This window comes from Thermotomaculum hydrothermale (assembly GCF_016592575.1).
GTDB lineage: Bacteria > Acidobacteriota > Holophagae > Thermotomaculales > Thermotomaculaceae > Thermotomaculum > Thermotomaculum hydrothermale.
Genome location: NZ_AP017470.1, coordinates 403,700 through 519,042, shown reverse-complemented (window position 1 = coordinate 519,042; position 115,343 = coordinate 403,700). Strand labels below are relative to the sequence as shown.

At 34.1% G+C, this 115,343-nt stretch carries 101 protein-coding genes and 5 tRNA genes (2 of these 106 running past the window's edge); 29 read left to right on the top strand and 77 right to left on the bottom strand.

The annotated features are described in order from the left end of the window. From TTHT_RS02355 to TTHT_RS02290, 14 genes are all read right to left on the bottom strand, one after another. Window positions 1-625, bottom strand: partial view of a TonB family protein gene (locus TTHT_RS02355; RefSeq protein ID WP_201328438.1) — the 5' portion only. It extends 1,517 nt beyond the left edge of the window; the window shows 625 of its 2,142 coding nt (coding positions 1-625); it begins with the start codon at window positions 623-625; the stop codon falls past the left edge of the window. A 146-nt stretch (window positions 626-771) separates the two neighbouring features. Continuing rightward, window positions 772-1,560 (bottom strand): response regulator, encoded by a 789-nt coding sequence (locus tag TTHT_RS02350; protein ID WP_201328437.1) that lies wholly within the window; start codon window positions 1,558-1,560, stop codon window positions 772-774. A gap of 75 nt (window positions 1,561-1,635) precedes the next feature. After that, window positions 1,636-2,157: a LeuD/DmdB family oxidoreductase small subunit gene (locus tag TTHT_RS02345; protein WP_201328436.1), complete on the bottom strand. Its 522-nt coding sequence runs from the start codon at window positions 2,155-2,157 to the stop codon at window positions 1,636-1,638. Further along, window positions 2,154-3,431: a 3-isopropylmalate dehydratase large subunit gene (locus TTHT_RS02340; RefSeq protein WP_201328435.1), complete on the bottom strand. Its 1,278-nt coding sequence runs from the start codon at window positions 3,429-3,431 to the stop codon at window positions 2,154-2,156. The genes TTHT_RS02345 and TTHT_RS02340 overlap by 4 nt, the downstream gene beginning before the upstream one ends. Window positions 3,432-3,520: 89 nt before the next feature. Beyond that, complete coding sequence (locus TTHT_RS02335) at window positions 3,521-4,447, bottom strand: GGDEF domain-containing protein (RefSeq protein WP_201328434.1); 927 nt, start codon at window positions 4,445-4,447, stop codon at window positions 3,521-3,523. Window positions 4,448-4,545: 98 nt separating this feature from the next. Further along, the gene (locus tag TTHT_RS02330; RefSeq protein ID WP_201328433.1) at window positions 4,546-5,331 is read right to left on the bottom strand and encodes an ATP-binding cassette domain-containing protein; all 786 of its coding nucleotides are present in this window, start codon (window positions 5,329-5,331) and stop codon (window positions 4,546-4,548) included. Then, entirely contained in the window at window positions 5,316-6,260 is a 945-nt protein-coding gene (locus tag TTHT_RS02325; protein ID WP_201328432.1) for an ABC transporter ATP-binding protein, read from the bottom strand. Before TTHT_RS02325 ends, TTHT_RS02330 begins: the two co-directional genes overlap by 16 nt. Further along, window positions 6,260-7,267 (bottom strand): Holliday junction branch migration DNA helicase RuvB, encoded by a 1,008-nt coding sequence (gene ruvB / locus TTHT_RS02320; RefSeq protein WP_201328431.1) that lies wholly within the window; start codon window positions 7,265-7,267, stop codon window positions 6,260-6,262. The genes TTHT_RS02325 and ruvB overlap by 1 nt, the downstream gene beginning before the upstream one ends. A 36-nt stretch (window positions 7,268-7,303) precedes the next feature. Then, window positions 7,304-8,557, bottom strand: coding sequence for a hypothetical protein (locus TTHT_RS02315; protein WP_201328430.1), 1,254 nt, complete (start codon window positions 8,555-8,557; stop codon window positions 7,304-7,306). Between the two features lie 105 nt (window positions 8,558-8,662). Next, complete coding sequence (locus tag TTHT_RS02310; RefSeq protein WP_201328429.1) at window positions 8,663-9,118, bottom strand: tRNA (cytidine(34)-2'-O)-methyltransferase; 456 nt, start codon at window positions 9,116-9,118, stop codon at window positions 8,663-8,665. A gap of 2 nt (window positions 9,119-9,120) precedes the next feature. Then, window positions 9,121-10,383 (bottom strand): tetratricopeptide repeat protein, encoded by a 1,263-nt coding sequence (locus tag TTHT_RS02305; protein ID WP_201328428.1) that lies wholly within the window; start codon window positions 10,381-10,383, stop codon window positions 9,121-9,123. After that, window positions 10,380-11,312: a PIN/TRAM domain-containing protein gene (locus TTHT_RS02300; RefSeq protein WP_201328427.1), complete on the bottom strand. Its 933-nt coding sequence runs from the start codon at window positions 11,310-11,312 to the stop codon at window positions 10,380-10,382. Before TTHT_RS02300 ends, TTHT_RS02305 begins: the two co-directional genes overlap by 4 nt. Before the next feature lie 108 nt (window positions 11,313-11,420). Continuing rightward, window positions 11,421-12,578, bottom strand: coding sequence for a GGDEF domain-containing protein (locus TTHT_RS02295; protein WP_201328426.1), 1,158 nt, complete (start codon window positions 12,576-12,578; stop codon window positions 11,421-11,423). 270 nt (window positions 12,579-12,848) lie between these two features. After that, complete coding sequence (locus TTHT_RS02290; protein WP_201328425.1) at window positions 12,849-14,495, bottom strand: right-handed parallel beta-helix repeat-containing protein; 1,647 nt, start codon at window positions 14,493-14,495, stop codon at window positions 12,849-12,851. 514 nt (window positions 14,496-15,009) lie between these two features. Here TTHT_RS02290 and TTHT_RS02285 point away from each other — a divergent pair. Both TTHT_RS02285 and TTHT_RS02280 read left to right on the top strand, forming a co-directional pair. Continuing rightward, the gene (locus tag TTHT_RS02285) at window positions 15,010-15,885 is read left to right on the top strand and encodes a nuclear transport factor 2 family protein (protein ID WP_201328424.1); all 876 of its coding nucleotides are present in this window, start codon (window positions 15,010-15,012) and stop codon (window positions 15,883-15,885) included. A gap of 44 nt (window positions 15,886-15,929) precedes the next feature. After that, on the top strand, window positions 15,930-19,733 hold the full coding sequence (locus tag TTHT_RS02280) for a hypothetical protein (RefSeq protein WP_201328423.1): 3,804 nt from the start codon (window positions 15,930-15,932) through the stop codon (window positions 19,731-19,733). Window positions 19,734-19,914: 181 nt separating this feature from the next. Here the strand turns inward: TTHT_RS02280 and TTHT_RS02275 are convergent, their stop codons facing one another. From TTHT_RS02275 to TTHT_RS02225, 11 genes are all read right to left on the bottom strand, one after another. Next, on the bottom strand, window positions 19,915-20,979 hold the full coding sequence (locus TTHT_RS02275) for a ribonuclease H-like domain-containing protein (protein WP_201328422.1): 1,065 nt from the start codon (window positions 20,977-20,979) through the stop codon (window positions 19,915-19,917). After that, window positions 20,970-21,809, bottom strand: coding sequence for an archaetidylserine decarboxylase (asd, locus tag TTHT_RS02270; protein WP_201328421.1), 840 nt, complete (start codon window positions 21,807-21,809; stop codon window positions 20,970-20,972). Before asd ends, TTHT_RS02275 begins: the two co-directional genes overlap by 10 nt. Continuing rightward, entirely contained in the window at window positions 21,806-22,657 is an 852-nt protein-coding gene (gene lipA, locus TTHT_RS02265) for a lipoyl synthase (RefSeq protein ID WP_408033907.1), read from the bottom strand. The genes asd and lipA overlap by 4 nt, the downstream gene beginning before the upstream one ends. Beyond that, window positions 22,654-23,307 (bottom strand): SPOR domain-containing protein, encoded by a 654-nt coding sequence (locus TTHT_RS02260; protein WP_201328419.1) that lies wholly within the window; start codon window positions 23,305-23,307, stop codon window positions 22,654-22,656. Before TTHT_RS02260 ends, lipA begins: the two co-directional genes overlap by 4 nt. Further along, window positions 23,291-24,382, bottom strand: coding sequence for a DUF4388 domain-containing protein (locus tag TTHT_RS02255; RefSeq protein WP_201328418.1), 1,092 nt, complete (start codon window positions 24,380-24,382; stop codon window positions 23,291-23,293). Before TTHT_RS02255 ends, TTHT_RS02260 begins: the two co-directional genes overlap by 17 nt. Continuing rightward, window positions 24,372-25,697 carry a GGDEF domain-containing protein gene (locus TTHT_RS02250; RefSeq protein ID WP_201328417.1) on the bottom strand — a complete coding sequence of 442 codons (1,326 nt, stop codon included), beginning with the start codon at window positions 25,695-25,697 and terminating at the stop codon, window positions 24,372-24,374. Before TTHT_RS02250 ends, TTHT_RS02255 begins: the two co-directional genes overlap by 11 nt. Before the next feature lie 6 nt (window positions 25,698-25,703). Then, window positions 25,704-26,462 carry a slipin family protein gene (locus TTHT_RS02245; protein ID WP_201328416.1) on the bottom strand — a complete coding sequence of 253 codons (759 nt, stop codon included), beginning with the start codon at window positions 26,460-26,462 and terminating at the stop codon, window positions 25,704-25,706. A gap of 1 nt (window position 26,463) precedes the next feature. Then, complete coding sequence (locus TTHT_RS02240; protein ID WP_201328415.1) at window positions 26,464-27,762, bottom strand: NfeD family protein; 1,299 nt, start codon at window positions 27,760-27,762, stop codon at window positions 26,464-26,466. Between the two features lie 75 nt (window positions 27,763-27,837). Continuing rightward, window positions 27,838-28,569 (bottom strand): RsmE family RNA methyltransferase, encoded by a 732-nt coding sequence (locus TTHT_RS02235; RefSeq protein ID WP_201328414.1) that lies wholly within the window; start codon window positions 28,567-28,569, stop codon window positions 27,838-27,840. Window positions 28,570-28,571: 2 nt separating this feature from the next. Next, window positions 28,572-29,432, bottom strand: a complete 861-nt coding sequence (locus TTHT_RS02230; protein ID WP_201328413.1) for a 50S ribosomal protein L11 methyltransferase — start codon at window positions 29,430-29,432, stop codon at window positions 28,572-28,574. After that, window positions 29,417-31,024, bottom strand: coding sequence for a M14 family zinc carboxypeptidase (locus TTHT_RS02225; RefSeq protein WP_201328412.1), 1,608 nt, complete (start codon window positions 31,022-31,024; stop codon window positions 29,417-29,419). Before TTHT_RS02225 ends, TTHT_RS02230 begins: the two co-directional genes overlap by 16 nt. A gap of 308 nt (window positions 31,025-31,332) precedes the next feature. Here TTHT_RS02225 and TTHT_RS02220 point away from each other — a divergent pair, with 308 nt between their 5' ends. After that, window positions 31,333-31,638, top strand: a complete 306-nt coding sequence (locus tag TTHT_RS02220; RefSeq protein WP_201328411.1) for a ComEA family DNA-binding protein — start codon at window positions 31,333-31,335, stop codon at window positions 31,636-31,638. A gap of 233 nt (window positions 31,639-31,871) precedes the next feature. Beyond that, window positions 31,872-32,156: a hypothetical protein gene (locus tag TTHT_RS02215; RefSeq protein ID WP_201328410.1), complete on the top strand. Its 285-nt coding sequence runs from the start codon at window positions 31,872-31,874 to the stop codon at window positions 32,154-32,156. Window positions 32,157-32,203: 47 nt separating this feature from the next. Here the strand turns inward: TTHT_RS02215 and TTHT_RS02210 are convergent, their stop codons facing one another. From TTHT_RS02210 to TTHT_RS02195, 4 genes are all read right to left on the bottom strand, one after another. After that, complete coding sequence (locus tag TTHT_RS02210) at window positions 32,204-34,201, bottom strand: (Fe-S)-binding protein (protein WP_201328409.1); 1,998 nt, start codon at window positions 34,199-34,201, stop codon at window positions 32,204-32,206. A 196-nt stretch (window positions 34,202-34,397) separates the two neighbouring features. Continuing rightward, a tRNA-Ser gene (locus TTHT_RS02205) sits at window positions 34,398-34,487 on the bottom strand. Between the two features lie 20 nt (window positions 34,488-34,507). Then, window positions 34,508-34,987: a tRNA adenosine(34) deaminase TadA gene (gene tadA / locus TTHT_RS02200; protein ID WP_201328408.1), complete on the bottom strand. Its 480-nt coding sequence runs from the start codon at window positions 34,985-34,987 to the stop codon at window positions 34,508-34,510. Window position 34,988: 1 nt separating this feature from the next. Further along, window positions 34,989-35,801 (bottom strand): hypothetical protein, encoded by an 813-nt coding sequence (locus TTHT_RS02195; RefSeq protein ID WP_201328407.1) that lies wholly within the window; start codon window positions 35,799-35,801, stop codon window positions 34,989-34,991. 74 nt (window positions 35,802-35,875) lie between these two features. Between TTHT_RS02195 and folK the strand changes: the two genes are divergently transcribed. The 7 genes from folK (at window position 35,876) to TTHT_RS02160 (ending at window position 44,551) form a co-directional block, all read left to right on the top strand. Continuing rightward, window positions 35,876-36,376, top strand: coding sequence for a 2-amino-4-hydroxy-6-hydroxymethyldihydropteridine diphosphokinase (folK, locus tag TTHT_RS02190; RefSeq protein WP_201328406.1), 501 nt, complete (start codon window positions 35,876-35,878; stop codon window positions 36,374-36,376). 57 nt (window positions 36,377-36,433) lie between these two features. After that, entirely contained in the window at window positions 36,434-36,784 is a 351-nt protein-coding gene (locus TTHT_RS02185) for an STAS domain-containing protein (RefSeq protein WP_201328405.1), read from the top strand. Next, window positions 36,777-37,199, top strand: coding sequence for an ATP-binding protein (locus TTHT_RS02180; protein WP_201328404.1), 423 nt, complete (start codon window positions 36,777-36,779; stop codon window positions 37,197-37,199). The genes TTHT_RS02185 and TTHT_RS02180 overlap by 8 nt, the downstream gene beginning before the upstream one ends. Then, window positions 37,159-37,797, top strand: coding sequence for a hypothetical protein (locus tag TTHT_RS02175; RefSeq protein ID WP_201328403.1), 639 nt, complete (start codon window positions 37,159-37,161; stop codon window positions 37,795-37,797). Before TTHT_RS02180 ends, TTHT_RS02175 begins: the two co-directional genes overlap by 41 nt. A gap of 128 nt (window positions 37,798-37,925) precedes the next feature. Continuing rightward, the gene (locus TTHT_RS02170) at window positions 37,926-38,657 is read left to right on the top strand and encodes a PP2C family protein-serine/threonine phosphatase (protein WP_201328402.1); all 732 of its coding nucleotides are present in this window, start codon (window positions 37,926-37,928) and stop codon (window positions 38,655-38,657) included. Between the two features lie 39 nt (window positions 38,658-38,696). Then, complete coding sequence (locus TTHT_RS02165; RefSeq protein WP_201328401.1) at window positions 38,697-41,585, top strand: ligand-binding sensor domain-containing diguanylate cyclase; 2,889 nt, start codon at window positions 38,697-38,699, stop codon at window positions 41,583-41,585. A 56-nt stretch (window positions 41,586-41,641) separates the two neighbouring features. Continuing rightward, the gene (locus TTHT_RS02160; RefSeq protein ID WP_201328400.1) at window positions 41,642-44,551 is read left to right on the top strand and encodes a ligand-binding sensor domain-containing diguanylate cyclase; all 2,910 of its coding nucleotides are present in this window, start codon (window positions 41,642-41,644) and stop codon (window positions 44,549-44,551) included. Window positions 44,552-44,557: 6 nt separating this feature from the next. Here the strand turns inward: TTHT_RS02160 and TTHT_RS02155 are convergent. The 12 genes from TTHT_RS02155 to nuoE all read right to left on the bottom strand — a co-directional run bounded on the left by TTHT_RS02155 (window position 44,558) and on the right by nuoE (window position 55,082). Continuing rightward, window positions 44,558-44,634 (bottom strand) — tRNA-His (locus TTHT_RS02155). 13 nt (window positions 44,635-44,647) lie between these two features. Beyond that, window positions 44,648-44,724, bottom strand: a tRNA-Arg gene (locus TTHT_RS02150). A 27-nt stretch (window positions 44,725-44,751) separates the two neighbouring features. Next, a tRNA-Pro gene (locus TTHT_RS02145) sits at window positions 44,752-44,828 on the bottom strand. Window positions 44,829-44,915: 87 nt separating this feature from the next. Next, on the bottom strand, window positions 44,916-45,656 hold the full coding sequence (locus TTHT_RS02140; protein ID WP_201328399.1) for a hypothetical protein: 741 nt from the start codon (window positions 45,654-45,656) through the stop codon (window positions 44,916-44,918). A 38-nt stretch (window positions 45,657-45,694) separates the two neighbouring features. After that, entirely contained in the window at window positions 45,695-46,621 is a 927-nt protein-coding gene (locus tag TTHT_RS02135) for a serine/threonine-protein kinase (protein ID WP_201328398.1), read from the bottom strand. Window positions 46,622-46,642: 21 nt separating this feature from the next. Next, entirely contained in the window at window positions 46,643-47,605 is a 963-nt protein-coding gene (locus TTHT_RS02130; RefSeq protein WP_201328397.1) for an FHA domain-containing protein, read from the bottom strand. Between the two features lie 66 nt (window positions 47,606-47,671). Beyond that, entirely contained in the window at window positions 47,672-48,856 is a 1,185-nt protein-coding gene (hydF, locus tag TTHT_RS02125; protein ID WP_201328396.1) for a [FeFe] hydrogenase H-cluster maturation GTPase HydF, read from the bottom strand. Then, window positions 48,857-50,164 (bottom strand): lyase family protein, encoded by a 1,308-nt coding sequence (locus TTHT_RS02120; RefSeq protein WP_201328395.1) that lies wholly within the window; start codon window positions 50,162-50,164, stop codon window positions 48,857-48,859. Further along, window positions 50,164-51,558, bottom strand: coding sequence for a [FeFe] hydrogenase H-cluster radical SAM maturase HydG (hydG, locus tag TTHT_RS02115; RefSeq protein ID WP_201328394.1), 1,395 nt, complete (start codon window positions 51,556-51,558; stop codon window positions 50,164-50,166). Before hydG ends, TTHT_RS02120 begins: the two co-directional genes overlap by 1 nt. Window positions 51,559-51,619: 61 nt before the next feature. Beyond that, window positions 51,620-53,422 (bottom strand): NADH-dependent [FeFe] hydrogenase, group A6, encoded by a 1,803-nt coding sequence (locus TTHT_RS02110; RefSeq protein ID WP_201328393.1) that lies wholly within the window; start codon window positions 53,420-53,422, stop codon window positions 51,620-51,622. An 8-nt stretch (window positions 53,423-53,430) separates the two neighbouring features. Continuing rightward, entirely contained in the window at window positions 53,431-54,600 is a 1,170-nt protein-coding gene (locus TTHT_RS02105) for a complex I 51 kDa subunit family protein (RefSeq protein ID WP_201328392.1), read from the bottom strand. Continuing rightward, on the bottom strand, window positions 54,597-55,082 hold the full coding sequence (gene nuoE, locus TTHT_RS02100) for an NADH-quinone oxidoreductase subunit NuoE (RefSeq protein WP_201328391.1): 486 nt from the start codon (window positions 55,080-55,082) through the stop codon (window positions 54,597-54,599). Before nuoE ends, TTHT_RS02105 begins: the two co-directional genes overlap by 4 nt. 273 nt (window positions 55,083-55,355) lie before the next feature. On the opposite strand from nuoE, the gene TTHT_RS02095 reads away from it, so the two are divergent. Both TTHT_RS02095 and TTHT_RS02090 read left to right on the top strand, forming a co-directional pair. Beyond that, window positions 55,356-59,543: a glycoside hydrolase family protein gene (locus TTHT_RS02095; RefSeq protein WP_201328390.1), complete on the top strand. Its 4,188-nt coding sequence runs from the start codon at window positions 55,356-55,358 to the stop codon at window positions 59,541-59,543. A 123-nt stretch (window positions 59,544-59,666) separates the two neighbouring features. Then, entirely contained in the window at window positions 59,667-61,013 is a 1,347-nt protein-coding gene (locus TTHT_RS02090; protein ID WP_201328389.1) for an NAD(P)/FAD-dependent oxidoreductase, read from the top strand. Between the two features lie 51 nt (window positions 61,014-61,064). On the opposite strand, the gene TTHT_RS02085 is transcribed toward TTHT_RS02090, so the two are convergent. The 4 genes from TTHT_RS02085 to TTHT_RS02070 form a co-directional block, all read right to left on the bottom strand. Next, window positions 61,065-62,747, bottom strand: a complete 1,683-nt coding sequence (locus TTHT_RS02085) for a M23 family metallopeptidase (RefSeq protein WP_201328388.1) — start codon at window positions 62,745-62,747, stop codon at window positions 61,065-61,067. Next, the gene (locus TTHT_RS02080) at window positions 62,744-64,042 is read right to left on the bottom strand and encodes a sigma-54-dependent transcriptional regulator (RefSeq protein ID WP_201328387.1); all 1,299 of its coding nucleotides are present in this window, start codon (window positions 64,040-64,042) and stop codon (window positions 62,744-62,746) included. The genes TTHT_RS02085 and TTHT_RS02080 overlap by 4 nt, the downstream gene beginning before the upstream one ends. Then, on the bottom strand, window positions 64,039-65,235 hold the full coding sequence (locus TTHT_RS02075) for a sensor histidine kinase (RefSeq protein WP_201328386.1): 1,197 nt from the start codon (window positions 65,233-65,235) through the stop codon (window positions 64,039-64,041). Before TTHT_RS02075 ends, TTHT_RS02080 begins: the two co-directional genes overlap by 4 nt. A gap of 73 nt (window positions 65,236-65,308) precedes the next feature. Next, on the bottom strand, window positions 65,309-65,872 hold the full coding sequence (locus TTHT_RS02070; protein ID WP_201328385.1) for a chalcone isomerase family protein: 564 nt from the start codon (window positions 65,870-65,872) through the stop codon (window positions 65,309-65,311). Between the two features lie 159 nt (window positions 65,873-66,031). Between TTHT_RS02070 and TTHT_RS02065 the strand changes: the two genes are divergently transcribed. Genes TTHT_RS02065 through TTHT_RS02050 form a run of 4 tightly spaced genes read left to right on the top strand, consistent with a single transcriptional unit; the run spans window position 66,032 to window position 69,981 of the window. Then, entirely contained in the window at window positions 66,032-66,457 is a 426-nt protein-coding gene (locus TTHT_RS02065) for a hypothetical protein (RefSeq protein ID WP_201328384.1), read from the top strand. Window positions 66,458-66,466: 9 nt separating this feature from the next. Next, a complete protein-coding gene (locus TTHT_RS02060) occupies window positions 66,467-66,859 on the top strand; it encodes a hypothetical protein (RefSeq protein WP_201328383.1) in 393 nt (130 codons plus the stop codon). Beyond that, window positions 66,856-69,417, top strand: a complete 2,562-nt coding sequence (locus TTHT_RS02055) for a hypothetical protein (protein ID WP_201328382.1) — start codon at window positions 66,856-66,858, stop codon at window positions 69,415-69,417. Before TTHT_RS02060 ends, TTHT_RS02055 begins: the two co-directional genes overlap by 4 nt. Before the next feature lie 45 nt (window positions 69,418-69,462). After that, a complete protein-coding gene (locus TTHT_RS02050) occupies window positions 69,463-69,981 on the top strand; it encodes a YbhB/YbcL family Raf kinase inhibitor-like protein (RefSeq protein ID WP_201328381.1) in 519 nt (172 codons plus the stop codon). A 43-nt stretch (window positions 69,982-70,024) separates the two neighbouring features. Here the strand turns inward: TTHT_RS02050 and TTHT_RS02045 are convergent, their stop codons facing one another. Next, window positions 70,025-74,116 (bottom strand): C25 family cysteine peptidase, encoded by a 4,092-nt coding sequence (locus TTHT_RS02045; RefSeq protein ID WP_201328380.1) that lies wholly within the window; start codon window positions 74,114-74,116, stop codon window positions 70,025-70,027. Window positions 74,117-74,278: 162 nt separating this feature from the next. On the opposite strand from TTHT_RS02045, the gene TTHT_RS02040 reads away from it, so the two are divergent. The 4 genes from TTHT_RS02040 to TTHT_RS02025 all read left to right on the top strand — a co-directional run bounded on the left by TTHT_RS02040 (window position 74,279) and on the right by TTHT_RS02025 (window position 80,092). Beyond that, window positions 74,279-75,136 (top strand): 3-hydroxybutyryl-CoA dehydrogenase, encoded by an 858-nt coding sequence (locus TTHT_RS02040; RefSeq protein ID WP_201328379.1) that lies wholly within the window; start codon window positions 74,279-74,281, stop codon window positions 75,134-75,136. Between the two features lie 82 nt (window positions 75,137-75,218). Further along, on the top strand, window positions 75,219-76,982 hold the full coding sequence (locus tag TTHT_RS02035; protein ID WP_201328378.1) for a tetratricopeptide repeat protein: 1,764 nt from the start codon (window positions 75,219-75,221) through the stop codon (window positions 76,980-76,982). Beyond that, a complete protein-coding gene (gene uvrC / locus TTHT_RS02030) occupies window positions 76,975-78,744 on the top strand; it encodes an excinuclease ABC subunit UvrC (protein WP_201328377.1) in 1,770 nt (589 codons plus the stop codon). The genes TTHT_RS02035 and uvrC overlap by 8 nt, the downstream gene beginning before the upstream one ends. Window positions 78,745-78,973: 229 nt before the next feature. Next, a complete protein-coding gene (locus tag TTHT_RS02025) occupies window positions 78,974-80,092 on the top strand; it encodes an IS110 family RNA-guided transposase (RefSeq protein ID WP_201328376.1) in 1,119 nt (372 codons plus the stop codon). 445 nt (window positions 80,093-80,537) lie between these two features. On the opposite strand, the gene ruvC is transcribed toward TTHT_RS02025, so the two are convergent. The 23 genes from ruvC to tatA form a co-directional block, all read right to left on the bottom strand. Continuing rightward, window positions 80,538-81,011: a crossover junction endodeoxyribonuclease RuvC gene (gene ruvC, locus TTHT_RS02020; protein WP_201328375.1), complete on the bottom strand. Its 474-nt coding sequence runs from the start codon at window positions 81,009-81,011 to the stop codon at window positions 80,538-80,540. Further along, entirely contained in the window at window positions 81,008-81,745 is a 738-nt protein-coding gene (locus TTHT_RS02015) for a YebC/PmpR family DNA-binding transcriptional regulator (protein WP_201328374.1), read from the bottom strand. The genes ruvC and TTHT_RS02015 overlap by 4 nt, the downstream gene beginning before the upstream one ends. A gap of 40 nt (window positions 81,746-81,785) precedes the next feature. Next, window positions 81,786-83,060 carry a tetratricopeptide repeat protein gene (locus TTHT_RS02010; RefSeq protein WP_201328373.1) on the bottom strand — a complete coding sequence of 425 codons (1,275 nt, stop codon included), beginning with the start codon at window positions 83,058-83,060 and terminating at the stop codon, window positions 81,786-81,788. 2 nt (window positions 83,061-83,062) lie between these two features. Continuing rightward, window positions 83,063-83,524: a 23S rRNA (pseudouridine(1915)-N(3))-methyltransferase RlmH gene (locus tag TTHT_RS02005; RefSeq protein WP_201328372.1), complete on the bottom strand. Its 462-nt coding sequence runs from the start codon at window positions 83,522-83,524 to the stop codon at window positions 83,063-83,065. Then, window positions 83,514-83,861 carry a ribosome silencing factor gene (rsfS, locus tag TTHT_RS02000; protein WP_201328371.1) on the bottom strand — a complete coding sequence of 116 codons (348 nt, stop codon included), beginning with the start codon at window positions 83,859-83,861 and terminating at the stop codon, window positions 83,514-83,516. The genes TTHT_RS02005 and rsfS overlap by 11 nt, the downstream gene beginning before the upstream one ends. 5 nt (window positions 83,862-83,866) lie before the next feature. Further along, window positions 83,867-84,493, bottom strand: a complete 627-nt coding sequence (nadD, locus tag TTHT_RS01995) for a nicotinate (nicotinamide) nucleotide adenylyltransferase (protein ID WP_201328370.1) — start codon at window positions 84,491-84,493, stop codon at window positions 83,867-83,869. Further along, window positions 84,494-85,558 (bottom strand): GTPase ObgE, encoded by a 1,065-nt coding sequence (obgE, locus tag TTHT_RS01990; RefSeq protein WP_201328369.1) that lies wholly within the window; start codon window positions 85,556-85,558, stop codon window positions 84,494-84,496. Between the two features lie 79 nt (window positions 85,559-85,637). Continuing rightward, window positions 85,638-85,913 (bottom strand): 50S ribosomal protein L27, encoded by a 276-nt coding sequence (gene rpmA, locus TTHT_RS01985; RefSeq protein WP_201328368.1) that lies wholly within the window; start codon window positions 85,911-85,913, stop codon window positions 85,638-85,640. 18 nt (window positions 85,914-85,931) lie between these two features. After that, window positions 85,932-86,240, bottom strand: coding sequence for a 50S ribosomal protein L21 (gene rplU, locus TTHT_RS01980; RefSeq protein WP_201328367.1), 309 nt, complete (start codon window positions 86,238-86,240; stop codon window positions 85,932-85,934). A gap of 96 nt (window positions 86,241-86,336) precedes the next feature. Beyond that, window positions 86,337-87,203 carry an Hsp33 family molecular chaperone HslO gene (locus TTHT_RS01975; RefSeq protein ID WP_201328366.1) on the bottom strand — a complete coding sequence of 289 codons (867 nt, stop codon included), beginning with the start codon at window positions 87,201-87,203 and terminating at the stop codon, window positions 86,337-86,339. A gap of 11 nt (window positions 87,204-87,214) precedes the next feature. Beyond that, a complete protein-coding gene (locus TTHT_RS01970; protein ID WP_201328365.1) occupies window positions 87,215-87,718 on the bottom strand; it encodes a nitroreductase family protein in 504 nt (167 codons plus the stop codon). 376 nt (window positions 87,719-88,094) lie between these two features. Continuing rightward, on the bottom strand, window positions 88,095-88,643 hold the full coding sequence (locus TTHT_RS01965) for an archaemetzincin family Zn-dependent metalloprotease (protein WP_201328364.1): 549 nt from the start codon (window positions 88,641-88,643) through the stop codon (window positions 88,095-88,097). After that, complete coding sequence (locus TTHT_RS01960) at window positions 88,624-89,976, bottom strand: sigma-54-dependent transcriptional regulator (protein ID WP_201328363.1); 1,353 nt, start codon at window positions 89,974-89,976, stop codon at window positions 88,624-88,626. Before TTHT_RS01960 ends, TTHT_RS01965 begins: the two co-directional genes overlap by 20 nt. Window positions 89,977-89,986: 10 nt before the next feature. Beyond that, the gene (locus TTHT_RS01955; protein WP_201328362.1) at window positions 89,987-91,576 is read right to left on the bottom strand and encodes a sensor histidine kinase; all 1,590 of its coding nucleotides are present in this window, start codon (window positions 91,574-91,576) and stop codon (window positions 89,987-89,989) included. A 39-nt stretch (window positions 91,577-91,615) separates the two neighbouring features. Beyond that, window positions 91,616-92,761, bottom strand: a complete 1,146-nt coding sequence (gene nrfD, locus TTHT_RS01950) for an NrfD/PsrC family molybdoenzyme membrane anchor subunit (protein ID WP_201328361.1) — start codon at window positions 92,759-92,761, stop codon at window positions 91,616-91,618. A gap of 2 nt (window positions 92,762-92,763) precedes the next feature. Further along, on the bottom strand, window positions 92,764-93,555 hold the full coding sequence (locus TTHT_RS01945) for a 4Fe-4S dicluster domain-containing protein (protein WP_201328360.1): 792 nt from the start codon (window positions 93,553-93,555) through the stop codon (window positions 92,764-92,766). A 330-nt stretch (window positions 93,556-93,885) separates the two neighbouring features. After that, a complete protein-coding gene (locus TTHT_RS01940) occupies window positions 93,886-94,695 on the bottom strand; it encodes a glycine cleavage system protein H (protein WP_201328359.1) in 810 nt (269 codons plus the stop codon). A gap of 39 nt (window positions 94,696-94,734) precedes the next feature. Then, complete coding sequence (locus tag TTHT_RS01935; protein ID WP_201328358.1) at window positions 94,735-94,929, bottom strand: hypothetical protein; 195 nt, start codon at window positions 94,927-94,929, stop codon at window positions 94,735-94,737. A gap of 11 nt (window positions 94,930-94,940) precedes the next feature. Beyond that, a complete protein-coding gene (locus tag TTHT_RS01930) occupies window positions 94,941-95,120 on the bottom strand; it encodes a hypothetical protein (RefSeq protein WP_201328357.1) in 180 nt (59 codons plus the stop codon). An 11-nt stretch (window positions 95,121-95,131) separates the two neighbouring features. Continuing rightward, entirely contained in the window at window positions 95,132-95,311 is a 180-nt protein-coding gene (locus tag TTHT_RS01925; protein ID WP_201328356.1) for a hypothetical protein, read from the bottom strand. Window positions 95,312-95,610: 299 nt separating this feature from the next. Beyond that, window positions 95,611-96,372, bottom strand: coding sequence for a twin-arginine translocase subunit TatC (gene tatC / locus TTHT_RS01920; RefSeq protein WP_201328355.1), 762 nt, complete (start codon window positions 96,370-96,372; stop codon window positions 95,611-95,613). Beyond that, entirely contained in the window at window positions 96,344-96,730 is a 387-nt protein-coding gene (gene tatB / locus TTHT_RS01915) for a Sec-independent protein translocase protein TatB (RefSeq protein WP_201328354.1), read from the bottom strand. Before tatB ends, tatC begins: the two co-directional genes overlap by 29 nt. Before the next feature lie 3 nt (window positions 96,731-96,733). Next, on the bottom strand, window positions 96,734-96,934 hold the full coding sequence (gene tatA / locus TTHT_RS01910; protein WP_201328353.1) for a twin-arginine translocase TatA/TatE family subunit: 201 nt from the start codon (window positions 96,932-96,934) through the stop codon (window positions 96,734-96,736). A 128-nt stretch (window positions 96,935-97,062) separates the two neighbouring features. Here tatA and rsgA point away from each other — a divergent pair, with 128 nt between their 5' ends. The 4 genes from rsgA to speE all read left to right on the top strand — a co-directional run bounded on the left by rsgA (window position 97,063) and on the right by speE (window position 100,782). Beyond that, on the top strand, window positions 97,063-97,965 hold the full coding sequence (rsgA, locus tag TTHT_RS01905; protein WP_201328352.1) for a ribosome small subunit-dependent GTPase A: 903 nt from the start codon (window positions 97,063-97,065) through the stop codon (window positions 97,963-97,965). A 1-nt stretch (window position 97,966) separates the two neighbouring features. After that, window positions 97,967-99,280: a B12-binding domain-containing radical SAM protein gene (locus TTHT_RS01900; RefSeq protein ID WP_201328351.1), complete on the top strand. Its 1,314-nt coding sequence runs from the start codon at window positions 97,967-97,969 to the stop codon at window positions 99,278-99,280. 241 nt (window positions 99,281-99,521) lie between these two features. Then, on the top strand, window positions 99,522-99,920 hold the full coding sequence (speD, locus tag TTHT_RS01895; protein WP_201328350.1) for an adenosylmethionine decarboxylase: 399 nt from the start codon (window positions 99,522-99,524) through the stop codon (window positions 99,918-99,920). A gap of 25 nt (window positions 99,921-99,945) precedes the next feature. After that, window positions 99,946-100,782, top strand: a complete 837-nt coding sequence (speE, locus tag TTHT_RS01890; RefSeq protein WP_201328349.1) for a polyamine aminopropyltransferase — start codon at window positions 99,946-99,948, stop codon at window positions 100,780-100,782. A gap of 54 nt (window positions 100,783-100,836) precedes the next feature. Here the strand turns inward: speE and TTHT_RS01885 are convergent, their stop codons facing one another. Both TTHT_RS01885 and TTHT_RS01880 read right to left on the bottom strand, forming a co-directional pair. Beyond that, window positions 100,837-103,836: a PD-(D/E)XK nuclease family protein gene (locus TTHT_RS01885; protein ID WP_201328348.1), complete on the bottom strand. Its 3,000-nt coding sequence runs from the start codon at window positions 103,834-103,836 to the stop codon at window positions 100,837-100,839. Further along, window positions 103,829-107,230 carry a UvrD-helicase domain-containing protein gene (locus tag TTHT_RS01880; RefSeq protein ID WP_201328347.1) on the bottom strand — a complete coding sequence of 1,134 codons (3,402 nt, stop codon included), beginning with the start codon at window positions 107,228-107,230 and terminating at the stop codon, window positions 103,829-103,831. Before TTHT_RS01880 ends, TTHT_RS01885 begins: the two co-directional genes overlap by 8 nt. A 211-nt stretch (window positions 107,231-107,441) precedes the next feature. Between TTHT_RS01880 and TTHT_RS01875 the strand changes: the two genes are divergently transcribed. Continuing rightward, entirely contained in the window at window positions 107,442-107,864 is a 423-nt protein-coding gene (locus TTHT_RS01875) for an HD domain-containing protein (protein ID WP_201328346.1), read from the top strand. A gap of 189 nt (window positions 107,865-108,053) precedes the next feature. Here TTHT_RS01875 and TTHT_RS01870 read toward each other — a convergent pair whose 3' ends face one another. The 6 genes from TTHT_RS01870 to lexA all read right to left on the bottom strand — a co-directional run bounded on the left by TTHT_RS01870 (window position 108,054) and on the right by lexA (window position 113,638). Further along, window positions 108,054-108,848 carry a hypothetical protein gene (locus tag TTHT_RS01870; protein WP_201328345.1) on the bottom strand — a complete coding sequence of 265 codons (795 nt, stop codon included), beginning with the start codon at window positions 108,846-108,848 and terminating at the stop codon, window positions 108,054-108,056. Between the two features lie 248 nt (window positions 108,849-109,096). Continuing rightward, the gene (locus TTHT_RS01865; RefSeq protein WP_201328344.1) at window positions 109,097-109,603 is read right to left on the bottom strand and encodes a hypothetical protein; all 507 of its coding nucleotides are present in this window, start codon (window positions 109,601-109,603) and stop codon (window positions 109,097-109,099) included. Between the two features lie 453 nt (window positions 109,604-110,056). Then, window positions 110,057-110,806, bottom strand: a complete 750-nt coding sequence (locus TTHT_RS01860) for a hypothetical protein (RefSeq protein ID WP_201328343.1) — start codon at window positions 110,804-110,806, stop codon at window positions 110,057-110,059. 576 nt (window positions 110,807-111,382) lie between these two features. Then, the gene (locus tag TTHT_RS01855) at window positions 111,383-111,667 is read right to left on the bottom strand and encodes a hypothetical protein (protein WP_201328342.1); all 285 of its coding nucleotides are present in this window, start codon (window positions 111,665-111,667) and stop codon (window positions 111,383-111,385) included. A gap of 220 nt (window positions 111,668-111,887) precedes the next feature. Then, window positions 111,888-113,000 (bottom strand): DNA polymerase Y family protein, encoded by a 1,113-nt coding sequence (locus TTHT_RS01850; protein WP_201328341.1) that lies wholly within the window; start codon window positions 112,998-113,000, stop codon window positions 111,888-111,890. Between the two features lie 53 nt (window positions 113,001-113,053). Further along, window positions 113,054-113,638, bottom strand: a complete 585-nt coding sequence (gene lexA, locus TTHT_RS01845) for a transcriptional repressor LexA (protein WP_201328340.1) — start codon at window positions 113,636-113,638, stop codon at window positions 113,054-113,056. Between the two features lie 225 nt (window positions 113,639-113,863). Here lexA and TTHT_RS01840 point away from each other — a divergent pair. The 3 genes from TTHT_RS01840 to purD form a co-directional block, all read left to right on the top strand. Further along, window positions 113,864-113,939 (top strand) — tRNA-Asn (locus TTHT_RS01840). Between the two features lie 356 nt (window positions 113,940-114,295). After that, window positions 114,296-114,583 (top strand): hypothetical protein, encoded by a 288-nt coding sequence (locus TTHT_RS01835; protein ID WP_201328339.1) that lies wholly within the window; start codon window positions 114,296-114,298, stop codon window positions 114,581-114,583. Window positions 114,584-114,851: 268 nt separating this feature from the next. Continuing rightward, window positions 114,852-115,343, top strand: partial view of a phosphoribosylamine--glycine ligase gene (gene purD / locus TTHT_RS10805; protein ID WP_236578196.1) — the 5' portion only. It continues 252 nt past the right edge of the window; the window shows 492 of its 744 coding nt (coding positions 1-492); it begins with the start codon at window positions 114,852-114,854; its stop codon lies off the right edge, out of view.

Below are 115,343 nucleotides of genomic sequence, written 5' to 3'. Positions count from 1 at the left end.
CACTATCAGCGAGAAAACATTTCTTACCTGTTAAAGCCTCGTACATTACAGAACCTAAGGAAAATAAATCAGACCTTTTATCAACTTTCTCTCCCCAGGCCTGTTCTGGGCTCATATAGAGCAGTTTGCCCTTTAAAGCTCCTGCCTGAGTTTGGCTCGCCTTTGTTGCTGCTTTAGCAATTCCAAAGTCAACAAGTTTAACATCTCCCTCAAGGGATAGAATTATATTCTGAGGGCTTATATCTCTGTGAACAATATGAAGGTCTTTATTATCAAGGCCTTTTTTCCTGTGAGCATAATCAAGAGCACTTAGAATCTTTGATGCCACAAATAGGACTATTGGCTCCGGTATCTGGCATCCTTTCTCCTTACATTTTTTAAGAATTTTTCTTAAATCATGCCCTTCAACATACTCCATTGCTATGTAAAAGGTGTCTTCAATTTTTCCTAAATCATAAATCTGAGCAATGTTCGGATGGTTTAATTGAGCGGCAAGCTTTGCCTCATCAATAAACATTGTCACAAAATCTTCATTTTCAACAAGATGAGGAAGAATTCTCTTAATTGCAACTATTTTTTGAAATCCCTGAACTCCCCTTCTTTTTGCCTTGAACAGTTCAGCCATACCACCAGTTGCAACCTTCTCAAGAAGCAGGTAATTTCCATATTCAATACCTTTTTCTTTCTTTTTATCCTCTTTTTCAATTTGCTCAGCTTTTTCCTCTTCTACTTTTTCTTCCTTCTTTTCTTCTTTTTTAACAGATTTTGACTCTATAACTGCTTTTTTGGTTTTTTCTTTTTATCTACTTTAAGACCTGAAAGGGTTTTTTCAAGTTTCTCCTCAATTTCTTCTTCCACACTGTCAATATCCTTTTTCGGCTTTGCTTCTTTTTTATCGTCAACAAGACTATCCAGAGTTTGATCAATAAAAGATTCTTCTACTTCGCTTATAACATCACTGAATAATTCTTCTGAGGTAAATACTTTTTCTTCTTCTCCACCTTTAGGCTTCTTTACTTTTTTCTTCGGTAAATCTTCGATTACTTTGCCAGAAAGAGTTTCTTCAATTATTTCTTCAAATCTTCTCTTTGTTGAAGCCTTTTTCTTTTTAGACTTAACCGTTTCTTTTAAATTTAACCTCTCATGTTCTTTGCTGGAATCGATCAACTCTTCAAGGATCTTAGAATCCACAGAGAATCCCACAATTTTAGTAACTTTTTCTTTTAAAGTTTCGTCATCAATAGGTTCTTCCAGAAATTCATCTACATGATAGGTGTTTTTGGCAAGGGTTTGATACTTTACACCCTTATGCACCGAAGCAACAACAACGATCTTTGTATCAGGTTTTTTATCCTTAATCTCTTTAATAACATCAAAACCTGATTTTTTAGGAAGCATAGGATCTATGACAATGATATCAGGCTGGTTTTCTTGAAAAATCTTCAAGGCATCTTCACCATTTGCAGCAGCAAAAACCTTGCCTTCAATATCTTTTAAAAGGGACTGCCATTTCTCCAATTTACGAGGCTGATAGTTGACAATCAAAATCTTCTTTTCCATACAGTTACCTCTAACTATTTTTTTTATACTATAGCATAATTTTGGCACAAACTAAAAGAATTTTTACAATAAAATTCAAACTTCCAATTTTTTTGCAAATTCAAAAAGCCCTCCCGCTTCAAGAATATCTCTTTGGACACTGGAAAAAGGCTTTGCATAAGTTTTTTTCCCGTTTTTTAAGTTTGTAATTAAGCCTGTTTCAGTATCAACCTCAATTTCGTCACCATCAACTACATCTATCTCTTCAATGTTTTTCGCCTCAATTATAGGTAACGCAGAGTTTATTGCATTTCTTTTATAAATAGCCCCAAATGACTTAGCAACTATTAAAGCAATGCCTAAAGCCTTAAAACAATCAACAGCTTGCTGCCTGGAAGACCCTGAACCAAAATTTTCTCCTGCTATAATAATGTCTCCCTTTTTTGCCTTTCTAGAGAAATCCTCCCAGCCTTCAAGGTTATCAAGGGCATACTGCCCCATTTCATTTATATCTGTAATTGCAAGGTACCTATTATGAAAAATCATGTCGGTATCTATATCGCTTATTAGTTTTCCATCCTTATCCTTTAAAACCCAAACCCTTCCTCTTATCTTCATATTACCCCCTTCTCTTTAAGAAACTTAACAGGATCTGTTATCTTTCCGGTAACGGCTGAGACCGCCGCCACAACAGGGCTTGCAAGATAAGTATCACCGTCTCCCTGCTTTCCTCTAAAATTTCTATTAGAGGTGGATATTTGAACCTCTCCTTTGCCTGTCATTCCTATTTGCCCTGAAGCACAACCTCCACATCCAGGATTTGAAACAATTACCCCCGCATCATACAGAATATCTAAAATACCGTCCCTCAACAATTTTCCAAAAACTTCCCTTGTTGAAGGAACCACCTTAACCATAACTCCTTCTTTTACTTTAAAGTTTTTAAAGATTCTTGCAGCAAGCTCTATATCCTCATACCTTCCATTTGTACATGAACCTATAAAAACAGAATCAACCGGTATCCCTTCCACCTCTTCCACATCTTTAACATTGTCAGGTTTTGGAGGACATGCAATTTGCGGTTTTAGGTTTGAGATGTCAATCTCAATTACTTTTTCATATTCAGCATCGTCATCTGCAATTACAGGTTGAATATCGGGGTTGTTTTTAACCTTTCTAAAATGCTCAAGTATCTCTTCATTGGGGGTTATAAAACCAATTATACCTCCCATTTCAGTAACCATTGATGATAGGGTAATTCTTTCGTAAAGATTCATATTATCAATAACCTCTCCATAAAATTCAATAGCCCTTCCCAAAGCGCCTTTAGAGCCTAAATGCCTTAATGTAAATAAGGTTAAATCCTTCGCAGTTACAGGGAAATTATATGGCTTGCCTTTAAATACAATTTTTATTGTTGGCGGTACTTCAAACCATGTTTTCCCTGTTTTAAAGGCAAAGGCAATATCCGCATCCCCCATTCCCTGGCCAAAAGCACCAACACAGCCCAGTATGTTTAAATGGGAATCTGTTCCCACAAATGTTGAACCTGGCCAGCATAAACCTTTCTCTATTGCAATATGAGAACCAATACCAGAATCAACATCAAAAACTTTTATCCCCCTTTTTCTGGCAAACTGCCTGCAAAAATGTTGATTGTTTGCATAGGGAATTGTTTTTGCAGGAGCAACTGTGTCAAAGGTGAAAAATGTTTTTTTGGGGTCATCCACCTGAACATCTTCTCCATAGTTTTCATACAACCTTTTTACAACATTTGGGCCACCAAAATCCCTTGCAGTTCTTGTATCAATTTCAAGCCAGATAATGTTACCTACCTTGACATCGTCTTTTGTGTGTTTTTCAAAAATCTTCTCAATAACAGTTTTGCCCATAATTTCCCCTTCAAAAAAGTTTTTCAAAGAGATTTTAACTGTTTTTTATTAAAAAATCTATTTTTTAGATAAATTAAAATTGAGAAATTTTATATTTCAGAAGGTTTTTGACCTATTACCATATTTTTACCAAGCTCTTTGGCCTTGTACATTGCTGAATCAGCCTCAGCAAGAAGTCTTTTTTCTGATTTAAAATTGTTGTCTTCTAAAGTTGAAACCCCAAAACTTGCAGTTACTCCAACACTGTTTGAATTACACAATAATTCAAGCGATTCAATTCTTTTTCTTAAAGTTTCTGCTTTTTTCATAGCCTTTTCAAAGGATGTGTTTTTAAGAATTATCACAAACTCTTCTCCCCCATATCTGCATACATAATCTGATTCCCTCACATTTGATTTTAAACTCATTGCAACCTTTTTTAAAATCTCATCTCCACACATATGCCCGAATGTATCGTTTATCTTTTTAAAATCATCAAGGTCAACAAAAACCAAAGAAAGAGGTAAATTCGCCCTTTTATGAAACACAAACTCTTTCCTCAACAACTCATCAAAATAGGTTCTATTATAAACATTGGTTAATCTATCCTTTATTGCCTTTTCAAGTATAAGCCTGTTTAAATCAAGGTCAATATCGTCCTGATAGGCAAATTTAAAAGCGCATATATCACCTAAAAAAACCCTCTCTCCACTTTCAAGTTCCTGTTTTTTTATCCTGTTACCATTTATAAAAGTTCCGTTTGTGCTTCCTAAATCTTCAATAATTATCTTTCCATTTTCATTTTTCACAACACAATGCTTTCTTGAAAGAGATGGATTGTTTATTACAATATCGCATTCACTACCCCTACCTACAAACACCTTCTTTCTCTCTTCAAGATTTATCATTTGCCCGAACAAATCCCCTGCAATCACCACTAAGGTGGGAATAAGGGTAATATTCTCCTGAGTTTTTTTCTTTAAATCACCAGGCTTAATTATTTGTGTTTTCCATTCCTTATGTTCTTTTTCGCTCATAACTTCCTTAAAAAAACTAATATCTACCTTAATTTAACAAAAAATTCCTCTTTATTGCAAGAATTTTCAATATTTTTCATTTTTTTAACCTTTTTTTATTAAAATTCAATAGGTGGGATAGAATTTATCAACTCCTTTGTAAACTTGCTTTTGGGGTTGGTAAAAATCTCTTCTGTTTTCCCGTAATCAACAACCTCACCTTTGTAAAGTACTGCAATTCTATCACTTAAATGCCTTACAAGGTTAAGGTCGTGTGCTATAAAGAGGAAAGTAATCCCCAATTCTTTATGGAGTTTTAAAAAAAGGTTTATTATTTGCGCCTGAATTGATACATCAAGGGAAGAGACCGGCTCGTCAGCGATAATTATTTCAGGGTTTACAGCAAGTGCCCTTGCTATACCTATTCTCTGCCTCTGGCCTCCTGAAAGCTGGTCTGGGTATCTCTCCATAAACTCAACAGGTATATTAACCAGGGATAAAACTTCTTCTACCCTCTCAAGTCTCTCTTTTTTTGAACCTATTTTATGAATATCAAGGGGTTCTTTTACTATGTCTTTTACCTTCATTAAAGGGTTAAAAGATGTGTAAGGGTTTTGAAAAACAACCTGTATCTTTTTTCTGTAGTCCTTTAATTCTTCACCCTTCATTTTAAAAATATTCTTCCCCAAAAAGAGAATTTCCCCTTCATCAGGTTTTAAAAGCCTCAGTATAAGTTTGCTTATTGTTGTCTTACCTGAGCCTGATTCCCCAACCAGTGAAAAAAACTCCCCTTTTTGAATCTCAAAAGAGACATTATTCACCGCATATAATTTTTTCTTAGTAAACAATCCCTTTTTTAATTGAAAAATTTTTGTAACATTTTTCAACTCTAATACAGGTGGCATCTTACCTTCCTGCCTTCAATTTCTTTCAACTCAGGGTATCTTTTTGTGCATATACCCACTTTTTTCAAGCATCTGTCTGCAAAGGGACATTTGTCTTCTTCCACTACCCTGTGAGGGACATTGCCCGGGATTGTGTCAAGGTACTGTTTTTTTCCTTTATTAATTGTTATACTTTTCAACAAGCCTTCTGTGTATGGGTGCAGGGGATTGTTAAACACACTGTTAAAATCACCATCTTCCATTATTGTTCCAGCATACATTACAATAATCCTGTCAACTAAATTTTTTAAAAGTAAAAGGTTGTGGGTAATAAAAATAAGAGATAAATTATTTTCTTCCACTATATTTTTTATCAATTTTAGAATCTCTTTTTGAGTTATAACATCCAGTGCTGTTGTTGGCTCATCAGCAATAACTATCTCTGGGTTCAACATCAAAATCAAAGCAATATAAATTCTCTGAGCCATCCCTCCGCTTAATTGAAAGGGATAAGAATTGTAAACAAATTCAGGGTTTTCTATTTTCACTAAATCAAAGTATTTTACTGCAAGCTGCTTTGCCTCTTTTTTAGATTTAACTATTCCGTGTGAGATAAGGGTTTCTGCAACCTGATTTCCAACCGTAAAAACAGGGTCAAATGCGCTTTGAGGCTCCTGAAAAACATAACCTAATCCCCTCCCCCGTAATTGCCTCAACCTTTCTTTTGAGAGATGAAAGATATTATTCCCTTTAAACTCTATTTTTCCATTAACAACTTTCCCATTCCCTAAAATTATGTTGAGCAGAGAAAGGGATAAAACCGATTTCCCGCAACCGGACTCCCCCACCAGGCCTAACTTTTCCCCTTTTTTCAATGAGAATGAGACATCTCTTACAGCAATGGTTTGAGGATAAACAACCTTTAAATTGGATACTTTTAACAGACACATTAAAATAAAAACTCCCTATTGTACTCAAGCCCGAAGTAATTATAGGCAAGCTCTGTTGCAACCCTTCCTCTTGCTGTTCTTTCAATAAAACCAATTTGAAGGAGATAAGGTTCATACAACTCTTCAATTGTTACCTTGTCTTCAGATATTGATGCAGAGAGTGTGTTTAAACCAACAGGCCCGCCGCCGTAATTTTCAATAATTGTTTTTAAGATTTTCCTGTCAATTTCATCAAGCCCTTTTTTGTCAATTTCAAGCTGGTCTAACGCGTACTCAGCAATCTTAAAATCAACAATTCCTTCTCCCTTAACCTCAGCAAAGTCTCTTACTCTTCTCAATAACCTGTTGGCAATCCTTGGTGTCCCCCTTGACCTTTTTGCTATCTCTAAAGCCCCACCGTCTTCTATTTTAACTCCAAGGATACGGGCAGTTCTTTTAACAATCTTTACAAGCTCTTCCACTGTGTAATAGTTTAATCTATGAATAATACCAAACCTGTCCCTTAAAGGGGCTGTCAAAAGCCCTGCCCTGGTTGTTGCTCCTATTAAAGTAAAAGGATTTAGTTTAAACCTGTAACTTCTTGCACCTGGCCCGCTTCCGGTCACAAGGTCTAACTGAAAATCTTCCATTGCAGGGTATAAAATCTCCTCAATATTTGAAGAAAGCCTGTGAATTTCATCTATAAATAAAACATCTTTCGGCTGAAGCTTGGTTAAAATAGCTGCTAAATCCCCCGCCTTCTCAATTACAGGGCCAGAAGTAACCTTAATGTTTACTCCCAATTCGTTTGCAATAATTGATGCAAGAGTGGTTTTACCTATTCCAGGTGGGCCATAAAAAAGACAGTGGTCTAAAGCCTCATCTCTGTTTTTTGCCGCCTCAATAAATATTTTTAAATTTTCTTTTATCTTTTCCTGTCCAATATATTCATCAAGGGTTTTTGGTCTAACACTTTTTTCAAAGCCGTTTTCATCTTTTGTTTTTGCAAGGTTTCTTATTATATCCATACTCTATAGTTTATTATAAACGGTATAAATTAACAATTAATTGTAACCTAAAAGTTTTTTAGCTATAATTTTCCCCTCTTCAACACCAGGCTGGTCAAATGGATTTATATTATAGAAATAACCACAAACTGCAGTTTGCAATTCAAAAAGATAAATCAACTTCCCCATTGCCTCTAAATCAATTTCTTCAATTTCGTAAAGAATAAGTGGTTTTTCTTCATTTTCTAAAGCCTGCATAGTCCCTTCACATTCTGCATCCATCAATTGAGAAAAAGTTTTTCCGTTTAAATAAGAAAACCCTTCAAATTCACCAAAGGATTCAGGGATGAGAACATCCACTTTTTTGTTAACTTTGAAAAAAGCAAAAAACTTGTCGTCTGGTCCCTCTTTGTATAGTTGAACCTGAGAATGCTGGTCTGTGACCCCCTTTGCAAGCACCCCTGTTGCGCCTATCTTTACCTTGTTTCCATCTCTATCAACCCTCTTTCCCAATGATTCTGCAAATAATTGAAGATACCATTCACCAAATCTATAAAGTCTATCTGAGTATATAAATAAAACTTTAATATTTTTCCCTTTGTTGTAAAAAAGGTAATCCAGTACTGCACCTGTTACAGCAATCTCTTTACCGTTTTTCTTTAAATTTTGCGCCCCTTTTAACAGCAATTTTGTGTCTATCCCACAGAATTCAAGGGGAAAAATTCCCACAGGAGTTAAAACGGAAAATCGGCCACCTACATTTTCAGGTACTTCAAGAGATAATAAATTAAGCTCGTCTGCCAATTTTCTTAAATTACCCTTTACCAGATCTGTTGTAATAACAATCCTTTTCAAAGTCTCTTCTTTGCCCAATTCAACCTCAAAAAGGTTATAGAAAAATTTAAATTGTGAAATTGGTTCAACAGTTGAACCTGATTTTGAAATTACATTTATAACTGTTTTTTCTGGATTAATCTTTTTAGCAATCTCATGAATTGTAAATGGGTCAACATTGTCAAGGATTATCAATTCTTTATTCAGAAATTCTTTGAAGCAATCCCTCACCATTTTAGCCCCTAAAGCAGAGCCACCAATTCCTAAAACAAGTAATGTATCTATTCCTTCAGGTAATTTTTCTGCAACTGCTTTAGCCTTTTCAACATAGATGTCTGTGTCAGGTAGTTCGGTAAAACCTATAGAACTGTCCTTTTCTATTTCCTCAGCAAAATCTATCCCTTTGTTAAACAATTCAATAAAATTTTTATCATTTTTAAAATGTTCAAGTTTTCTTAAATTTAATTTTATCTTCATAATAACCCCCTGATAAATAAAAAAATGAATTAGAATATTTATACCTTTTTGTTAATCAATTTTACCATACAAATTATTCACTTAATTACAATGTTTAATTTTTTATTATCCCCTTAAACTAACCTGCCTGAAAGCTTCATAAGCAACAATAGCAACCGAATTTGAAAGGTTTAAACTCCTTGTTTTGCCAACCATCGGGATTTTATAAACCTTATTCTCAGGGTTGAACACAATTTTTTCAGGCAACCCCATTGTCTCTTTTCCAAAAACTAAAAAATCTCCCTTTTCAAACCTTCCTTCCCAGTAAGGCTTTTCAACCTTTTTTGAAAAATAAAAAATCCTTTCAGGGTTATTTTTTTTAAGAAATTCATCAAAGTTCTTATATATCTTTAAATCAAGATACTTCCAGTAATCAAGCCCTGCCCTTTTCATATACTTGTCTTCAAGGGAAAAACCAAGAGGCTCTATTAAGTGCAAAACAGCATTTAAACCGACACAAAGCCTTCCTATATTTCCTGTATTCTGTGGGATTTCAGGCTCATACAAAACTATATTAAACATTTTTAATTTTCCTCCGAAAAATTAAGAAGTTTACACGCATCTATATCATTATAATCATTGCAAAGAATAGTTAGAACATCTTTTTCAAATGGATTTAAAAGTATCACTTTTTTAAAAAACTCCTCTGCCCTTTTTTTATTACCAGAATTTAAAAACTCTTTTGCTTTTAACTTATAATCCTCGATTACCCCTCTAATATCCTTAAAATCACAGTTATCTTTATCAAGAAACTCAAAGGAAGATGCAATATCACCTTCTTCATTAGACATTTTGAAGATAGAAACCTCTACCTTGGCCTTTTTTAACAACACAGACAAAATATCCATACTTCTTTCTGTAAGGCCATATTTAAAGCAAAAATCTTTCAACAGATGTTTTGCGGTTAAATAATCTTTATTTTCTATGAAGATAATAGCCCTGTTTAGCAAATAATTACAGGATTTATTGGCTTCAGGGAATACTTTTTCAGCAACCGAATATTCCCCTTTTAATAGATAACACCCTGCAATATTGTTTAGAAAAATATCATCAGGCTTTAGCCTGTTTCCCTTTTTAAAAAGTTCAATTGCAAGATTATAATTATCCAAATTAACTGCAACCAGACCGCCGTATAGGTAATCTGTCGGAGTTTTATTTTCTATCTTTTCAAAGTACTTTTTAGCAATATCAAATTCCCCAAGATTATAAAGCTTATAAAACAAAGTTCTCAAATAGAATTCATCTTGCACCAAATAGTTAAGATAACTTTCTGCCAGATAGGAATTTTTGTCAATACAAAGTAAAGAGACAGCCTTAACATACTTCTCAAAAATGGTGACATCAATTCTATCCCTGTAAGGCCACCTGGCACCCTCAAACTTCATCAAAAAAGTTTTTAGACTATTGTTAAATATTTCATCAAGGCTTCCCTTAAAAACATATTCGCTTTTTGCTCCGTCTAATTTAAAAATTTTAAGGGTTAAATTTACAGTATTTTCATCATTTTGAAAAAAACCTGTTATTAGAAAATCTGCAGACATCTTCTCAGCAACTTTAATCTTTGTTGCAAGGGTTAAATTCTGGGTTAGAGGAATATCCATCTCTTCCACAGCAGATATTCTCTTGCAAATATCACTATTTAGTAATGACTCAATATAAATTTCAAAACCGTACTTCAGATAGTTTAAACCTGCATCTCCTCTATTTTCAAAAGGAAAAACGCAATATCCCTCTGCTAAAAGATTCAGAGAAAATAAAAGAAAAACAATTATTGTTATTTTCTTCATTGCAATGTTTTTTTGTTTCCGAAAATTATCTTTCCTGCTGAGCTTTGCAAAACATTTGTTATAAAAACATCAACCTCGTGTCCGATACTGTCTTCACCATCATTGACAACAACCATTGTTCCATCAACAAGATAACCAACAGCCTGCCCCTCTTCCTTACCCTTTTTTATTGGCGTGATTCTAATTATTTCACCTGGCAAAGCCATTGGTTTCAATGCGTTTGCCAGATCATTTATATTTAAAACAGAAATATCATTAATACTGGCAATCCTATTCAAACTGTAGTCATTTGTAACAACCTTTGCTTTAAATTTCTTCGCAAGGGCAATTAATTTGTGGTCAATGTCTCTTTCCTTTGCAAGGTCTAATTCACACAGCACAAATTTAATGTTTTTAAAATTTTTTAATCTATCTACAAGCTCTAAAGCCATTTTTGCCCTCTGTTTTTTTAAATCTGAACCTGTTTTATAAATCTTCTCTATCTGATGAATAACAAACCTCGGCACCATTACAGTCCCATCAAGAAAACCTGTTTCAATTACCTGATAAATCCTTCCATCCATTAAAGCAGAAGCATCCAATATCCTTACACAACCTCTGTATTCAGGTAAATCCGCATCAAAAAACAGAAACCTCTCAGAATTCCCAAGCCTGAATCCTGTAATAAAGGATAGAAAAACAACAGCTGTTAAAACAAAAGGGATAAAATCCTGGGGAATTAAACCAAATGATTTTAACACCAGTAAAATAATTGAAAACACAAGAAAAGATAGAATTGTAAAAAACACCGCACCTGCTTTGAGATTTGAAACAATAAAATCAAACAAAGCAATTAAAACTACAATTGTTAATAACAATACCCAATCCTGCCTGAAAAAATAGAGAAAACTTAAAAGAATAAGATAACCAAAAATCCTGAAGTACATCATAATAACCTCTCTCTTATAATAATCAAAAAACCTTAAGTAATTTAATTATACATAAAATTTTCAATTATTGTTTAAATTTTGCCGGGTATTAAAATAGATAAATAACCCTCAAACTGATTTCTTGTTTTTGTACATTTCTTTATCTGCTCTCTTTAACACTTGATCTAAATGAGAGTCTTTTTCAAATGTATCTACTCCAACAGCGACAGTTAAGCTCACACCTTTGACAAAATGCTTTATCTCTTTTTTAAATTTATCTAATCTATTAATCATTTCCATTTTTGAAATTTCAGGACAGACAATAAGAAATTCATCTCCCCCAAGCCTGAATAATCCATCTTCAAATCTAAAAACTTCTTTCATTTTTATAGCAATTGCAGTAAGGCACTTATCTCCCACCGTATGTCCCCAATTATCGTTTATCTGTTTAAATTTGTTGACATCAATAAAAGCAATACAACCACTTTGCCCCTTAATTGAGTTAAAAAAACTCCTCAAAACCCTTCGGTTTTTTAATCCAGTTAAAGGATCAATGTCTACAAGAGTTCTCAAATTTTCCTGGTTTTGCTCAAGCTTAATATTCATTTCTCTATACTCATTAATTACCCGTATAATAACCCCTAAAAAAAAGGTCAATGCAAGAACAAATTCACTAATTGTGTCAAAAAATGAAATTCTGCTCATATAGACAGGAACTCTTTCTTTAGTAAACCATAAAGTTAAAATAATAAAATGATGCAAAAACATTGTCCCCTGGACAAAAAACCCAAATGCAACAACTTTACACTCAATTAAACTTGTTTTAACACAAACATATACACTTGAATAAAATAACAGGCAAACTAATCCATACACTATAAATTGAATTATAACCGGGTGGAAATCAATCGCTAAAAAAAACATAAAGAACAGGAGTGCCAATGAAAAAAGAAAAATGATAGGAATATTTATTGCTTCATTCCTTCTTGAAAACTGTATAGCAGACAAATACAAAAGTACAGCAAATATTATCTTTGCTGATGCATACATTGAATAGAAAAAAACTCTTGTTTCGTAGTAAGAAGACATCTCCCAATTAGCAGCTAATAAAACCATAACCAAAGCAATTAAATTTATTGCCCATGCAATTGACCATGTAACAAAAACCTTTCTCTTTGCAGTAAACCAGGAAATTAAAAACATTAAAAACAGAGGAATATTTATCATTAATTGAATAAATATAGACCAGGCAGATAACGCACTATCAACTGTAGCAAAGTTATTCATGTATTCTCCCACTATACTTTCTATCAATTTAATTAATTTTTTATAAAATATCAAACTTTTAAGTGTGAAATAGCACACATAAGGTTAGATTTCTATATCAAATTCTATTTTTGAAGGAATAAAAATTTGCAAAGTTTATTTTCTGTTTTAGTTAAAATTTTTAAAGCTTTACTGTTGATCTTTGAAAACAATTTAATTTTTATCACAAAAGATAAGTAAAGATATGGGGAAAAAACGAAGGAAAGGGGGATTAAATCCCCCTCTAAATAATTAATGCCTGTTTAAGTCGTAAATTATTATACCAACCGGATAGAGGTAAGACGGCTTGCCGATATAATATGCCTTCCCTTTAACCTTTATTCCACCAGCTTTATTGTATCTATCTTTTCTCTTTGAATACTTTAAAAATTTCTTATAAGCCTTTGACCCTTTCAGGATATACCCAAAAACATACTTTCTTGTAAAAGAGGATTCTCCAGGTTTAATAAATTTTACACAAACATAATCTGACCTTGAAGCATCCTTTAAAAAGTAATCATAGCCATTGCTTCCAATACCGGCAAAAAACTCAACCGCTTCTCCGTTAAATGTTTTACCCCTCTTCGAAATACTGAAATCTTCGAAATCCACCTTTGTATACTTTAGATTTTCACCACCAGTTGATTTTGAGGAATACTCTTCAAACTTTTTATTTACGACAACACCTGCTCCCTTATTTGAAACAAGGTTGGGAATTACCTTACTCAGTGGATAAGGCATACCCCAATTTTTCCTTGCACTGCCTTTTGATGCCTCAAGTGGAAGACCAAGAATACTTCTTATTTGATTCATCTCATCCATATTTAATTTACCGGGCTTTGATGCAACAAAATTTGAGAATTTTTCAAAATACCACTTATCAGGCTTAAAGCCAGGGTTAAGGATTTTATTACCGCCTGCCTCTTCAAGCATATAACTTTCAGGATCACTGTTTAAATCATCAAAGTCTTCTTTCTTCCATACCACTAAATTCTTTCCATCCTCATCAAGATAGGTATAAAAACCTCCCTGACACTGATAAAAAATATTGTTTTTTAATTCAGTAAAGTCATTTCCAAAATTGTTGCTTACAGCATAGCCTGCCTCTCCGCCCTCTGTCTGAAAAAAGGCAAAGATATTGCTATTCACAACAACCTTTCCATTTTTACCAATAAAAAGACCGTAAGAACCGCCTTTTCCAGGCTGAAACCAGCCAAAAACAATATTGTTGTTTTTAATCAAAATTTTAGAGTTTGGCTGGGCACTTCTTGTACTTATGGCCGCATAAAAGGTGTTGATTATAAAGTTGTTTGATACCTCATTTTTATCACCCTGCCACTTTACATATATTCCATTTCCATAAGGATTTAATAAGATACAATTCTTAATGGTAATGTTTCTGCTGTACGCTTTAAACAATGCACCTTTCCATGATTTTTTAGGAATAATTTTACTTTTATCCGGGGCATAAGCGTTTCTGGTTTCACTATTCAACACAAAACCGTCAACTATAAGACCACTGTGGTCTTTCTTCTCACTTCCTTCAATAATTCCCTCACCAAGGCCGACAAAACCACCTCTATAATCCTTTGCCCTTTCTAAAATAGTGAAGTATTTGAAGGGATTTCTCTCAGTAAAGTTTACATTATACCCACCAACCAGGGTTAAATTTGGCACACCAATTGTAAAGTTTCCTGAACCACCTTTTCCATAATAAGTTCCTGCCGCAACATGGATTACATCTCCTCTCACTGCCTTTGAAATAGCCTTCCAGAGTTTTCCATACGGTGCGTCTTTTGTTCCGTTTCCAGAAGAGCCTACCCTAACATATATATCTTTTGGAAAGGCAAACATTACAAAAAAGAAAAGAAAGGCAAATACAAAGAAGTATTTTTTCATAAAAAGCCTCCAATAATGTAAATTTCATTGTGCAACTATTTGAAACAAAAAATTACCGTTAATCTCTTAACAAACAAAATTAAATTTCAAATAAATTGCACTATTGTTAGAAACATTATTAAACATTTAAATAAAAATTTCAAAAAAACATTTAAAAAGATAATAAGTAAAGAGAAATCAATTAATTAACAAACAGTGAAAAAGGATAAATATAAATTAACTTAATATAGTTTCACCTGAAATTTTTTTTAACAACAAGTTGGTGACAGATAAAAAACCATAAAAAATATCTTTTTTTATAAAAAAACATAATTTTTTAGGTCAACAAGTTAAAATGGTATTCATAATTAATTTTGTAAATACCATTTTTTTGAGTTAGAATAAAAAAACAAGCACATTAGAGTGTGAAAGTTATGGGAAATTATACCAGATTTTTAAACAATTCATTGATTTCAAACTATTGTATTCTCAAATTAAAAATATTTAAAAAACTATAGAAAATCAGGGGGTAAAAATGAAAACCTTTTTTGCAATTATAGGAGCATTGTTTGTATTCTTTGTGGTATTTGTTGTTGGAATTTTTGTGGCAGTATCTTATTTTAGTTCTCCTTTAACAAGCACTGCAGACAATTTTTTCACCTCAATAAAAAACAACAATTATCAGGAAGCGGAAAAGTATTTATCTGAAAATTTTAAAAGAATAACAACCATTGATGAGGTAAAAAAAGCCTTTCCTTACGACAGATTTAAATACTATACAGATTGCACCTTTTATACCAAAGAGGCAAATGCAGACGGCACAGGAAAATTGGAGGGAAAGGTAAATTTTTACGATGGTTCTTTTTTGAAGATAAAAGTTGACCTGATTAAAGAAAATGGTGACTGGAAAATAGACCACATTCACTTACCTCAAACTGGATTAAGTGAAACTCAGGAAAGCAATCCAATTAATACCACCAACCCAAATAATTCTAACCAGAACAATACCAATCAAAATAATTTTTCTAATACTGAAATAAACACAACACAGGTAAATAATTCATCTTTAAATGAAGAGTATCTGGTTCATACCAATATGGTAAAGTTGGTAAAGGCTATTTTAAGTGATGATTACACAGATTTTTATAATTCAACCTCTCCACAGTTCAAACAAACCGTTTCCATTGTTAGAATGCAGGAGGCTTTCAAGGTTTTTAAACAGGCTAAAATTAACTGGCAGGATATTAAGAATATGAAACCTGTTATAACAAGCAAAGAAAAGGAAGAGCATGGAATTATAAGTTTTAAAGGATACTATCCAACCACCCCAGTGCACCTTGGATTTAATTTTGAGTTTATTAACAATAATGGGGAATATCAGGTTTTTGGAGTATTTCTAAAATTTGAGTAAAAAATATTTTAAGAATAAAAAAAATAATCAAAAGGTGGCTGATTATGAAAAGGATTGTTTTAATACTCCTTTTGTTAATTTTTCAATTTAATTCCTTCTCTTACGACAGTAAACTGGTAAACAAAATTGCCGAAGATGAAGTAAAAAATCAACTTCACTCTGAATTAGAAAAGAAATTAGGCAAAGATGTACCAGTTGAAAGTGTGTTTCAGGTTTTAGACCACATTGCCAATGGGGAATTTAAACAGGCAAAAATGGTTGCATCTGAAGAACTTGCACAGCAGTTTGTAAACATTCTTGTTGGCTCTGAAGCAGGTGGTCTGATTGGAGTGGCATGGAATTTTGCTAAATTTTCATTTACCTCTGTTCAACAGTGGAGTGACAGATTCAATATGCAAAAATTTACCAATGAATTTTTAAAACCACAGGTTGAAATGTGGGAAAAATCCGGCAAGGTTCCCCCCTGGAATGAGGTAAAAAATCAGATGTTAGACTGGATTAATTTTCATGAAAATACTATATTAGCAATAAAACTTCCAACTGAAAGAAAAAGTGCATTAGACGCATTTACAAAGGAAGCATGGAATAAAACATTTGAAATTCACACAAAATTCAAAAAGTATTATTTTCTAAAAAAACAGGCAGAAATGGCTGCAAAAATGGCTTTAAATGAATATCAAAGGCATTTAACAAATCTAAAAATCCATTACAAAAGAGTTGCAAGGTTTCTTGAACTTGCAGGCCTTCCCATTAATGCTGAAAATTTAAAGAGATTTGATAATGACCAAACATTCAGAATTCTTGTTGGAAGAGTGGCTGACATAAACCTTTCTCTGAAAAAGGATGACAGGATTTCACTTAAACAGTATGTTTCAATTGTAAACTTTCTTGGAAATCTCAAAAGTGGGGATATAAAGGATGCTTGCATTAAATTAAAGAAAGCAAACTTTGAAGTAAATCCACAAAATGTTAGACTCTTCATTTTAAACGAAGGATTTAAAAAAAAGGTTCTGGAAAAATTAAAGGAGAGTGGGAATAATCAAAATAACAATACTAATGAAAATATAACAAATGAAGATGTTAAACAAATAAAAGAAAATATTTATAACTTTGATAAAACAGAGTTTACCGAAATAGTTTCAGATACCCCTATTTCACTTGAAGATAGACTGACAGAGATTTCTAAACAACTCTATAACACCTTTCATAAAGACATTAACAATTTTGATTTTTCTCCACTGTTAAACTATTATTCAAATTTAATTGACAGTTTCACATCAGGGGAAATTACCTTTGAGAGATTCCTTAATTTAAGGGAAAAAGTATATAATGAGGCCTCAAAATATACCCTTTCAGAATCAGAAGACAAAAATCAGTGGAAAAAATGGCAAGAGTTCAATAAAACCTTTAAACAGTATGACTCAAGGTTTATCTCTAAGAGAAAAGAGGCTTTAAAAACAATAGACAACATAAAAAGAGAAATATGTATAAATGATGACCTTATTCAGAAAATATACCAGGCCAAAATCAAACTAAACAAATTAAACGGGAATAAAATAAATAAAATTTACGAAGAAGAAAAGACTCAATTTTTTAATAATTTAAATGTTACAGGTTACAGGTTTAGCCTTCCAACCTATTTAACACTTAACACATTAAATGAAAAGATAAAAACTTCCACAAGCGAATTAAAATGTATTGAAGACAAGATTAAACTTTTAGAAAGAGAAGTAAATATTTTGAATGATTATGCCGGTGAATACTATATAAAAATGCACAAGTTAACTAAAAAACTTGAGGATAAATACTCTGAAATTGGCTATCTCCTTGAGGGATACCCTGCAAAATGGAAGGTTTTCCCTCCAGATTTTTTTAAACCATACTATACAGAACTAGAGTATAAAGACCCCTGCGACCTCAATGTTGAAGAACACTATTTAAAGGGAATGGATGAGATTTCAGAAATGGAATCAGAACTCTTTTTATTAAGTAATATTTACCAGCAACTTCAGGATTATAAACTGTATTTAGAAAATCAAAAACTGTTGAACAAGGAAATCTCTGGTTTGCTTGCTGTTGATTTAAATTCCCTAATTCAAAAGATAAGCAAGGAAAAGGGAGATAAACTCTTCAACCTTGAGAACAAAGCAGGGGAATTAGAGGGAATTTTAACTAATTTAGTTATCTCTTACAATGAAAACATAAAATCCCTGAATAGTAATTTTCACACCCCTGAAGAAGTAATATCGGAAGTTAAGAAAAAGAGAAATACAAACACTTACTTACCCCTTTCTGTTTACAGACAACAATTGGATAGATTAAAGAGTGAAGCCTCAAATTGCCATTCTTATGTAAAGGCTTTAGAAGACGATTACCATTCATTAAAAAGATACATTTCACTTGTTAGAGGAATTGCCAGTAAAATTGAAGCCTGGGATGAAGATATTTTGAAGAGGTATGAAAAGTTTGACAGCGGCGCAAGAGAAATTATTGAAATTAATGTAAGTGACAAGAAGTGCAACTATTTAAATGAAATTATAAACAATTGTGAAACCCAGTTTAAAAAACTATCTAAAATTGAAAATAGAATAATCAATGTATTAAATATGGGAATAAACCAGGATAATCTAAAAATGTATTCAGATGCTTTGAACGAGGCTGAAATTTTACCATTTAAACCATCTTTTGATATTGAAACATACAGGAGTAAACTCAACGATTATTTAAATGCAAATTACAGTGTTTATTGTAAATTCCCAGAGATTGAAGAGGTTTTTGTTAATGGCAAAAAAGTCTCTAAGTACATTTACCTTATCCCCTCAGACTTGAAGGGAAATAGAATTGAGGTAAGAGGGAAGTACAAGGTTTTTGGCAAAAACAAAAGTTGTTATCCCAAAGAGATAACCTTAAGATATCCAAAGGGAATTGCAAAGTGCAAACTATTACCAGACAATGAATTTGTCTGTTACTTAGAAAAACCTTCAATAGAAAATTCATATACTGTAATCTTTCACATTGAAAGCAACAGAAAAGAAGTGGAAGAGCCTTTGTTTGTGACAATAAACTTTGTAAATTCCAACTCAAACGAAATTGATAAATACCTGAATACCTTTTTGGACTATTACAATAACAATAAGGATATAAATAAATTTTTCTCAGGTTTTACATATAGAAATGAATTAATCAAAAATGCAAACGAAAATAGGAAAAAATTTAAGCACAACCTGATATTTGAACAAACAACCCTTGAAAATATGAAAACCTATGAAAAAGACCCAGATTTTCGTATGTGGACAGCAAAGGTAAAAGTAAAATGGAGAACTAATGGAGACATCAACAAAAGCGGCACTGCTTATGTTTATATTACAAAACACCTCACAGTTACTCAAACATCAACTTACACTTTAATTGACAAAATTGAGGGAGACTCATTCTTAAATTCTTTTGCAAAAAAACAAATAAAAGACACAGGTTACAAAATTGCTTTAATTAGCCACGGGCAGATTAAAGGAGGGGGATACTCCCTTGACTTTGAAACAAACACCTATTCAAACAGGGAAAAGGATATTGCGGCAGGCTATGTAAACCCAAACGCAAAAGAAGAAGGCTATGACAAACCATACTTTAATGTTGGATTCATTATTGATATGGGAAGAGTTCCCATTGAAAGTGTAAAACAATGCCCGAAAACTGGTTACAGTGATTACTATGAAAATACCCCTGCAATTAAAGGGCACACATACTGCGTTAGAACACTTGAGGGAAACTATGTAAAACTCTATGTTCTTGAAACAGGGGGAACAGGCTTTAAAGCATACATAAAATTCAAATGGAAATTTTGTAAATAACAATAAACTCGTAAACCTGCAATTTTTCTTAAAAAATCTTAGTTTGTGTTGCGTAGATGTAACAATTATATTTTGATTTAATAATTGCAACAGCAAATTCTGAAAGTTTATGCGGGCTTAATATTTCAGGGGAGAATCAGGAAAAACTTGTTTTTACCCCGGCAACACCTGTTGAGTAAAATCATAAATCAAAATAGCCTGATTTTGAAATAAGCCTTTTCTTTCTGATTAAAAGTTCTTTAAAAAGGGGGGTTTTTTCTTTAGTTTTGCTTAACGCCATTTCTGTGTGTTTTAATGCCTTATTATAGTCTCTCTGCTTGTGTTCGTAAAACTTTGCCAACTCAATGTGAGACTCAACATCCCTGATTTTTAGCCACAGTTTTTTAGCCTTTTCAAACTCACCCTTCTTCTTTAAACACTTTGCGGCAAGCGAGTAAACCTTCTTTTTGTTTATGTCATCAATTTCAAGAGAGAGAATATGCCTCAATATATCTAAACTCTCATCAAATTCCTTTAAAGCAAAAAACTTCCTTGCCTTTGCAAACAGCACATCTATATTGTTTTTATTGCAAATTATTTTAAAAATCTCAAATAAAGAATATACATCTCTTAAATTGTGCTTAAAAACCCTTTCAAGGAGTTCTGTTTTACCCCTCAACAAAAACTCTCTGTAAGCAAAGGGAGCCATTGAGCCTGGTAAATCATCTTTCCTTTCAAATTTTAAAATTTCTCTTTCAATGTCAACAAGCCTGAAGCTTCTTAGTTTATCTTTCCATACAAACCTTGAAATGTGGTACAAATCAATCTGTTCAACATCAGGCTCGTTTATTCCATTCATCACACACCTTGTTTTTATTACAGGTATGTCAAAGCACTTGCCGTTGTAGGAAATAACAATGTTTCTATTGGCAAAAAGTTCAAGCAAGGTTTCTATTAACTTAAACTCTATGGAAGGATTTGACACAAAAAACTGCTTGATTACAAGTTTTCCCCTGTCAACATACCCTATCCCTGCAAGAAAAACCATATTGCCTGCACCGTGGGAAAGGCCTGTTGTTTCTGTATCAAAAAACATGGCATCTTGAAGAGCAAAATCCTCTCTAAAAAATGGATAGATTGAAGTTTCTGAAGGCAAATCAATATCAAACACATTTTCCCTTTCAAAGGGGAAATCCCTGCTTTCTTTTTTCTCATTATTTTTTTTAAATTGGTTTAAACTGTGGATGTTTGAAAAATCTAAAGCCATTTTGCTATTGGCATACCCACTTTTACATAATCACCGCTTTTTTTAAGGGGATAAACCGTTTTTTCAGGGAAAAACAAAAGCACTGTTGAGCCCATCATAAACATTCCCAACTCTTCCCCTTTTTTTGCAGTTAAACCTTCAATGTTAATTGGGGCAGGCTTTCTGGGAAATCTATCATTTGTAATAAAATCGGTAAAACTTAAAACAATTCTTCCAACATTGTATGCGCCAACCAGAACGCACAAAACCTCAACTCCCTCTTTTTCAAGGATTAGTAAAACCCTTTCATTTTGGTTGAACACCTCTTTAAAATTCTCAAGGGAAAAGAGGTTTACAGGCAAAAGTTTTCCCGGAATATAGAAAACCTTTTTAACCTTGCAATCAAACGGGAAGTGTATTCGGTGGTAATCCCTTGGTGAAAGGTAAAGCTGGAAGTAATCCCCGTTTTTATACTTTTCAATATCAACAAAACCCTTTACAAGGCTTTCCATTGAGTATTCGCTTCCCTTTATTTGAAAAACCTTTCCATTTTCAGAAATCTTTGAAACCTCAAGGAGAAGGCTGTCTGTTGGGGATACAATAATATCAGGATTAAAATCAATCTCCCTTGTTCCCTCTTTCAACTCCCTTATGAAAAAATCGGAAAGGCATTCAAATTCATTTAGAGGCTTTTTCACATCCTGCAAATCAATGTCAAAGATAGAAATATAGTATTTAATTACCCTTTTTGCAAAAAATTTCGGTTTTTTTACCCTTGTAAATCTGCCGAAAAGCCTTGAGTAAAAGGGATGGGACAAAGCCTTTAAAAAGACTTTTTTTACAATTTTCATTTTTTCAATCCCTCAAACACCTTTTCTGCCATATAGGAACTTCTCACAAACGGGGAAGAGAAGACAAAGTCAAAACCTAAATTTAAACCAATTTCTTCAAACTCTTTAAACTCCTCAGGGGTATAGTATTTTTTTACCTCAGCATTTTTCATTGAAGGCCTTAAATACTGGCCTATCGTTAAAATAGAAACCCCGTTTGCTTTTAAATCTTTCATCAAATCAATAATCTCTTCTTTGCTTTCCCCCAATCCAACCATAAAGCCGGACTTTACTGGAATTGAGTAATTTTTAAAAACATAGTTTAATATTTTCAGGGAAGTTTTGTAATCTGCCTTAGGCCTGATTTTCGGGAAAAGCCTTTTAACCATTTCAATATTGTGGTTAAAAACATCAATATTAGCCTCTAAAACAGTGTCAATATCCCTTAAATTTCCCTTGAAATCTCCAACAAGAACCTCAACTTTAACAGAAGGATTTAGTTTTTTAATCTCTTCCACTGTTTTTTTTATGTGATATGCCCCCCCGTCAGGCAAATCATCTCTATTAACCATTGTTAATACAGCGTATTTAATTTTGTTTTCAAAAACAAATTTTGCTATATTTTCAGGCTCTTTTTCGTCAACAGGTAAAGGTTTGCCTTTGGGAACAGAACAAAACCTGCAGTTTCTTGTGCAAATATTTCCCAGCAGTAAAAAGGTTGCCGTACCCTTTTTAAAGCACTCTCCCCTGTTTGGACACATTGCTTCTTCACAAACAGTGTGAAGAGACTTCTCCCTCAACGCTGATTTAATCTTATGCAAATCCCTTAAGACAACTTTTTCCTTTGATATCCATGAGGGAAGCTTCATTTTATCGGAACGACCCATGCCTTTATTCTATCCTCTCTTTCAATCTTTTTTTTAACCTTGTATGCAATTTTTTTAGAGTAAAATGTACCAATTCTCACCTTGTAAAAAACGCTTTTTCTCCCTCTTTCTTTAACTATAAAAACAGAGTAGCCTTTTTTTTCAAACCTTTGCTTCAATCTGTTAGCATCCTTCAACTTTTTATAAGCACCTATTTGAAGCATATACCTCTGTTCTACCCCGCTTTTTATGGTTGGCTTTTTGTTTTTCTGAGTTGATTTTTTAGCTACTGTTTTTTTCTTTGCACTTTTTGAGGTAGAAGAAGTTTTTGCAGTTTTTCTTGGCTGCTTTAGCCCGGTGTTTTCCCGAACTCCATTTTTCTTTTTTTTATTTTCTGTTGAAGACTCTTTTTTTACTATTTTTGTTTCCTGGTTAAAACTCTTTGTTTTAGGTTTTACAACAGGTTTTTCGCCAAATTCTTCATACTGAGGGTTAAAGTCATCATTGTAATTTACCCTTTCAACAGGTTTTCTATCTGGCTTTAAAGTGGCTTTGCTTCCCACCCACATTCCTAAAAAAAAGGCGACAAGAAAGCAAATAATCGACCACGCAAAAATTGTCAGGTAAGTTGTTGAATCAAGCTTTTCTTTCATAAATTACCTTTTTCAGAGATTGGTAAAAATCCTTTTCTCCGTTTTCTTCAATAAAAAACATAGTTTCCTTCAAAACATCTTCAAGAAATTTCTCCGCAATTTCCAGCCTCTCAGACTCATTCAAATTATACAGGTTTCTATAAAATGCATCAAAGTCTATATATCCATACGAAGAAAAATCAATATCCCTTACTAATTCTCCATATCTGTCTTCAAGCATTTCAAAAACTTCTGTATTAAGCCTTTCAAACAATTCAGGGTTCAATGAGTTTAAAATTGTATAGATTTTCTCAAATTTTGAATTGTAATTGTTTAATAATTTCTCCAGTTCTTCCTCAAAGTTTATTGAAAAACTCTCCTCATCCTTTAACCTCTCAAATTTTATAAAATTTGAAAATTTCAAAATCAGCAATAGTTTTAGTGTTTCAAACTGGCTTAAATTACTGTAATTGCATATTGAAGATATTGAATTCTGCCCATCAATCCATTCCAGAACTTCCTGCTCTTCAACACTTAAAGGTAATACCTTGAAAACATCCTCAACAGAAACTATAAATTTTGGTATAACCTTCAAATCTGGAAGATAATTATCTATAAGGGAAAAATAAGAATTCTTCTTAATTCCGTGATAAATTGCTTTTCTAAAATCGATTGTTAAATTCATAGGGAGTTCTGTGTGTGTTTCAAACTCAAGTTTTGCAAAGACCCCCTCTTTTAATGAAAAAACCTGTGAGATAAGGAAAAGCATATACTCATTGAGGGAATTATACAATTCCTCAACAGTCATAAACCCTTCTTCAATTAAAGCATACCCAAACTTCTTCCCTTCCTGCAAAATTTTCTCACTTGTAATTCTGTACTGTTCAATGGTTATTTTATTGGTTACAACAAGGAATTCACCAAATCTTTCATCTTTATCACCAGACAGAATAAACGAAATTTTCCCATTTTTGAAAAACACTCTGTATTCCCTGAACCCTTCTGAAAAATACAAAATAGTGTTTAAACGGTTTTCTCCAGCATAAACAAAAAATTTATAAATATCTAAATGGCTAAAACTTCCTTTATCCTCCATTATCAATCTCCGGAACATAAATTGCGTTTTTGGTTGTCATTTTGACCATATACATTGCATTATCAGCAACTCTTATAAGAGATTCAACATCATCCCCATGGTCGGGATAAGTTGCTATCCCAAAGCTTGCCGTTACCTTGATATCTGGATAATCTTTTAAAAAGTATTCATTTTTAACAATATTTTCCTTAATTCTTTCAGCAACCCTTTTAGCCCCCCTTGAATCTGTATCGGGAAGAATGATGCAAAACTCGTCCCCCCCAAATCTGCAAACCTTGTCAATCCCTCTCACAGCATCAATAGTTTTCTCTGCAACAGACTTTAAAATCTGGCTTCCGACAAGGTGTCCATACTTTGTATTCACATCTTTTAAATTGTCTAAATCCATAAAAATAAGGGAAAATTTTTTGCCATTCTCTTTCGATTTTTTAAAAACAATTTCAATATATTCATCAAAAAACCTTCTATTAAAACATGTTGTTAAATCATCTATTGTGGTTAATTTCTTTGTTTGCTCAACAGACAGGGAGTTCACAAGAGCAGGCTCAATCTCTTTTAAAAAATTCTCACAGGTAAAAATCATATCGCTTTTAAACTTTTCACTCTCAATTTCAAGCAAAATAATTCCCTGTACCACCCCTTCCCATATCAATGGAAATATAAGATAAATTAAACCATCATTTTCTATTTTTCTGTTTTTTTCAAAGCTATTTATATCTGCATTAACCTCTTTTAAAATACTTTCCACAAAACCTGCATTTTTGAATTTTCCCCTTTTAATCTCTTTAATCCCTATTTCAGGATTTTTTACAAAAACAAGCGCATTTTCACTGTGGATAAAATCCAGAAAAGTATCAATCAACAAGTTCAACAATTGAGAAAATTCAAGTGTTAAACATACATCTTTTACCAATTTTAAAAGAGACTTCTCCCTTTCAAGAAGCTTGTTTTTGTAAAAGGGGTTTTCTTCCCTGAAGGCATTAAAAATTGTCTCTCCAATCTCTTCCATACCATCCCTGAATTTCAAAAAATCAAAAACACCTTTTTTGTGAAAAATCCTGTACCACCCATGAGTATAATTATCCTTCAAAAGGACAACATTTTTTGCAAAGGAAAGGGATGTGTCAAAACACTTTAAAGCGTTTTCAATATTGTCTGAGCACACAACTACAACACTACCGTTTTTAATATTCTCGCTGTTAATCCCGAGCAATTCATCAAAAGTTAAAAATACAACTGAATAACCAGAACGCTCGAAAAATGTTTTAAACTCTTTTTCCTTTTTTTTATCAAGGTCAACAAAGATAATATTCATTTAAAACTATTTTTTACTCTCCTTTCCCTTTTCTAAAAAATAGCTAATAAAGTCAATAGGAAGTGGAAAAATAATGGTTGAATTCTTCTCTGCTGAAATCTCCATCAAAGTTTGCAAATACCTTAACTGCAAAGCAACTGGAGATGAAGAGATAATCTCAGAGGCTTCTGCAAGCTTTTTAGATGCCTGAAATTCACCGTCTGCATGAATAATCTTTGCCCTCTTTTCCCTTTCAGCCTCAGCCTGCCTTGCCATAGCCCTCTGCATTGTGTCCGGTAAATCAACATGCTTAACCTCAACAGCAGAAACCTTAACTCCCCATGGGTCAGTGTGTTTATCAAGGATTGACTGTAAACTCATATTCAACTTTTCCCTATCAGACAACAATTCATCCAATTCAACCTGTCCCAATACACTTCTTAAAGTAGTCTGTGCTAATTGTGATGTTGCAAATAGGAAATTTTCAACTTCAATAACTGCCTTAATCGGGTCAAATACCCTGAAATAGACAACAGCATTAACCTTAACAGATACATTGTCTTTTGTAATTATATCCTGAGGGGGAACATCTAAAACAACTGTTCTTGTTGAAACTCTTACCATTTTATCAAACGGTTTAAATACAAAAATCAACCCAGGTCCCTTTGGATCTCCTAAAACCCTTCCCAATCTAAAAATTACCCCTCTTTCATACTCATTCAAAATCTTTAAACAGCTAAAAAGGTAAAAAATAATCAGTAAAATCACCACAAAAACAGGATTCATACTATACCCCCTTTACTTTTAAAATCATATCTTCTATATCTGTTATTAAAACTCTATCCCCCTTCTTTATCTCACAGGGGTCAACACACTCTGCATCCCAGTACTCTCCATTGAAGAATACTTTTCCCTTTCCATTTTCAAAATCAGCAACCACCTCTGCCTTTTTCCCAATAAAACTTTCTTTACCGGTATGAATTTGCTCTTTTTGAGACTGAACAATAAAGTAAACAACAATCGCAAAGAGAATACCAAACAAAAGCGCCGCAAAAATAATTGAAAAAGGAGACAAAGTCATTCCTGGCAAATCAGACTTAAATAGCATCAAAGAGCCTACAACCATAGAAAACAAACCTCCAAGTGTTAAAAAGCCATAACTTACAACTTTAAACTCCATTATAATCAATAAAACACCTAAAACAATGAAAAGCATACCGGCTATGCTGACAGGCAAAATCTTTGTTGAAAAGAAGAAAAGGATAAGGCATATTGCCCCGAAAAGCCCTGGGAAAATAGCCCCTGGTGATTTAATTTCAATAAAAATACCAATAACCCCGGCCAAGAACAATAAATACGCTATTTCAGGGGAGGCTAAAATGCTTAAAATCTTTTCCCTTAAAGAGTAATCTCTTGTAATAAAAGTAACGCCTTCTACATCAATTCCAAGCTTCTCTTTTGCTATTTTCTTAACGAGTGCTTCAGGATTGGATTCAAGATAATCAATCAAACCAAACTTTAAACACTCTTTAGCAGTGTATGATTTGCTCTCCCTTACAGCTTTTTCGCAATACTCTATATTTCTGCCCCTCTTCTCAGCAATTGAGCGTATAAAAGCGGCTGTATCCTCAACAATCTTTTCAGCCATAACATTCTCATTCTTTTTATCTTTCTCTTTTTTATCATTTAAAGAAAATCCCGGCATTAAAGATACAGGATGGGCAGCCCCGGCATTTGTTCCCTCAGCCATTGCAGCAAAATTCCCTGACATCAAAATAAAAAATCCTGCGCTTGCAGCCTGAGAGCCAGATGGATATACATAAACGCAAACAGGGATTTTTGACTCTAAAATTGTTGAAACAATCTCCCTTGTGGATTTTAGCAATCCCCCCGGGGTGTTAATCTTAATAAGGATTAAATCAAAGTCTTTTGCCTCATTAAATTCCTTAATTGAAGAGATGACAAATTCAGCTGAAACAGGCTGCACAGTATCGTTAAATCTAATGACACCGCATTTTATCTCTTTTGAGTAAGCGGTGAAAAAACCAAAAATTATTAAAATCCCAAATAAAAATACCTTTTTCATCTTGTAAATATTATAAAGCCTTAAATAAAAAAAGCCAATAAGAAAGGCTTAATGTGTAAAAATTTTCAAAACCTGCTAAATAAATTTTGAATAATCACCAAACAGGGTTTGAATTATTACAAGGCCTGTTATGGCAGCGGTCTCTGTTCTCAAAATTCTTCCGCTTAAATTTATAAAGTAAAAGCCTTCTTGAATAAACAAATCAAACTCTTCTTCTGAAAATCCTCCTTCAGCACCAATAAAAAATGCAAAACTGCCATTTTTGACATCCTTTTTTACAGTACCCCCCTTTTCCCCAAAGATAAATCTGTTGTCAAAAGACTTTGCTTTTTCAATTGCTTGCGGCAATTTTACCGGTTTAAAAATTTCAGGTGGAAAGGTTCTTTTACACTGCCTGACAGCCTCTCTTGCTATTTTTTCAAGCCTTTCAAATTTTTTATCAAGATTCATTTTTCTGTATTTTGGATTGGTATATCTGGAATGAAAGGTATAGATTTCAGACACTCCCAACTCGGTTGCTTTTTGAACAATCAATTCAAGCTTTTCAAGCTTCTCCGGCATTGCCTGAAAGAGAGCAATCTTTGTTTCTGGTTCATTCTTTATTTCAGGCTTTCCTTCAACCTCAACAAATACAATCCCTTTATCAATTTTAACAATCTCACCATTAACAACACCTTGAGGGAGAATTACCTCTAATTTTGCACACTCTTTTAGCCTTAAAACCTTTGTTACATAGTGGCTTTCGTCTCTGTTAAGTTTTACAATATTTCCCTCAATTTTATCTGCAAACACCCTTCTTAATTGCATCTTTACCTCTCAATTAAATACCCAATCCATTCCCCATTTACTCTTCTATCAAGGATTTTTAAATTAAATTTTTTTAAAAATTTTTCAAATCCATCAGAATCCTTTTCTAAAATACCGCTTATAACAAGTTTATCTCCCACAAAAGGAATTACATCTTTTAAAATATCCCTCACAATGCTCTCAATTATGTTGACAATTACAATATCATAGCACTTTACCCTTAAATCTCTTATCTCACCTATAAAAAAATTGATATTATCAAGGTTAATATCGTTTATTTCAAAGTTTTTCACAAAAACCTCAGAGCAATGAGGGTCTATGTCAAAGGCTGTTATCTCTTTTGCACCTAACTTTTTGCCAATAACAGACAAAATTCCTGAACCTGTTCCAACATCAAGCATTGTAAACCCATTTTTATTTTCAGCATACTCTTTCAAAAACTCTGCACATAGTGATGTTGTGCCGTGTAAGCCTGTGCCAAATGCCTGCCCCGGCTCAATAATCAGGTTTATTTTACCCTCTGAATAAACAGACTTATTCCCCTTTTCCCACAAGGGAATTACCCTGAAATATTTGTTCATATCAAATGGCTTGAAAAATTTTTTAAACTCCTCAACCCAATCTTTCTCCTCAAAGTCTTCAATAATCACATCAAAATCAGACACATTCAGAAAAGAGAGGAATTCTTTAGCCTTTCCAACAATTGCTAAATAATCCTGCTCTTCAGAAGCAAGGAAAACAACATCGTTAAAATCCTCATAAGTTTCAACACTTATTACATCAAAACCAAGAAGAAAATCTGATAGAGATGAGATTACAAAATCATCTCTTGTTTCAAACCTGAAAATTACTTTTTTAAGCATTTTTCAACCAACCTCAACTTTATTCCCTTCACACTATCAATAAGATACACTGGATAGTATCCAGGCTTTTTACTCCACTGATTTGGGAAAATCAATAGATTAAAAAAACCTTCTTTTAAAAGCGAATCTTCACTTTCAGGATAGAGAAGTGCAGCGGCAACCTGCCTGAAAATCTGGTTTTTACCGAGAGGCACAATGTAATAACCCTTCTCTATCTTTTCCTTTGAAGTCTCAAAATGCCCCTTCATCTCTTTTACAAATTGCCTTCCCTGAAACGGGAAATCTGAAAAACTTATTTCATCTATCTTGTATTTTCTAACATTAACCTCTGTATCCTCTGCAATTTTGAAAACCTTTATTCCATGCTCCATTAATTTTTTAGCAATGGGAGATAAACCTGCTGGGAAAACAAAAGCACCTTTTAAATCAACTCTCTCACCATTAAAACACCCCACAAAATCAACATTGTAATCTATTCTCTTTGTTTTATCAGGCTTAAACCTTTTTGTTTTCTCATCTCTTTTAACCCTGTAACCCTTTATTTTTACCTTATCTCCACAAGGTTCAGGCTTTACATTTTTGTAAATATAGGCAAAATCCCTTTTGTAATACTCTTCCTGAAGTTTTCTCATCTCTTTTAAATTTTCTTCATCTGCCATAAAGGTGAATATACCGTCTAAAAATGCATAGGCAGCCTTAACCCTTGTTTTGTAATCTGCATAGGCATAGTTTTCATCTAAAAATGAAAAAGCACCTTTTACCCCAAAATAACCTGTGGCAAACACCATTCCGCCAAAAAAACCATTCCACTTTGTTGGGTTTTCCTGATTGTCAAAATGCCCGTAAGGGATGCAGTCAAAGTTATAGTTTTTCCTTGTAAACCTTCTCATAAAGGGATATATTTCATTTTTCATAAAATCAATCATACTGTGGCTTGAGTGGGGAGACATACACCATGTAAATGTTAAAGGCTCTTCGTGGAATGAACCGTTTGTTGTGTGCATATCAACAAAGACAAGGGGATGCCATCTGTTAAACAACCTTACCAAAGCCCTTGCCTCTCTGCTTTCTAATTTTACAAAATCCCTGTTTAAATCCATGTTCATACCGTTGTATCTAATCCCAACTCCATTTTTTACCTTTTGATAAGGCCTGTGGGAAGGGGAAATCTTTTCATTTCCATCAACATTAAATACCGGAACAATCAGAAAAACAAACTTATCAAGGTAAGGGGATTTTTTCAAAAACATATCCCTGACATACATCTGAACAGCCTCTTTCCCCTCAATCTCTCCAGCGTGAATATTTGCGTTAATTAAAATAACAGGCTTTTTTGTCTCACACGGTGAAAGGGGGGCAGGATTTCCAACTATTACAAGGGGAATTTCTCTCCCCTCAAATGTTTTGCCAATACTGCTTACCACTATATTTTCAGGATACTCTTTTTCAAGTTCAAGAAAAAAGTTAACAACATCCTTAACCCTTGAAGTTGATGTAAAATTTGATTTTTCGGCAATAGTTAAAGGTTCTTGAGCAAAGCAAAAAAAAGAAAAAAACAAAATTAAAGAAAAAACAATCCTTTTTATATTCATTATCCCCTCCCTTTCTCTTTCTCATTCAATTTTAAACAAGAAATTCTTTTTAAAAAAGAAATAATCAAAGTTTGGTTAGTCAATTTTTTTCTTTAAACAAAAAACATTACACTGATTGTTAAAAAATGGCTTTATTTAAATGTGTTTTCTTTTCTTCCGTAAAAAATATTTTGCAGTGTAAAGATAATTTTACCCTTAAAAATACCTTATAGTTTTTTTATTCCATAATTTTCAACAAAATACAAAATTAAAAATCTGGCATTTTAACTGCTTTATTAATAAGCGAATACTTTTTCAAGGAGGTCAAAATGAAATACCTATCAATCTTAATCCTGATAATCACATTGGGGTTTGGGTTCAATATGCCTGCTATGGCAAACTCAGGAAAGGCAACAAACAAAGCAAAAACCGTAAACAAGGTTGAAAAGATTAACATCAACACTGCCTCTGTTGACCAGTTGGTAAAACTTAAAGGCATTGGACCTAAAAAGGCAAAGGCAATTGTTGAGTTTAGGAAGAAAAATGGAAAATTCAAGAAACTTGAAGACTTAATGCTTGTAAAGGGAATTGGTAAAAAAACATTTAAAAAGATAAAACCATTCTTAACTCTTTAATAACTAAAAACAAAAGGATTTCGCCAACTTTCCCCTGTCCCCTTTTTCCCTTCCCCTTTCCCTTTCCCTGAAAAAGGGGACAAGAATAAAAGCCCCGAATTTTCGGGGCTTAATTTTTTTTCATTCCTTTCAATTACATTAAACTTAATTTTCATAAATTTTGGAATATTAAAAATACTAATACAATTGTGTTAAAATACTTCTGAAAAAAGAATTGCACAGGGGAGGCTTTTATGAAAAAGGTAATAGGAGCAATACTCGTATTAATGTTTTTAACAGGAAATTTTAACCCTGCTTTTGCTGACAAAAAGCCAGAGAAAAAAACAGAACAAAAGGTTGAAAAAAAGAAAGACAGAGATATTTTCAAAGAAGAAAAAGAAGAAAAAGAGGATAAGAAAAAAAGTAAAAAACAAAAGGTTAAAGTAAAAAAAGTAAAAGTTTCTTTAAAAAGAAAAAAAGATTCAAAAAAGAAGGAAAAAGACAAAGAAGAAATTCCAGATGAAAAAGAGGAAGAATAAAAAAAGCCCCGAAAATTCGGGGCTTTTTTTATTACATAAGAGTTTTATTATTCTATTGATTCAAGTACAATTTCCGCAATATCCTTTGTCTCAACTCCTTCAATCTCTTTTTCGTTAACTGCATCTCTTAACATTGTCATACAGAAAGGACATGCTGTACAAACAGTATCAGGGTTAGCATGCTCCATAATGTCTTCAATTCTCTTATGGTTAATCCTTGAACCCCTTGTTTCTTCCATAAACATTCTTCCACCACCAGCACCGCAGCATAAGCCTTTTTCTCTGCTCAATCCAGGTTCAGCAATTTTTACACCGTTTATAGATTTAAGAATATCCCTCGGTTCATCGTAAATACCATTGTGCCTGCCAAGATAGCAGGAATCATGATAGGTAACCTTTGCTGAAATTTCTTTAGAAGGTTTAATTTTCCCTTCTTTAATCAGTTTAGCAATAAATTCTGTATGGTGATATACATTATACTCACCGCCAAAATCTCTGTATTCATGCTTCAAAGTATTGTAACCGTGAGGACAGATTGTAACAATATTTTGAACTTTGTATTCATTTAAGGTTTCCACATTCTGCTGGGCAAGTGTCTGATAGAGGAACTCCTCACCGCTTCTCCTTGCAAAATCACCGCAGCACATCTCTTCCTCACCAAGGCAAGCAAACTTAACACCTGCTTTTTGAAGAAGTTGAGCAAAAGCCCTTGAAATCTTCTTTGCCCTATCATCAAATGAACCTGCGCAACCTACCCAGAAAAGGACTTCAATTTCTTCTGGGTTTTCAACTTCAGCCATTGTTGGAATGTCAAGGCCTTCAGCCCATTCAAACCTCTTGCTCATACCAATATTCCAAGGGTTACCGTTTCTTTCCATGCCCTGAAAAGCAGTCTGTAATTCAGAAGGAAAGTCACCTTCAACCATAACAAGCTTTCTTCTCATATCAACAATTCTCGGTATATTTTCAATAAATACCGGGCATGCCTCTTCACATCTTCCGCATGTTGTACAATCCCAGATTTCATCAATTGAGACAACCTCTCCTACTACCGGCTCTAATTCATCTCCCTTTCCAGCAATTAATTCTTTTTGATGATCATAGAGAAAGTGTTTTAATTTATCGTTAAGCCTTTTTGGAGACAATGGTTTATCAGTTAAAAAGGTGGGACAGAATTCGTGGCACCTTCCACACTCTGTACATGTGTATAAGTCAAGATACTGCTTCCAGGTAAAATCAGTAATCTTTGAAATTCCAACAGGGATATCTTCGTCTTCAGTATCAAAAAGCTCTTCAAGGTTTTCAACTGTTTTAATTTTCCCTTTAGGTTCAAGCTTCTGAAAGTAAACATTTGGAATAGCCGTAATAACGTGGAAGTGTTTGCCCCTTGGTAATTCATTCAAGAAGACAAGCAGGGTAATAACATGAATCCACCATGATGTGTTGTAGAGGGTTGCTAAAGAAGACTCACTCATACCCTTAAAAAACTTTGATGATATAGGTCCTAAAAAAGCTACCGCGGCAGGATTATGGTAAAACTCAGCACCATCCATTAAAATATCTGTAACCATTAATACAAAGATAAAAAAGAGAATCAAATAGCCTTCCCACGATGGGTCAAGCCTTTTAGGTTTAATAATTGCCCTTCTGATTGTTGCGTATATAATCATTATCAACACAAGAATGACAAATATATCTTTCATATAGAGGTATGCATGCCCTACAGGAGAAAAGATAAAAGAATCAAGAAACTTATTGTAAAAACCTTTTCCAAAAACAGTAATTGTTCTTAAAGCTAACACACAGAAACCCCAGAAAATAAAAGCGTGCATCAAACCAGTCTGGGGATCCTTTAAAATTCTCTTTTGTCCAAAAGCAAAAAGCAAAACTCTTTTAATTCTTTCTCCTACATTATCAAACCTGTTTTCAGGTTTAGCAACTTTAAGGAGCAGATACTTTTGCCAAATTTCATAAAAGAAAAACAGCAATCCGCCAAAAAAAACAATCAGGTAAACCCAGTATCCAATACCGGCAGTAGGATTCATAAGCCCTCCTAAAAATTATTACTGAATGACTATTCATTCATTATTCTAATTTATCGCAAAGCAAATATCAACTTTAATTTTATAAAAAAAATAAAAATTAGTATAGGATTTTGAAAAATACACTTTTTAACAAATTAAAAGAAAAATGGAATTAAATTATTTTTTTAGTCTATTCTTTTCAAATTATTATTTGATATGGCGGAGGGACTGGGATTCGAACCCAGGGTACCAGCAGGGGTACACCGCATTTCGAGTGCGGCCCGTTCAACCACTCCGGCATCCCTCCACTTAATTATTGATTTTACATTATTTTGACTGCTTTTTCATTTGCCTTTTTAATTCAAAAAACCTTGAAAGCAATTCTCCGCATTCATTTTCTAATAAACCGCCTTCAATTTTAATTGAATGATTTAAATTCAACCTTTCTATCAATTCAAGGTGCGAGGTTAAACCGCTTCTTTTATCGTATGCGCCAAAAACCAACCTCTCTATTCTCGCATGCACCATTGCACCATAGCACATTAAACACGGCTCTAATGTTACATACATTGTGGCACCTGTTAGCCTATAATTCTTTTCAAATTTTGCAGCATCTCTAATAGCGTTTACCTCAGCATGGGCTGTAGGGTCATTGGAAGAGATTGGAGAGTTAAACCCCTTTCCGAGAATAACTCCATCTTTTGACACAACTAAAGCCCCAATAGGCACTTCATCTCTATCAAAGCCTTCCATTGCCTGCTCAAGGGCAATTCTCATAAAGTAAAAATCCTGCTCTGAAAAACCCATTTTAATGCTCAATCTCTATATTTTGCTCAAATTCTTTAATCAGAAAATTTCTATTTTCTAAAATATTTTTAAAAAGGTTGTAATACATGTAAGATTGCAACATATCCCAACCTAAATTTCCATCATTATCTATTGCAAAGGGCATTTTAGGAAAATTAATAGATATTAATACTTTTTCCTCTTTGGAGGCAGTTATTTTTAAATCAAATGTCTCTTCTTTGTTTCTTATAAGGGAGAACAATGCTTCACTTAAAAAATAAAACGCCCTCATAAAATCTTTACCATTTACTTTCATATTTATAAACTCATCAATATCAATATCAAAAACAACCTTATGCTTAATCTCTCTATCTGTTATAACTGCCTGATGAAATCCATCAAAAAATCTTTTCAAATTTAAACTAACCTCTTCGTCCATTCCATAATACATCAAGAAATCACCTATAGAATCATACATTCCCATCAAATCTTTAACAGACTTTACAATTTTTTGGAATACCCTATCAACACCTCTATATTCTGGATTATCCTTTAAGGATTCAATTTTAGGTTCAAGCAGTCCTAACCGTGACACAACAGGAGAAATTTTCCCATTTGAGTTATGAATAAGACCTTCAAGAGTTTTGAGAAATAACCTCAGTTTTTCTTCTGCAAAAATATTAAAAAATGACTTAAACTCTTCAAAATCAAATTTTTTATAGGAATAATCCCCATTGTCCATGGAAAAAGAATAAAAATCACCCTCAAACTTGACATATCCGAAAGCAAAATTACTTGAAGAATTTAATAAAAAATCCTTTAACCTGTCATCCATATTAAACTCTCCCTTCCTATTCATCAATTAGTGCTATAATAACCTTTGGTTATATTTTATAGTAAGAGGTTAATATGAACAATGAAAAAGTGGTTTTAGCATTTGGAAGCAATATTGGAGATAGAGAAAAAAACATAAAAACTGCACTTAATTTTCTTGGAGCAAATAAGGTTAAACTTGAAAAACTCTCTTCTTTTTATAAAACAAATCCTGTAGATTATACAAATCAGCCAGAATTTATAAACTGTGTGGGAATATTTACAACAACATTGAACCCTTTTAAACTCCTTCGCCTGATAAAACAGATAGAAAAAAGAATGGGCAGAGAAACAAATATTGACAAAGGGCCAAGAAATATAGATATTGATATAATTTTTTATTCAAGGATTTGTACATACACTCACAATCTACAAATACCTCATCCCTCATATATGGACAGGCTATTTGTATTACAGCCATTAGAAGAAATTATGCCTGACTATATCCCGGTAAATACAAACCTTTCTATTAAAGAACTGGTTAAACAGTCTAAAGACAGGCAAAGCAATCCCAAAAAGATTAAAATTCACTCATAAAAAAATGATAGAATAAACAAAATTAAAAAAAACTCGTAAATTACTGAGAGGTGAGATATGGAACTGGAGATTAAAAAAGAAAGAATAGAAAAGGTAACAGTTTTAAAAATCAAAGGGGCAATTAACGCACACACAGTTAATGAGTTTGAAAAAACGCTTGAACAATGTGTAGAAAACAGAGAGTACTATCTTTTAATTGATTGCAAAGAACTTGACTATATTTCTTCAGCAGGCTTAGGTGCTCTTATGGGTGTCATTGAAAAAATAAAATCAAATAATGGTGATATTAAACTATGCAATACATCCAACAGTGTTTACAGGGTTTTTGATATATTAGGCTTTACTGAACTTTTTGAAATATTTAATTCATTAGAGGAGGGCTTAAAAGCTTTTAAAAAAAATGGATAGGAACCTTTACCTTAAAACCACAATAAAAGCAGACACTGAATACCTTACTTTAATAAACAAGTTAACTGTAGATATCTGTTCTCTTTTGGGCTTTGATAAAGAAAGTAGCAACAACATCTCTCTTTCTGTTGATGAAGCGGTAACAAATACCATAAAGCATGCCTATAAAATGGATAAAACAAAAAACATTGAAATTGAGTACTTCACCAAGAACAAAGAGCTTGTCATAAAAATCTCACATACAGGCATACCTTTTACACCTGACAAACTTATCCTACCTGATATGGAAGAGTATCTAAAAAAATACAAAAAAGGCGGATTAGGCATTATGCTTATGGTTAAATTTATGGATTCAGTAGAATACGGTAGTGAAAATGACAGACACTTCTGCAAACTTACCAAAAAAATCAAATAAAACCTCACCTTCAGAACTTGACCTTTTAACCTTCTATGATTTTATATCTAACGCAAAAGAAAATGCGTCAGCAAAGAACATTGCAAACCTCACAATTTTAACCTTAATGGGAAGATTAAAGGTAAAAAATGGAGTTATCAAAACTGGGGATATCGAGATAATTAAAGGAAAGGCACAAAAAAAATACTCAATTAACCGGCAGTTAATATATGGAAGAAAAAAAATAGGGGAAGTAAAATTAGGCGGGAAAAATGAACAAATTACCCTTACAAGAAAAGAAACAATGTTTATTGATACAATATGCCACCTATCCACAATTTTGCTAAAAAATATAGATAATATTGATAGTTTAAAAAATGCAAACAAAAAACTCAGCAAAAAGATACTGCAATTTGAGTCAATTTTTGAAGCAAGCAAAGAAATGCTTTTTACAAGAGATATAGAAAAAACAATTTCAATTTGTTTAAACATTATTTCCGGAAGTTTAGGTATAAAAGAAATTGCACTTAAAATAAAAGAAAATGACAGAGAAAAAATTTTTACCAGAAACTTAACCTCAAAAGATTTAAAAGAGAAAAAACTAAAAAAATTAAAATAGACTATTTAACAGGATATTTAGGAGAAAAAATCAACGGGAAAAAACCTGAACAATCTGAAATACATTTTGCTCAAATCGTCTTAAACCTGCTTTATACAAACATAGAAAATTTAAAAATGATTAACCAAATGCTTGAAAAAGAGAAACTTGAAAAAGAGATAATGATTGCAAAAGAAATTCAACAAAAACTTTTACCGATAAACATACCTGACATAAAAGGATTGGAAATTCAAACAGGAATGATAACCTATCACCAGGTAGGTGGTGACTACTACGATATACTGCCTATAAACAAAAATAAAACTCTAATTATAATTGCTGATGTATCTGGAAAAGGTATCCCCGCATCCTTAATAATGTCTGCTGTGCAATCATCGGTAAAAACTTTGATTTTAAAAGGCGTATATGATCTTGAAAAAATAGCATATACCTTGAACAAATTGTTAATTACAATTACAGAAAGTAATAAGTTTGTAGCTCTAAGCCTTATACTGATAGATAAAAATTCAAACAAAATTGAGTATTTAAATGCAGGTCATACAGCTCCTTTGCTATTCTCGGGAGGAAAAATCAAAAAGCTCAAAGAAGGTGGACCAGTAATTGGCCTACTTGATTTTGCTTCCTACAAAAAGCACAAAACAGAGTTTAGAAAGGGAGATTTCATTTTCATGTACACAGATGGAATTTCTGAAGCAAAAAACCTTAATGGGGAAGAAATAGGAGAGGAAGGGATTATAAAATTAATACATGAAGGAAAAAATCAACAAGATCTTAGCACTTATTTTAAAAAGAAATTATTTGAAATCACAAATCAAGTTTTTGAAGATGACATTACCTACATCTATGTTAAAAAAGTCTAATGTGTTGCATTACAGCAAAAAAACATATATAATTTTTTTATGAAAAAGAAATTAAAATTATTAATTATTATAATTATTTTATTTTCTATTTTCCCTATAAAAGCACAATATCTACCATTAAGGGTTTATACATCAGCCGACGGGCTTGCATCGAACCAGGTTAGAGATATTAAGAACGATTCTAATGGAGCATTATGGATAGGTTGTGGTTCAGGGCTATCCTACTTTACCGGGTTTAAATTCATAAACTATGGACTAAAAGAAGGGTTACCAGGTATTTCAATTCTAAAAATTCAAATAATACATTGTGGACATATTTTTATATTAACTTACAATGGATTAGCATATAAAAAAACAGATGAAGACTACTTTAAAAAAATACCAATTGACGGGGAAATTGTTGATTTCTTTGTTAGAGAAAAACATAAAAAGTCTTTTACAATAATTGTTTGTATTAAAAATCAGGGAATATATTGCTATTTACCAGAAAAGGGACAAATAGAAAATTTCTGGAACGTAAAAAATCCTTATTCTATAGTGTTAATAAAAGAAAAGGCCATAGTTTCGTTAGAAAATGGAGGAATTTATTCAATAGATTTAAAAACCAAAAAACACTCCATTATTACCAGATTAAATACAGCAGCGAAACTGAAAAAAATTAATGAAAAATCACTATTTGCAATAAGCGAAAACAAGGTTATTAAAATAACAGATAAAGGAAAAAAGTTTGAGACTGAGAAATTATATTCTTCAAAAGACAAAACTCTTGTTATATTTGACGCTACAATTAGCAAAAACAATGAACTCTGGATAGGGACAAATAAATATTTGATAAAAAAATCAAAGAAAAAAATTAAATACTACACAACAGAAAATGGGCTCCCCGAGCTTCCTATTTTTTCAATATTTGAAAATAATGATGGAATACTCTGGTTTGGAACAAATTCAGGATTGGCAAAATTGGTTAATAACGACATTACAATCTTTAAAAAAATTCAAGGAAAAGATATTAAAAGTTGTATTTCACTATTCTGGGATAAGACAAAAAAAGAAATGTGGGCTGGAATAAATAGAGGAGTGGCAACAATAAAAAACCAGAAAGTTAGAAAATTTGAGAATAATTATCTCAATCAATACATAATATGGGCAATTGAAAAGGATAATAAAGGCAACTACTATTTTGCCACTGAAGGAGGAGGGGTGGTAAAACTAACTCCGCAAGGAAAAACAATAATTTTCAAAAAAGAAAACCACTGTTTACCTGACAATCGTATTACCGATTTGCTTTACCTGAAAAACACCCTGTATGTTTCTACAAAAAATGGATTCGCTGTTTTAAAAAACAACAAATGGAAAATTTTTACCACCGCAAACGGCTTACCTGCATCTTATATTAGATGTATAGAAAAGGATGAAAAAGGGAATATATATTTAAGCACTTACGGTGCAGGAATTATTAAATTTAAAAATGGAGAATTTTCAGGGGTAATAAAAAACCTGAAAAATGAATTCAACACAATATACGCACTTTCATATAAAAATGGCACATTCTGGGCAGCCTGCAACTATGGACTGGTAAAAATTAAAGATGGAATAGCAAAGCTATACAATTCAAAATATGGATTCCCTAACTACAGTGGAGTTTCAGTTCTGGCACTTGATAACTATGTCTGGATGGGGACTGATGGGGGAGCATGCCTGTTTGATATAAATGCAGAAAAAGTTGTTGAAATTTTAACAAAAGATGAAGGCTTGCCAGGAAATGAGTTTACAACTCATAATGCAATTTGCAAGGACAGCGAAAACAATGTTTGGATAGGTGTTTTTGGAGGCATTGCCAAAATAAGTAAAAAAATAATCGCAATCAAAAACAAACAATTTAATCCCAAAGTATATCTAACAAATATAACCTATAGATATCACAAACAGACACATAAATTAATTCCTCTAACAAATTTACTTGAAATTCCATATGGAGCTAAAGATATCACATTTAACCTTGACGTAATCTGGTTTAGAAATGATTATAGCATGGCAATCTATTACAAACTTGATGGAGAAAATGAGACCTGGCAGAAATTAGAAAACATGAAAAATACAAAAGTAATGTTTAATTTTCTAACTTATGGAGAATACACACTTAAATTAAAGATAGTCAATTTAGCAGGGAATAATCAATCAATAGAAAAAAAGATTGTTTCTTTTAAGGTATTAAAACCCTGGTGGGCAAAAGAATGGGTAATTCTTACAATAATTTTATTGTTGTTAGTTTTGGGAGCTTTTTTTACACTTTATTTTACCGATTTAAGGACAAAACATTTAAAGGAAGAAAAACAAAGACTTGATAAATTAGTTGCAGAAAAAACAAGACAATTGCAAAAGGTCAATGAAGAGTTAATAGAAAAAAATAAAATGTTATTGGAATTGGCGGAAAAAGATTTCTTAACCGGCCTTTACAATAGAAGACATGCAATTAAAGTTTTAAAAATTTATCAGAAATTAGCAGAAAGGGAAAATGATTTTAAAATTTCTTTTATCCTTATAGATATCGATTTTTTTAAAATTATAAATGATACATATGGCCACGATGCAGGTGATTTTGTCCTAAAACAACTTGCAAGATTAATGAAAGAAAACACAAGAAAATCTGACATTGTAGCGAGATGGGGAGGAGAGGAATTCTTAATTATTCTCCCAAAAACAAATTTAGAACAGGCTAAAATTGTTGCGGAAAAATTAAGAAAAATTGTAGAAGAGACAGAGTTTCAATATAAATCTAACAAAATAAAATTTACTATCAGTGCAGGTTTAACCTCTGTTGATTTAACCACCCTAACATCAGATAAAGAAATTGAAAAAATTTTATTAGAGGTTGATAAAAAACTATATCAGGCAAAAGAAAGAGGAAGAAACCTTATAATTTATTAGAATTGATATCCAAAAAAAAATTTGTCTTTTAATCTAATAGAGCTTAAAATCTTATTATGAAAATAGATAAAAAATTTTTAATTATTTTTGTCTTTATATTATTTAGTTTATACTCAAAATCACAATTACTTCCACTCAAGAAATATTTCACAGAAAACGGCCTTGTATCGTCACAGGTGTGGAGTATTATTGAAGATAAACACGGTTATATCTGGTTTGGATGCAGTTCAGGGATTTCAAAATTTAATGGTTTTAAATTCACTAATTTTAGATTACAGGAAGGACTGCCCAGTGAGTCTATCAATAAATTAGAGGCCTCAAAATCAGGAATTATCGTTGCGTCTACAGTTAAAGGATTGGCATATATTACAGATTGGGGAAAAGAATTTAAAGAAATTCCAAATATAGGAGAGTGTTCTGATATAGTAATTTTTGACTCTATTAAAGAAAAAAATAAGTTTCTTAAATTTAAACCCTTTTTATTTGCATGTGTAAAAAACAAAGGGATATACCGTTTTGATTTTGAAAAAAAAACATGGTCATACTTTGGTTTTAAAAAATATAACCCTACAGCTATTCAATTTTTAGGAACAAAAATTGTATTTGCTTCCCAGAAAGGATATATCTTTCAATCTGAAATTAATGGGACAAACATAAAATTAATTGGGCACACAAAAACAATAACAAAAATAAAAAGAATAAAAAAAGATAAGGCACTGCTTATTTCAGAAAAAGCCATTTACCTATTATCTAACAATAAAATCAACACACTTGCAAAAGCAGAAAGCAATGAAGAGATATTTTTTGATGCATTAATAGATTTCAAAAATAATCTCTGGATTGCAAGCAACTTTGGATTAAGAAAAACTAAAGAAGAAAAAAACATTTTATACACCAGTAAAAACGGAATCCCCGGAATAAGGGTTTTAAGTGCTTTTGAGAGTAAAGAAGGAATTTTATGGTTTGGAACAAACCATGGGGTTTGCAAATTAATATCCGAAGATATTCTTGTTTTCAGAAATCCTGAAAAGAGAAGTTCTTCAAGTTATATCTCCTTTTATTATGATAGTGATAAAAAAACAATGATGATAGGCAATACAAGTGGAGTTGTCCTTGTAAAGAACAATAAAACAAAAATTTTGAAATCAAAATACCTTTTAAAATTTCCTGTCTGGGCAATAAATAAAGATAAAAAGAACAATTATTACTTCGCTACTGAAGGAGGAGGCATAGTTAAAAGAAGCCTTTCAGGAAAAGAATGGTATTTTAAAGCTGAAAAAAAATACCTTCCAGGAAACAATGTAACCGATATTTTAATTAAAGGGGAAACAATTTATGCATCCTGCAAAGAAGGGTTTGCCGTCTTCAAAAATAACAAATGGAAAGTCTACAATATAACAAATGGGTTACCTGTTTCATATGTTAGATGCCTGGAAAATTATAGTAAAGGACGAATACTGTTAGGAACTTTAGGCAATGGTATTTTAATCTATGAAAAAGAGCAATTTTTCCCTCTTTTAAAAGAAACCCCTAAAGAAATAAAATCTGTTTACGCAATTTACTATGATAGTAAGAAAGATATTGTCTGGGCTGCAACTAATTATGGGTTGGCAAAAGTCAAAAACGGGAAATACACTTTATACAACACAAAAAACGGCTTTTTACCCTTTGGTCTGTCTGCAGTCTATCCTGTAAAAGAATACCTCTGGATAGGAAGTGACGGCGGGGCATTGTTGTTTGACCCCAAGAAAGAAAAAGTAATTAAAATTCTAACAAAGGACGATGGATTACCTGGGAATGAATTTACCACTCATAATGCAATTGCCAAAGATGATAAAAATCATATATGGTTTGGCTTTTTCGGTGGTGCTGCAAGGCTTGATAATTTAGGCCTCAATGAACAAAAAGTAAAAGAATTTAATCCTAAAATACTTTTAACATCAATAAAATACTATTACAAAGACAAAATTTTTACAAAAACAGCTTTACATGACGCAAAAATAATTATTCCTTATGGAGCAAAAGAAATTTTCATCACCTTTGACATTATATGGTTTAGAAATGAATATAGCCTCAGCATGGATTACAAACTAAAAGGAATAAACACAAACTGGAACAAAATAAAAGATTATAAAGATTTAAAAATTTACTTTACTTCCATAAGTCCTGGTAAACACCCACTTTTTATTCGAATTTCATCTATACTCAGCAGTAAACAATTTATTAAGAAAATACTTGAGATTGACACTCCAATACCATGGTGGCAAAAACCTTTTTATCAGGCTTTAATAAGTATTTTCTCAGTTTTTTTTATCATAACACTTGTGCAAATTTTTTCTTATTACAAAACAAAAAAACTTGAAGAAGAAAAGAGAATTTTAAATAAACTTGTTGAAAAAAGAACTGCTGAACTTGCAAGCTTAAACAAAGAACTTGAAGAAAAAAACAATATACTGAAAGAGCTTGCAAACCACGACTATCTGACAGGGCTATACAACAGAAGGTTTTTTATGAGTGAACTAAATGTACTAAAAAACATTGCTTCGAGGGAGAAAAATTTCATTACCTGTTTTTTAATTTTTGACATAGACAACTTTAAAAAAATAAACGACACCTACGGGCATATTGTTGGAGATGAAGTATTGAGAGCAATTGCAACAATAATACAGAAAAATTTAAGAAGGAAAAGTGATATTGCTGCAAGGTATGGAGGAGAGGAATTTATAGTAGCTTTACTTAAAAGCAATAAAAAGTCAGCAATGGAAATAGCCGAAAATATAAGACAAGAGGTTGAAACAACAAAAATTCAAATAGACGAATTAACCCTTTCTCTAACAATAAGTGGAGGAGTACATTGTATAGATCTGTCTAAAGCAACAAACAAAGAGTTAAACCAGGCTATTGAAGAAGCAGACAAAAAACTTTATTTAGCTAAAAACAGAGGGAAAAACAGAATTGAGGGATAAAAAAAATGGGGTGAGCGAGGGGAATTGAACCCCCAACCCCCAGAGCCACAGTCTGGTGCTCTATCCGATTGAGCTACGCTCACCATAAAAAATAAATGGCGCACCAGGGAGGATTCGAACCCCCGACCAACGGCTTAGAAGGCCGCTGCTCTATCCTGCTGAGCTACTGGTGCGTGTATTCAAAACTTTCATACAAATCATGGTCGGGGAGACAGGATTCGAACCTGCGACCCCTTGTTCCCAAGACAAGTGCGCTACCAGGCTGCGCCACTCCCCGACGCGAAGCATATAATAACAAAGAGACTAAAAAATGTCAACATTTTATTGCTGTTTTAACCATTTGAAAGTTAGGTAAAATCTAAAATTATTTTAATAAACCCTTCTGCTCTAATTTAGTGTACATCCTATCAAACAACCTGTTCTGCCTTAAATCATACAGACTAATTCCATTCTCTTCCGCCTTTTTAATAACCTTTTTTACATCGTCATATGCTTTCATTCTGGCAAGAGCAACACATAAAAAAGCATAAGATTCTTTTCTTTTAGGGTTTAAAATAATTGATTTAAAAAAGCTTGTGGCAGCAAACCTGTTAGCCCCATCTCCCAATGCCCTCATACCTATATTAAATAGCCTATTAGACATTGAGATTTTTTCAGGATAAGGCATATTCTCAACATCCTTTACAAACTGCTTTAAAGCCTCTTTTTGAGCTTTAGTAAAGTTCAAATGCTTTTCTTTCTTTTTAACACTGTTAGAGTACGAGAATACCTCTTTTTCTTCAGGCTTTTTCGGTAATAATCTTCTGTTTTTTTTAGGTGGTCTTCTCTTAGGAATAGGTTTAGGAGCTAACTCTCTTTGCCCAGTTAGGCTTTTTTCTGGTTGTTTAACAGGAGTCTCTTCTGTAGTTTCAGATTTTAAAACTTCCTGTCCCTGTTTTTGCTGAACTAAATTTTTATCTATACTATTAGAAGGAATTGTCTCTTCTATTGATTTTGACTCTATTTCTTTTTTCTCATTAGAAACAACAGGATTATTTGACTCCCTTACCTTCTTTTTTAACATTGCAATTTTTCTCTGCTGCCTTTTATGAACTGTAAAAACCACCCCCACTAAAACCAATAAAATCAATACAAAAAACAATACTATTCCAACATAACTTTTTTTCTTTTTTGTTCAGGAACCTTTTTTACCCGTGTTGGTTCCGTTTCTTCAATTGTTTGAGGAATTGGAGGGGGAAGGACTGTGGTTTTCGTCCCTTCTCCAACCTTTACAGTGGGTTCAATTAAAATTTCTTTTAATAATTCACTGATTTCAGCACAGGATTTAAACCTGTTTTCTGGCATGTGAGCAACCATTCTTTTCAGAATATTTTCTATATTTTCTGGTACTGATTCTAACTTTATGTGATGCTCATTAAAAGAAACTATTTTATACATTACAGAGGTAATAGTGTCTCCCTGAAAACATTTGTCGCCTGAAAGCATTTCATAGAAAACAATACCTGCTGAAAACATATCACTTTGAGGGGAAACTTTACCCTCCTTCAACTGTTCTGGAGCCATATAGGAGACAGTTCCTAATAAAACCCCTGTTTGAGTTAAATCTGAACCACTTTTTTTTGCAATTCCAAAATCCATTATCTTTACTGTTTTATCAGGTAAAACCCTTATATTTGAAGGCTTAATATCCCTGTGAATAATCCCTTTTGAATGGGCATATGATAGAGCATCGCAAAGTTGAATCATTATCTTCAACGCCGTTTCAAGGTCAATCTTCTTAGCCTTTATTAAAGAATCAAGGTCTTCCCCTTCAACATACTCCATGACAATATAAGGGGTCTCCCCCTCCATTCCCATATCGTAAATTGTCACAATATTAGGATGCTGAAGAATACCTGCAGACTTTGCTTCCCTGAAAAACCTTTCCCTTTGCTCTAAATCCTGAAACAACTGGGGATTCATTGTTTTTATGGCTACCTGTCTTTCAATAATAGGGTCAAAAGCAAGGTAAACTACCCCCATTGCACCCTTGCCTATTTCTTTAATTATTTCGTATTTGCCAAATTTCATTTATGTTTCAAACCTCTGTTTTTACTCTTTAAATTTTAACTGAACATTCCCAAGGCTAATTATATCACCTACTTTAAGGACACATTCATTAACTTTTACACCGTTTACAAATATACCCTTTTCACTGTTGAAATCATAAATCTTAAACCCCTCAGGCTCAAAAACAATTTGCGCATGTTTAAATTCAACAGTCGGGTTATCTATAACTATATCGTTTGATTCGTCATTACCTATATTTGTTGTCCCCAATTTTAACCTGAACTCAGTTCCTTCATTCCCTCCGGCAATAATTTCAAGCTTCGGCTGTCTTATAAGCATTGTTTTCCCTTCATTACTTCCAACAGCCTCAGAAGGTTCAAAAACTGTTCCATCTTCTTCCATTTCAACTGGCACAGAAATACCTGTTTGTATTCCTGTCTTTGTTTCAAAGGCGCCTTCAATATCACCCGGGGAAATATCAGCAATATTTTCATCAGCAGTTTTTTCCTGAAAATCTTCAGCTATAACCTCAGGCTCTTCTAAATCTGGGGTATTGTTTTCCTGCATTAAAATGTTTGATTGCAATACCTCATCCATTTTCTCACTGTATTTTTTAAGTTTTTCGTACAATTCAAACCTTTCCTTGTTTTCATCTTCCAGGGCTTTAATCATCTCATCAGCCTTTTCCTGAGAAAATTCACCTAAATCACACCTTACCTGAATCTCCTCTTTCTTTATGTTTACCTCTGAAATTTCCCCTTCAATCTCTTTAAGCATGCTGTCAATCTCTGATTTTAAAACAGCAAGCTGCTCAATAAGTGGATAAATTTCAGCATTCAAGGTTTCTATCTTTTTCTCGTAATCCCCCCTTATTTTCTCATACACAATTTCGCTTATGCTTGTTTTTTTCTCCTCAAGTTTCTCAACTCTTTCAAGGTAAAGTTGTTTTTCATCATCAAGTTTTTTTATACTTTTGATAATTTTATCAATCTCTTTAAAATCCATAAATACCCCCTGTTATGTGATTGTTAATAATATTTTAACTTAATTTAAGAAAAATCAAACCAAAAGTTAATACTTAAAGTCAATATCAAAGGGTTTTAAGGCTCGTGGAAGAATTCCCAGGGTGTAGGCTATTGTAATTCCGTAATTTGTTATTTTTATATTATTTTTGTTAAAAATATCCATCCTTGAAATCATTGACTTTCTGTTTAACATACAACCACCACAGTGGATAACAAGCTTTATATCTTTTCTTGCAAAATCAAAGCCCTTGCCTTTGTAAAACTCAAAATTTAGTTTCTTCCCAGTGTACTGTCTCAACAATCTGGGAATTTTAACAGTACCTATGTCATCTCCAACCTGATGATGGGAGCAGGCTTCCATAATTAAAACAGTGTCCCCATTTTCAAGGTTTTCAATCTCCTTTGCACCCTCAATAAATAGGTTTAAATCTCCCTTATACCTTGCAAAGAGAATAGAAAAACTTGTCATCGGAATATGGTCAGGCACATCCGCTGCAACCTTTAAAAAGGCTTGTGAATCGGTAATCACAATGTCAGGATCTTTGTTTAAAAGGTTTAAAGCATTATACAATTCCCTCTCTTTAACCACAAGGCAGAAGGCATCATTATCAAGTATATCCCTAATTGTCTGCACCTGAGGAAGAATAAGCCTCCCCTTGGGGGCTTCCTCGTCAATGGGAACAACCAAAACCGCGAATCCCCCCTCGTTAACAAGGTCTGAAACCAACCCCTCAGATTGAAGTGCTTTATGCTTTTCAAGTATCTCAATTATTCTTTTTTTTAATATATCTATCCCTTCTTTTGTTTTTGTGTTTACTGGAATTCCGTTTTTTATATTTTTATAATTGTAAATATCGCTTTTATTGTACACAACAAGGTAATCTGTCCCTGTTTGTTCAATTTCTTTTATAAGATTTGTTTCAAATTCACTTAATTCTTTTTCAACAACAATAAGGGCTAAATCTGTCTTATTTAAAATCTCATAAGATTTCTTTACCCTTAACTTTCCTAAATCTCCAGTATCGTCAAGCCCTGCTGTATCTATAAAAACAACAGCACCAAAGGGTAATAACTCAAATGACTTATAAACAGGGTCAGTTGTTGTTCCTGCCACATCGGAAACTATTGCAAGGTTTTGCCCTGTTAAAGCGTTTATTAAAGAGGACTTCCCTGCATTCCTTTTTCCAAAAACCGCTATGTGAGGTTTAATTGAGGAAGGTGTGCCAAACATTTAAAACCCTAACTTTAAAAGATTTTCAGGGGTTAACGCCTCATCAAGCTCTTTTTTACTTACAATACCATTCTCTATTGCAAATTTGTACACACTAATTTCTTTCTCTTTTGCATTTTCAAAAACATTCTTTGCCTTTTCATAGCCTATAATTGTTGATAAAGCATAAAGAACTACAAAGTCATTGTATTTTATCTTTTCAAACTCTTCTATGTTTGGTTGCAATGTATCAATACAATACTTTAATTTTTCACAGGAAACAGTTAAAAGCTTGAAGCTTTCAAAAAGAGAATGTGCAATTAAGGGTAAAAATGGATTTAATTCAAGGTTTCCGTTTGAGCATGCTGTCTGGATTGCCACATGATTTGATTGCACTTTAATTGCGCAAGATTGAACAAACTCAGGTAAAACAGGGTTTACCTTTCCCGGCATAATGCTTGAGCCTGCCTGAACCTCTTTTAAAATTATCTGATTTATGTGAGAACAGGATAAAAATCTTAAATCTCCGGCAATTTTAAAGAGATTCACTGAAAGTGCTGTTAAAATCCCTGAAACTTCAACATATACATCTAAATTCTGAGTTGCATCAATCAAGTTTTCTGCCCTTGCAACTGGAAGGCCTGTAATCTTCCTTAACTCGTTAATAACAGAAAAAATATACTTTTTTGGTGCTTTAAAGCCTGTTCCTATTGCCGTCCCCCCAATGTTTAACTCTTTCAACCTTTCAATTATTTTAGAAACTCTCCACCTGTCTCTGCTTATTGCTGAAGAATAGGCAGAAAATTCTCTTCCAAGTGTTATTGGCACTGCAAATTGCATCTGTGTTAAACCTGGTTTAACAAGACCATCAAAATCTCTTTCCCTCTTTTCTAAAGAATTAAGAAGCATTAAAACAGAGTTTTCAAGTTTTCTTGATAATTTCATACAGGTTATTTTAACTGCAGAAGGAATCACATCGTTTGTTGACTGGTGGAGGTTAACCTTATCGTAAAGGGAAACAACTTTTCCATACTTTTCCTTTACATAAAAGGCAATAGCCTCATTAGCCGCCATATTTAAAGAGGTGCCTGCGCCACCCTGAATTAGTGAAGGGAAAAACCTGTTAAACTCCCCCTCTATCCCCTTAAAACAGGCCTCTTCCATAGGTTCAAAAATTTCTCTTTCAATAAAATTTAAAGAATAGTTTACCCTTAAAGCCGCTAACTTTACCTCAAAAATGGATTGAATAAATTCCCCTGGCGGAAAGGCAAAATAAACAGGAAAATTCTCTTTTGCTTTTTTTGTCTCTTTATAAAAATCTCTTTCCATCAAAAGTAAAGGTCTCTTTCTCCCTTTTCAATTCTCTGTAAATATTTTACAGTTTTTTCCCTTATTTTTTCATGGGGGATTTCGTTAATCATGTTTGCAATAAGCTTATTCCCTATTTCTCTTGTCTCAGCGGAAGCGTAATCAACAAGGTACTCTTTAAATGTTGTAATTGCATTTGGCAGGCAGTACAGCTTTATCAAACCTGGCTTTGCTAAATCCATAAAATCAAGCCCTGTTCTCCCTAACCTGTAACAGCCTGTGCAAAAAGAAGGAATATAACCTAATTTGCACACATCGTAAATAACCTCATCAATTGTTCTATGGTCTCCCAATGAAAATTGCTCTCCAGCATCCTTTGAAGAATAACCGCCAGGGTTTGTTCTTGAGCCTGCACTAATTTGAGATACACCTAAGGAAAATGCCTCTCTTCTCATTTCAGGGGTCTCCCTCGTGCTCAATATAATCCCAGTATAAGGCACTGTTATCCTTAAAAGAGCAATAATCTTTTTGAATTCTTTATCTGAAACCGGATAGGGTGGTTCATAAGACAATGGCGCACCATCAGCAGGCTCAATCCTTGGGACAGATATTGTATGAGGCCCCAGTCCAAATTCTTTTTCAAGGTGTCTTATATGTTGAAGTAAAGCAAGTATTTCAAACTTGTAATCGTATAAACCAAAGAGTATGCCCACTCCCACATCGTCAATTCCTGCTTTAAAAGCCCTGTCCATAGCAGTTAAGTGATAAAGGTAATCTGACTTTGGGCCTCTTGGGTGCACCTTTTTGTATGTGGGGTAATGATAGGTTTCCTGAAACAATTGATAGGTGCCTATCTTTGCCTCTTTAAGCCTTTTAAATCCCTCAACTGATAGAGGGGCAATGTTTACATTTATCCTTCTAATCTCACCATTTCCAACCTTTGTTGAATAAATAGCCTCAATGCACTTTATTGTATAATCAAGGGCACTTTCTCCCAACCCCTCTCCAGACACAAGTAAAACCCTTTTATGCCCCTGAGAGACGAGGGATTTTATCTCCTCTTTCACCTGTTCAATTGTTAAAGTTGCCCTCTTTAATTTTCTATTGCTTACTCTGAATCCGCAGTAAACACAATCATTGTTACACAGATTGGATACATATAATGGCGCAAACAGAACAAGCCTTTTGCCGTATATCTCATTCTTTATATAATTTGCCGTCTTAAATATCTCCTCAAGCAACTCATCATCTTCAACAAGGAGAAGTTTCTCCGTCTCCTCAAATGAAATTCCCTTTAACTCTCTTGCATGGGATAAGATTTCTTCAACCTCACTTCTCTCAGGAGGTTTTGTATTTGCAAGATACTCATAAATTTTTTCATGGTCTATAAAGCCAGTTTCTTTTGTTAAAACCATTTTAAACCTCCGTTAAATTAAACAAAAGGGCGACAGTTTACCATCGCCCCATTTCCTCCTCTTACCCTACAAAAAAGTATTTGCCCCTTGGGGTATAGTGAGTGTGTAAAAGTTTATGTGATACATCGCTTAAAGGGTGCTTCAAAAATTCCCTGTAAAGCTGCTGTATTTCCGGGTTTTCGTGGGATTTTCTAACAGGCAAATTCTTCTCCTCTTCGTAAATTGCCCTTGCCCTTGCCATTCTTATCTCAGGTGTTGTTGGAATTGGCTGGCCTCCTCCTCCAAGGCAACCGCCAGGACAAGCCATTATCTCAATAAAATGGTAATCTGCTTCCCCTTTTACTATTTTATCCATTATCTTTTTAGCATTCGCAGTACCGTGAGCCACTGCAACATTTAAGGTAACACCTTCAAGCCATTTGTATTCAGGAAGGGTATTTTCAATTTTTAGAGATGCTTCCCTGACCCCTTCCATTCCCCTTATTGGGGTAACATCAAGGTTTTTAAAGGGCACAGGCTTCCCTGTCACAATCTCATAAACTGTCCTTATTGCCGCTTCCATAACACCGCCTGTTGCGCCAAAAATAAGGCCTGCACCAGAGCCTAAACCTAAAGGATGGTCGAAGTCTTCTTCCGGCATATCCTTTAAATCAATGCCCGCCTCTTTAATCATTGTTGCCATTTCCCTTGTTGTAAGCCCATAGTCAACATCTTTAAACCCGCTGTCATTCATTTCAGGTCTGTTGCACTCAAACTTTTTTGCTGCACACGGCATTAAAGCAACAGTAACAATCTTTGACGGGTCTATACCTGCCTTTTGAGCATAGTATGTTTTTATAATTGCACCAAACATCTGCTGGGGAGATTTGCAAGTTGAAAGATGGTCTAAATAGTCAGGATAGTAATGCTCTGCAAATTTAACCCAGCCGGGAGAACATGAGGTAATCATAGGAATTTTAACCCCTCTGTCCCCTTCAACAATCTTTCTTCTCAACCTTTCAATTAACTCGCTTCCCTCCTCCATAATTGTTAAATCTGCTGCAAAGTTTGTATCAAACACCCTGTCAAAACCTATCCTTCTTAAAGCAGCATTTAATTTTTTTGTAACAGAAGTGCCTGGAGGATATCCAAACTCTTCCCCAATTGCCGCCCTCGGTGAAGGTGCGGTCTGGATTATTACAAATTTGTCAGGGTCATCAATAGCTTCCCAGATGTAATCAGCAGGGTCATTTGCCCTTAAAGCACCTGTTGGACACCTGTTTATACATTGGCCGCAATTTATACAGATTACATCTGCAATTGGTTTATTTAATGCAGTGGAAATTTTTACACCATGCCCCCTGCCAAATGTTTCAAGGGCTCCAACCTGCTGCAAATCAATACAGGTTCTAATACACCTTTTACATGAAATGCACTTATTCTGGTCTCTAACAATTGCATAGGAAGAATTGTCAATTTCGTACTTAGGCTCTGTTACGCTTGGAAATCTGTAATTATCAACACCATAATCTTTAGCAAGTTTTTGTAATTCACACTTACCGTTTCTGACACAGGTGTAACAATCCCCGTAATGCTCAGCCAGAAGCAAATCAAGGTTAATTCTTCTTGCCTTCCTTATTTTAGGTGAATTTGTCTTTATTGAAACATTTCTCTCAATATGAAATGCACAGGCAGGTGTTAAAGTGTTCATTCCCTCTATTTCAACAACACAAATCCTGCAAATCCCTGCTACTGTTAAATCAGGATGATAACAAAGGGTGGGAATTTTTATCCCTGCCATTTTACAGGCTTCTAAAATTGTTGTACCCTTTTCAACCTGAAATTCTTTTCCTTCTATTTTAATATTTATCATTTCACTGCTCATAAGTTACCTCATCTGTATATAATTTCGTCTTTAAAGTTTTCTAAAATTGAAAGAAAGCAATTTGGAGATGTCTGCCCAAGCCCGCACTTTGAAGATGTTTTCATTACATCGCATAAGGTTAACAATTCCCTGACATACCTTACCGAGCATTCACCTTTTTCAAGCATTTCAACACCTTCAAGAAGCCTGTAATTTCCCTCTCTGCACGGAGTACACTGGCCGCACGACTCCTCAACAAAAAACTCAAGGAAATTTTTAAGAACCTTCAACATATCTCTGTTTTCTCCAAAAACAATTATTGAACCACCGGGAGGTAAGCCCTGAAATGAGATAGGTTTATCAAAATCCTTTTTTGCCACACAAATCCCTGATGCACCTCCAACCTGAACTGCTTTTGGATTTCTTGCCCCAACAAGCTCTAATACTTCATTTAAAGTTACCCCCAACTCAAGCTCGTAAACCCCTGGATGCTCAATATCACCTGAAATTGAAAAAAGCTTTGTACCTGTTGAGCCTTCTGTTCCGAAAGACTTAAACCATTCAGCACCCTTAGAAAGTATGTATGGGATGAAACACAGTGTTTCCACATTGTTAACAACTGTTGGCTTGTCTCTAAATCCCTTTTGAGTAGGGAAAGGAGGCTTATTTCTCGGCTCTCCCCTGTATCCGTTCATTGATTCAATAAGAGCAAATTCTTCTCCACAAACATAGGCACCAGCCCCTAACCTTATCTCTATGTCAAAATCAAAACCTGAATCAAGAATATTTTTCCCTAACAAATTTTCCTTTTTCAATTGTTCAATTGTTTTTTCAAGGGTCGGCAAGATGTAAATATACTCTCCCCTCAAATAGATATAGCCCTGTTTTGCCCCTATTGCATAGCCGGCAATTGTTAAGCCTTCAATCACTTTTTCAGGCTGTTCCATCAGCAGTTTTCTATCTTTAAAAGTTCCAGGCTCTCCCTCGTCTGCATTGCAAATAACATACTTTTCATCTCCCTTTTCTTTTAAGGCAAACTCCCATTTTAAACCAGTTGGGAATCCTGCTCCCCCTCTTCCCCTCAAACCTGATTTTTTAACCTCTTCCACTACCTCATCAGGCTTTTTAGAGAGTGCTTTTTTTAACCCCACACCGCTAACATATTCTCCAAAAAGAATTTTTTTCTTTATCTGTTTCATAGCTGTCCTCTTTTCTTCAATTCGTCAACAATTTCAATAACCTTTTCAGGGGTTAGCTTAGCGTAAACCTTTTCATTAACAAGCATGGCAGGACCATGGTCGCACATTCCTATGCAATTAGTGTATTCAAGGGAAAACATACCGTCAGAGGTTGTTTCTCCAAATTTAATCCCCAACTCCTTCTCAAGCATTCTCGCAATTTTCTCTTTTCCAGCCATCTCACAGGAAATTGTCTTGCAAAGGCGAATAATATACTTCCCCTTTTTCTCAGTGCTTAAAAAGTGATAAAAGGATATTACTCCGTGAATTTCCGCAACAGGGATATCAAGGTACTCGGCTATCTCCATCATTGCAACCGGGCTAATGTAACCAAACTTTTTATTAATTTCATTTAAAATAGGCAACAAATTATCCCTCTGCGGTTTAAAACGCTCTAAAATGGTAGTCAACTCCTGTTTACTACAAATATCAATACTTGCCATAAAACCACCCTCTAATAATTTTTTCACTTATTTAAAAGAATTAAAGGCCAACCGCTCTTATGAAACCCTACCCACTCATAATGTAAATTAGAATTTCCTAATAGTCAAGTGATATTTTTCACTTTATTTTAAAGACAATTAAAAAAGATTGCTCAAGCACAATACTAAACATATTGTTGCTTTTTGTTACAAAATGAAACAAAGTTTTGATTGAATTTAATAAGTTTCAGGCTTACCTTATAATTAACAAATCTTTTACAATCGGAGGAAAAAATGAAAAAGTTATTATTTATTTTTATTTTTTTTGCACCTCTGTTGATATTCTCTCAAACTCTGCAATTTTCACCTCTGCCTGCCTGCTGGCAAAAGTCAGAAAATGGAAAATCGGCAAAGATTAACCTTAATCACAAGGTGGTTTTATTCAATAAATCTGAAACCACAGAAGATTACATTTTGAGGATTTTTAACAGTGAAGGAGTAAAAATAGGCTATAAAACAGGCACATTAAATCCCTTCCAAAAGGAAGAGGTTGAGATTAATTCCCTTGTTGAAGAAGGAAAAACACCTGCTTCGGTTAAAGTTATTGGAAATAACATTGTTTTTATAATTGTTTCAAACGATAACAATGGAGAAAGGCTAACCGCATTCTGGCTTCCTGATGTGGGGGCAAGACAGACTATGTGGATAAATCACCTTGCACCTGAAAGGGAACAGTTTTTTACATCACTTTCTGTTTCAGCCTTTACAGACTGTAATCTAACATGGAATGATGCAAACACTGTTGAGGATTTAGGTTTATTAAATGAAGAAAAAACAATGACCTTTGAGTTGGCATCAATCTATCCTTCAAACATACCTCAAGAAGTATCAATGGCAAATATTGAAACAGGGGAGAACCAGAATGCAATAGGGATTGAATGCTTTGGAAACTGGGACGATAAAATTACATTTGCAACCCTGCCAGCAACATGGTTTTCAAATACAAGGCTAATATTCCCTCACATTGCATACAGCAAAACACTATACTGGACAGGGCTTATAATAGGAAATCCAAACAATGAAGAGGCAAATATTAAGATTAGGTTTATGGGAGAGGACGGAAGTGTAATCCAGACTCAACACACAAAAATCCCCTCACTAAACAGAATTGTCATGCTTTTTGCACATCAAAATACATCAAACCCACCCCTTCCTGAGGATATTCCAGAGGGCACAGCATGGCTTGATGTATATTCTGATAAACCTCTAACAGGCTTTGAGCTTTTCGGGGGCAACGATACAACAAAGGCTGATTATATGGAGGGGATAAGGGCAACTTGCGAACCCTTTGAAAAGGGAGTGGCACCTTACATAATTGATTCCTCAAATAGATGGACAGGAATTGCAATTGTAAATTCCCTGTCAATACCTGTATCGGCAAACCTGAAACTCCTCTCGCCATCAGGAGAGGTTGTTGAAACAAAGACATTAGACTTTAACCCATTTGAGAAAAAGGTTGATTTGCTTAGAAATATATTTGATAGAAGCAATGTTGCACTGGAAGGAAGCCTGATTATTGAACCAAGCGTAAAGGGAGCGTTAACCGGTATTATTGTTTTTGGAGACGATAATGTTACGCCGAGAAAAATTTTAGGCGGCTATGAAATTATCCCCTTAAACGAAAATAGAATGTACGGGCCTTACAGGGGAGAAATTAGTTTGCCAAGATTCGGGATAAATTCACCTAAATTCCCCGGCGGTGCTGACCAGCATGTAACAACACCATCTCAGGAAGATGTTGAAAATGAAATAGCGTGGGTATCATCAGGCCAGCCCTATAGATTTGCATTAAGACACCTTCAAAGCAGAGATGTTTTTTATTCAGAGTGGATAGATGAAAATAATACAGAAAACAGAGAAGAATTTTTAAGAAACTCTCAAGGCTTTTCTGTTATGCCAACAATTGTTGGATTTAAGCCTTACTGGACAGGGATTGATGATGATGAAAGCATCCCAATTGATATGAATAGTCCTGATGATGTGCAAAAACTGAAAGACTATGTTACAGATGTCGTTACTACATTCCCGGAGTTAAAATACTATGAGATTTTAAATGAGACATTTGGAGAGGAAACATACGGTGAGGAGAACTTTGCAAAGATAATTGACACCACTGTTGACACAGCTAAATCAATTGACCCTGATATAAAGTTTAGTTTCCCTCACCTTTTAGGTACCCTTGATTCAATATTGGTAAATCAGTTGAACAAACTGGTTGCATTTGCACACAATTACCCTGAAACAATGGCAAAAATTGATGTGTATGGGATACACTATTACGGCCCATGGCAAAACTATGCAGATATTGTCAGGGATTATCTGCTTTCACCTATGGATGAAGGCATGCTTCCTGAAAAACCGTGGGTTATATCTGAAACAGGAATCAGCACAAAAACAGACATTCATACTGTAACAAATGAAAACGGGATAGAACCGGGATTAAAGAACCAAGCCTCGTATATGGTTAAAATGTTCACTATAAGTTTCGCCCTCGGTGCTGAAACATGCCTTGTACACAGTTTTCAAAGCGGCTCAACTGGCGGGGGCTGGGCAGGTTACGGAATAATTGACGACGACACAAAGAGAAAACCCTCAATCTGTGCTTTAAGAATGTTTGCTGACTCTGTAAGGGATTTTACATTTGTTGACACATTAAAAGAGGGCGAAGATGGTATCTGGCTTTACAGGTTTAACAATGCACAAAGGTTAAAGGGAGATGCATACATTGCATGGAAGGACGACGGAGTTTCAGCATCAGATTCAACAATCACATTGCCAAGCCTTGCCGGAGAATATGTTGAAATAGTTGAGCTTGTCCCTGAAGACTGCCCCGGCTATGCAGGGGATATGGCTCAATTTAACCCCGATGATATTTTCAACATTGAAACAGGCTTTGTGGACGACAACGGGAATATAACAGTCAACTTCGGGGAATACCCTGTTTTAATCAGGGCAAGCGAGAAAAGGGATACAACTAAAATTTACATTAATTCATCAAATTCCTTCGGCACAATACAGAATCTATTAGGAGTAATTGCAGGGCCTTACACCCCTCCTCAAACACCTTTTTACGATTTAACTGAAAAATTGCAGGATATTGGAGTAACCACAATTAGAAACAACGGCTATTACGATGACAGCCTTGATATTGAAGGAATATTTCAATGCCCTGATGACTCTGTTTATCCCTCGTGGGATTGCGATGCAAATAATGACAGTTATTACCATTGGGATGCAAGCGACAGAACTTATTCATCAATTGTTGACGGAGGCTTTGAGCCTTTTTTAAGAGTGGGGGGAGAAACCCAATCCTATTACAAACACCATGACTTTGCAGGGCCAAGGGAAGACCAGGAAGACAACTGGATTATTGCCGCCAAAAAGATGGTTGACAGGTATAAAAACTGGAATTCACACCCAAACGCATTCCCTTACCTTGATATATGGACAGAGTGGCCTAACTCAAACTTTTTTGACAGAACAGATTCAGAATTCCTTACCTTCTGGGTAAAGGTGTTTAAAGAGTTAAAGTCAGATTACCCTGAATTAAAAGTTGGAGGGCCAGGAATTTTAAAACCAACCATTGATGTAATAAACGGAGTTACCGAAAATAATAAAGCAATAATGTTTTTACTAAAACTTTACAATGAGAATGTAAAACCTGATTGGATTGGATTTCACATGTGGAAAAGCGACCCCTGTCTATACTATAAGGCTGTTAAGCAGTACAGAGACTTACTTGACGGGAAAGGTGATTTTTCAAGTGTGCCGTGGGCTGGAACAGGATTCTTTGACGGAGTTGAAATAATTTGCGATGCTTATGGCTATGGTAAAGATTATGACGCAGAGGACGGCTCAGGGCCTATACCCTATTCAAACGAATACCTTTTTAATGTTATGAATGGAAAACAGGGCGCTGCTATGCTATGTGCAGATTTTATAGCACTGCAACAGGGGGGCGTCGTTAGGGCTTACTATTACAGAAGCAGCGATGAAAGATCAACCTCTCCAGATGCAGGGCCAAACGATGAAAACAGGGGGTGGACCGGGCTTTTTTACGGTGATGAGAATGCAACTCCAAAACCCTCCTCCAATGCATTTAGATTATATTCAATGCTGTACAGAAATTACCCTAAAGTTTTAACAGACAGATTCTTTACTGTTGGAGAGAGGGGAAGGAAACTTTACTATATTGCATCAAAGGGAGAAAGTGGAATTGCAATCCTTATTTCAAATGTTGAGGACATACCTATTGACACCGACATATACCTTGATGGCAAAAGATTAACAGAAAATAGCGAAGGCAAAATAAAGATTTACAGGGTTAACAATACAAACAACGGAGGCTCTCCATTTGAATGGCAGGGTCACACATTTAGAATACCGCCTGAATGCACCGAGGTTATTGTAATAGACAATTAAATTCCTTTAAAATTGCCCCTGTTATAGATTTCCTTTGTAAGATTTTTATTGACAGGGGCTTTCTTTTTTGTAACCTTTTTTAGAACAATAGTTCATATTTATTGAATAGAGAAAGGAGGTTTTATGGAGAAGTTTGATTACATAATAGTTGGGGGCGGGCCGGCATCAAGGATTTTAAATAAGTATATCCATTTTTTTCATAAAGATGCAAAAACTGCTGTTTTCAGGGAAGAAGAGAGGATTGTTAACCATTGCGGCACTCCGTATATCGTTGAAGGGGAAATACCCTGGGAAAAGGGATTGATAAAAGAGGAGATTGTTACAAGGTGGGGGACTCCAATTATAGTTGAAAAGGTTGTTGACGGGAATCCGGAAGAAAAGTATGTGTTAACAGAGAAGGGAAACAAATACTACTACGATAAATTGATTTTTGCAACAGGTACAGACCAGATTATCCCCGATATTCCAGGTAAAGACTTAAAGAATATCTTAAAGGTTAGAAAAACTGTTGATTTAAAAGAAACAATGAAGATTTTAGAGGGGATAAACAATGTTGTTGTTTTAGGCGCAGGTTACATCGGGCTTGAATTTGCCGTTTCACTTAAAAACATGGGAAAAAATGTTACAGTAATTGAATTGATGCCCCATGTTTTAGGGGGAAGATTGGACGATAAATACATCTCAATGATAGAAGAACACCTTGAAGAAAAAGGAATTAAGCTTCTAACAGGCAAAAAAGCTGTGAAATTTATCGGTAAGGAAAAGGTTGAGGCTGTTGAACTTGAAGATGGGACAAAAATTGAAACAGATGCGGTTTTGTCTGCTGTTGGAGTCAGGCCTTTAACTGATTATGCTGAAAAATTTGGCCTTAAAACATCAAAGAATGGAATTGTTGTAAACGAATACTTTGAAACAGGGGTTAAAGACATATACGCAATAGGGGATTGCATTGAAACAAAGCACTTTGTTACAGGAAAACCATTTCCCGGCAAATTAGGTTCAAACGCCGGGCAGATGGCAAGGATTTTAGGGTTAAATTTTGGCGGTATAAAGAGGCCTTATGAAGGTGTTATAAATGCAACAGTAACAAAGGTTGGGGATATTGCAATAGCAAATGCAGGGTTAACCGAAAAGGATGCAATAGATAACGGCTTTGAGGTAATCACAGGCTATGGTGAATCAACCTGTATGTATGTAAATATGCCAAATCACAAAAAGGTTTATGTTAAGGTGATATACAATAAGGAAAATTTACAGTTTATAGGGGCAGAGTTAATTGGAAAATTCAATCCAGCAGGGTTTATTGAAACCGCAACTCAATTGATTTTAATGAAGGCAAATTTATACGATGTTATAGGTTATCACTATTCATCACACCCTGAATTAACTCCAAAAACATCTCACCCATACTTTGCATTTGCATCAGAAGAGGTTTTGAAAAAATTGATTAAAGATAAGAGAATACCTTAATTTACCGCAACAAGGTTTTCTATACAGGCAGGTCTAAATGGCCTGCCTTTTTTATTTCACAAGAATTGTCTTTGTAATTTTGTTGCCCGCATAATCTAACAACTCAAGTGTGTATTTCCCCTTTAATACCTTCCCCTCGTAAAAAAGCCACCTTCTATCTCTATCGTATTCAAGTTTGTACTCATTTTTGTCGCTTTTAAAAACAATTGAGTCTTCGTCAATTCCCTTACCAATATCTATTGCTTTAATAACAAACTTTCCATCAAAGTAATAAGGTTTGCCTTTAATTTCAGGGGGAACATTGTCAATAAAAACACCAATTTCACCAACCCTGTAATAATCTGCTGATATAGAATCTTTTTCTGTTTTATCACCAATAAAAATCCACCTTTTTCTTAATCTATTAAAAAAGTAAATTCCGTATTTTTTATCAATGTTTTTAAGAAAAAATGTATATTTAACACTTTTTACAAACTCATTTTCTCTTTCAATCTTGAAAAAAGAATCTTTAACAGGTATTAGAAAGCCCTTAAAATCTTTAATCTTTTTTATTTTTAAAAGCCTCTTTTCTTTATTTATTCCCACTAAAGATATCTTAAAATTTTTATAAACAAATTCCCTTTTTTCATAATTATAAGGAAATACTGCATAAGCCTTAAAATCAATCAAATTCTCAATTTCTTTTGCAAAAATTACCCTGTCATTTACCACAACAGAAAGCGGTGAAAAAAAAGCCGGCTTACCCTTAAATTTAGTGTAATTAAAGGTTGCCGTTAAAACAGATTTGTTATTGTGAAAGTCTGAAACAACAATCTTTAAAGCATTTTCACCCTTTTTAAAAGGGTATTGAGTTAGCATTTGAGAAACACTTAAAGTGCAGCCTTTGATTTTGAAAAGATTATAAAAATACTTTGTTGGGAAAAGGGAAGTGTCTTCAAAATCGTAAACACAGCAGGATTGCTTGAAATTATCAAAGGAAAATCTTTCAGGATTAAAAACATAAACAGGCTTGCCATTCAGGTAAAAATTTATACTCTTTACCCCCACCTTCCCCCTTCCAGCAGTATCATAGGCGCTTAAAGCAAAAAGGATATTGCCTGAAATGTTGAATTTTCTTAATTCAAATTTGTTTTTCCTCTTCCTGTATGCCTTTAAATACCCCTCTTTAGTTTTTCCGTTAAAAGAGGAAAAAGAATCCTGAGGTATTATCTTTAAGCCAGAAATTACAGGATAGGTTGTGTCAAACCTTGTATCAAAACCGTATTTAGATGCGTCAACAGGGTTGTTGTTGTAATCCCTTAATTCAAAGTGAAGGTGTGGCAATCCTTCTCCAGATTCTCCGCTCAACCCAACTATTGCACCTTTTTTTATTTTTATCTTTTTATCCCCAAGCACAATTAAACCGGGATACTTTGTTTTTCTTATCTTTTTGTAATTATCTGCAATTTTTTGAATAGCCTTGTTAAAACATTTAAGATGACCGTAAACTGAAATCAATTTTCTCTTTGGGTGCTTTATGTAAACAACATTTCCATATCCCCTTTTCTTAACCTTTATCATATAAACATAGCCATCGTCAAAACACCTGACAGGATAGCCTGTTTTCCCGTTTGTGGATAAATCAAATCCTGCGTGAATGTGGTTAAACCTGTACTCGGAAAATGTGCCTGTAATCCCATTGTTTTTTAAAAGAGGCCAGTAAGCAAGCAGGGCTATTAAAATTAGATTTTTCATAATCCGTACTTTGCAAGTTTAGAAAGAAGGGTTTTATAATTCATATCAAGCTCCTTTGCCATTGCCAACTTATTCCCTTTATGCTTTTTAAGGTAAAATTCAAGAATTTTTTTTTCAAAATCTTCCTGGTACTTTCTAAAGGTTTTATCAGGGTCTAAATTTATTCTGATATTATCATCTATCTCTGAAATCCCTCTATCAAAAAAAACTTCTCCAAAGATAACCCACTTTTCAACAAGGTTTTTCAACTCTCTTACATTCCCTCTCCACTCCATCTTTTTCAGAGTTTCAAGAGTTTTTTTGTCAATTTTTAGACTCTTCCCCTTTTGACTCTTTTCTAAAAAATAGTTTAATAAAAGAGGTATATCCTCAGGCCTTTCCCTTAAAGGGGGCACTTTTACTGTAAATGCAGATATTCTATGATACAAATCCTCTCTAAAAGTACCATTATTTACCATTTCTTTTATATCTTTATTTGTTGCAAAGAGAAATCTAACATTGGCCTTTAAAAATCTTTCTCCCCCAACCCTTTGATACTCACCGCTTTCAATAAGCCTCAATATTTTTGCCTGAAGGTTAAGAGGCAAGTCCCCAATTTCATCAAAAAAAACAGTACCCCCCTCAGCAACCTCAATTAAACCCTTTTTTGAGTTAATTGCCCCTGTAAAAGCACCCTTTGAATAACCGAAAATCTCTGACTCAAAGAGGCTTGCAGGTATTGCAGAAGAGTTTATGGGGACAAACATTCTGTCTTTTCTCTTTGAATTCAAATGGATATATCTTGCTATTATCTCTTTTCCACTGCCGCTTTCTCCTAAAATAAGCACCGGTATATCCTCATCTGCATACCTTTTAGCAATTGAAAGGGTATTTTTAAAAATAGGGCTTTCCCCTATTACCTCAAACTTTTTTTCTCCATTATCTATTTTTCTTTTTAAAGCTATTGTTTTTTCTGCTTTTTCTATTAAAACTGCAAGAAGATTTAAATCAAGAGGCTTTGGGATAAAATCAAAAGCACCTTTTCTCATCGCTTCAACAGCGGTGGGAATATCACCAAAGGCAGTCATAATTATTATTTCGCTTTCAGGACATCTTTCTTTCACAATATCTATAAACTCAATCCCGCTAATCCCCGGCAATTTTAAATCGCAGAGAATTATATCAGGGTAGTGGAGAAGGTGTTTCTCTGCCTCTTCCGCTGATTCAGCATCAAAAACATAGTATCTTTCACTTAAAAAATCCCTCAACATCTCCCTTAAACTTTCTCTGTCTTCTACAATTAAAACCCTTGTCATAGCCTTACTATTACCTCTGTCCCTATCCCTTGTTCAGATTTTATCTCTATGCTCCCATTGTGTTTTGCAATTATCTTTTCACATATTGCAAGCCCAAGCCCTGTGCCTTCACTTTTTGTGGTAAAAAAGGGAACAAAAACCTTTGTAATTTCATCTTCTGGAATTCCCTTTCCATTATCAACAACCCTGAAAATAACCTCACCATTTTCACTTTTCTTAAGAAAAACCTTAACTGATGGATTGTCATTTCCCCTTACACTTTCAATTGAGTTTAAAATCAAATTTTCAAAACACTGACGCAATAAAACTCTGTCTCCCTTAAAAACAAAGTTTTCTGACTCAAATAGAAAATCCACATACTCTTTATCTTCAAATTTAGATTCAATTTTATTTAAAAATTCCTTTGCATCAATATTCTCAAGCGAGATATTAAGAGGCTTTGCATAAAGAAGGAATCTATTTACAACCTCGTTTATATTTTCACTTTCTTTTAATATTTTCTCTGCATACTTTAATGATTTATCATCATTTTCCCCCGTTAATATCATTTGAGCATAGCCTTTAACAGTGGAAATTGCATTCTTAAACTCGTGGGCCATATTTGCCGACATTTCACCTATATACTCAAGCCTGTTTCTTAATTCAAGCTTCTTCTTTGCATTTTCAAGCTCTGTAATATCATGGATTAAAAGAAGTATCCCCTCAGCATCTGTCATAAATTGTATTTTAGATACCCTTATCAACAACACCTTTTCTTTTAAATTTAACTGTTTCTCAAAGGGTTGAAAAAGCATTGAAAAATTTATTGATTTAACAAACTCAACAAAACCTTCAGGAAAGCCTAACTCAACAATTGTTTTTCCATTTGAATTTTCATCTATACTAAAGAGTTTTCTAAAAAAACTATTTGAATCTCTAAGTTTTTTATACCTATCGAAGACTGCAACTCCCACAGAAATGTTGTCAAGTACTGTTTTCTGAAATCTCTCTTTTCTCTTAACCTCTTCAGTTAAGGCATGTTGTTTTTCAAGTGCTGTTTTTAAGTTTTGATAGAACACATCGTCAGGCTCAACAACTTTTGAACTCTCAAACTCTCTTTTAAGTTTCCTTACAATTAAAATAAAAGCAACAAAAAGAAAACCAACAAAAACTAAACTGCCAATAATTAGAGTTTTCAGCCTTTCGTAATCCATAGTTAAATATTACTACATAAAAACAAAAAAAGGCAGGTTACCCTGCCCTTTCAAACTGATTTTTTCTAAAAATTTAATCTAATCCTAACATTGCCTCCCTGACATCAGGTATCTCTGTCTTTTCAGAAAGGTAAATTGAGAAAAGCGCTTTTTTGAAATCCAATCCGGGAACAACACCCTTCTCTTTACCATTTAAGAGTACCTTTGTACCAACACCTGGAATATAAACCAAATCCCATATATCATCTTCGTGGGTTTCTACATCAAAGAATGATTCAAAAAGTTTTATCTTGTTTTTAAGTTTCATTAATTCATTGTCGCTTAAAACTTCCTCAAAACTGTCTTCCCATGCCCCTCTCATCTTTTTAGAAGAAACACCGTCGTAAATAAAATGCAATCTTACTGCCATAGGTTCATCAGCATTTATAATCGCTTTTGCGTTATGGGATTTTTTTGTAAGATATAATCCACCGGCATAAACCTTTACCCAGAATTTCTTTCTTATACCTGCACCATTCAAAACAAGGGTAGCATCACCAAATTTTAAAGTGTCAGGAAGATTTTTGCCCGCTATTTTCATAGAATAAGACGGAATAGCAAGTAAAATACCTAAAACCAAAACAATAAACTTTTTCATATTTACCTCCCACAAATTTAAAGAGAAATTTCAATAAAACTATACCACATTTTCATCCGTCTAAGAATAAGAATTTTGTGAGTTAAAACACTTGAAAGTTAAAAACAATTGTCTTTAATTACAATCTAATGGATAATATATTAGTGAAAGGGAGTGAATATGGCAAAAAAAATTCTATTGCTGTTTTTTGTTATTTCTACTGTAAGTTGCTTAAAGTTAGGAAATAGTATCCCGCTTGAAACAAAGGTTGAGCTTTTCTGGAAAGCAAGAATGACTGGAAAATATACCTTTAACTACAACGGGAAAACAATGAGGCTTTACGATGATTTCCTCCCGCAATCGCTAAAAAAAGAGATTAATGAAAAGAAATTCTACTCACTTTTAAATTACAGGGTATTAAAGTATGAAATTGAAAATATTAAATACAACAAAAATAAAACAGAGGCAGAAGTTAAAGTCTCAATTACCATTGATTTTCAGGGCTATAAATTAGAAAATGTTATTGTAAAAAACAAATGGATAAAAGAAAACGGAGACTGGAAAATTTATTTAAAAACACAGTCAAATCCATTTTACAACTATTAGGAGTTAACTATGAAAAAAATAATTATACTATTCTTAGTATTAATCAGTATTAATGCCTTTTCAAAGATATTAATAATTGAAGGAAATTATAAAGGGTTCAATAATAAAATTTTAAAAAAACAATGGAAGGTAAAATTAGAAGGAGATAGCGCAAAGTTTTTCCTTAATGGGAAATACAAAGCAAAAATGGAAATCAAAAATGGGAAGATTGTAAGAATTGAAGAAATCAAAAAATTTGCAGGGAAAGAGAGGGTATTTATTGTTACAAAACCTCAGCATATAAAATTAGAATTAAAAGCAAACTTTTATCCGTTCTTGCCAGTTTTTAATTATATGAATAAAAAGACAATAAAAGTAGCAAATACTCCAATTTTTAAAATATTAGAGGTTAAAGAAAGATGAAAAAAATATTTTTTATATTAGCTTTAATTTTTATCTCACACATTTTAATTGCAGAAACAACCGAAGTTGTTGAAATAACTACGAGGCCATGGAACGGATACTGGTGGCCAAATAAAGAGGGAGCTCTATGCTCAGGCAAGGGATACAATGGATTCCCCACTCCCATGGAAAAATATGATTTAGCCTTTAACCAACCCTATCTTGCAACACAGTGGGAACTGGAGAATCACTACCAACCAGATGGAGAAGGCTGGTGGGGGCACTGCAACGGCTGGGCTGCGGCAGCGATTTTGGAACAGGAACCCACACACAAATGCACATACAACTCAATTGTTTTCTATGTAGGGGATTTAAAGGGATTGTTAACAGAATGCTATCAGGGAGCAGATGCTGGAGCAAGTTTTTACGGTACAAGGTATGATGGAGATGATAATCAGGAGGCTTTTGAGGATATTAATCCCCTGGATTTACAAAATGTACTTGAAATGTACTTGAAGGACAACAATATGTCTATTCTACTTGATACAGACCCCTCAAAAGAGGTCTGGACTTACCCTGTGTTTAAATATGAGTTATCTTATACTGATGAAAACAATATCAGGCATTGTACCCTTAAAATATACTGCGCCACAGACTCATACGACGATGGGATATTAGACCCTGATGATTCAGGAGACACCCACGTATATACAAGAACATACACCTATGATTTAACCCTTAATTCAAATGGAGAGCCAATCTCAGGGGAATGGACCGGGGACTCTGTAAATGACCACCCTGACTTTGCATGGTATCCTGAAACAATTGAAAGCGCCAATCCTTATGTAAACCTTGATAATGTGCATGAAATTATGAACCACGATTACACTCAAGAAGACGATGGAAACGAACCTGACAACTCATTTGAAGAGGCTAACAAACTTGACACAAACCTTATTTACAGAATATTAAACGACGATTACTTTACTTTTTTTATTGAACCAGGAGAAAACATAGACTTAAATATTTACTTCAATGATTATCAAAACTACGCATTAGGCAGAATCTATGACAAAGATGAAAATTTTATCGATTATGTACAGTACGACAGTAATTACAAAAGTGCCCATTATAATTTCTCAGCATTAGACAATGTTGAGGATTATTTTTTAAAGGTGGAATACCCTATTATTGGATACTATAACGATAATTATTCGTTAAAAATAACTGAAAATAATAAAAAAATAATAATACCTCACACACTCAATACAGCATACTGGGATAATTTCCTATACGCTGCATTTATTCCTTACAGAACTGTGAATAGTGAAACTCAGGAAGAAACAGAATATACATCAACGACAGGCTCTCTTGTTGGAGTATTTGATACACATTCTCAATTAATCAGTAAAGACATAAATATTAACTCAGCATTTCAGGAATTACCGTTTACTGTAAACGACGAAGTGCCTCAGTGGGTAAAATTGAACAGCGATAATGAGCATATAAAAATTTTAAGTTTTTATCAGTCTGAAGGTGAAGGCTCAATGGGATATTTTTACTCAATTGCCCCTGCTAAAAGGTTTGTTTTGCCCCATGTGCCACCTGAAATTCACTACTGGTGGTATGGACTGGTAATTGTTAATCCATCACATTTCAAAAAAATAAGGGTAAACTACAAACTTTACGATTACAATAAACAAGTATTAAAAGAAGGCTATTTTGACATTCCACAATACGGAAAAATTGTTGATGTTTTTGAAAATCTTTTTCCAGATACAAACATGGATGACACAAGTTATTTAGAATTCTCCAGTTCTGACAAAATGGTTGTTTCAGCACTTTACGGGACGAGAGACCACAGGGAACTTGCATATGTACCTGCCGACTCAAACTTTATTAAAAAGGGAGATAAATTCTATTTTACAAAGAGTATGATGCCTCAAAGTGAAAATCCCTGGGCAGGAATAGCCATTGTTAACCCGTCTGATTCTCTAAATGCAACTTTGCATATTTCAATTGTTGATAACCACAATACTTATACTCGCTACAACATTACATTAAATCCACACGAGAAAAAGGTTGATGTTATGGAAAACTTTGTTCCAGAGAATATTAATTTTAGCGATGTTGAAAGGATAGAGTTTGAAGTTACAAATGGGGAAGTTTCAGCATTCGCACTTTACGGAGACCACGATAAAGGCACACTTGCATCCTGTCTTCCTATAGGACTCAATAGCGGGATGATAACCACATACTTCCCGTACATAACAAATCACAACCTGAATACTACCCTTTTTTTAAAAAATGAAAACAATTATTCAGCACAGGTAAAGGTTTACGCAATCAATGAAAATGGAGATGAAATAGAAGATATTACCCTTGATTTAACAAACTTTGAATTAAAGGAAGTAAATATTAGTTCAGCCTTTTCAAACCCAGACCAGATAAAGACATTAAAGGTTTACAGCTCAAAGTTTATTACCCCTTTTGCCGTACTTAAAAGCCCTGATGAGAAATTCTATGAAATTATAGGGCCAGATTTTACAAAACAAACAATTATTGAGCAAACTCAATAAAAAAAATATAATTTACTGAAGAAATTCTTTTTAAAGGGGGTTTATATGAAAAAAACAATTACAGTTTTTTTACTTCTTTTGTGCTCTAATTTGTTATTTTCCCTTCACTTGAAAAGTCCTGAATTTAAAAATGGAGGGAAAATTCCTGAGATTTTCACCTGCGATGGCAAAGACCTCTCTCCTGAACTTGAAATAACAGGTATTCCTAAAGGTACAAAAAGCCTTGTTTTAATTATGGATGACCCTAACGCTCCTATGGGAACCTGGGTTCATTGGGTGGTGTACAATATCCCTGCCACAGTAAAAACTCTTAAAAGAGATTTCCCTAAAAAGCCTGTTTTGCCAGATGGAACAACCCAGGGTAAAAACAGCTGGGGAAAGATTGGATACGGTGGTCCCTGCCCCCCTAAAATTACAGGAGAGCATCATTACTTCTTCAAATTATACGCTGTTGATAGAAAATTAAATCTCCCTCCAGGGGCAACAAAAAAAGAGGTTCTAAAAGCAATAAAAGGACATGTAAGAGGAAGAGCAAGATTAATGGGAAGGTATAAAAGAAAATAAAAAAAGCCCCGAAATTCGGGGCGTTAATTTTTTATGTAAATACTCAATATACCTTAAAGCCTTTAACTCCTCCAACCTTTGTCATTGTTGAATCATCATGTCCGTTTCCTTCAAGGCAGAAAGAAACTACACCAATCTGAGAATCTATTTTAACCATATCAACATTTCCAGAGAATAAATCACTTAACAACCCAACCCACTTTGCATGAGCATTTAAATCAATTGTCTGCTTAAATACCTCTTCTGCCTTGTAATACCCTGTCACTGTTACCTGATTATCAATGCCATAAGGATTAACTATTGTTATTCCTATCCAGTCATTTACACTATCAACAACAGGCAACAACACTTCTGCAGCAGCATTTGAGATTAAGTCAAGGCCGGTTAACAACTTCCTGTTCATTGTGCCAAAAAGCTCATAACCCATTATAGGGATATCAGAATTAATCTCAAGCCATGCAGCATCAACAGGGAATTCATCTTTTGTTACAAAGGCATACTTTTCTCCTGGATTAAGGAAATACCTTTTTGTTCCATCCAGCAAATTACCATCTTTGTCATAGGGAATTATCTCAACTATGGCAGTATAAACCATATCCGGATTTATTATTGCAATCCCCGTCCACCAATAATCGGAATTATCTATATGTGCAACATAGAGTTTTGTGCTCAAACTCTGCTCAAGAGTCAATTTACAGGAATTGTCCTTATCTTTTACCCTGAAGGTTTCTGTGGAACATATTGGGACAAAGCCATAATCATTTTGGCCTAAAACATTTGCCATATTAACCTTGTAGTCAGGCCAGCTGTTTCCAAATATAGATGATACAACATCAAATTCTTTAGAAGAATAGGGATTATATAGATTATTATCAAACGGGATTACAGCATTAAGTGGAGAGTAAGCCAGATTAAAGTTGCACGCACTCTCACCTACATTTGCAACCTGAATGAAAGTATCCCAGTACTCAATTTCAGGGGCAATGTGCGGTACAGGTGCACTTAAACTGTTTGTTTTATAGCAAGCCTCCGTCCAGTCTCTCATATCCCCCCTTGAATCTGTAAAGTCATCCATTTGAAAAACAGCAATTTTCTTTGAAGAATTAAAAACAACAGTGTATAAATCCTTATTTAAGCTTAAACCTTCAAATAAATCATTTAAGGTTTTATGAATTGCCTGATTTGCATTTAAGTCAAAATTCTTTGTAGCTATTAAAATTCCCTGAGAATTATAGATATCAGCAGTCATTGAGGTGTTTTCAGGAGAAAGAATAGAAATCAAAGAATCAGGCTTTACTGCAACAAGGTAAATTTGCTGAGAGGGTAATGAATTTTCAGAAACAGCAATATCGTCAATGTACCATCCCCCACCATCCATAGCAAGAGAGTAATCAGATGTACAGATAAACTTAACATAAACCTGCTTTCCTTTAAAAGGGGAAAGATTTATCACTGTTTTAACCAAATCTCCAAAACCGCCACCTGTAAAAGCCATCCTTCCTTCATAAGGGCCTCCCTGAAGAGAACCGCTGTAACCATTTGACAGAATATAAGCGCCGGCATCAAAATATGTATTTCCCCCATCAATGGAAAGCTCAACCAGCCCTCCGTCGTATCCTTCTTCAAAATAATAGGTGTGGTAAAAACTCAAAACAAAATCTCCATCAGAAGGCAAGTCTATCGGCCCATAGATAAGATAAGATGAATTAGTATTCTCTAATTCTCGCCCATACCAGCATGTGCCATTTGAAGTGGCATAATTGTTTGAAGTAATTGACCAGGCATCAATAGCACCGTTAGTGGAATCACTTTTATCACTATCATATCCGTGTGTAAAATTGTCCTCACTATCACAACTGTCACTTTGCAACACAGTTTCACTTATAGTTTTGAACAAAAATATTCCTTCTTGCGAATAAGAATTTCCTACCTCGTCTACCGCTGAAATTGATGCATAGTACTCTGTTTCAGGTTCCAGACCATCAATAATTTCATTTATATCTGCACTATTGATAAAATTCAATTCTTTAACTAGTATATTCCCCGGATATTTGTAAATATTCAAATCTATTGATGAACATTTTTCATTAAAACTAATCTTTACAACCCCACTGTGAGAATCCTTGTAATGAGCATTAAAGTATACAGGATAAGGAGAATCGCAATCCATAAAAACTGTCTTAACAATTGTTTTTTCCCCCTCACTTCCATATTTTTCATCCACATATTCAACCTCAAAAATCCCACTTCCACTACCGAATAAATTTGATATAGAAACAGTTGCCTGGTATTTCCCATCATCAACTTTGTTTAAAACAACACTTTCTGAACTATCATTCTGTTTATCTATAATTTTAAGTTCTAAAGTATCAGCAGTTAAATCGCTGTCCCATACCTCAATTTCAACCTCACCATTACAGGAAACCACCTCTTTATCTAAAAACAGCATACCCTTGCTAACAGGCTTATAAGCCTTTGTATAGGTTGATGGGTCTCCGAAAAGGTTGTACTGCTGGAAGTACCTTAATGTGCTCCCACCACCATTGTAATAGTTGTAAAGGTAAATCTTTCCAGCATTAAACATTGGCCCTACCTGATACTCCCTATCCTCAAACATTGCCTTAAAAACCTTTCTCTCAAGAACATCATCCTCATCCCAGTAAGAGTAAACGGAAGAGCCCCAGAATGCAGAAGCTCCATGAGTTACCCTTATCCATGTTTCTGCTAAACACTCAGGATATTGATAATCATTATAATCCCCTGTTTGACATGCAAAAGAGAAAACAAAAGGATAAATTGTGTTTGTCAACAGGGTTCTTACATCACTTTGGCTGAACTTAACATCCCAGTTTAAAAACCATTCTGTTGGACTGCCGTGTCCAGAATAAACGACAAAGATATCTCCTGAATTTATTGAGTTTGCTATTTTTGAAACACTTGCCCCTGTTGTGTGGTAAAAAATTTTTTCGCAATTAAAATTATTTGGCTCAAAATAATTCTCAATTACATAATTGTGTGTTGTTTCTGTAATCTGATAATTATCATCTGCTGTAATAAAAACTGCATTGTCTTCCAAAGAACCTATATTCTCTTCCATATAGACAATTTTATTTATAATGTTTGTTAACTCATCAGTTGAAGATACAGACAGCCTTCCACATGCCATATCTGGAAAGTAGTCATCTCCGTCAACAGTGGTATAGTACAAATCTGTATAGGGATTGTCTGCAGTACTGCATCTGAATGCAGGAATATCAGCGGTATCCCCAACAAGGATAAGAAAATCAGGCCTTGTATTTGCATTGGCATACCTTTCTGAAATAAAATCCTGTATTTCCTCTTTTGTTGTTCCGGTATCTTCAAGGGTAAAAACATCAACATCATAGCCCATAGATTGTTTATGAGTTATCAGAGTTGAAAGAGTATCTACATAGTTAGATGGAGTTATTATTAAAATCCTTCCCATTGATGCAGACTTGCCCTTAATTTTACCACTTTCAGGCTTGAAGTAATTTAGAAAAACTTTTGAATACAATCTTTCAAATGCAGGTGAAGTTGAAGAAAAATCAACTGAAGTGTTTTTTATTTTTAGCAAAACTTCCTTATAAACTACCAGTTCATTCTTTTTAGGAAAATAGCGAAATGGATGAATTGTAATTGTAATTCCCCTTTTGCCGTGAACAATGTATGGTTTCCCTAATGTTATAAGATTAAATTTAGTTTTCTCCTGCTCATAGTATGAAAAATCAAACTCAAAAGGCCTGTCTTCAATTCTCCTTGATTTTGGCCACGGTTTTTGAACAGGAAAAACAGGTGCATCTAACTTTATTGTTTCTTTTTTATATGACAAAACCTCAACCTCAGGGATAGTATCTCCAATAACCATTGAAAATGATGAGGTTGGAAGTTGAGCCTTTCCGTAATCCACACTATAACCTAAATCTCCTGCTTTAATTTTTACAAATTCTCCCTTTTTGGTTTTTACCTTTTTTATCTTTAATTCAGGCAATTTAAACCTTGTCTCAACATAGTTTTTAGCAGTGTCAACTTTCATTAACTCCACACCATTTTGCGGAATCGCCGCATATAGAAATGAAACCATTAAAAATGAGAGAAAAAGAATTGCTTTTTTCATAACTCCCCCTATTTATTTTATTGAACTAATAATACCCCTTTATATTAAAAAAAATCAAGGCTACATAAATCTTTCTTGACTTAAATCACAAAATCGGTTGCAACAGATTAAGTTTTAATCATACAATAATAAGGTATCAGCACTTAATTCAGGGAGGAGATTATGGAAATTAAAAAAGTTGGCGTTTGCGGCGCAGGTACTATGGGAAATGGAATTGCCCATGTTTTTGCTCAATTTGGCTTTGAGGTTGTAATGAGGGATGTTAAAGATGAATTCGTTGAAAGAGGATTGAAAACAATAGACAAAAACCTTCAAAGGGGAGTTAACAAGGGGCGAATGACTGAAGAAGAGAAAAAAGAAATTCTTGGAAGAATAACCCCAACAACCGATTTAAACATGCTAAAAGACTGTGATTTTGTTGTTGAGGCAATTACTGAAAACTTCGAAATAAAGAAACAGTTAATCCAGGACCTTGACAATATGCTAAGGGATGAGGTTATTATTGCTTCCAACACTTCTTCAATTTCAATTACCAAGCTTGCTGCACTTACAAAAAGGCCTGACAGGGTCATAGGAATGCACTTTATGAACCCTGTACCTGTAATGAAACTTGTGGAAATCATAAGAGGGGCTCAAACTTCAGACGAAACATTTAAAACTGTAAAAGAATTAACTGAAAAATTGAACAAGGTAGGAGTTGAGGTAAATGACTTCCCAGGCTTTGTATCTAACAGGATTTTAATGCCAATGATTAACGAAGCAATATTTGCCTTAATGGAAGGGGTGGGAACCCCTGAAGCAATTGACGAAGTAATGAAATTAGGAATGAATCATCCTATGGGGCCTTTAACACTTGCTGATTTTATTGGGCTTGATGTGTGCCTCTTTATTATGAATGTACTTTATGAAGGGTTTAAAGACCCGAAATACAGGCCATGCCCATTGCTGGTTAAAATGGTTGATGCAGGCTACCTTGGAAGAAAATCAGGAAAAGGATTTTACGATTATACTAATGAATAGTATGCGGGGGTTAACCCCGCTTTTTTGTTTTATAATCCCCTTTTTGTTGTAAAATTAAAAAAGCAAGTTTAAGGGGAATTATATGATTTGCCATAAATGTGGATTTTTAAACCCGGACAACACAAAGATTTGTTTAAGTTGCGGGGCAAAACTTATTACAAATATAAACCCGAAATTCGGGGATTTATCAGAATTTGATAACAACAATCTGGTAACTCAACTTATATCAAAATTTGAAGAAAATTTTTCCAATATTTTTGATGAGCTTGAACGGTTAAATAAAAGAACTGAAAAACTTGAATCTCAAATTATGGAGTTGAGAAGCGGACTATTTACCCTTGTTGACCTTTTGTCTGAAAAGGATTTAATAAAAAGAGAAAAATTCTCCCATATCTGGGAGAACAATATACTCCTGCACATAGCAATGGAAGAAGAGAGGGACAAATTCTTATCTCTAAAAGACGAGATACTTTTAATGGAAGAAAACAGCAAAAAAGAAAAACTTGAATCAACATTAAACAAAGTTGAATCTTATTACAATACAGGAAACAGCGAAAAGGCTCTTGAAGAACTTGAAAAGGCATCAAAAAAACATAAAAAAAATTATAAACTCCACCTTTTTTTAGGTCAGATATACTATTTGAAAAAAGACTACTCTAAATCAATAGAGCACCTGTTTAAATCATTTGCCCTTCAACCAGAAGACTATGAGACAAACCTTTATCTTGGAATTGCTTTAAACGAAATAGGACAACCAGACAAAGCACAGGAGTTTTTGTTAAAGGCAATTGATTTAAATCCAAACGATTACCTTCCCTTTTTCACACTTGGAACAATATACTTTTTTGAAGAAAATTACAAACTTGCAGAACTTTTTCTAACTCAGGCAATGGAAATTGAAAAAAGGCCTGAAACTATGTTTTTCCTGGGATTAATATATAAGGCTCAGAATAAAAAGAAAAAAGCTGAAAAATTTCTTAAAGAAGTTATAGAAATGGAGCCTGACTTTGAAGACGCCTATTATTACCTTGGCTTAATTTACCTTGAACTAAACTGGAACAACAAGGCAAAGAAAATGTTTGAAAAGGTTCTTTCCCTTAATCCCGCAAGGTTTGAATTAAATGCATTTAAAACTGGGAAAAACTACGATTTTGAGGGGATCCAACTAAACGAAGAGGTTAAAAAAATTACCAGAAAATGCGAAAAACTGATTGAAGAGGGAAAAGATGAGCATGCAATTGAATGTTACAGACAAATCCTTGATGAAATGCCTGAAAACCCGGAAATTCTTCTCAAATTATCCACTCTGTACATTGAAAAAGGGGACACAGAAAGGGGAATTGAAACAGCCTCTATTTTGCTGAATAAAAATGTAAACGAAAATACATTGCTCCATGCATACAATATAATCCATACAGCACTCTTAATTGACGGAAAAATCAAAGAAGCATATGAAATTATGAGCAAATTTCTTTCAAAGGCAAAAGACAATTTTTCAAAATCATTTGTTTACACAACACTTGCATTTGATTTAATTGACTTAAACGAAATTGACAAAGCCATTGAGTATGCAAAATCAGGACTAAAAATTGCTCCCAGGGATTTGAGACACATAGCATTAGATGCATTAGGGTGGGCAAACTACAAAAAGGGACGTTTCAAAAAAGCACTTGAATTGCTAAACGAAAGCATAAGCATTGAACCAAACAATTACAGCGCTATCTATCACCTTGGAATGACATACCTTACATTGAAAAAGAAAAGCAAAGCAAAAAAAACCTTCCTTAAATTGCTTAAATTAAAGGATTCAGAAAACGAAATAATCCCCCACATTGAAAATGAATAAAAAAACAAACCTTAAAGAAAAATTAAAATCCCTTCTTTTAAAACCAGGTGTCTACCTTTTCAAAGACGAAAACGGAAAAATCATATATGTGGGAAAGGCTAAGAGTTTAAGAAAAAGGGTAAGTCAGTACTTCAACAAAAACGATTACAAGGGAAAACTAATTCTCTCAAAGGCACAGGATTTAGAATTTTTTGTAACAAACAATGAGGTTGAAGCATTACTCCTTGAATTTAGTCTGATAAAAAAACACAAGCCTCTGTTTAACATTCAGCTGAAAGACGACAAAAGCTATCCATACCTTCTCCTTGATTTAACAGAAGACTTCCCGGGAGTTTACTTTACAAGAAAGAAAGAAGAAGGAAAAAGAATATACTTTGGCCCTTACCCTTCTGCATCAAGCGTCAGAAAAATAATATCTGTTATTGAAAAATACTTTAAACTAAAAACCTGCAAAACTGATTTTTCAAAAATAACAAGACCCTGTCTCAAATACCAGATAAATAGGTGCTCAGCTCCGTGCGTATTCCCTCAAATAAAAAACAAATACCTTGAAAATGTTGAAATGGCAAAAAAATTTTTAGAGGGGAAACTTACATCCCTTGAAAAGGATTTAAAAGAAAAAATGGAAAAAGCATCAGAAAGCCTTGAATTTGAAAAGGCTGCCGAATTCAGGGACACACTATTTTCTCTTAGAAAATTCAAGGAAAAGCAGGTCGTATTTATGGATTTGCCTGACACAGATTTTCTTTTTTATAAAAAGTATGAAGAAAAACACTTTTTAATCGTTTTTTACTTCAGAGGCAAAAGAATTATAGACAAAAAAGAGTTTGTATTTGACAACACTCAATTTGAAAATCCCTCTCACTTTTTAGGATTGTACATAGCATCATTGAAGAGCAAAATAGATCTAGTCCTGACAAACTTTGAGATAGAAAATAAAAAAACACTTGAAGAAGCACACAATAAAAGATTCGGGAAAAAGGTAAAAATAAAAGACATCTCAAACTTAAAAAAATTTCAACCTCTTTTAAAAATGGCTAAAAACAACCTTGAATTTTTAATAAAAGAAAGAGAAAAAGCAGGGGAAAACCTATTGAAAATCAAAGAATACCTAAAACTTAAAAATACACCGGAAACAATTTACGGCTTTGACATATCCCACATAGGTGGATGCTTCACTGTTGCATCTTCAATTTGCTTTAAAAACGGGGAAAAGGAAAAAAGCCTTTACAGAAGGATAAAGCTTGAAGAGGGAGTAAACGATGATTATGCTTCAATTTATATTGCAGTAAAAAAGAGGCTTGAAAGCGACTTAAAAAGAGGGCTTAAACTTCCAGATTTAATAGTAATTGACGGTGGAAAGGGGCAACTTGAATCAGCAAAAAAGGCATTGAAGGAATTGAAAATAGAAAGCATAGACTTAATATCAATTGCAAAAAAAGAAGAAAGGGTGTTTTCAGATAAATTCAAACAGGGAATAGTTCTTGATTTTTTCCTACCCTATGCAAACCTAATAACAAAGGTTAGAAATGAAAGCCATCGTTTTGCAAACGAATACAGAAAAAAACTCTATAACAAAAAAAATTTGAAAACAATATTAACTGAAATACCGGGGATTGGAGAAAAAACAGCCGCAAAACTAATTCAAAAATTCAAATCTGTTGAGAAAATAAAAAACACAGACACAGAAGAAATATCTAAAATTATTGGAGAAAAACTGGCAAGCAAAATAAAAAAATTCCTCAAAGAAATGGAAATTTAAGTTTAAGAAAATACTTATATCTAATTATAATTTTTTACCTTAACCTATATCAGCACAAGACACGGCAAACATCCTTTTTTAAAAAATTTTGAATTTTGTTGCTATAAACAAAGTCAAGCCCCCGGGGCCTATTCTTCGAGGTCTATGCCTCACTATTTCTTTCACGAGGTCTGTGCCTCACTTTTGATAAAATAGGCCCTAAGAAACCCTTACAGAAAGGAGGCTTGACATGAAACATTGTACCTCAAAAAAACCGAAATTATACTGCGGAATTGACCTGCACACTAAAAAAAGTTACATCTACATTATAAACGAGCAGGGAACAAAGGTTAAAAGCAAAGAAATTGACACTGAAGAGCAAACATTTATTACCTTTTTTGAAAGCCTAATTGAAGAAAACGAAATCTATTCGGCAATTGAAATCAGTTCATTAACCTTTCAATACTGCAACATACTCAAAGCCATAGGAATATCTGTATATGTGGTAAACACCTTAAAAAACGCCTACATCTCAAAGTCAATGAAAAAAACAGATAAAGAAGATGCAAAACGGCTTGCAATAAGCTTATGGAAAGAAATCCTTCCAGAACCTGTATATATCCCGTCGGAAAAAGAACATAGTTTACGCAAACTCATATCCCACCGTGCTGACCTTGTAAAAAGCAGAACAAGGCTAATAAACAGAATAAGGCAAAGATTAAGGGAAAAAGAAATAAAAATACCTTTAAGAACACTCAATAAAGCAAAAAAGATTGAGCCTGTTCTAAAAAGCATATCATATGAGATACAACCTATACTCCACTTTGAAATATCCCACATGTTTGAACAATTCAAACTACTTGAAAAGCAAATAGAACAAACGGAACAACTAATACACTCTCAAATAAATAAAGATGTCGACTTTAAAGAAATGTACAATCTGCTATTAACCGTCCCCGGAATGGGGAAAATAACTTCTGCCGCATTTATCTCAAGGGTAGGAAAAAACATAAAAAGATTTAAAAATGTACGCAAACTCATATCCTACTTCGGTCAATGCCCTAAAATAAGAGAAAGCGGAGGCAAAACAATAGGTAATCAGGGAATAACCAAACAGGGAAACGGAATGCTCAGGGGATACCTCTCACAGGTGGCAATAGCTGTTTTAAGATCAAAAAGTTGTAACTCCATACCGCTAAAAAAATGGTATGAAAACATAAAAAGAAGAAAAGGCTGGAAAAAAGCAAGAGTGGCACTATCAAGAAAAATAGCGGCAATATGCTACGGGGTACTTATACACAAAAGGCCGTATAACCCAATGCTTGTAACGGGAGAAAACAAATGTGAGAAACCATTGATAACAACTTAAAGCAGGGAGCGGTTCGCCTTTCAATCAGGCGATTCCATTTAAGCCGGGACACCCTGTCATAATCCATGTGCATATAAGCACTAAATTTTGTTTAGGAACCGGCTTATGGAAAGCAAAGTGAGGCAATGACCTCGGATAAATGAATGAAGAATCCCTGATAATGCTAAAAAGCAAAGGTGAACCGATAGATATATAACCTTTAACCTGAATTCAAGAAAGGAGGTGAAACAAAAAAATTATTTCCCCACTTGACTTTGTTTATAAATGAATTTTGAATTCTGAATTCTTGATTGAGGATAAACTATTTTAATTTAAAGAATTCCTTCATCAATTTAACATTCAAAATTTAAAATTCATCATTCACATTTCATACTTCATACTTCAAATCAAACCTGTCCACTTTTTTCAGGACGAGACAAACAAATCCAATCCCCTCAAAACTCATTTACCCAAACATTGCATAGTTTGCATGGCATATTGCAAGAGCAAGGGCATCGGAAACATCAAGGGGATAGCCGTTTAAATCAATATTTAAAAGGTGTTCCACTAAAAACTTAACCTGCTCTTTTTCCGCCCTTCCATAGCCTGCAATTGTTTTTTTCACATCAAGGGGGGTATAGGAGTAAACAGGCATATTGTTTAATTTAAAAAGAGTAATTGCACTACCCCTTAAATGGGCAAGCATAATGGTTGATTTAATGTTTACAGCGTAAAATATATCCTCAATTACCGCTATATCAGGCTTGTATTCTTCAACTATATCCTTTAATTGAGTAAAAAACTGAAAAATGACATTATCCAGATTGTCCTTGAATTTAAGAGGGGCAAAAAAAACAGGGGAGAAATCTCCCCCGTCGTTTACATCTATTATTCCAACACCAGTAACTTTTGTGCCGGGGTCAACTCCAATAATTCTCACTGAACTTCTGATTCATCAAAATCAAGGTTTGTCCATACATTTTGAACATCGTCGTGGTTTTCAAAGGCATCTAAAAGCTTTAAGGCTGACTGGAGTTTTGAACCTTCAAGCTTGGTGTAAGTGGTGGGTATCATTGAAACTTTTGCTTCAATCATAGGTATTCCTGCTTCTTCAATAGCATCCCTTACAGCGTTGAAGCTTGAGGTATCAGTATAAACTCCCCAGGTTTCACCTTCATCAACAACATCTTCTCCGCCTGCTTCAAGCACAATTTCCATTAAGGTATCCTCGTCAGCTTTATCTTTTTCAATTACTATGTAGCCTTTTCTGTTAAACATATAGGAAACAGAGCCGTTTTCTCCTAAATTTCCGCCGTACTTTGAAAAAAGGTGCCTTATTTCAGGGGTTGTTCTGTTTTTGTTATCTGTAACACATTCAAGGAAAATAGCAACTCCACCTGGGCCGTATCCCTCATAGGTTACATCTTCGTAATTTACCCCTTCTAATTCTCCAGTACCTTTTTTAATAGCCCTTTCTATATTGTCGGCAGGCATATTTGCCGCTTTAGCTGCAGCTATTGCAGCCCTAAGCCTTGGGTTTGAATCAGGGTCTCCGCCTCCCAACCTTGCAGCAACTGTGATCTCTTTTATCAACTTGGTAAAAATCTTACCCCTTTTAGCATCTTCCCTTGCCTTTTTGTGTTTAATATTAGCCCATTTACTATGTCCAGCCATAAATCCTCCGCAATTTTTTGTCAATAAATTATATCAAAAATCAAAGCATAAAAATAGAGCTATCAGAGGTGTAAGCCTCATACATTATTCTTACAGAATTTATCTCACCGCATTTAGGACACCTTTCACTCCACTTTTCCATCTCCCATCCACAATTTTCACACTTAAACCTGAATTTATCAAGGTGCTGCTCTTTTGCAAGCTGTTTTAGATATGCAAAGGCTGTATCAAAATCACTTCTTTTTCTATAAATATCTGCAAGATAATAGTAAAGTCCGGGAATATACCTCACTTCCCCTTTTATGTTTTCAAATATCTCTCTCGCCTTTTCAAGCAATTCAAGCCTGTAATATAGTTTGCCAAGAAAGAATTGAGCAAGCACATTGTAATTTTCGTTTAGCACAATTTCATTTAATGTTTCAACAGCACCTTCCGGGTCTGATTTTTCAAGAAAATAATCTTCAATCATCTGTAAAAATTCAACTATATGTGTTTTGTAGTAACCGTTTTTCAAAATCTCAACCATTTCATCAAATTTACCTTCTTCCTGTAGAAGCTTTGCATAAAACATGTATGCAGGGGCAAAATCAGGAAACTCTTTTATTATCTCTTTCAGCTTTTTCTTTGATTTTTCTTTTTTGGCTATTTCGTATTCAATCTCCACTCTCAATTTATCTGTATAAATATCCGGCCTGTACTTTTTACCCCTGTTGAATACTTTGTAAGCCCATTCCCATTCCTTTTTTTCTTTAAAATAGTCAAGGAGAAGCTTTCTACCAAAGCCTCTATCTGGTTTAGGGATTTCTTTTGATAAATAGTAAAGCTCTTCACTGTCAACCTTCAAATTACCTGCTTTGATAGCATCAATCATTTTTTGAAAAGCCTGAATGGTTGGTTTTCTTTTAAAGGCTATCAAAAAATACTCATATGCCTTATCGTAATTTTTTAGCCTTTTCTCTATAACCCCGGCAGTCATAAGTAAATCATAGTTTTTAGGGGAGATATCTAAAGCCTTTAAAATTTCTTCCCTCGCCTCTTCATACCTTGAAGAATACAGGTTGTTTAAAGCCCTCACAAAAAATCTGTTTGCCCTCCATGAAAGGTTTGATGATAGCCTGAAGCTTCTGTAAATTGCAAAGGTGACAATTCCTCCCAATAGAAATATAACTAAAAGTATTGTTTGAAGTTTAAAGAAAAAATGGCCAAAAACAGTAAAATTCTGTCTCAATAATTCAACATTCTCATAGTAAAGAAAGGCTACAATAAAAATTAAAACCGCAAACAAAATAATTAAAATTAAATCCCTGTTTTTCATTCTTACCTCTGATACTTTATGTTTTTTATTATGGTAAACGCTCTATACACCTGCTCTAATAGTATAATTCGTGCAAATTCATGTGTAAATGTCATTTTTGAAAGAGAGAGCAAAAACATTCCCTTTTTAAAGAAATTTTCACTAAACCCGTTTTCACCGCCGACAGCAAATACTATATCGTCAGATTGAAAATTGAGTTTTTTTTCCAAAAATTTTGCAAATTCAAAGGAGTCCATTTCCTTTCCCTTTTCTGTTAAAAGTATAAGATTGTTCAAATTGCCACACCTTTTTTCTATTTCACCTTCCTCAAATGCAATTTGCTTGCTTTTTTCTTCATTAAACCTTGATTTGAACACAATCTTTTCGCACTTAATAAACCTTGATATTTTTTTTATATAATTACTTTCCAGTTTAGATAAACAGGATTCTTTTGTTTCACCTGGCCAAATAAACTTAATTTTCATCTCTCTTTAAAATCTTTTCCGCATCAGCCCAGAGGCTTTCAAGGTCGTAAAACTCTCTCTTTTCTGGAGTGAAAATGTGAACAATAACAGAACCGTAATCAAGAAGTATCCACTCTGCAAGGTCATATCCTTCAACACTGAAAAGCCCCTTTTTGCCAGCCTTCTCAACTATTGCATCTGCTATCGCCTGGTTTTGCACCTTTGAATTTCCAGTCATTATTACAAAAAAATCTGCAATAGTGGTTAAATCACTAACCTTTAAAACCTCTATATTTTCAGCCTTTTTGTCCTCAGCTGCGTTTATAACAGTATTAACAAATAAATCCACATTTTCCATAAAATTTACTCCTTATAAAGTTTTTTTCGGTAAATATATGATATTACATTAGAATGTAATATTCCACTTAAATCTTCACCATTTTTTATCCTGTTCCTTATTAAAGTGGATGACACAGGAATATAGGGAACCTCAATAAGGTTCAACCCTTTGGGGTTTAAATCCTCAATTTTTTTAACAATGTTGAAATTTCTTTTAGAAACCTGTTTTACCTTTTCTATTTTTTCACTATCTAAATTGACTTCTGCCCTTGTGGTAAAGAGAATGTTAAAGTTTGAAACTATATACTCCCAGTCTTTCCACCTATCAATTGAGTTTAAAGTGTCAAGACCCCCTAAAAAAAAGAAGTTATCCCCGAATTTATCCTTTAAAAACTCAAGTAAATCTATGGTATAGGATACGCCACCCTTTTCCTTCTCTGCTTCAGACAGACAAAGGTTATTTTCCCTTTGAATTGCAAGTTTAATCATATTAACCCTGTCTTCAAAAGGGGCAAGTGATTTATTAAATGGGTGCTTATAGACTGGAGTAAAGCATATTTTCTCAATGTATGGGGATTTTAACAAAAATTTAGAAACCTCAATATGCCCTATGTGGATTGGATTAAAGCTTCCCCCGTAAAATCCTATCATCTACACCTCATCAAGAAAATCAAGCTTTTCATTTTTTTCTTTTACCACTTCCTCTTTAATTTCTCTTCCTTTAACACTTTCCACAATTGAACCTAACTCATTAACAAGCTCGTTTAATCCTTCACCTGTAACGGCAGATATTATAAAAATTGGAATATTATTTTCTTTAGCAAATGCTTTTATTTTTTCAAGGTCATCTTTACAACAGAGGGAATCCGCTTTGTTAACCGCTATCACAAAGTGTTTTTTTAGAATTTCTGGATTAAACTTTTCAATTTCCTTTCTTATTGCAAGAAAATCGCTTAAATAATCATTTTCAGGACTTGCTCCGTCAATTAAATGAAGCAGTACCCTTGTTCTTTCAATGTGCTTTAAAAACCTTGTCCCCAATCCTCTTCCCTCTGATGCACCGTCAATAAGCCCTGGCACATCAGCAATTACAAAAGATTTAAAGCTTCCGTATTCAACAATACCTAAATTTGGGTGCAATGTTGTAAATTTGTAATCGGCAATTTTAGGTTTAGCGTTAGAAATTTTTGAAATTAAGGTTGATTTCCCAGCGTTTGGATAGCCGACAATTGAAACATCTGCAATTAACTTCAATTCAAGTTTTAACCTTATAGGCTCAACCTTTTCGCCCTCTTCAAAATGTCTTGGTGCCCTGTTTGTGGAAGTGGCAAACCTTGCGTTTCCCCTTCCGCCCTTTCCACCTTTCTGGACAACAAGCCTTTGCCCATCTTCAAGTATTTCACCAATAATTTCCCCTGTATCAAAGAGTTTGACTATTGTGCCTAAGGGAACTTTTATTATGCATGGCTCTCCATTTTTTCCATGCATGTTTTTGCCTTTGCCATGCTCTCCCCTCTCAGCTTTGTAATGCTGCCTGTATCTTAACTTGTTAAATGTGTTTAAAGAGGCGTCTCCTTCAAGTATTACATCTCCCCCATCTCCCCCGTCTCCTCCGTCAGGGCCTCCTTTGGGGATAAACTTCTCCCTTCTAAAACTTAAACAGCCATTACCGCCATCACCTGCTTTAACCCATATTTTTAATTCGTCTTTAAACATAAAACTTCACTCTTTTCCATTAAAAAAAGGGGGATTCACTCCCCCTTAACTTTATCAAATTTTAATAATTTTAACCAGATTAATGAACAGTCTCGGTAACCTCAGCAGGAATAATGTTTACAAACTTACCCATTCTTCCCCTGTCCTGAAATTTAACATAGCCATGGGTGAGAGCAAACAGGGTGTCGTCTTTGCCTCTGCCAACATTTTTGCCAGGCTTAATTCTTGTTCCCCTCTGCCTTACGATTATTGAGCCTGCCTTAACAAACTGACCGTCAAACCTTTTAACACCAAGCCTTTTTGACTTACTGTCTCTACCGTTACGGCTACTTCCTTGCCCTTTCTTATGTGCCATACTATACTCCTTATTTAATTACTTTACTATCTTTTCAATCTTCAAAACAGTGATAGGCTGTCTGTGCCCGTTGAGTTTTTTGTACTGCTTTCTTCTCTTTTTCTTGAAAACAAGCACTTTCTCATCTTTTTTCTGCTCAACTATCTTTGCTTCAACCTTTGCATTTTCAAGGTAAGGGGTACCAACTTCAACATTGCCGTCTTCTCCTAACAGGAGAACCTTTAAATCAACCTTTGTTCCAACTTCTCCTTCCAATCTATCAACAAGGAGAGTCTGCCCCTCAACCACTTTGTGCTGTTTTCCCTGAGTTTCGATTACTGCATACATTTGCGTGCTCCTCCCTTTATTTCAAAGTCAAAGGTAAAAATATCACAGTTTACCCTTCAAGTCAATAAAATATGACGCAAAACTTATTTTACCTTTTTATTTAAAATTTTCAACTTCTTCTTTTTTAACCCTGTATTCTTTCTTGCAATACTCACAAACAACAAGGTATGTCCCGTCGTCAAGAAGAAGCTGTTTTCTATCCTCTTCTTTTAAAGACTTTAAAACTTTTAGCACCTTATCTCTTGAACAGGTGCACTTGAACACAAGATGCCTTTCCCCTATTTGCTTTAATTTATAATTTGGGAATAAAAGCAGTGCAGCCTGATTGACATTGTCCACCTCTTTTAAAACCTCACTGAATGGGGGAAGTTTTTCAATTTCCTTTTCCATTTTTTCTATCTCTTTCTCTGTTGCATCAGGCATTGGTTGTACAATAAAGCCGCCGCAATTTTCAATAAAGCCGTCAGGTTTCATAAAGTTTGATATAAAAACAGCGCTGTTTATCTGCTCAGACCTTTTTAGGTAATCTGCAAACATTAAAGCAAGTGAACCACCTTTAAATTCAATATTTGAGGTAAAAGGCACCTTGCCCCTCTTCAACACCCTTGTAACAGTTAGCATTCCACTTCCGAGCAACTGATTTAAATCCATTACATAATTAGAATCAAACTCATCAACACCCACATCAGGGTTTATTGCATAACCCTTTATGTGTCCATAAGAGTTTGCCTCACATCTAATTCCGCCTATCGGGCCGTTTACATCAAGGTATGCCCCTAAAACATCACCGCTTTTTAAATTGCTTGAAATCAATACTGTTCCTGTAACAAACCTTGAAACAGCATTTGCCACAGGGTATGTCATTTTGTGAATTTCCCTTATTTTATTTACAACATCCTTTGTCTCAGCAAACACAAACCTGAATTTCCCGTCTCCACTTAAGTAAAAGTTTATTATATCCATCTCATTCTCCACTAAATAAAAGTGATTTTTTCTTTTTCAAACCTGTCGAGAATCTGTTTTTCTTCATCAGGATATCCCACTGAAATTAAGGCTATCGGAAGGTGATTCTCAGGAAGGTTGAAAATCTCTGAAACAAGTTTAATTCTCTCTTCCCTTGGATAAACAGCTATCCAGCATGTCCCCAAACCATGCTCTAAAGCCCCAAGCATAATATTTTCACAGGCATTTGCACAATTAAGTGAAAGGTATCCTTCCATAGGCTCAATACTTTTGTCTCCACAGACAAGGATTGCTCCCCCTGCTGTTTTAAGCATACCTGCATAAGGGTGCTTTTTTGCCACCTCATCTAATTTCTCCCTGTCTGATACAATGTAAAAGTGCCAGCTTCTTGTATTCCTTGCCGTCGGCGCATACATCCCATATTTAACCAACTGCATCAAAATATGCTTTTCAACAGGTTTATTTCTGTATTTTCTTATGCTTCTTCTTTGAAAAATAGCCTTAATCAAGTCCATAAATCCTCCCTTTTAGTGAATTATAGCATAAGAGGGAAATAAAAAGGGTTTGAGGTTGTGGGGGAATAGGGTATTGGGTATTGGGGTATTAAGTACTGGGTGTCAGGTTTTAGTGTCTGTCCCGTCCTGATATAGGTTGGCATAAAAAACCTAACACTCAGAACCTAAAACCCATTATTTAAGTAATTTTAGATGTTGACTGATGGATTCTTAATTGAGGAAGAAAACTTTAAATTAAAGAAACTCTCCCTAAATCCAAAATCTAAAATTAATAATTCAAAATCTATAATTAAACTAAATGTGTCCACTTTTTTCAGGACGGGACACGAGACAAGACAATCCCAATACCCAAAACCCTAAACCACCTAATACCCAACTACAAATTTTTATCCAGTTTTTCAAAGCAAGAATCACAGAAGAAAATAGATTTTTTGTCTGTGTCTTCAATAGAGTATGAGCTAAACATTACGCATTTGTTATCAATACAGTGGGTAAGGCCAAATGTATGTCCTAACTCATGGACAATTTCCTTCAATAACCTTTCTTTAAGGAGTTTTTCATCACACTCTTTACCGTAAAAAGCCTCTTTCAATCTAAAGAGAGAAACAATACAGTAATTCCCATTCATATGTGCTTCTCCAAATACAAAGGTTAAAATAGGAATAAACAAATCGTATGGGACAATTAAGCACACCTTTTCTTCTAATTCGGCAGGGTGGTTGAATATAAAGTGCTTTAATATTTCTGTTGAATTATACTGCTCCCTTACAGGGTCGTAAAAATCGTCAATTTTTAAGCCTGTTTTTTCAATTACCACCTTTCGTTTAAAGATAATCTCTAATTTTTCTTTTACCTCACCCTTTAAAAGTTCTGGAGAGATATCAACAGGTGAGAGAATTATTCTTTTATTGCTTAGAAATGCCATATTTTTTCATTTTGTTGTAAAGAGTCGTCCTATCAATATCCAATATTTTAGACGCTTTGGATATATTATAGTCACACTCTTTTAGCACATTGATAATGTGGTGTTTTTCAATTTCAGACAAGGAAAGTGCTGGTGGTGTTGTCAATTTAGCATTGTTTCCATCTAAAAAAGAAAGGTCATCTGTTGTAATGTACTTGCCTTTTGCAATTACAAAAGCCCTTTCAATTGCATTTTCAAGCTCTCTAACATTTCCAGGCCATGGATACTTCATTAATTTGTTCATTGCCTGAGGTGTCAATCCTTCAACATCCTTACCCATTCTTCTTCTGAATTGATTAACAAAATGCTCAACAAGCAAAGGGATATCCTCTATTCTTTCCCTTAAAGGTGGAATGTGTATATTGAAAACATTTAACCTGTAAAATAAATCTTCCCTGAAAGTGCCTTCTTCAACCATCTTCTTTAAATCTCTGTTTGTTGCGGAAATTACCCTGAAATCAACTTTAATTACTTTATTTGAACCAATTCTCATTATTTCTTTTTCCTGCAAAACCCTTAATAAATCAACCTGCATCTTTTGATTCAATTCTCCAATTTCGTCAAGGAAAAGGGTGCCGCCGTTTGCTGCCTCAAATTTTCCTTTCTTTTTATAGAAAGCACCGGTAAAAGCCCCCCTTTCATATCCAAATAATTCACTTTCAACTAACCCTTCAGGAAGCGCTCCGCAACTTACTGTAACCAACGGTTCAAACCTTCTTGGGCTTGCAAAGTGAATTGCCCTTGCAACAACCTCTTTTCCTGTCCCACTTTCCCCTGTAATCAAAACAGAGGCATCTGTTTGAGCCACCTCTTCAATCTGTTTAACTATTGTTTGCATTGCCTCGCTTTTTCCGACAAGGTTTACATGCTTTAAAGTTGTTTCAATTGTTTCTTTGAGCTTCCTGTTTTCACTTTCAAGCCTTCTTTTGGATAAAATTTTTTTCACAAGAACAGATAAATGTTCAGGATCAAAGGGCTTTGTAAGGTAATCATAAGCACCTAACTTCATAGCCTGAACCGCTGAATCAATAGACGCATAGGCCGTAATCATAACAACATCAATAATAGGATAAATTTCTTTAATTTTTTTCAAAACCTCTATTCCATCAACCTCAGGCATTTTAATGTCAAGAAAGACAATGTCAAACTCTCTTTCACCTAATTTTTTAAAACACTCATCAGCATTTTCAGCTACATCAACAAAATACCCTTCCTCAGAAAGCCAGTTTCTTAATGATTCCCTTACTATTATTTCATCATCTACAATTAGAATTTTTGCGTTTAAATCTTGCATAATTTACTCCTTAAACAGTTGGAATACATATATTAAAGGTTGTTCCTTTTCCTACCTCACTTTCAACTGTAATTTTCCCCCCAATTTGCTCTATAACCCCGTAAACTACAAACAAGCCTATTCCAATGCTTTGCCCGTTATCCTTAGAAGAAAAGAATGGTTCAAAGATATGGGAAAGATACTCTTCAGGGATTCCAACTCCTGTGTCAGAGAGACTCACCTGAACACCTTTTCTTTTTTCATTATACTCTGCCTTTATAGTTATTTTGCCACCTAAAGGCATAGCATCAGCAGCATTTTGAATGAGGTTAATAAACACCTGTTGCATCTTTGACGGGTCACACTTTACCTTTGGAAGTTTTTCCGCAAATTCAGTTTCAATTTTTATATCGCTATCCTTTAATTTTATTTGCATTAAACTTACTGCCCTATTAATGATTTCAACAATATCACAGGGAACTATTTCGCTTTCCCTTTTAGAAAAAGCAAGTAATTCTGAAACGATTTTCCCACATCTCTTTGCCTCGCTTTCCATTAAAGCAAGGTTTTTGTACATTCTCTCAAGCTCTCTCTCACTTAAATCACCTCTTTCAATCTGCTTTTTCAAAAGGTTTATAAAAACAATCAACCCCGAAATAGGGTTGTTAATTTCGTGGGCAATTACTGCAGCAAGCCTGCCAAGGGAAGACATTTTTTCAGCCTGCAAAATCTTTTTTTGGGCAACTTTTAGTTTCTGCGTTTTTTCTTCTACCCTTTTTTCAAGCTCTCTATTCCAGCCTTCCAATTCCTTTTTAAACTCTTCAATACGCTTAACCATTTTTTCAAAAGCTTTTGCCAGTTCCCCAATTTCATCTTTTTTTTCAGTAGGCAAATCAAGGTTAAAATCTCCAACACTAATTGCTTTTGTACTTTGCACAAGCTGCCTTATAGGAAAAGTTATCTGTCGTTTTAGTAGAAATACTATAAGGTATGAAAGCACAAAAACAAATATAGCAGAAATAAGCAAAATTATCCATCTATCTTTATTTAAAGACTCATGTAACTTCAGAGTACAAACTGCAATGTTTAAAAAACCCAGTATTTTTTCATTTTTGCTATGCGCATGGCATGAAGCAGAATAACATTTAGGAGAGTTTAAAATAGGGACAATAGCTTTTAAGGTACATGGGTTTGTTGTTTTTTCTTTATAAAAAACCAGATAATCCTGTTTATCAATATTTGTCAAAGCCTTATTAGATTGAGAATGACAAACTGCACATTGAACTTCCGACAAAGACAACTTTTTTCTTTTCTCATTGTCATTTATAGATGCATAAATATTTCCCTTATGGCTATAAATCCTTAACTCTTTTATTAAATCCTGATGGCCAATAAGTTTCAGTGTACTCTCTATAGCCTCCCTGTTATTCTGCATCATATCAATCTCTAATGCCTTTAAAATTGTGTCAGAAATTGTATTAAGGTTAAGTTTTAAATAATCATAATAAACCCTCTCCTGATGAGAAAGTATAAGAAAAGCAAATATAAAGAAACCTGTTGTAAGGGCAATTGCCACAATTGACATTACCTTAAATCTCAAAGTCCTTATTTTTTCCTTCATATTAACCTCAAAAAGCCCCGCATTTTGCGGGGCTTGAATTTATGTTGTTTCAATCTGTTCTTCGTAAGGATGCTCTTCTTCAAAAATATCAAAATACTTAACTGCAAATCCGAAGATTATAAACATAACAACCACAAAAGAGGCAGACACTGCCATCTCCTGCCATGATGGCAAATAGTTTGCTTTAAGAGAGTATTCCATAGCAGTCATTGAAACATTCAACCTGTTAAGGAGAAACCCCAACACATAGGAAAAACCTGCTGTAAAAACACCCACTCTTGTTGTAATCCAATTCTTTTTAAAGACAATTACTGTTGGAACTATAGTCCACAGTAAGGTTTCAAGCCACCACATAAAGGAATAGAATGAACCATCAAAAAGGTAATGAAGTTTATGTCCAACAATCAATCCTTCAAAATACGCGACAAAGTATGTAAGCTGAATAACAACCATTCCCCTTGCAAGGTTTGCCAAAACATCAAGGGGTGCTTCGTGGCCTAAAGCCCTCCAGCTAAGGTATGACTCAACAATAGTCATTCCCAATCCTGCACCAACAGCTGTAACAAAAAAGTAAACTGGAAGGAGTTTTGTGTACCACAGAGGATGTAATTTCTCAGGAACAATAACAAAGAGAGTTCCCAACGAAGACTGGTGCAATGTTGAAATCAAAACACCTAAAATTACAAGTACAATATATATCCCCTTTAAAAAATTTACAGGCTTCCTAAACCATTTAAACTTGCCCAAAGCAAATGATGAAAATTCAAGGGCTAAAACTGCAGTATATGTTGCAACGCAAACGGCAAGCTCAAACATAGGGGAATGATGGTTTCCAAAAACAAGGGGATGCCATATGTCAAAGTACTTACCTAAATCCCAAAGCAAAGCAATACCAACAAATGAATAGCCTAAAAACGCGGTTAAAACAGTGGGCTTAACAATGCAATGGTATTTTTTTAAATTAAATATGTAAACTATAGCGGTTATTGTAAAGCCTCCAGCTGCAAGCCCAACACCGCTTATAACATCAAAACCTACCCACAAACCCCAGGGAAATTTATCAGAAAGGTTTGTTGCTGCTCCAAGTCCATACACAAACCTTTGATAGGTTGCAATAGCACCTGCAACAAGGATAATCGCCGCCACAACGCGCCAGAATGTTATTTTAAATCCCTTTATTTTCATGATTATTCTCCTTTGTTTTCATCGTTATCTTTAGGTTTTATTCCATTATTCTTTTCAACCTCAATCTTTCTATTGTTCAGCCACCACATTCCAGTAAGAAATGTAGCCCAAACAGGGACAAAAACAGGGATTTTATTCAACACATTCCAGGTTAAATCAGGCAAAGGTTCCGTAGGAAGATTATTCTTTAATCCATAGGGGACAAACTTTTCAAGAGGAACATTTTTAGGGAGAAGAAACATAACATTTGTCCCACCAACTTCGTGTTCCCCATAAACAAAATTATGGTAAGTATCAGGATTATCCTTAATTCTCTGGTGTGCCATCTTCAATAACTCATCTCTTTCACCAAAGTAAGTTGCTCCACCACCTTCGTTCTGGCAGGCTTCAGCGCAGGCTGTCGGCAATCCCTTTTTAATCCTTGTGTCATAACACATAATACATTTTCTAACTTGCGGAATAGGCTTATGCCATTCATACTTTGGAATCTGGAAAGGGCATGCCATCATACAATACCTGCAACCTATACAGAGGTCAAAATCATAAACTACGGGGCCTTCTGGTGTCTTGTGTAATGCAGATACAGGGCAAACCGATGCACAGGTAGGGTCAACACAATGCCTGCACAGGTTTCTCATGTAAACATCATCGGTTACCTCGTTAACAACTGTATAATTTGCATAATCCAAGGTTTTCCCAACCTTACCAGGCAAATTATGTTCTTTTTTACAGGCCTCAGCACATACTCCACATCCCGCACACTCGGTTAAATCAATCAACATTGCTTTACTCATTTAAGCCTCCAAATTAAGAATGAACCTATGTCCATAATCTAATCCTTTTTTTTATTCAACGCAATGAAAAATAATGAAAATATTAACAAAATGTCCTTTCCACTATAAAAAATGTGGGAAAAATCCCCGTAGATATTTTCTACAAAAATCGTGCCAAAACACAACTTACAGAAAACAAAGAAAATAAAAATTTTCTCAGAAAAACATAAATAAAAAAAATGTAGAAAAATACCACATTTAAAAAATCGAATGCAAACTTTCTTTTTTAAAATGTTTAAATTATACTCATTGTTGCAAAATTCCACATATGTAGAAATTTCTAACAATCTATTAACCCCTTCTTTTATACGAATATAGAAAATTCTCAACAAAATCTTCGGGAATGGTATTTAAATTGGATATAGCCAACTCCCCGCCATCTGCCGCAAATTCAGAATCTCTAAACAAATTGTTTTTAAAAGAATTCACTTCATATTTAAACCATTCCTCTGCCTCTCTACCCAGCAATAATGATGGCAGATCCTCTTCAAGGTTAAATGGCTTTACCATACAAAGCCATACAAATGCCTTGTTATCCTTTATATCTTGTGCAATATTGTCGTTTACCTTAACTATTTCACCAGAAACAGGTGACAAAATAGGGAAGTAATCCTTTTCTATTATCAAAGAAAAACCTATTTCATTCGCCTCAATAAAATCACCCTCTTCAGGTAAAACAACCTTTTCTGCTTTTTTACCTATTAAATTTAAAATAAAGGAATCTATCCCCACAAGAACATTACCATTTTTTGTAATGCTTAAAAGAGTATGCCCCCTGTGATAAAAAATACACGGTGAAAAATCCAGACCCATTACCTTTTTCGTACAAAAAAACTTTTCCTCTGTGAAAACCAAAGAATTAACAAAGCGTTTATGTATGGGGCAATCCCTGCATTCAAATTCGTTATCGCATACTAATGGTGATTCTAAATCCCCTGAAAAATAGTATTTGCATATTTTTCTATTAGAGTCTAAGTCAGGAAAAACCTCTTTTAATCCTTCACTTTCAACCTTAAACGACAAAACATTTCTCTCAGTTTTTTTCGAATTAACAAAAACAGCCCCAAATAAAAAACTTAAGAAAACCAAAAGCGGTGTCATAACACACCTCCAAAAAAAGAAGGCCCGAAGGCCTTCTTGCTATTTTTCATCCTTTTTAGTATTCGAAACTTCTTTTTTATCTTCTTTTACAGATTTACCACCATCCTGAGCAAACACAAGGTTAGGTTCAAGGGCAAGCTTCCTCTGTTCCGCTCTCTTTTTTCTAACTGAAAGAACAATCATATCAACCGTCAAGCACGCAACAATTGTTAAAACAACTAATAAAGCAACCATCTTTATCCTCCTTATTTCTTATCTTCTTTTTTTTCATTATCTTTAACCGGCTTACCACCATCCTGAGCAAACATAAGATTAGGTTCAAGGGCAAGCTTCCTCTGTTCCGCTCTCTTTTTTCTAACTGAAAGAACAATCATATCAACCGTCAAGCACGCAACAATTGTTAAAACAACTAATAAAGCAACCATCTTTATCCCCCTTATTTTCTATCTTCTTTTTCTTCAGTATCTTTAACAGGCTCTCCACCGTCCTGAGCAAATGCCGCATTCGCCACCATAGATGCCATTTTTACCCTTTTCTCAGCTTCCCTTTTACGCTCAAGGTAAGTACCAATTGCAAAGCAAACGGCAAAAGTTAAAATTACCAATAAAACAGTCATGTTAGCCTCCTTATATTTAATTTTTAAAAATCTTTTCATCGTTTAACACCTGACTTTTCAAAGAACCCTGAAGGCCTTTGCCTCTTTCGGCCTTCACCTATGAATATTTGCATAAGCCGTGCCAAATACAAATAAATACTTTATTTTCAACAAATTAAGCAAATAAAGAGAATTTTTATAATAATAATTTTGCAGAAATATTCAACAGAGAAATTGAATGAGAATTTTTTTTTGTTTATTTTCTTAAAGTTAGATAAATGTGGTAATTTTTAACATATGTGGCAATTTTCAACAAAGTTTTATTCGCTCTTTTTGGAACCAAAAAGATAGGCAACTAAAATCCCCAATATGTATAACAAAAGCATGGGGACTGCAAAAACAGTCTGTGTTATAGGGTCTCCGGAAGGGGTAATTATTGCAGCAATTAAAAAGATAAAGAAAATAGCATACTTGAATTTTGAGATTAAGAATTTGTAATCAACAACCCCCATTATAGAGAGGAAAAAAATCAGTATAGGCGTTTCAAAAACAATCCCCATTCCTAATATTACAGTTGTGGCAAGGGAGAAATAACCTTCCATTGTAAGTACTGGAACAAGGCCTTCAGCCTCACTTAAAAAGAAAGAAATCATATACTTTAAACCAACAAAATAACCAAAAGCTCCCCCTGCTAAAAATAGCAATGTGGCAAAGAAGATAAATGGGATAGCATACCTTTTTTCCTCTTTATACAAAGCTGGAGAAATAAAAAGCCATAGTTGATGAAGGATAAAGGGGGATGCTATAAAAATCCCAGCATAAAAAGAAAGTTTTAAATAAGTAAAAAAAGGTTCACTTAAATGATGGAAAGCAAAAATACTTTTGTACTGCTTTGGGGCAATTTCAAGCAAGGGAAGGGCTATAAGGTGAAAAATCTGCTTATGAAAGGCATAGGCAACAATAAAGCCTAAAATTAAATAGCCTATACTCCACAGCAACCTTGACCTTAATTCGGCAAGGTGCTCAAAAAAAGTTTGCTTTTTAAATTCCCTATCATTCTTCTCTTTCTTTTCTTCCACCATTATTCCCGTCATCTAAATTAATATTACTTGCCTGTTCACTTTTTTCAGGACTAATTCCATTTTCTTCTGATTCAGCCTGTTTTCTTTTTAGCCTCTCCAATACCTCTTTCTTTCGTCTCTCAACTTCCTCTTTAGGTAAAACAAGCTGAGAGACTTCATCTGGAATATTGTTTAACTTTTTAAACTCTTCAAGGTTTAATTCACGCTCAACAGTTTCCCTTAAAGAATCAGAGTAATCCCTTACCTGCCTGTAAAACTTACCTAATGTCTTTGCAACCTCAGGCAATTTTTCAGGCCCAAAAACAATTAAAGCTATAACCAACAATAAAAGTAATTCACCAAAACCTATACCGAACATTGATTACTTTTCTTTTCCGCTTTCTTCCTTTTTAGTTGTATTTTCTTCTTTCTTTTCTGTATCTTCTTCATCATCTAAAGCTGCTTTTCTAAAATTTTTAACAGCCTTGCCCAACCCTTCAGCAAGTTCTGGTAACTTTTTCCCACCAAACAAAAGTAAAAGAATAAGCAAAAGTAATAGCGCTTCTCCCATTCCAATATTCATAAGCAATCTCCTTACAAAGAACTTCAAACTGATTTTAGCACAATAGAAAACCTAATAAAGCAAATAAAAATTTGACTAAAGGACAAAAACTTATAGATTATCTAAAATGAAACAGAAAGGGAGGCAATATGGGAAAGAAATACAAAGGAATAATTATTTCAAAAGAAGGTTTGGGAACTTTCGGGTATATACCTGAGTTAAAAGAAAGATACCTTGCCTTTGCAAGGGGAACACTAATTAAGAAAAAAATGAAAAAAATATTTGTGGGCGATTACTTTGAGGGAGAGTTAACAGATGATGGAAAAATCATTATAGAAAACATACTTCCAAGAAAAAACCAGTTGTTCAGGCCAAAAATTGCAAATGTTGACAAGGTTTTGTTAATCACAACAATAAAAAATCCGCCAATAAACACAGGAATGCTTGACAAACTTCTTGTTGCTTACGACTATTACCAGGTTGAACCTGTAATTGTATTTAATAAAATAGATCTGCTTGAAACAGAGGAAGAAAAAAGAGAATTGGAAAAATGGGAAAATATTTACACCTCTGCCGGATACACAGTTGTTAAGGTTTCTGCAAAGGAAAAAGAAAATTTAAATGATTTAATACACTTTCTTCACGACAATATTTGTGTCTTTGCAGGTGCTTCAGGTGTGGGAAAATCATCTTTAATTACAGCAATTACAGGTGTTGAGATAAAAACAAGAGAGGTTAGCAAAAAAACAAAAAGGGGAAGGCATACAACAGTGGGAGCAAGTTTAATCCCCTTTGGAGAAAACTCATTTATAGGGGATACAGCAGGCTTTTCAAAAGTTGACCTATCTTACATTATGGATGAAAGGGAATTGTCAGGCTTTTTCAGGGAATTTACAGATTACACCTGTAAATTCAACGATTGTATGCACATTACAGAGCCTCAATGCGGAGTAAAGGAAGCGTTGGAAAAGGGAGAGATTTCGGAAGAGAGGTACAACTCTTACCTGAAAATACTTGAAGAGGACTTTTCCTTTAATATAAAAAGGGATTAAATTGAAAAAGATTGCAATTGTTATACCCCCTATCAAAGATTTTTATTACACCCCTCACAGAGGGGCTTTTTTAGGTGCAAGGTATGTTAAAAACTTTCTTGAAAAATACGGTTTTCAATGTAAACTCTTTGACTTTCCAAACAAAAAGCAAAAAGAAACAAAACTTCCTTTTGAATTGGAATACCTGAAGCCGTTTTTAAAACAGGAAGACAACCTTTTTTTCAAAAAATACAAAAGGTTTGGCTATTCCTTTGAACAATGTGCAAAATTAATTAAAGACTTTTCCCCTGATTGTATAGTGCTTTCCCTTTTTGCCTTTGCATATGCAAAGGAGTTTATTGAGTTTACAACTTTTTTAAAGAAAGAATTTCCAAAAACCCCAATGTTTGCAGGGGGAAGCGGAGTTTCCTGCTTTCCTGAATACTTTGAAAAAACTTTAGTTTTCAATGCAATTTTTACAGGGGAAATTGAAACAATAGGGGAAAGTGTATTAAAGGCAATTGAAGGGAAAACTTATGGAATTATTAAACCTCAAAGATTAACTGAAAAAGATGAATTAGACTTCATTCTAACAAAAACCCTTTCAACAAAAAAAAGAAACTATTACTCAACAATTCTTTCAAGGGGATGCCCAAAGCAATGCGCATTTTGTTCAAACTTTATAGTGCAGGGGAGAAAATTTAGAACAATACCTATTGAAAAGATTGAAAGAGAGATAAAAAAACTCAAGTTAAAAAATGCAAATATTAACTTTGAAGACGACAATATTTTACTTGCTAAGGACTATTTAATTGAGGTTTTAAAGTTATTTAAAAAACACTTTCCTGACACAACATTTTCGTTTGAAAACGGGATAGACCACACCTTCCTTGATATCGAAACTGTTGAAAAACTTATTCATTTAGGCGTCAAACAGTTTAACCTTTCAATAGGACATATTGATAAAAACATACTTAAAAAAAACAAAAGGCCTGCAAGTGTTGATAAACTTATTGAAACCTTAAATTTTCTTAAAAAAAATCAAATTCCTTCAATTGTTTACTTTATTACAGGCTTGAAAAACGATAGCTTTGAAAAAACCATTTCAACCATAAAATTCCTTGAAAAACTTCCCTGCTTAATTGGAATTTCCCCGTTTTATCCCGTTCCTGGGATTCAAGGATATACAGACAAATCTATATTTGAAAAAAAATCCCCTGTATTAACAAAAGGCTCTTCCTTTTATTCCTGGAACAATTCACTTACAACAGAGGAAATGATTTTTGCCTTCAAATTAGCAAGAAAAATAAACCTATCAAAGAAACAATCAGCTTGAATCCTCTATAAAACCTCTATTTTTTCATAATAAAAAAACTTAATTTTGTTAATTTTTTTTATTGCATAGCACAAAAAAAAGATTAAAATTAAATTTGCGCATTTTTTTTTATTTTTTAGGTCAAAAGGAGGATTTATGGTTTCTGACCTATGTTATGACCGATGCGTAGGGAAAAAGATATGGGGTATTAACACTTTTTTACAAAGAGATTACACTAACGGATAGCAAAAGGAGGTAAAAATTGAAAGCATTAGGAAGACATATTTTAGTAGAGTTTTATGACTGCAATCCTTCCCTTCTTAACGAAGCAGATTTCATTGAAAAGGTAATGAATGAAGCAGCTGATATGGCTGGCGCAACAATAGTTACCAGCAATTTCCACCATTTTAGCCCTCACGGTGTTTCAGGTGTTGTAATAATCGCCGAATCCCATTTAACAATCCATACCTGGCCTGAATACGGCTATGCCGCTGTTGATTTATTCACCTGCGGAGAAACAGTTGACCCATGGATAGCGTTTGAGCATTTAAAAAAGACTCTTGAATGCTCACATTACTCAGCAATGGAACTTAAAAGAGGCCAGTTAGGCATAGTTAATCAGGAATTAAAAGAGTATCATCATAAACCTGTAACCGCATAAATAAGCGGATTTTTGAGGAAAAAACATGAATCTCTGGTTTACCGAAAATCAGACAGATAATTTGCGTCTGTCTTTTAGAGTAAAAAATTTAGTTGAGTTTAGAAAAAGCAAATTCCAGACACTTGCAGTTTATGACACAGTGGAGTATGGAAGGCTTTTCACCCTTGATGATTTTGTTATGCTTACCGAAAAAGACGAGTTTGTTTACCACGAAATGATTTCACATATTGCCCTATCATGCCACCCTAAGCCTGAAAATATTCTTGTAATAGGTGGTGGAGACGGGGGAACAATAAGAGAGATAGAAAGGCATTCAAGGGTAAAAAATATTACCCTTGTGGAGATAGACAGAGAGGTTGTTGAAATATCAAAAAAGCACCTACCCTTTGTTGCATGCGGTTTTGACGATGAAAGGGTAAGTGTAATAATTGACGACGGTATTGAATACATAAAAAACCACAAAAATAAATTTGATATTATTTTTATTGATTCAACAGACCCTGTTGCTTTTGCAGAAGGCTTATTTCATACAGATTTTTACAAATTTGTTTTTGATGCACTAAAAAAAGACGGGATAATGGTTGCTCAAACAGAGTATCCATTTTTAAAGGGAGATTTTATTAAAGAGGTTTTCTCATCTTTAAAACAGGTATTTCCTATAGTTTCTCCTTACCTTGCATTTATTCCAACCTATCCAACAGGGATGTGGTCTTTTGCCTTTGCATCAAAAAAATACCACTATATAAACGATTTAAATCCTGAATTTACAAAAGATTTCGCAGAAAAATTGAAGTATTATACCCCTGAAGTACACAAAGCAGCCTTTGCATTGCCTAAATTTGTAAAAGATTTAATTGAGTAAATTGAGGCGGCATAAGCCGCCTTTTTTATTGGTAAATTAATAGAAATATTTATTTTACTTTGAAAAAAGGCAGAAGTGTTTGTAATTGCAGAACTTGCAGGAGTCTCCCGGAGTTGCAACAATAAATTTTGAGTTTAGCATTCTATCAAAAATTAGTTTTAAAATATTTTCAAAATATTCAAGCCTACCAAAAGAAGGGACTCCATTAAAATCAAATTCTTTCTCAATATCTTTAAAATTTGACTCTCCTAAAAGATAAAGACAACTTTTTATTTTAGAAACATCTTCCACATTCTCTTTTTTTGAATAAAGGTAAATGTAAAACGGCAATTGGATTGAGTTTATTGAGTTTTTTAAGTATTCAACACATAACACACTGTCATCTAAATCGTCAGCCATTAATTCTGACAACTTCTTTTTAGAGGGCACTTTTGCATACCTTCCTGTTTTATAGTCAACAATCCTAATTGTATCTCCGTTAATTTTCTCCACCCTGTCTATCTTTCCGTAAAACCTTACCTTTCTTCCTTCAAACTCAAACCCCTCAACTTCAATCTCTTTTTCAACATCAATTAATTGAAGCCTTTCATCTTGTTTAACCTGATGAATGAAAAATTCAAACAGTTTACTCAACCTAAACTCAACAACCTTTTTCAAAATTTCTTTTTTAACACTTTCAAGGTTTTTTAAATACTTAAATACATCTTCAACACCGTGAAAATCAAAGTACTTAAACTGCCCTCTATCTATAAAATTTACCGCTTCATCTAAAACCTTTTTGCGAATATTTGAGATCAATTTTTCTGTTAAATACTCTCCCTTATGCTTTTCAAACCCCTTTTCAAGAAGGTGGTGAATCAGCGTTCCAACCTTGTCAGCCCTCTGGCTTTCCTCAAGGGAAGCCTTTTCCTCAATTCCCGCTATCCTATGTAAATAAAACATATAAGGACATTGCAGAAAATTATCAATAAAGGTTGCTGAAATACCCTTGCCTTCCCTGAAAAATCCCTCTATTTTATCCTGCATCCACTTATCTTTCTCAATCCCTTCCTTGAACTCGCAGGGAAGTGAATTATCCTTCTTATTTTTGTTAAGGTTAAGTGAATACAAAGGCATTTTTGCTTTAATAATTTCATCGCTTAAATCAATTCCTTTTTCAAACTCTTTTTCAAGGATTAACTGTTCAATAAACCTGCTTCTCGTCTTCTTCTCAAGTGTTGTCTGGCCGCTTTGATAAAACAGGTAAACATTCTTGCTTGAATCAATAAGCCTGAAAAAGTTGTATTTTATCAGCCTTTCCCTGTCTTTAAATGAAGAAAGCCCCAACTCAAACTTTAAGGATTCAGGCATTAAAGGGTCTATTTTCTCAGTGTCAGGCAAAATCCCCTCGTTTACATCAAGGACAAAAAGGTAATCAAATGACAAACTCCTTGATTCAAGCATCCCCATAATCTGTATCCCTTTAAGGGGATTTCCCTCAAATGGCACAGAAACAGACTTTGAAAGAGTGTTTATAACAGAATAAAAAAGCCTCTGGTTAAAGTTGATGCCTTTTAAATTTTCCTCTTTCAGGGAATTTAACCTTGCAACAACAGAGGTTAAAAAGTAATCAAGGACAATTGCATCGTAAACATAGCCTGAATTTTTCAAACTATCTTTATCTAAAAGTGAATAAAGGTTTTCAAAAGCCCTGTGCAATGATTCAAAACTATCTGCTTCAAGAAAAGGCTTTAATAAATTTTTGTATATTTTAATGGCAAAATCCCCTAAATCCCTCTCCCCTTCAAACTGCTCATCTGTTTTATCAAAATCAAGGAAAACAATGTTATTCTCAATAAGAAAATTGAAAAGCAAATCAAAATATTCATTTTTTGCTTTAAGGTTGAAAAATGCCATTATCTCGCTTTTTATAAGTTTAAGAAAAACAGGGACATAAACCTTTTTACCCCCATTTCTTTCAATATCAACAAGTGTTTTAAAAAGCCTGTTTAGAAAATCCCCGAATCCTGTTTTTGAAAGGGGAAATCCCATTGTTATGTTTTTTGGCAATTCACTGTCATAAATGTTTGAAATGTAAAACAATAACGGAAAGAGAGTCTTTGAATCTGGAAGGATAATCCCTATCTTTTTAGGATTATTCAAATCATTAACTTTCTCACTTTCACTTAAATCCTTTAAAGCCTTAACAACCTGCCTTACCTGAGAGTGAACATCGTAACTTTCGTAAAATTTTATTTCCGGCTCAAACTCAAACCCCTTTCTTAATTCAGGCTTTTTATCCCACTCTCTCCCGCTAAACCATTTTCTATAAACACCGTAAGCATCAAAGTTTTTTTCACCTATTCTGTGAAGCCTGTTTTCTGTATCTGCCTGAAAGTATAGGTATGTTTCAAAGTTATCCTTTAAATAGTTAATTATCCTTTTTTCACTGTTTGTAAGGTACGAAAAGCCTGCAAGGATAAAAACCTTAGCGCTAAATTCCTTTTCAACCTTCCCGTTTTCAAAAATTTCCACACACCTTTTGTACAAATCCCCGCCAAATGAAAGGTTTTTATTTTCAACCTGATGCCTGTAATCATTGTAAAGAGAGTTTAAATTTTCAAGAAGTATCTTTGCCTGTTTAACAGTGTTGTCAAAGTATTCAAAATCCTTAACGCTATCAATTAACTGAGTGTCAATTTCACTGAAAAGAGAGGAAAGCCTCTTAACCCACGGGAAAACAAGGGAGTCGTCATTACCCAATTTTGTGTATAAATCCCTGTTTTTCTTCAAAATGTTGAGTATAAAGATTAGCCTGTCAATCTCATCCTGAATTTCAGGGGGGGGTTCAGAAAAGTTTATTACAGTCTCCCTTACAAAATCCCCCATTGAAAATAGACGCACATTCAACAAAGAAGCAAGGGAGAGATTCTTCTCAATAAACCTCAACGGCCTTACATTTGGGAAGATAACAATTACCTCTTTTTCCTTCCCCGCTAACTTTTCAACATCCTTTGAAATTAAATCAACAAAATTTATTGATACATCAACTGCAATTAGTTTAAATTCAGACATTTACAATTTCTCCGTCTTCCGTATAGTAAATAATGCCTTTAGATTTTAGTTTATTGCCTCTAAAAACATTGAGATAATTTACAATTTGAGTTTTGTGTTTTTCCAAATCCTTTGCCCCTGTTTTATAGTCAATTACAATGTACTCGCCATTTTTCAAAACAAGCCTGTCAATTCTGAAGATAAACCCCTTTCTGTTTATAACTTCCTTTTCATTCCACTCAGCATCAATATTAAAAAAGTAATCTTTTAAATTTAAAACCGTTTGTCGTGCAAGTTTTTTAACCTCTTCAAAGCCTTCGCTTACTCCTGAAAGTTTCGCCGCTTTTTCGTACGCCTTTTCCACAACCTCATTTATGTTTTCTTCACTTTTCAAATCTTTAATAAAACTCATTGTCAGGTGAAAGAGATTTCCAAACTCTTCGCTTTTATAGTCAAACAAATAATCCCTTTCCTCAATAGATTTAAAGTGCTGCCTTATTGAAGGCGCAAAGGAAAAAACTTCTTCTCCTGATTTTCCTTTTTCCTCTTCAATTGATTTCCCTTTGCTTTTCTCACCTGAAGCAAAATGGAACATATTGTCCTTTTCTTCAAGAAAATTATCTGCAAGATTCTTCAAAACAAAAGCCGAAGTAATGTAAGTTTTTGAAACATCCTTAAACTCTTTGTCTTTATAAATCAAAGCGCCAACTATGTACAACTCTTTTTTTGGCCTTGTATTTGCCACATACATAAGGTTTAGCGATTCAATAAACTTTCTTAATTTATAATCAAAATACTTTTCCCCTGCCTTTTTTGAAATCTCCCTTAATCTGCCGTCGTTTTTAAGAATAACCTTCCTGTTTCCCGCCTTTTCAAACCAGTCTTTTAAATCCAACTCAATATACTCTGAATCTAACCTTCCAACCATACTCCAATCGTAAAACGGGATAATTACAACCTCTGCTTCAAGCCCCTTTGCCTTGTGAATTGTCATAAGCCTTATAGCATCAATATTTTCAGGCATTGAAAGAGTAATGTCCTCATTTTGATAAAAGTAATCAACAATTTCAGCAACAGAGTTTCCCTTTTCAGAGAGAGTTAAAACAACCTCTAAAAACCTGTCAAAGTATGCCCCGTTTTCCTTTAAATCAAAGCCGAAAGAGTAATCGGAAAAATCAAAACAGGAAATCAGGTTTATGAAAAATTCGTAAGGGGATAGAAGTTTTGAATTTAGAAAACTCTCCTCAAAAATTTCAGCAAAATCAATACCCAATCCCTGTTTTATTGTTTTAGAGAGAATCTCCTTTGCCTTTAAAATTGAAAATCCTTTCGCTTCACTTAATTCTTCAAAAAACTTAGATTTGTCTTCAAGTGGAAAAAATCCGTTTTCAGCAAGGCCTTTAAACAGCGAAACATCGCTAACATTTATAAAAAAACCTGAAAGCAGGAGCAGGTTTTTTATATCCCTGTTATTCAAAAGTTTTAAAGAGTCCTCGGTAACAAAAGACACATTCTTTTTATATTCAGCGTTGAATTCAAAGATAAACTCTGCAATCTTACCTAAATCTTCCTTTCTCCTTGCAAGAATCATTATGTCTTTCCCTGAAAACCTCTCTAAAGTATCCTTTAAAATCCTGAAAAATTCCTTCTTATAGTTTTCTTCAACGCAGGCGTCTTTTCCATCTTTTGAATTGCACTTAAACAAATTAACCTCAACATAGCCCTTCTCTTTTGAATTCGGTTCCTGTTTGAAATCCCTGAAAACTTTTTCAATCTCCTGAAATGCCTTATCTTTTTCATCTTTTTCAAAACTTACCAGAATAGGTTGGGCAGAGTCTCTATTTACAACCTGTCCAAAAACATTATTGTTGAATTTAACAATGTTTTTAGCAGACCTGTAATTTATTTTTATAGGCTTATTTAAATACTCATCTTCCTCAACAACACTCATCAATGAGCAATTATCATTATTGCTTTCCACCCTGTCAAAAACCCTGTAATCCCCGCCTCTCCAGCCGTAAATTGCCTGCTTTTTATCCCCAACAACCAACAGGCTTCCCCCTTCGGATAAGGCATTGTGAATAATTGGACACATTGCGTCAAATTGGCTATCTGAAGTATCCTGAAACTCATCTATAAGGTAATGGTTAATCCTCTCCCCTAACCTGCAAAAAGCGTATGGAAGGGAGTAATCATCTAAAATAGTTTTAACCCTTTCCGTTATCTTCCCGCCAATAACCAGGTTTAAGGATTTTTTAATATCCTCTTCTATTTCAAGCACCTTTTTGTAAACCTCAACAGATGAAGAGTCATTGTAAACAGCCTTAAAAAGGTAATAGGATTTATACAAAAAATGCAAACATTCAAGATAAGAGTTAATTTTATCCCTTTTAAATGAATCTATTTTTTGGTCTCCACTTTTTGAAAGAATAAGCCCTGCATAATCTCCATCTTTTGTTAGCATTTTCTCCCAGATGTTAGAGGAGAAAGTATCCTCTATGTTTTTCTTTTTAAGCCACTTTGCTTTAGTTCCGTGAAGTAACCCTGAAATTGACTCACACTCTTTATTAAGGTTTTCAAAAACAATACCCATCTCTTCTTTAATAAAATTTAAGGCTTGAGAAAAATTACTAACCTCACTCTGGCATTTAAAAGAACCGAATTTTGCTTCAAAATTCACTTTAAACAAATTCCACAAAAGGGAAAAACTATCCTCGTCAGTATTAACCGCAATATAATCCCTCAACCTTGCTTTATCCTGCAAAACCCTGTTTAAAAAATCCGATTCCCTGAAATTGTTTAATGCATTCCTTATTATCCTTTCCCCGTCAAAACCGCCCTTTTCAACCTGAAGCAACACATCTAAAAAGGATAAAAGAGTGTTACTAAACCTCTCATCTGCAAACAACTCCCCAACAGCAATATCAAAAATCTCCTTTTCCTCAAATGTAATGTCATAATCAGGATAAACATTCAAATCAACCGCAAAAGCCTTAAAAATGCTGTTCATAAATGAATCAATTGTGGTTACCTGAAAATCGGAAAAATTCTCTATAACAGATATTAAAACATCAAGCGCCTCTTTTTTTTGAAGGGAAAAGCCTTCTTTTTCAGTTTTTCTTCCCATTGCAATCTCTTTAAGAAAGGTTAAAACCCTTTCCTTCATTTCAGCGGCAGCCTTATTTGTAAAGGTAATTGCCACAATATTATCAAGGCTTAAAACAGTCCTGCCGTCTTCTTTCTCATTATCCCTGTTCTCACCGCAAATTTTTTTAATCTGAATTTTATTGTTTTGGGATTTTAAAGTATCTGCATAGGTTTTTAGAAGGTTAACATAGTGCTGAGAAAGCCTGTATGTCTTCCCCGCCCCTGCTGAAGCCTTATAGATTATCAGTCTCTTGTTATTTTCTTCCATATCTCCCTCATTTTAAACAAATTATACACCAAAAAAATCAATACGAAGAATTATATTTTGCCACAATTTTCTATTTAAATATGGAACACACTCCACATTTTTTGTGCAATTTTAAGGAATACTCTCCACATTTTTACAATATTTTTATTGACTGTTCTCCAACATTGCAATCAAATAAAAGAAAACCATAATAGAAAAAGGGGGATAATTTATGAACTATGAAAAAACACTTGAATTTGTAAAAGAAAAATTCAAAGACAAAAAAGATAAAGGGGGAAAACCCTACATTGAGCACCTTTTAACTGTTGCTGAAAAAATGGAAAGTGAAACAGAAAAGATTGTTGCCCTTCTTCACGACATTGTTGAAGACATAGAAGATATAAGTTTTGAAACATTAAAGAAAATGGGATATTCAGAAGAAGTAATTTCCGCAGTTGAAGCAATGACAAAGGAAAAAGGGGAAGAATACAAGGATTACCTAAAAAGAGTAAAAGCAAACCCAATTGCAAGAAAGGTTAAACTTGCCGATTTAGAGCACAACATGGACACTTCAAGGCTAAATAAAATCACAGAAAAAGACTTGAAAAGGCTTGAAAAATACAAATTTGCAAAACAATTTCTTGAAAAAGAGTAACTAACCAAAACAAATTAAATAAAAACCGAACTTATACCCCAAAAATCGATTATTTAAAAAAGTTTTTTATAAGTTTGTGAGAGAATATAACACTTTTTTTAATAACATTTGTCCCTATTACAAGAATAAAATATTACTTAATCGTATCATGTTAAAAATTTATTAAGAAATTTTAGTTCAATTTCTGAATTAAAAATCCCATTTTGCTTCAAAAAAATGCATTTGTCCATAAAACCCATTGTCATGGGGTTCTATTTCTCTCCAAATTTTTCTAAGTTCATAACATTCATCAGCAATCCACAATTTTGGTTTGCTTGCTTTACTGTTGCGAATAGCATTAAACAATTTTCCACTACTTGGACTATGTGTAAAGTCCCAACTACCTGATTTTCCACCTAACCTTAGTCCACAAAAAGATTCAATTTTAAGGTTGTTTGATTCAACAACTTCTTTCCAGAACACTAAATTTTCAATAAGACCATACAGAAAACTAATATTTTCTCCTTCTACTGCAGCATTAATGAAAACAAAGTGCCATTTATCATCGGGAACAACTGAAGTTGTAACGCTTGAATGGAACCCTTTATAATTACTTCTTATTTTCATTAATTCATCGGGATCAAATAAAGTTAATGGAATCATTTGTAATATTTCAAACCTTTTTAATTGCATTCTAAACCAGTAATCTCTTGGCAAAGAATCAATAGAAAAGTTTTCACTATAAAAATGCTCATAGATATACTTAATTGCCTCACATATTTTTGAATTATAATCAGTAAGGACTGGAAAAATATTTGGTGATAAAAATCTCTGAGCATCTTTTGGAAATGAGCCGTTAAACAATGAAACAATTGGTTCCATATCAAATGCCGCCCCCCCATACCAAAATAAAGGGGGAATAAAACCATTTATTTCGCTAACAATCTCATTCCACTCTTCATAGTCTTCATCAAACACAGGTTTAAGTTTTTTAATTAATTTCATCAGCAACCCCACACTATTTTTTCATAACATAAAATTAAGTGTAACATTGTAAAATCAAAAATTACTCTTTTAGAACGCCTAATCAATATTTACCTTTTGTTAATTGCTTGCTAAAATTTATTTTACCCATAATGCGTGATTATTTTGTTTTTTTATGCTGACTCAATAATTTAATCTAAAAGTCAATATAAAATCCAACCCCCTCTCCCTTTAAGCCAACACGATAAAACTATTATATTCTTCATATTTTATTTTTTCAAAATCAACTTTCCTTTAGAGTCAAAACGGACATAGTCTCCCTTTTTGAAGGTGTGGCCGTCAATGGTTACATCTTTAGCCAACTTGCACCCTGCCAATTTGCCATCAGGGTGAAAAGTAACCGCTGCTGTGCCACCAAAAAGTTCTGTCCAGAAACTGGCGGCTGCACAGGGAATCCCTTGAATTACTGCCGGTTTTGCCAACCAGGCTAATGCCAGTTTGCCGTTGGTATAAAAAACTGTTTCCCAACCCTGATGTTTATCCCCTCTGCACAACAATCCCTGAATTTTAGTATTATGAGGAAGGAAAACATAAATTTTATCCTTTGTGCGCTTGTGGATAATAGTTCCCTTCGGAAGGAAGGATAATGGTGAATCATTCTTAATCTGTGAGGACTGAGCATTTTGTTTGTTTTTTGTAGGCTTTTCCTGACAAAACACATTAACGGGAGATATTAAAAAAATCGTTGTCAAAACAAGGATAAATGACATTTTCATAATAATTTTCTCCTTTCTTTCCTAAAAGTTGATAAGACATAACATAAAATCAGGCATTCTAATAAAAAACAAATAGTTGCTTTTTAAAACCACCTAATCTATGCTGCTCTTTCATTTTTAATTGCTTGCTATTGGTTATTTTACACATAATTATTCCCTATTTTGAACTCTTGTATATTTTGAATTAACAACCTAATTTAAAAATCACCAGGGATTTTAACACCTTTGTCAACTTAACTAATTCCGTGTGAAAAATATCATTATCTTTGAGCAGCCTATTAAAAATATAATTCTATGATATAAAAAAAGCAAAAGAAAACAAAATTCCTTGGACTAAAATTTATAATTAATGTAAATATAATGAAAAAATATTGATAGGTAGAATATTTCAATATTAATTAAGAGTAAAACGGTTTTACCACGATCTTGAAATATTAATCCAATATTTCCACCTCAAATTTTCCTTGGGCAATACCGATACAAATAACAATTATCACAATCAGGCTTCTTTGGTTTACACCACTTTCTTCCTATTTCCCAACATGACAAATCAAAAATTCCTGGATATTCTGGATTAAGTTCTCTAGCAGCATAGATTAGCTCATGATCACTTGCACTTTTAGAAATAAATCCTAATCTCTTGAAAACCCTATTTACATGGGTATCAGGCGATATATCTATACAAATATAGTCACTCATCGGAATTTTAAATTCTCTTGCTAATATATTTGCTGCCATCGTTGCAATTTTAACACCAACACCCTTAAACTCTAAAAATCTCTTAACTACTGTTGCACTTCTTGGTTTTCCTTTCCAAATATTTGACGCGTCATTGTTGTAATCTTTATGTAATTTTTGGATTCCAAGATAGAAATTCTTTGCCATAGTATCATTAAATCTATGAAGATTTTTTCTCATAAACATTTCCCTAAACTCTTCTTGACTTATTGTCAGGAATCTAAAAAATTCAAATCCACCAATCTCATTAGATATTTCATAAGAGATCAACCAAGCTCTCTCTGCCTTTATTTGCCTATTCATCATACAAGCAAGCACGAATACATGAGGATAATTTTCAATATCATTAAGTAAATCATTAGCATCCGAATTTTTAGTAAATATAATCCTTTTGTATGGTTGATTTAATAATTTTTTTCCTTTTTTGATTAGAATTTCTACTATTTTTTCTTGTTTATTATTCATAGTTGAAACCCGTAATTTCTGTTAAAGGTTTGTAGATATATAAATTTAACTTTGCCGAATTTGGAAGAAACATAGCGAAACCGTATGTCCGCTAATAAATGAAATGACTGAACGGCTTAACAAACTAGATATACTCGTGTTTTCCGAAAGGACTTTTACTACAACTCCCACCACTTGCAGATGGAGATTTATGTCCACAATATTTGCAAACGTATTGCCCCGCATGTTTTACTATGTATCTGTGTTTTTTATGAGGGCTGTATGAACAACTCCCACCACTTGCAGATGAAGATTTATGTCCACAATATGAACATATATATCCGCTTGATGATTCTTGGATATAAACGTGTGATCTTGTAGGACTGTATGAACAAGATCCTCCACTTGCAGATGGAGATCTATGTCCACAATATTGACAAATGTACCCCATATACACCTCCTTTTTATTCATAAAACTCCCATTCAGTCATTTCATTTAACTCAGTTATATCCAAACCGTTAGGATACAAAACTAAATTTGAAAGATATGGAAACTGTTTGCATTTACATCCTTTTATAATCATATTTCACGCCCTCCTATAGGTTATCAAACGGATTTTTTGTTGCTGAAAGATTCTTTGTAGTTACATAGGTGTAAACCTCCGTCGTTTTTGAGCTTTTGTGATTTAAAAATTCCATAATATTTATCAGGCCAATTACAGTTTGCAACAAACATGCAATAAAAAAATGTCGTAAAAGGATTATAACCTTGTTATAATTTTCAAATTCTATTTTCACTTTAGGGATTTTTCCTGCTATTGAGATTTTATAAAGAGCAGACTTTCCTGTTTTAAAATAATTGTTGGTTTCCAAAAGAACCATTATTTCCTCAAAACTTCTATCATTTATTTAACTCCTTTTGTGTGCCCCAGATGTTTATGTCATTTAATTTGTTGTAATAATATAGTAGAAAAAGAAAAAAGTCAATTTAATTTTTAAACAATTCTTTTTTTTCAGATAAATAAGCATAGGATTTATCATCTTCAATTAAGAAAAATGGAGAAATATAAATGTGTAAAAAAAATTCTGAAAAAAAGTTAAGCTAACCAAAATAGATTGAAGAAAGGCCGTATTTGTCCCGCAAAGAATCAATGGTTTTAAAAAGGTTTGATTTTTTTCTGTACTCACTGGGAGAGGGGAGTAAAAGCAGAGATTCCTCTTTTACAAAGTTTGAAAGCCTTACCCCCACAAGCCTTATTGAAAGGGGAAGGCAATCAGCCTGCTTGAACAAAATTAAAGATTTTGCAATTATTTCATCGTCAAATATAAGGTGTTGTTTTGTTAGATTTGCCCCGAAATTTCTGAAATCAGAATACCTTACCTTAACTGCAATCTCTCTTGCCACAAAGCCATTCTCCCTCATCTCCTTTGCTATTTTCTGGCAAAGTTTTTTTAAAATCCTTACAACCTCACTTCTATCCATTGTGTTTTTATCAAGGGTTACTTCAGAGGATATTGATTTTGGATACTCATTTACAACAGGGTTTGAAAGGAGAAATTTAAGCCAGAAAACAGGAAACCTCTCTGCAACATCCCCTATTTTAAAAACATTATTTGAATAAAAAAATCTCTTTGTGGCCTCCCCAAAATAGGGCATAGAATCAACCGAATACTCTCTTAAAAATTCCTTTTCGTGTCTATCAATAGCCCACACAATCCCATGAGGCTTTGCAATCTTGGCGCAGAATTTTGCAATTTTGGGGAACCTTGAAATTCCCGCAGAACACGGCAAATTTAGTTTTTCTTTTATCCTTGTAATAATTTCGTGAGCCGCTCTCAAAGGGGACTTCCATATCCTTATAACCCCCTTCAAATCAATCAAAGCCTCGTCTATTGAAAGTTGATAGACATCGGGAGAAACTGTTTTCATAACCTCAATTACTTTTGCTGAAAGCCTCGTATAATCCCTATGATGAGGCCTTAACACAATTAAAGAGGGGCAGAGAGTTTTTGCTTTGAAAATAGGCATGCCTGATTTGACCCCGTAAGCCCTTGCTTCATAAGATGCTGAAGCGACAACCCCAAGCCTGTCCCCCACTCCACCGCCAACAACAACAGGCTTACCTCTTAAATCAGGCTTATCCCTCAACTCTGCCGAAACAAAGAAAGCGTCCATATCAATGTGGCAGAATATAGAGCCTATCCCTTCAAGCATAACTCCCTCTAACTTCAACAAAAACAAAATTGCTATTTAACTTACAAAAAAAATTAATACTTCCTCACAACCCCTATAACGACACCCTGAATTCTCACCCTATTCTCGTCAAAAACCATTGGCTTCATTTCCTTGTTTGCAGGAATAAGCTCTACCTTTTTTCCCCTTTTTCTAAACTTTTTAACAGTAGTTTCATGTCCATCAACAAGGGCAATAACAATATCACCGTTGTACGCCGTGTCCCTTTTTTCAACAATAACAATATCCCCATCGCAAATATGCTCATCAATCATGGAATCTCCTCTAATTTTCAGAGCATAAGTCTTCATAGGAGTGGTAACAATTGAGGCAGGCACTTCAACATTCTCCTCAAACTCGTAAACAGTAACAGGCTCACCGGCTGTAACATAGCCAAAAAGTGGAATACTCACCATCTTTGTTTCAGGCTCATCCCTTGAAGCAACCGAAAATACATCAACCCCCTTTTCGTTAAGCTTTTTAATATGCTCATGAACGGTTGAAACAGATTTAAGTCCCATACAATCGGCAATCTCTTTTAAAGTGGGATAATGCCCGTTCTTTTCAAGAAGAAAAGAAACGCAGTCAAGCAACTCCCTTTGCTTTCTCGTTAATTTCATAATCTCCCCCTTCCCCTTTATCTAAACAGAATATAAACGAAAAAAACCGAAAAATCAAGAAAAAATGCAAAAAACAAGGATAAAACGGTTAGCCTAAAACAATTGACGACAAATGCTAACAAACACAAATAAAAGAAGTTATTGACATTTTTCAACACAAAAAAATTTAAAAAATTTTGTTGACAACTTTGGTCATTATGATAATATTTATATCGCTTGACGGGTTCCGGAGTAGCTCAGTCGGTAGAGCAGGTGGCTGTTAACCACTTGGTCGGGGGTTCAAGTCCCTCCTCCGGAGCCATTTTTTTATGCCCCCAAAAACCAACCCCACCCCACTTTACTCTTTAAAACATCCGGGCATTAATTAATACAATTAACTTTTTCCAAATTCAATTTGCTGGGAATTAGCTTAAAATCAAGCTTATATCCCAATCACTCATTAACCAAATAAAAATCTCGTTTTTTTAAGACCATTAAAAAAGTGATATAATAAGAGAGAAAAAAGAAAGGCGAGGATTTAAGCTCCAACTTGCCCCGGCCTTTCCGTTAAGGATAAACAGGGTGCTAAAGCGGGGATTTATTTTTGGAAAAAAATTAACCCGCGTTCCTAAGTTGGAGCGCGGGTTTTTTTATTTCTAAAGAAAGGAGGGTTTAAAAATGGCTGAAAAGAAACATCACGAAAACGGGAAATTCTTTACCCCGCAGGATTATTTTGACGAATTTAAGGCAAGGTTTGAGAAAATGAGCGATGCAGAACTAATTGAAGCATTTAACAGAGAGGTTGGAAATCCAGGCTGGGGAAGCGCACGGGGTGCATATCTTGCTGCTCTTCATAATGAGTTTATGGACAGAGATATTGACATCTCAGAAATTGGAGACAAATATTCCATGTCACTTAAACACAAAATTAAACTTGTAAAAAAAATTGTGTGCATTGAAGAATGAGGGGGAGTTTCCCCCTCTTTTTTACTTCACTTTTAAATACAGTAAAATCAATTTCTATTTCCTATCCTCTGCAATGTTAATTCTAATTTTGTGGATTTAGTTGGAGAGTAACCTTTGAATTTCATACCACAGAAATATTTTTTTCTTTCTCTTGTTTTTAGCCATTTAAGTTCAAACTTATTAAGAGAAAAAAATAGTCTGTTATTGCTTTTTAAAGCTAATTGTTGTTAAATAAGGGTATGGAAAAAAATCAGGCTGGGAGATGGTTATGAAAGTTCTTATTATTGGTAGCGGAGGAAGGGAACACACATTAACGTGGAAAATTTCACAATCACCTTTGGTTGATAAAATTTACTGTGCACCGGGAAATGCAGGAATTGCAAACCTTGCTGAGCGCGTTGATATAAAGCCAACAGATTTTGACAAACTTATTGATTTTGCAAAAAACAACAAGATTGATTTAACTGTTGTGGGACCTGAGCAACCTCTTGTGGAAGGCATAGCAGACAGGTTTGAAGAAGAAGGGCTGTTAATCTATGGACCTAAAAAAGAGGGGGCAATTTTAGAAGGTTCTAAAATATTTGCCAAAAAATTTATGGAAAAATACAATATCCCAACTGCAAAGTATGTTGTTTTTGAAAACCCTGTTGAAGCAAGGAATTACATAGGAAGCGGGGAAATAACCTGCCCTACAGTAATCAAGGCAGACGGCCTTGCTGCCGGAAAGGGAGTTGTTATTTGCGAAAATATTGTTCAGGGA

Coding starts and splice junctions, on each gene's coding strand:
- TTHT_RS01885 (WP_201328348.1), bottom strand. CDS start 103,836: ATGTCTGAATTTAAACTAATTGCAGTTGATGTATCAATAAATTTTGTT.
- TTHT_RS02340 (WP_201328435.1), bottom strand. CDS start 3,431: ATGGGCAAAACTGTTATTGAGAAGATTTTTGAAAAACACACAAAAGAC.
- asd (WP_201328421.1), bottom strand. CDS start 21,809: ATGAAAATTGTAAAAAAAGTCTTTTTAAAGGCTTTGTCCCATCCCTTT.
- TTHT_RS01930 (WP_201328357.1), bottom strand. CDS start 95,120: ATGGTTGCTTTATTAGTTGTTTTAACAATTGTTGCGTGCTTGACGGTT.
- TTHT_RS02305 (WP_201328428.1), bottom strand. CDS start 10,383: ATGAAGAAAATAACAATAATTGTTTTTCTTTTATTTTCTCTGAATCTT.
- TTHT_RS02225 (WP_201328412.1), bottom strand. CDS start 31,024: ATGAATATAAAAAGGATTGTTTTTTCTTTAATTTTGTTTTTTTCTTTT.
- TTHT_RS02080 (WP_201328387.1), bottom strand. CDS start 64,042: ATGACAAGGGTTTTAATTGTAGAAGACAGAGAAAGTTTAAGGGAGATG.
- TTHT_RS01925 (WP_201328356.1), bottom strand. CDS start 95,311: ATGACTGTTTTATTGGTAATTTTAACTTTTGCCGTTTGCTTTGCAATT.
- TTHT_RS02135 (WP_201328398.1), bottom strand. CDS start 46,621: ATGAAATTTGGCAAATACGAAATAATTAAAGAAATAGGCAAGGGTGCA.
- TTHT_RS02065 (WP_201328384.1), top strand. CDS start 66,032: ATGGCAAAAAAAATTCTATTGCTGTTTTTTGTTATTTCTACTGTAAGT.
- obgE (WP_201328369.1), bottom strand. CDS start 85,558: ATGTTTAAAGACGAATTAAAAATATGGGTTAAAGCAGGTGATGGCGGT.
- TTHT_RS02260 (WP_201328419.1), bottom strand. CDS start 23,307: ATGAAAGAAAAGCTTGATTCAACAACTTACCTGACAATTTTTGCGTGG.
- TTHT_RS01935 (WP_201328358.1), bottom strand. CDS start 94,929: ATGGTTGCTTTATTAGTTGTTTTAACAATTGTTGCGTGCTTGACGGTT.
- TTHT_RS02120 (WP_201328395.1), bottom strand. CDS start 50,164: ATGGAAAGAGATTTTTATAAAGAGACAAAAAAAGCAAAAGAGAATTTT.
- TTHT_RS01875 (WP_201328346.1), top strand. CDS start 107,442: ATGAACTATGAAAAAACACTTGAATTTGTAAAAGAAAAATTCAAAGAC.
- TTHT_RS02175 (WP_201328403.1), top strand. CDS start 37,159: ATGACAGACACTTCTGCAAACTTACCAAAAAAATCAAATAAAACCTCA.
- ruvB (WP_201328431.1), bottom strand. CDS start 7,267: ATGGATATAATAAGAAACCTTGCAAAAACAAAAGATGAAAACGGCTTT.
- TTHT_RS01880 (WP_201328347.1), bottom strand. CDS start 107,230: ATGGAAGAAAATAACAAGAGACTGATAATCTATAAGGCTTCAGCAGGG.
- tatA (WP_201328353.1), bottom strand. CDS start 96,934: ATGAATATTGGAATGGGAGAAGCGCTATTACTTTTGCTTATTCTTTTA.
- TTHT_RS01865 (WP_201328344.1), bottom strand. CDS start 109,603: ATGAAAATGTCATTTATCCTTGTTTTGACAACGATTTTTTTAATATCT.
- TTHT_RS02105 (WP_201328392.1), bottom strand. CDS start 54,600: ATGAAACAGATAAAGAAAAAAATTCTTTTTGGAGAATATGTTAGCGGT.
- TTHT_RS02055 (WP_201328382.1), top strand. CDS start 66,856: ATGAAAAAAATATTTTTTATATTAGCTTTAATTTTTATCTCACACATT.
- tatC (WP_201328355.1), bottom strand. CDS start 96,372: ATGGTGGAAGAAAAGAAAGAGAAGAATGATAGGGAATTTAAAAAGCAA.
- TTHT_RS02345 (WP_201328436.1), bottom strand. CDS start 2,157: ATGAAGATAAGAGGAAGGGTTTGGGTTTTAAAGGATAAGGATGGAAAA.
- hydF (WP_201328396.1), bottom strand. CDS start 48,856: ATGTTTGGCACACCTTCCTCAATTAAACCTCACATAGCGGTTTTTGGA.
- rpmA (WP_201328368.1), bottom strand. CDS start 85,913: ATGGCACATAAGAAAGGGCAAGGAAGTAGCCGTAACGGTAGAGACAGT.
- TTHT_RS02185 (WP_201328405.1), top strand. CDS start 36,434: ATGGAACTGGAGATTAAAAAAGAAAGAATAGAAAAGGTAACAGTTTTA.
- TTHT_RS02035 (WP_201328378.1), top strand. CDS start 75,219: ATGATTTGCCATAAATGTGGATTTTTAAACCCGGACAACACAAAGATT.
- TTHT_RS02235 (WP_201328414.1), bottom strand. CDS start 28,569: ATGCAATTAAGAAGGGTGTTTGCAGATAAAATTGAGGGAAATATTGTA.
- TTHT_RS02300 (WP_201328427.1), bottom strand. CDS start 11,312: ATGATGTACTTCAGGATTTTTGGTTATCTTATTCTTTTAAGTTTTCTC.
- TTHT_RS02040 (WP_201328379.1), top strand. CDS start 74,279: ATGGAAATTAAAAAAGTTGGCGTTTGCGGCGCAGGTACTATGGGAAAT.
- TTHT_RS02095 (WP_201328390.1), top strand. CDS start 55,356: ATGAAAAAGTTATTATTTATTTTTATTTTTTTTGCACCTCTGTTGATA.
- nrfD (WP_201328361.1), bottom strand. CDS start 92,761: ATGAAAATAAAGGGATTTAAAATAACATTCTGGCGCGTTGTGGCGGCG.
- TTHT_RS02195 (WP_201328407.1), bottom strand. CDS start 35,801: ATGGATGACAGGTTAAAGGATTTTTTATTAAATTCTTCAAGTAATTTT.
- TTHT_RS02025 (WP_201328376.1), top strand. CDS start 78,974: ATGAAACATTGTACCTCAAAAAAACCGAAATTATACTGCGGAATTGAC.
- TTHT_RS02010 (WP_201328373.1), bottom strand. CDS start 83,060: ATGAAAAACAGGGATTTAATTTTAATTATTTTGTTTGCGGTTTTAATT.
- nuoE (WP_201328391.1), bottom strand. CDS start 55,082: ATGGCAAGTATTGATATTTGTAGTAAACAGGAGTTGACTACCATTTTA.
- TTHT_RS02160 (WP_201328400.1), top strand. CDS start 41,642: ATGAAAATAGATAAAAAATTTTTAATTATTTTTGTCTTTATATTATTT.
- lexA (WP_201328340.1), bottom strand. CDS start 113,638: ATGAAATTAACGAGAAAGCAAAGGGAGTTGCTTGACTGCGTTTCTTTT.
- TTHT_RS01975 (WP_201328366.1), bottom strand. CDS start 87,203: ATGGATATAATAAACTTTTACTTAAGTGGAGACGGGAAATTCAGGTTT.
- TTHT_RS02165 (WP_201328401.1), top strand. CDS start 38,697: ATGAAAAAGAAATTAAAATTATTAATTATTATAATTATTTTATTTTCT.
- rsfS (WP_201328371.1), bottom strand. CDS start 83,861: ATGGAAAATGTGGATTTATTTGTTAATACTGTTATAAACGCAGCTGAG.
- TTHT_RS02255 (WP_201328418.1), bottom strand. CDS start 24,382: ATGGAGGATAAAGGAAGTTTTAGCCATTTAGATATTTATAAATTTTTT.
- nadD (WP_201328370.1), bottom strand. CDS start 84,493: ATGATAGGATTTTACGGGGGAAGCTTTAATCCAATCCACATAGGGCAT.
- tatB (WP_201328354.1), bottom strand. CDS start 96,730: ATGTTCGGTATAGGTTTTGGTGAATTACTTTTATTGTTGGTTATAGCT.
- TTHT_RS02275 (WP_201328422.1), bottom strand. CDS start 20,979: ATGGCTTTAGATTTTTCAAACATCCACAGTTTAAACCAATTTAAAAAA.
- TTHT_RS01940 (WP_201328359.1), bottom strand. CDS start 94,695: ATGACACCGCTTTTGGTTTTCTTAAGTTTTTTATTTGGGGCTGTTTTT.
- TTHT_RS02085 (WP_201328388.1), bottom strand. CDS start 62,747: ATGAAAAATCTAATTTTAATAGCCCTGCTTGCTTACTGGCCTCTTTTA.
- TTHT_RS02330 (WP_201328433.1), bottom strand. CDS start 5,331: ATGCCACCTGTATTAGAGTTGAAAAATGTTACAAAAATTTTTCAATTA.
- TTHT_RS02310 (WP_201328429.1), bottom strand. CDS start 9,118: ATGTTTAATATAGTTTTGTATGAGCCTGAAATCCCACAGAATACAGGA.
- TTHT_RS01970 (WP_201328365.1), bottom strand. CDS start 87,718: ATGGACTTGATTAAGGCTATTTTTCAAAGAAGAAGCATAAGAAAATAC.
- lipA (WP_408033907.1), bottom strand. CDS start 22,657: ATGAAGCTTCCCTCATGGATATCAAAGGAAAAAGTTGTCTTAAGGGAT.
- TTHT_RS01960 (WP_201328363.1), bottom strand. CDS start 89,976: ATGCAAGATTTAAACGCAAAAATTCTAATTGTAGATGATGAAATAATA.
- TTHT_RS02290 (WP_201328425.1), bottom strand. CDS start 14,495: ATGAAAAAATACTTCTTTGTATTTGCCTTTCTTTTCTTTTTTGTAATG.
- TTHT_RS02110 (WP_201328393.1), bottom strand. CDS start 53,422: ATGAGCAGTGAAATGATAAATATTAAAATAGAAGGAAAAGAATTTCAG.
- TTHT_RS02295 (WP_201328426.1), bottom strand. CDS start 12,578: ATGAATAACTTTGCTACAGTTGATAGTGCGTTATCTGCCTGGTCTATA.
- TTHT_RS02285 (WP_201328424.1), top strand. CDS start 15,010: ATGAAAACCTTTTTTGCAATTATAGGAGCATTGTTTGTATTCTTTGTG.
- TTHT_RS02180 (WP_201328404.1), top strand. CDS start 36,777: ATGGATAGGAACCTTTACCTTAAAACCACAATAAAAGCAGACACTGAA.
- TTHT_RS01855 (WP_201328342.1), bottom strand. CDS start 111,667: ATGGTTCTTTTGGAAACCAACAATTATTTTAAAACAGGAAAGTCTGCT.
- TTHT_RS02005 (WP_201328372.1), bottom strand. CDS start 83,524: ATGAAAATTAAGTTTATTTGGCCAGGTGAAACAAAAGAATCCTGTTTA.
- rplU (WP_201328367.1), bottom strand. CDS start 86,240: ATGTATGCAGTAATCGAAACTCAGGGAAAACAGCACAAAGTGGTTGAG.
- TTHT_RS02070 (WP_201328385.1), bottom strand. CDS start 65,872: ATGAAAAAGTTTATTGTTTTGGTTTTAGGTATTTTACTTGCTATTCCG.
- TTHT_RS02090 (WP_201328389.1), top strand. CDS start 59,667: ATGGAGAAGTTTGATTACATAATAGTTGGGGGCGGGCCGGCATCAAGG.
- tadA (WP_201328408.1), bottom strand. CDS start 34,987: ATGGGTTTTTCAGAGCAGGATTTTTACTTTATGAGAATTGCCCTTGAG.
- TTHT_RS01965 (WP_201328364.1), bottom strand. CDS start 88,643: ATGGCATTTCTAAGCAATAAAAGAATAATTCTCTCACCTGTTGATATC.
- TTHT_RS02280 (WP_201328423.1), top strand. CDS start 15,930: ATGAAAAGGATTGTTTTAATACTCCTTTTGTTAATTTTTCAATTTAAT.
- TTHT_RS02325 (WP_201328432.1), bottom strand. CDS start 6,260: ATGTGTCTGTTAAAAGTATCCAATTTAAAGGTTGTTTATCCTCAAACC.
- TTHT_RS02335 (WP_201328434.1), bottom strand. CDS start 4,447: ATGAGCGAAAAAGAACATAAGGAATGGAAAACACAAATAATTAAGCCT.
- TTHT_RS01860 (WP_201328343.1), bottom strand. CDS start 110,806: ATGAATAATAAACAAGAAAAAATAGTAGAAATTCTAATCAAAAAAGGA.
- TTHT_RS02230 (WP_201328413.1), bottom strand. CDS start 29,432: ATGCTTAAAAAAGTAATTTTCAGGTTTGAAACAAGAGATGATTTTGTA.
- TTHT_RS01945 (WP_201328360.1), bottom strand. CDS start 93,555: ATGAGTAAAGCAATGTTGATTGATTTAACCGAGTGTGCGGGATGTGGA.
- TTHT_RS02130 (WP_201328397.1), bottom strand. CDS start 47,605: ATGGATTTTAAAGAGATTGATAAAATTATCAAAAGTATAAAAAAACTT.
- speE (WP_201328349.1), top strand. CDS start 99,946: ATGAATCTCTGGTTTACCGAAAATCAGACAGATAATTTGCGTCTGTCT.
- TTHT_RS01870 (WP_201328345.1), bottom strand. CDS start 108,848: ATGAAATTAATTAAAAAACTTAAACCTGTGTTTGATGAAGACTATGAA.
- TTHT_RS02220 (WP_201328411.1), top strand. CDS start 31,333: ATGAAATACCTATCAATCTTAATCCTGATAATCACATTGGGGTTTGGG.
- TTHT_RS01955 (WP_201328362.1), bottom strand. CDS start 91,576: ATGAAGGAAAAAATAAGGACTTTGAGATTTAAGGTAATGTCAATTGTG.
- folK (WP_201328406.1), top strand. CDS start 35,876: ATGAACAATGAAAAAGTGGTTTTAGCATTTGGAAGCAATATTGGAGAT.
- TTHT_RS02045 (WP_201328380.1), bottom strand. CDS start 74,116: ATGAAAAAAGCAATTCTTTTTCTCTCATTTTTAATGGTTTCATTTCTA.
- TTHT_RS02060 (WP_201328383.1), top strand. CDS start 66,467: ATGAAAAAAATAATTATACTATTCTTAGTATTAATCAGTATTAATGCC.
- TTHT_RS02245 (WP_201328416.1), bottom strand. CDS start 26,462: ATGAATCCTGTTTTTGTGGTGATTTTACTGATTATTTTTTACCTTTTT.
- TTHT_RS02350 (WP_201328437.1), bottom strand. CDS start 1,560: ATGGAAAAGAAGATTTTGATTGTCAACTATCAGCCTCGTAAATTGGAG.
- TTHT_RS02215 (WP_201328410.1), top strand. CDS start 31,872: ATGAAAAAGGTAATAGGAGCAATACTCGTATTAATGTTTTTAACAGGA.
- TTHT_RS02250 (WP_201328417.1), bottom strand. CDS start 25,697: ATGAATATTATCTTTGTTGACCTTGATAAAAAAAAGGAAAAAGAGTTT.
- TTHT_RS02075 (WP_201328386.1), bottom strand. CDS start 65,235: ATGGATTACGAAAGGCTGAAAACTCTAATTATTGGCAGTTTAGTTTTT.
- TTHT_RS02170 (WP_201328402.1), top strand. CDS start 37,926: ATGCTTGAAAAAGAGAAACTTGAAAAAGAGATAATGATTGCAAAAGAA.
- TTHT_RS02315 (WP_201328430.1), bottom strand. CDS start 8,557: ATGAAGATAAAATTAAATTTAAGAAAACTTGAACATTTTAAAAATGAT.
- rsgA (WP_201328352.1), top strand. CDS start 97,063: ATGGGAAAGAAATACAAAGGAATAATTATTTCAAAAGAAGGTTTGGGA.
- TTHT_RS02015 (WP_201328374.1), bottom strand. CDS start 81,745: ATGGCTGGACATAGTAAATGGGCTAATATTAAACACAAAAAGGCAAGG.
- TTHT_RS02050 (WP_201328381.1), top strand. CDS start 69,463: ATGAAAAAAACAATTACAGTTTTTTTACTTCTTTTGTGCTCTAATTTG.
- TTHT_RS02210 (WP_201328409.1), bottom strand. CDS start 34,201: ATGAATCCTACTGCCGGTATTGGATACTGGGTTTACCTGATTGTTTTT.
- uvrC (WP_201328377.1), top strand. CDS start 76,975: ATGAATAAAAAAACAAACCTTAAAGAAAAATTAAAATCCCTTCTTTTA.
- hydG (WP_201328394.1), bottom strand. CDS start 51,558: ATGGTTTTAACAAAAGAAACTGGCTTTATAGACCATGAAAAAATTTAT.
- TTHT_RS02240 (WP_201328415.1), bottom strand. CDS start 27,762: ATGAAAAAGGTATTTTTATTTGGGATTTTAATAATTTTTGGTTTTTTC.
- TTHT_RS01850 (WP_201328341.1), bottom strand. CDS start 113,000: ATGCTTGAAGGGATAGGCTCTATATTCTGCCACATTGATATGGACGCT.
- TTHT_RS01835 (WP_201328339.1), top strand. CDS start 114,296: ATGGCTGAAAAGAAACATCACGAAAACGGGAAATTCTTTACCCCGCAG.